Below are 115,343 nucleotides of genomic sequence, written 5' to 3'. Positions count from 1 at the left end.
ATTGATGTCTTGCGCAATCTTTGGGGCTTCAAAGGTATTCTGATGTCGGACTGGACTTCTGTATATTCCGCCGTAGGCGCTGCTAACGCCGGACTTGACCTCGAAATGCCGAAAGGACGTTTTATGAATTTGGAGAATCTGTTGCCTGCTATCAAAGCCGGCACAGTGACAGAAGAAACCATCAACCTGAAAGTACAACACATCCTGCAAACTCTGATTGCTTATGGTATGCTGGATAAGGAACAGAAAGACAGCAACATCGCAGAGGATAATCCTTTCTCCCGCCAGACAGCTTTAGAACTGGCGCGCGAGGGTGTAGTCCTGTTGAAGAATGAAGGAAACTTGCTCCCGCTGAAAGGAAAGACAGCGTGATGGGGCCTAATGCAAATTTGATTCCTACCGGTGGCGGTAGTGGGTTTGTCACTCCTTTTTCTACCGTCTCAGTGGCTCAAGGCTTGAAGGAATTGAAGAAAAAGAATCTGTTACTATTGACGGATGATGTGATTTATGAAGATATTGTTCATGAGTTTTATACTGATGCTAATCGTCAGATGAAAGGCTTCAAGGCTGAATACTTTAAAAACAAGACCCTTTCGGGACAGCCTGAAGTAATACGCACGGAATCCTCTGTTGATTATGACTGGGGATATGGAGCACCTTTGGACGGCTTTCCGACAGATGGATTCTCTGTCCGTTGGACAGCCTGCTACATGCCACAAACTGACGGTCAGTTGAAACTTCATATCGGTGGTGATGACGGTTATCGTCTGTTTGTGAATGACAAGCATATTACGGGAGATTGGGGAAATCATTCCTACTCTAGCCGTGAAGTTGAACTGCCGGTTGAGGGTGGTAAGGAATACCGTTTCCGGATTGAATTCTTTGATAATATTTCTTCGGCCATCATTCGTTTTAATGCTTATAGCCTTAATGAGGCGAAACTTCGTCAAGGATTGGCAAAGGTGGATAATGTAGTGTTCTGCACAGGTTTCAATAGTAATACCGAAGGCGAAGGCTTTGACCGTCCGTTTGCCTTGCTCCGCTATCAGGAATTGTTTATCAAGAAGATTGCGTCCATGCATCCCAATGTTGTGGTTGTACTGAACGCCGGTGGCGGTGTGGATTTCACCAACTGGTATGATGCCGCAAAAGCGATTCTTATGGCCTGGTATCCGGGACAGGAAGGCGGGCAGGCGATAGCTGAAATCCTGACCGGTAAGATTTCTCCAAGTGGAAAGCTACCGATTTCTATCGAGCGGAAATGGGACGATAATCCGGTGCACGGCAGTTATTACGAGAACTTAAAGGCGGAGATTAAGCGTGTAGACTATTCCGAAGGTGTCTTTGTCGGTTATCGTGGATACGACCGTTCGGGAAAAGAACCTTTCTATCCGTTTGGCTACGGTTTGTCCTATACTACTTTCGCTTATAGTAATATGGCTGCGGAGAAAACGGGTAAGCATCAGGTTACCGTTAGCTTTGATATAGAGAATACAGGTAAGATGGATGCTTCGGAAGTGGCACAGGTGTATGTGCATGATGTACAGTCTTCTGTTCCCCGTCCGTTGAAAGAACTGAAAGGATATGAAAAGGTATTCTTGAAGAAAGGGGAGAAGAAGCGGGTTTCTGTTGTGTTGGATGAGGATGCATTCTCTTTTTACGATATGAATCAACACCGCTTTGTAGTGGAAAAAGGAGACTTTGAGATCTTAGTCGGGCCTGCTTCCAGTCAATTGCCTTTAAAGGCTACAGTTGAACTGTAATGACCGAATGATAAACAAATAAATATAGAATGAAAAAAACACTTTTATTGGGAGCGTCTCTGTTATGTTCCGTTTTTATAATGGCAACAGAGATTCCTTTTCAAAAAGCAGAAATAAAGTCTATCATGCGAAAGGTGGCGGATTGGCAGATTGCCAATCCACACCCCGCTCCTGAACATGACGACTTGAACTGGCCGCAAGGTGCTCTTTATGTCGGCATGGTGGATTGGGCGGAATTGGCTGAAAAAGAAGACAATGATGATACATATTATAAGTGGCTTACCCGTATAGGCCGACGGAATTGCTGGCAGCCGGACAAACGGTTTTATCATGCTGATGACATCGCTGTATCACAGTCCTTTTTGGATTTATACCGCAAGTACAAAGACGAAGCAATGATTATCCCTACGCTCGCCCGTACGGAATGGATTGTCAATCATCCATCCGAAGGTAGTTTCAAGCTGGTGGAGGGAGACTTAAAGACCTTGGAACGTTGGACTTGGTGTGATGCTCTCTTTATGGCTCCCCCTGTATATGCCAAACTATATATGCTGACCGGAGAGAAAAAATATATCAAATTTATGAATCGTGAGTATAAAGCGACTTATGATTACTTGTTCGATAAAGAAGAAAACTTGTTCTACCGTGACTGGCGTTATTTTGATAAGCGCGAAGCCAATGGTAAGAAAGTCTTTTGGGGACGTGGCAACGGTTGGGTGCTTGGTGGTCTGGTTGAAATATTAAAGGAACTGCCCAAGAAAGATAAGAACCGCAAATTCTATGAGGAATTATTTGTAAAATTGGCTACACGTATTGCCGGATTACAACATCCGGACGGTTTCTGGCATGCCAGTCTTTTGGATCCTGCCTCTTATCCATCACCGGAAACGAGTTGCACTACTTTCATTGTCTATTCCATTGCTTATGGAATAAACGAAGGTTTATTGGATAAGGAAATTTATCTTCCTGTAATGATAAAAGGCTGGAATGCATTAGTCTCGGCTGTGGAACCGAATGGGAAACTGGGTTATGTGCAGCAAATCGGTGCCGACCCGAAGAAAGTGACTCGTGACATGACGGAGGTTTATGGAGTTGGTGCTTTTTTGATGGCAGGCAATGAAATTTACAAAATGGCGAGATAATCTGTTCCCTCTGTGAAGATAGTAGACAATAATCATAAAAACGCTGTACTGTGATGAAAAAAATTTTATTGACATGCATAGCCGTAGTCTGTAGCCTTGTGGCTGTAGCCGAAGAACTGCTCATCGAAGCAGAAAGCTTCAGCCAGCGAGGCGGCTGGGTGCTCGACCAGCAGTTCATGGATCAAATGGGTTCGCCCTATCTCATGGCACATGGCATGGGCATCCCAGTGGCGGATGCTACGGCAGAAATCAACATTCCCCAGGCGGGCACTTACTACGTATATGCCCGTACTTACAACTGGACTTCACCTTGGACCGATGCCGAGGGCCCCGGAAAGTTCCGCCTGGCTTTAGGCGGCAAATTGCTGAAAGCTACATTAGGACATACAGGTAATTCCTGGCAATGGCAATTTGCCGGAAAGACAGTATTGAAAGCAGGGACTACCACCCTTGCGCTGAAAGACCTCACCGGTTTCGATGGTCGTTGCGATGCCATTTACCTTACGACCGATGCGAACACGCAGCCCGCTACCTGGGATGCGGCAGAGACAGCCGCACTTCGTACCCGCCTGCGACAACAACAGACGGTGCCCGCTCATCAATACGACTTTGTGGTAGTAGGAGGGGGAATAGCCGGAATGTGTGCTGCCGCATCTGCTGCCCGATTAGGTTGTAAGGTAGCACTAGTGAACGACCGTCCTGTATTGGGCGGCAATAACTCGTCGGAGATTCGTGTACATCTCGGTGGTATCATCGAAATGGGACCTAATCAGGGATTGGGTCGTATGATACGTGAGTTTGGCCATGAGCGTTCCGGCAATGCCCAACCGGGCGACTACTATGAAGACCGGAAGAAGGAAGACTTTATAGATGCCGAAAAGAACATTACCCTTTATGCTTCTCAGCGTGCAGTAGCCGTGAAGATGCAAGGAGACCGCATTGCGTCAGTCACTATCCAGCACATCGAGACGGGCGAACAAACTGAACTTACCGCTCCTCTCTTTAGCGACTGCACAGGTGATGCTACCATAGGCTATTTAGCCGGTGCCGATTGGGCTATGGGGCGTGAAGGTCGCGATGAATATGGCGAGAGCCTTGCTCCCGAGCAACCCGACTCATTGGTGATGGGGGCTTCTATACAATGGTATAGTAAGGATATGAAGAAGAAAACCTCATTCCCTCATTTTGAATATGGCGTGCGCTTTGACGCTGAAAACTGTGAGCCTGTAACCATGGGCGAGTGGAAATGGGAAACGGGTATGAACCGTAATCAAGTTAGCGAAGCTGAACGTGTACGCGACTATGGACTTTTGGTGATATATTCCAACTGGAGCTATCTGAAGAATCACTATAAAGACCATAAGAAGTATGTCAACCGTTCCCTCGACTGGGTGGCGTATGTTTCAGGCAAACGTGAATCACGCCGTCTCTTGGGCGACTACGTACTGTCACAGGACGATATAGACAAGAATGTGGCGCACGAGGATGCTTCGTTTACCACAACTTGGAGCATCGACCTTCACTTCCCCGACAGCGTGAACAGTGTACGTTTTCCCGGCAATGAATTCAAGTCGGCTACGGTGCATCGTTGGATTCATCCTTATGCCGTTCCCTATCGCTGTCTCTATTCGCGTAATGTGGACAACCTCTTTATGGCAGGCCGCAATATGAGCTGCACCCATGTAGCTTTGGGTACGGTACGTGTGATGCGTACTACCGGCATGATGGGTGAAGTAGTAGGTATGGCAGCCGGACTCTGCCACAAGCATAGTGTAGAGCCGCGCGACATCTATCATCATCACCTGCCGGAACTGAAGCAACTTATGCAAGCGGGTCTGGGCAAACGCGATGTGCCCGATAACCAACGCTTCAACGAACCCAACAAATTGTTGGAAGTTCCGGGAGCTTACATCAAACCGTAGACAAACTATGAGCAAAAAAAATATTATCACGATATTTCTATCGGCAATATGTACCTTGCCGCTTTGGGGAGGAGAACAGTATTACGCTTTTCTGAAAGGTGACACGCTACGTATAGGCAATAACTATATGGAACGCGCCATGCTGTGGAATAACGGTGCGCCTGTTACCATCAGCCTTACTGACAAGCAACACGGAAAAACCATTCCGGCACAGGGCAAACAACCCGATTTCTCGATTGTGAAAGGTATCCCTACGGACGCCACATTCACCGTGAACGAGATACCGACGAACGGCATCCACGCCAGTTATCTGCAGGCTACCGTGGCTTGCACTATCGGTTCGCTGAATATAGAGCGTCGCTATCGCATTTATGCAGACTGTCCCGCCATTGCTTGCGATACCTATCTGAAAGGGCAAGTGGAACTTTATCAGAATAAGGAGGATAACCGCTCTAACGCCGACCGCAAAAATATAGAGCACACGGCCGATATGGCTACGGGGGTGAAAACTCCCACGCTCGACAGGTTGCAACTATCCGGCAATCATTGGAGTGCCCGCACAATCGAGTTTTTCGACTACACCGATTGGAACGACAATCTGGTGACCGGGCGTACCTGGCTTCCTTACCGTCGCAATACGTATCGTGGTAATTTGCTTTTTGCTCATGACGTAGTTACGCGTCAAGGCTTCTTTTTTTTGAAAGAGGCTCCTAGCAGCAGTACCCAATTACATTATCCGGGTTCTGACTTCGTGGCGGACTTTAGTGATTTTATGGTAGTGGGGCTGGGCATTGCGTCTCATGATGTAAAGCCGGATAGCTGGACCCGCGTTTATGGATGCGTTACCGGCATCTATACCGGTGGCGAGCAAGAAGCGCTTACTGCCCTGCGCCTCTATCAGAAACAACTGCGCCACCACACCGCCGCACAGGATGAGATGATTATGCTCAATACCTGGGGCGACCGTAGCCAGGATGCCAAAATAGATGAGGCTTTCTGTCTGGCAGAACTAGACCGTGCCGCACGCATGGGCATTACCCTCTTTCAACTGGACGATGGCTGGCAGAGCGGAAAAAGCCCTAACTCGAAGACTGCCGGAGGTAGTTTTAAGGATATCTGGAAAAGTGGCGATTACTGGACGCCCAACCCCACAAAGTTCCCTCATGGGCTGAAACCTATTGTAGAGAAAGGCAAGAAATTGGGTATTCGCATCGGATTATGGTTCAATCCCAGCATACAGAATGATTTTGCCGATTGGCAAAAAGATGCGCAAGCCATTATCGGACTTTATAAGAAGTACGGCATCTGCTGTTTTAAGATAGACGGCCTGCAGATACCTACCAAGACAGCTGAACAGAATCTACGCCGACTGTTTGATACCGTGTTGGAGCAAACCAACTATGAAGTGATTTTCAACCTCGATGCCACTGCCGGTCGTCGCGGTGGGTATCACTATATGAACGAGTACGGCAACATCTTCTTGGAAAACCGCTATACCGATTGGGGCAACTATTACCCTTATCGCACCTTGCGCAACCTCTGGATGCTGTCTCGCTATGTACCGGCGGAGAAGATGCAGATAGAGTTCCTTAATAAATGGCGCAATGCCGACAAGTATGACGCTGCCGACCCTTTTGCCCCCGCCCGTTACAGTTTCGATTACCTCTTTGCCATCACCTTGGCGGCGCAGCCGTTGGCTTGGATGGAGGCTTCGAACCTGCCCGAAGAGGCTTATATTACGGCATCTCTGCTCAAGAAGTACCAACCCTTGCAACTCCAGTTTCATCAAGGCGTCATATTGCCCGTTGGTGAAGAACCTTCGGGACGCTCGTGGACCGGATTCCAATCGACTGTCTCCGGCACGCAAGGCTATCTTGTGGTTTACCGTGAAGACAACGAGCAAGCCAGGGGGACTATTGACACTTGGCTTCCTGAGGGTAAGAAAGTTACTTTTACCCCTGTAATGGGAAGTGGCAAAAAGTTTGCCGCAAAAGTCGGCGCACAGGGTAGAGTAAGTTTCGAGCTAAATGACAAGAACTCTTTCACACTCTATCAATACGAAGTAAAACCATAAAAAGGCGGCTATCTGCATTTTACGCTAATCACGAATGATGTGTTAACTTCTGATTCGCAGAGTGTTATGATGTGTGAAGAGGAGCATTAATATCTCTGCTGTTGGATGTTAATAGTTGAGTTGTCAGGTATTAATAGTTGGGCGGATAGGTATTAATAGTTGAGACAATGGGTATTAATAGCTGATAAATGGAATATTAATATAGCAATGACAAATGAAATAAAATAGGGAACTATGATAAAAAGTGTACGTTTTCTTCTTCTCCTGATAGCATTTGTCTCCATGCAGATAGTTGCATGGGGGCAGCCACAGGAAAGACTGGTTCAAGTGCAGGTCACTCCCGACCACACCAATTGGCTGTATAAACCGGGAGAAAAAGTGAAATTCAAAGTGGCGGTATTGAAATGCAATATCCCGCAGGATAATCTGGAAGTGCGCTATGAGATTTCGGAAGACATGATGAAACCTCATCAGACAGGCAAACAGCCTTTGAAGAATGAAAAGCTTGAAATTAACGCAGGGACTATGAAAAAAGAAGGGTTCCTGCGTTGCCGCGCTTTCGTCACTTGCCAAGGGCGTGAGTATGAAGGCGTGGCTACCGTCGGCTTCTCTTCTGAGAAATTGCAACCGACCACTCCGTTGCCTGCCGACTTTCTGGAGTTTTGGAAAAGTACCAAAGAAGCCGCAGAAAAGTGGGCATTGGAACCGATAATGACTTTACTGCCGGAAAGGTGTACAGATAAGGTGAACGTATATCATGTCTCCTTCGCGAACAATGACTATGCGTCCCGTATGTATGGCATCCTTTGTGTTCCGAAGGCTTCCGGGAAATATCCGGCGATTCTGAAAGTGCCGGGGGCAGGTATCCGTGCCTATAACGGAGAAGCCGAACGTGCCGGAAAAGGTTTTATCATTCTGGAAATCGGTATCCACGGCATTCCGGTCAACCTGACGGGAGATGTGTATCACCGGCTTTATAACGGTGCTTTGAAGAATTACCACTCGTTCAATATGGACAATCGGGACAAGTACTATTACAAACGGGTTTATACAGGCTGTGTGAGAGCCATTGATTTCATTTACACACTTCCCGAATTTAACGGTAACCTGGCAACCTTCGGTGGAAGTCAGGGCGGTGCGCTTTCCATTGTAATTGCCGGACTGGATGCTCGTGTCAAGGGATTGGTTTCTTTCTATCCTGCTTTGTGTGATATGGCGGGTTATGCCCACGGTCGTGCAGGCGGTTGGCCGCATTTGTTGAAGGATGCGAAGAACCGGACACCGGAAAAGATTAAAACCGTTCAGTATTTTGATGTGGTGAACTTTGCCCGACAGGTCAAAGTTCCGGGATTCTATACTTTTGGTTATAATGATATGGTTTGTCCGCCTACTACTACTTACTCTGCTTACAACGTGATTAATGCTCCGAAAGAGCTGTTTGTAGCTGAGACGACCGCTCATTATGCCTATGCCGAACAGTGGAGTACAGCCTGGAACTGGGTAATGAATTTCCTGAAAAATAAATCGAAATAGCACGGATTACACGGATTAACACTGTTGTTTTACCTATTCTATTCTAAAAACCATGAAATCCGTATAATCCGTGCCTGAACTTATTATATACACTAATTATAACAACATACTTAAATGAAAACAGGTGAGAAATTAAGTCTATGTCTATTGTTGCTAATCGTTTTTGCTGGAAGCGTTGCGGCACAGGAGCTGATAACGAATGTATATGGTCGCAACATCCATTCGCTGAATGGTAAATGGAATGCTATCATCGACCTGTACGACCAGGGGCAACGGATGAAAATCTATGAGAACCGGCAACCGGAAGGAAATATTGATTTCTACGAATACGCGTTTGAAGGCGGGTTGCGTCTTAATGTTCCGGGTGACTGGAACTCTCAATCGCCCGAATTGAAGTATTACGAAGGCACTGTATGGTATGCCCGTCACTTTGATGCCAAACGCTTGGCAGACAAACGCCAGTTTCTTTATTTCGGTGCTGTCAGCTATCGTTGCAAAGTCTACCTGAACGGAAAAGAGATAGCAGAGCACGAAGGCGGTTTTACTCCTTTCCAAGTGGAAGTGACAGACCTGTTGAAAGACGGTGACAACTTCCTGGCGGTAGAAGTGAACAACCGCCGTACCAAAGACGCCATTCCCGCTATGGCATTCGACTGGTGGAACTATGGCGGCATCACAAGAGATGTGCTGCTGGTGAAAACTCCCCGGACATTTATAGAAGATTATTTTATCCAACTGGATAAAAATGCTCCCGACCGGATAATTGCCCGTGTGCGTCTTTCTGATAAAAAAGCAGGTGAGAAAGTAACAGTTGCCATCCCCGAACTCAAAATCAACGCGGAGCTCACCACCGATGCGGAAGGAAAGGCGGAAACCGTGTTGAATGCGAAGAAGCTGCAACGCTGGTCGCCTGAAGAACCGAAACTCTATGGCGTGACCGTCTCTTCAAGTATCGACCGTGTGGAAGAGCAAATAGCTTCCGCAATATCACCGTGAAAGGAACTGACATTTACCTGAACGGGAAGCCGACATTTATGTGCTGTATCTCTTTCCACGAAGAAATCCCGCAACGTATGGGGCGTGCTTTCTCGGAAGCCGATGCAGCCATGTTGCTGAATGAAGCGAAAGCGCTTGGCGTGAACATGATTCGCCTGGCTCATTATCCGCAGAATGAGTACACGGTACGCCTGGCGGAAAAGATGGGCTTCCTTCTCTGGCAGGAGATTCCTATTTGGCAAGGTATTGACTTTACAGACGATGATACCCGTAAGAAAGCGCAGAGGATGCTTTCTGAAATGATTAAGCGCGATCAAAACCGCTGCGCGGTAGGTTATTGGGGTGTTGCCAATGAAACACAGCCTTCCAAAGAACGGAATGAATTCCTTACTTCCCTGCTCGAAACGGGAAAGCAGCTGGACACTACCCGCCTGTATGTTGCCGCTTTCGACCTTGTGCACTTCAATAGCGAAAAACAGCGTTTTGTAATGGAGGATTCTTTTACTTCCCAACTGGACGTCGTAGCTATCAATAAATATATGGGCTGGTATCATCCGTGGCCTGTGGAACCGAAAGACGCTATATGGGAAGTAGTGACGGACAAACCATTGATAATTTCGGAATTTGGCGGCGAAGCATTGTACGGTCAGTCCGGTGATGAGAACGTAGTCAGCTCCTGGAGTGAAGAATACCAGGCACGCTTGTATAGAGACAATATCCGTATGTTCGACAATATCCCGAACCTGCGTGGCGTATCGCCCTGGATTCTGTTCGACTTCCGTTCGCCGTTCCGTTTCCACCCCACCAATCAAGATGGCTGGAATCGCAAAGGACTCATATCTGACCAGGGTATGCGTAAGAAAGCGTGGTATCTGATGAGAGATTATTACATGAAAAAGAGAAATAACCGATAAGTTTAGTTATATTTGATTATAATGAAGCAATATAGAAATGTAGTGATTTGTATGTGCATACTGCTCCTTCTTGCCGGAGGAACGTATGCGCAGCAAAAAACGGTCAGGATACTTGCCATCGGCAACAGCTTCTCGCAGGATGCCGTGGAGCAATATCTGCATGAACTTGCAGAAGCCGAAGGCATTTCAACCATCATCGGCAATATGTTTATCGGCGGCTGTTCCCTGGAACGTCATGTGAAAAATGCCCGTGACAATGCTCCTGCCTATGCCTACCGGAAAATCGGTACGGATGGAAAGAAACGGGAAAAAGGCAAGATGTCTTTGGAAGCGGTGCTGGCAGATGAAGCCTGGGATTACGTCAGCCTGCAACAGGCAAGTCCTTTTTCGGGAATGTATGAGACGTATGAAGCCTCTCTTCCCGAGCTCATAGAATATGTAAAAGTACGCCTTCCAAAGAAAACAAAGCTGATGTTGCACCAAACCTGGGCGTATGCGTCTACTTCCAAGCATAGTGGATTTAAAAACTACAACTGCAATCAACTGACCATGTATCAGGCTATTGCCGATGCAGTGAAGAAAGCGGCTAAGGCGAATAAGATAAAGATTGTCATCCCTTCGGGCACTGCCATACAAAATGCGCGCACCTCTTTCATCGGCGACCACCTGAATCGGGACGGCTATCATCTGGATGTGAAGATTGGACGTTATACCGCTGCCTGTACCTGGTTCGAACGCATCTTCAAACACAATGTAGTCGGGAATCCTTATGCCCCGGAAGGGTTGGATGAGGCGAGGAAAGCTGTTGCTCAGAAAGCTGCCCATGCAGCAGTAAAGCATCCATATAAGGTAACCGAGCTGTCTATTACTAACTAACAATAGACATTGCCGCCCGTCTTGCAGCAGAATCCATGGTATTATAGATGACTTGACTCAAATGTAAATGCAGCACACCAAAGGCGATTTGATTGCTCGTGGTAACCCGATGGCGTACTGCATTTATTTTTCGTATATCGTATGGTTTACTCCATTAAGAACTGGCGTATGGGACAATGGCGTATACCCTCGTAACTGTTTCCGCTGAATGTATCTTCTGTTACCACTATTTTGGGATAGTTGTCCTGTATCTTTAGCAGGTTTCCAAATTCTCTTTCTGCTGTCTTGTCGCTATCTATTTTTAAAGCGACCTGTATATATAGTTTTTCTCCATTCTTTTCTCCGATAAAGTCAATTTCCTTATCTCCGTAATAGCCAACCTTAATATCGTAACCTTTGTATAAAAGGTGGTTATACACTAGATTTTCCAATATTTTGGCTTTGTCTGTAATGCGATATCCGATGACTATGTTCCGGATTCCCATATTTTCGAAATAATATTTCTCTCCTATCTCAAATACACGTTTTCCAATCAAATCATACCGTTCTACCCGGTGGATCAGGAAAGCATTGTTTAAATATTCCGTATAGCTTTGTATTTGGTTAACTGATATGGTGGTATGTTGTGATTTTAAATAATCACTGATATTCTTTGCCGAAAAGAGATTGCCTATGTTTTCGGATAAAAATTGAATCAGTTTCTCAAGGAACAAAGTATTACGTAACTTGTATCTACTGACAACATCACGAAATACAATCGTGGAATATACACTCTTCAAATATTCATTGACCGTTTCATCTTCGAGAGGGAGATTTAATAAATAGGGAAGTCCGCCATAACGGCTATATAATTCGTAACTCGTTTCACTTTCAGTTAATCCGTGGAATTCAAGAAACTCAGAATAGGAGAGACTATATATTTTGAATTCGATATATCTGCCACTTAAATAGGTGGCGAGTTCTCCTGAAAGCATCTTGGCGTTACTACCTGTAATGTATATATCATTATCTTCATTGAGTAGGAGCGAACGGATGACTTTTTCAAACCCGGGAATATCTTGTATTTCATCGATAAAGATATAATTCTTAACTTTTTCTTTGCTATGAGAAATGATGTACGAGTGTAAATCTTCTGCTGTTTGTAGAGAACTGAATGTAAAATCTTCAAGATTGACATAGATAATATTCGCATCCGGTTCTTCTGCTAAAATTTCTTCAATAAGTTGGTAAAGGAGGAAACTTTTGCCTACACGGCGTTGCCTGTTAACACCTTGGCTACAGATTTTTGCATAAAAGGTTTTATTCGGTCAATATAACCTTTTCTTTTTTTGAGGATTCGAGGGAAGTTCATACGCCTAAAAGTTTTAATTATACTTTAAACTCTTGCGAATATACGGAAAAGTTTTAATTATACTTCAAACTTTTATAGATTTAATGAGATGTTTTAATCATACTTCAAACTCAGTGAAATGATGTAGGAGGCTTGAGTAACTCAAGTACATGGCTCGGCTTGCTTCGGTGAATGGTACTGGAGCCTTTCGGCTGTTGGGACTGTCAACCGTGAGGATGATAAAGCTGGATTTTGGAAATGTCCTTACCATAACGGGCGTATGCGTATGGAGATAATGGAGCGCTTTTGATTTCATTGCAGTCGTTTAGTTCCAACCCTGTTTGGAACTGTTTGTTTCTCGGCGTGAAACACTTTGTTTCCCTGCTTGAAACATTTCGTTTCTCGGTGAGAAACAAATGGTTTCATGGCATGAAACAAACCACGCTTGTGGGGTGACGCCCAGTATGCTGTGGGATGACTGAAGATGACCTTTAAGCAAACTTGAGGTGTATTTATAATGAAAGCTGGAGAAAGTGATTGTTTTATCCTTCCTCCAGCTTTTATATTATTGATGAGCAGTGAATTACTTCACTTCCCAAGTCTCATTAGTCATCAACAGCTCCTGGAAATTGTGATATTTCTTCTTGCTTTTGATTTCTTCGATTTGTTCTGTAACTGCATCATTGTACGTCGGGGCGTCCACATCACGGATTACACCGAGTGCAATCGGGAAGTCGGGACCTTCCATCAAAGCTAGCTTCAGTTGAAGCGTATTATCTTGGCAGTGTGCGTCGTGGATAAGGATATCCTTTTCTGTGATACCGTTCTCACCCAGTTTCACTACCTTCAGCCCGAAGCCTTCCTGCATCAATCCGAACTCCTTGTTTTCACCAAATAACATCGGTTTGCCATGTTCCAAGTAGATAGCGTTCTTGGCGCGTCCTTCTTTGGTAGCAACACTGGCGTGAGTTCCGTCGTTGAAGATCACGCAGTTTTGCAGAACTTCTACAACAGAAGCGCCTTTATGGTTAGCTGCTGCTTTCAATACTTCTACAGAAGCGGCACCATCTACTGCAATGCAGCGTGCAAAGAAACGTCCGCGGGCGCCAAAAGCCAGCTCTGCCGGATGGAACGGGTCTTCCACTGTTCCGTAAGGAGATGATTTGGTGACAAGTCCGCGTTCTGAAGTCGGTGAATATTGTCCCTTTGTCAAACCGTAGATACGGTTGTTCAGAAGAATCATATTCAGGTCGACGTTACGGCGTAATGCATGGATGAAGTGGTTACCACCAATTGCCAAACCGTCACCGTCACCGGAAATCTGCCAGATAGTCAAATTAGGATTAGCTACTTTGGCTCCTGTTGCAACAGCGGCTGCACGTCCGTGGATGGTGTGGAAACCGTATGTATTTACATAATAAGGCAGACGGGAAGAACAACCGATACCCGATATTACGGCAATATCGTGCGGAGCTGTTCCCAATTCGGCCATGGCTTTGTGCAGTGAATTCAGGAAAGCGTGGTCACCGCATCCCGGACACCAGCGTGGCTGACCTGATTTATAATCTTGTACGGTATATACTTTATCGCTCATCTTTTATTCCTCCAATAATTTAGTGAATGCATCTATCAATTCTCTCGTAACGAAAGGCTGTCCTTTCACTTGGTTGAACTGGCTGATGTTCAATCCGGGCACTTTCATGCGCAAATAACCTGCGAATTGTCCCAGATTCTGTTCAGCTACCACGATTTTCTTGTATTTATGCAATACATCGGCTGTGTTCTTCGGCAGCGGGTTGATGTACTGGAAGTGAGCGAAAGCCACTTTCTTTCCATGTTCGCGCATATAGTCCATAGCCAGACGAAGATGTCCGTAAGTGCCGCCCCAGCCAACAATCAATAAGTCTGCGTCCTCGTCACCCAACACTTCGAGTTCGGGGATATAGTCTGCAATTTTATCCACTTTGGCCTGACGCAGATGAACCATCTTATTGTGGTTTTCGGGTTCGGTAGAGATAGCGCCTGTTTCGTTGCTCTTTTCAAGACCACCGATGCGGTGCATAAATCCTTCAGTTCCCGGAGTAGCCAGTAGCGTACGCCTGTTTCCGGATTACGTTGGTAAGGAGTCCAGTTGCCGGCCATATCCGGGGTCACATACGGAGGATTGATGGCAGGATATTCATCCAGATTAGGGAGTTTCCATGCGGCAGAACCGTTAGCTACGAAAGCATCAGTCAGCAATACAACCGGAGTCATGTGTTCCAAGGCAATCTTGCATGCCATATAAGCGGCGTCGAAACAGTTGGTCGGCGATGTTGCGGCGATTACAGGCATCGGGCTTTCGCCGTTGCGTCCGTAAAGGGCCTGTAATAAGTCGGTCTGTTCTGATTTAGTAGGAAGACCGGTAGACGGACCGCCACGCTGTACATTGACAATCACCAATGGAAGTTCACCGATTACAGCAAGGTTCATCGCCTCACTCTTCAGGCAAACACCGGGGCCGGAAGTCGTAGTCACTGCCAAAGCACCGGCAAAAGCAGCACCAACTGCAGAAGCACAACCGGCTATTTCATCTTCGCACTGTACAGTTTTGACTCCCAATGATTTATGCTTGGCTAATTCGTGCAGAATATCAGTAGCCGGAGTGATAGGATAAGAACCCAAGTAGAGCCCCAGACCTGCTTTTTCAGCTGCGGCAATCAGTCCGTAAGCGGTTGCTTTATTACCGTTGATATCTGTATAAAGTCCTTTTGATTTCGGAGCTTTGCTTTCAATCTTATAAGTAGAGACAGAAGCATGAGTGTTTGCTCCGTAGTTGAAGCCATCGTTCAATACCTTAATATTAGCTTCTGCTATTTCGGGTTTCTTGGCGAATTTCTCGCGCAGCATTTTTTCAGCAGCAGCAAGGTTACGGTTGAACAACCAGCAAACCAATCCGAGTGCAAACATGTTTTTGCAACGGAGAATTGATTTGTTATCCAATCCGGAGTCTTTCAGGCTCTCTTTGCACATGGAAGAGATAGGAACTTCCAATACTTCCTGTTTTATTCCTAATTCTTCAAAGGGATTGTTGGTTTTAAATTGTGCCTTTTCCAAATCTCTGGCTTCGAATGAGTCGGAGTCGGTGATGATAAGTCCTTGCGGTTTACAGAATTTGATTTGTGTTTTCAGTGCGGAAGGGTTCATAGCCACCAATACGTGGCAACGGTCTCCGGGAGTGTAAACTTGTCCGGCGCCGATGTGGACCTGGAAACCGGAAACACCGGTTAGCGAACCTTGCGGGGCGCGGATGTCTGCCGGATAGTCAGGGAATGTACAGATGTCATTTCCCACTGTAGCCGACACGTTCGAGAAGATGTTGCCGGCCAGCTGCATACCGTCGCCGGAGTCGCCGGAGAAACGTACTACTACTTCCTCCAATTCTTTAACCATCATTTCGTCTGCCATAACTTTAATTACTATATTTAATTTGAAAACTGATTTTACTTTCAATTTGTGAGCGCAAAGGTCGGAAAGTTAATCGAATTATCAAAATAAATCCTACTTTATTGTCCTATTGACGCCAATTATTTGAAATATCTGAAAGGAACCTGCATTTTTATTCTTGTTAAATCGACAGAAACCGTTATCTTTGCAAGCAAATTTGAAGCGGCCTTGTAGTTCAACGGATAGAATAGAAGTTTCCTAAACTTTAGATAGGGGTTCGATTCCCTCGGGGCTACTACAGAAGAATCTATGAGAGTGGTGTTGTTTTGCTTTCATATTGTATCAAGTTTTAAGTGTAACAATAGCTTCTTTTAAGATGAACGTCTTATAGCTTCTATTTGTTTTAATAATCAATAGAAAAAGCCTCTACCGAATGTTCGGAAGAGGCTTTTCTATTTGTGGAGTTTATTATTCTTCCGTAGCTGGTACTACGACTTTTTTGTTCTTCATCATGTTGTATGCAATTGGAGATGCAATAAACAGTGAAGATAATGTACCGATAACAACACCCAGGATCATTGCGAATGCAAAGCTGCGGATTGAATCACCACCAAGGATGAAGATACACAGCAATACGATCAATGTACTCAATGATGTATTGATGGTACGAGCCAGCGTTGTGTTCAGAGAGTCGTTGAACAATACTCGTTTGTCACGTTTCGGATATAAACCGAAGAACTCACGTACACGGTCGAAGATTACCACCTTATCATTGATAGAGTAACCGATAGCTGTCAAGATAGCACCAATAAATGTCTGGTCGATTTCCAGAGAGAATGGCAGGATACCCCAGAACAGTGAATAGGCACCGATAATCATAATGGTGTCGCAACTCAAAGCTACGATAGAACCGATACTGTAAGCAATGTTGCGGAAACGGAGCAAGATATACAAACCGATGGCGAGCAGTGCCAATACTACGGAGTAGATAGCGCCTGTCTTGATGTCATCTGCGATACTCGGACCTACTTTCTGTGAGCTTACGATACTACCACCTGTGTGATTGTCACGGTCGATGAAAGTTTCCAATGTGATATTCTGAGTCAATACCGGCTTCAAGGTTTCATATAGATATGATTCGATTTCAGAGTCTACATTGTTGCCTTCATCTTCGATACGGTAGTTTGTACTGATACGTACGGTCTTTTTGTCTGTACCGATAGCAATAACGCTTACGTTGGCGTCGCCAAATTTGCTAGAGATCAATTCACGAACTTGTTCCGGTTCTACAGGATTCTCAAATTGTACCTTAAAGTTACGTCCACCAGTGAAGTCGATACTCTGACTCAAACCACGGATGGCAAATGAACCGATACAAACAACGATGATTGCACTGACGATAATAAGGGACTTTTTGTTTGTACCCATAAAATCGAAATGTGTATTGGTCATCAGATTCTTTGAAATCTTGGTTGTGAATGTCAGGTTCAACCACTTGTCTTTGTTCATGAAGTGTTCATAAACAATACGAGTAATGAACACTGCAGTAAAGAAGGATACCAAGATACCGATAATCAATGTCGTAGCAAAACCACGAATTGGACCGGTACCAAAGTTAAACAGGATGATACCTGTGATGATAGATGTTAAGTTAGAGTCGAAGATAGCCGAGAATGCATTTGAATAACCGTCGGCAAGTGCTTTCTTCACACCCTTACCTGCACGAAGCTCTTCTTTTGTACGTTCATAGATAAGTACGTTCGCATCCACAGCCATACCAAGTGACAATACCATACCGGCTATACCGGACATTGTCAGCGCAGCCTGGAAGGATGAAAGAATACCTAGCGTGAAGAAGAAGTTGAGGATTAACGCGCAGTTAGCAACCATACCTGGGATGAAGCCGTACATAGAGCACATGTAAATCATCAACAGAATCAGGGCTACAACGAATGAGAAAATACCCGCATTGATTGATTCTTGACCCAGTGACGGACCAACGATATCTTCCTGTACGATGTGAGCCGGAGCCGGCATCTTACCTGATTTCAATACGTTAGCTAAGTCTTTTGCTTGTTCAGGAGTGAAATGACCTGTAATCTGTGAACGTCCACCTGTAATTTCAGAGTTTACGTTTGGTGCAGAATATACATAGTTATCAAGAACGATAGCAATGGAACGGCCAATGTTCTGCTTAGTCAACTGAGCCCAGCGGCGTGCACCGTCAGAGTTCATTGTCATGCTTACAGCCGGTTTGCTGTATTGGTCGAATTCATCTTTCGCATCAGTTACTACGTCACCTTCCAACGGAGCTTTGCCGTTACGTTCGGTAGACTTGATAGCATATAATTCGAAAGTCTGTCCTTTCTTGTCAAATTCAGAAGGAGAAACACCCCATTTCAGGCGAAGGTCTTTTGGAAGATCAGCTTTGATTTCCGGCATAGCCAGATATTTGTTGATGTCAGCAGTATCTTTGTAGTTGGCATAACCAATAACGGGACCTTGTCCGCTAGAATTCAACTGAAGTATGGACAGCAAAGGATATTGCTTTTTGATTTCTTCCATATTTGCGGCAGACTTATCTTCAGCAGTTACGTCACCTTTCAGGGCAGCTGCAAGGCTGTCGGCAGCACTTACAGTTTTTTTCTCAACCGGAGTGGCTTCGGTAAGGACTGCTTCAATAGTATCTGTATCAGCTGTTGTTCCTTCAGCTAAAATAACACGCAATTTGGCGTCTGCAGATTGCATGGCAGGGAGAACTTCTCTAGCTGTATAAGTTTCCCAGAACTCCAGATTGGCAGAACCTTGGAGAAGTTTTCTCACACGTTCCGGCTCTTTGATACCCGGAAGTTCCACCATGATACGTCCCATTTTGTCTTCCAGACTTTGGATGTTCGGTTGAACAACACCAAAACGGTCGATACGGGTACGAAGAACGTTGAATGAGTTTTCAACAGCAGCTTTTACTTCTGCTCTCAGCACTTTTTCAACTTCTGCATCTGATGATTTCTGGTTAACTTTATCTTTCAACTGTTGTGTTGCGAAAAGTTCGGAAAGTTTTGCGTCCGGAGCAATTTTGTGGTATTCTCTGATGAACAGGGTGATAACATCATCCTGACTGTTGACAGCCTGTTTTGCAGCTGTCGCCAATGCGTTGTTGAAAGCTTCGTCAGGCTTGTTGTCTGCCAATGCTTTGATAACATCAGGTACGGAAACTTCGAGGATAACGTTCATACCACCCTTCAGGTCCAAACCTAAACTAATCTCCATCTCACGACATTGTTTCAGTGTCCAGTTCCACAGCATTACTTTCTCGTTAGAGAGAGAGTCGAGGTAGTCTTGTTCCACTTTCGGGTCGCCGTTCGCAATTTCTTTCGCCTTGTTGGTATAATGGCGTGTTACGAAGGAGAAGGAGAGGTAGAACACGCATACCAGCGTGAGTAATACCGCAAAAACCTTTACAAATCCTTTGTTTTGCATTTTACTTTTAATTTATGATGATTACTTTTTTAATTTAATTTTCAGTTAAATTCTGTCGTACACAAGTTCTTTTTGCCGTATACAAGGCTGCAAATATAGTTTTTTTTTCACATTCATGTGTAATAAGCCCTCAAATATTTGATGTTTAAGGGCTTTTTTACTGAATTATTTCATTCCTCTGTTTTTCAGTAGCGGTTCCAAGCTTGGTTCCGCTCCACGGAAATTCCGGTAAAGCACCATCGGGTCTTCGCTGTCGCCCTTCTCCAATACGTTGTGACGGAAGAGGTCGGCGGTGTTTTTATCAAAGATACCATGTTCTTTAAAGGCTTCAAAAGCATCATTATCTAGTACATTGGCCCATAGGTAGCTGTAGTATCCGGCTGCGTAACCACCAATGATATGATTGAAGTAAGTCACGCGATAACGCGGTGCTATTTCGGGGATGAGACCGAGCTTGTCCATGGCTTCTTTTTCGAATGTAAGCATGTCTATATTCTTTACATCTGTTACGGTGTGCAGGTTCATGTCGAGGATGGCGGCAGCCAGTAATTCGGTAGTCATGAAGCCCTGATTGAAAGTCTTCTGTTGCAGTATCTTTTCGATGATTTCGTCGGGTATCACTTCTCCTGTCTGATAATGTTTGGCATACATTTTCAGTACTTCCGGTTCAGTAGCCCAGTGTTCATTGATTTGAGAAGGAAGTTCTACAAAATCGCGCACTACATTAGTGCCTGATGTTCCTTTGTATTCACATTTTGTCAGCAGTCCGTGCAGAGCGTGCCCAAATTCGTGGAACAAAGTTTCTACTTCATCCATTGTTAATAGAGAGGGAGTATCGCCTACCGGTTTGGTAAAGCTGCAAACATTGCATACTAACGGACGGGTATCTCCGCGTTGTTCGCGGTAGTTGCTCATCCATGCGCCACCGCTTTTTCCGGAGCGTGGGAAATAATCGACGTAGAAGATACCGAGTTGCGAACCGTCTGCGTCTTTCACTTCAAAGACTTCCACATCCGGATGATAGGTAGGGATGCCTTCCAGTTTGTTCAGGGTGATGCCATATAGTTTGTTGGCTACGGCGAAAGCACCATCGCGTACATTCTCCAGTTTGAAGTAAGGTTTTGTATCCTCTTCAGACAGGTTGTACTTTTCTTTTCGTAGTTTTTCGGTATAATACCACCAATCCCATGCTTCCAGTTTTTCTCCTTTGCCTTCCTTATCCATTAATTTTTGAAGTTCGGTAGCTTCTGCCTTTGCTTTTGGCAGTGCATAGCTCCAAAGGTTGTTTAGAAGGCTCATTACGTTGTTGGCGTTCTTTGCCATCGTTTCGTCGAGAACGAAGTTTGCATAGCAGTCGAAACCTAATAATTTAGCTTTTTCCAGGCGGAGAGAAACGATCTTACGGATATTTTCCTTGTTATCGTTTTCGTCGTTGTTGTTACCGCGGTTGATGTAAGCTTTGTATATTTGTTCCCGAAGCGGGCGATTTTCTGAATATTGCAGGAAAGGCAGGCGGCTGGCATTATGCAGGGTGAATAGCCATTTTCCCGGTTGTCCGGCTGCTTTTGCTTCTTCAGCGGCGCTTTGGCGGAACCATTCGGGCAATCCTGCCAGATCTTCTTCTTTGTCAACGAAGAGTTTGAAAGCATTATTCTCATTCAGTATATTGTTGCTGAAAGTAATGCCGAGTGTAGAAAGTTCCTTGTTGATTTCGCGGAGGCGGGTTTGGTCTTCGGCATTAAGGTTTGCTCCGGAACGGACAAATCTTTTATAAGTCTTGTCCAGCAGACGTTCTTGTTCCGATGTCAGGTTCAGCGAATCCTTCTTTTGATAGACGTCGTTCACGCGCTTAAACAGTTTCTCGTTCAGAGAGATATTATCATCATGTTCTGAAAGAACCGGTGCCAGTTTGATGGAAAGTGCGGTTAGTGAGTCAGTCGTTTCCGCATCTGTCATATTGAAGAAAATGGCGCTCACACGGTCCAAGATAGGTGCGCTGTTATCCAAAGCTACAATTGTATTTTCAAATGTCGGAATTTCCGGACTTTCGATGATAGCTTCGATGTTTTGATTCTGCTCTTCTATCCCTTTCAGGAAGGCGGGTTCATAGTGCTCCAATTTAATCTTGTCGAAAGAAGGAACACCGTACTGGGTTTGAAACTCTGTAAAGAAAGGATTGCTTTCTGTTTTCGTAGCACAGGAGTACATCATACAACTTACTGCTAAAATGGTTAGTGTCTTTTTAATCATCATAAGTGTTTTTTATTAGAGTTTTCAGTTCTCATCGTTTACTGATATAGCACCAGATCGGGTAGTGGTCTGATGCTTTGATAGACCGGTCTACCGTGCAATTGTAGGCTTTCAGGTTGGGGCTGATCAAGATATTGTCTATGCGGAAATAGAACTTGTTCTGATTGTAGGAAATGCCCAATCCTTTACCGGACTGTGTGAATGCATCGTCTAGTTTTTGAGTCAGGATGCGATGTGTATACGAGATAGAACCGTCGTTGAAATCGCCGCATACGATAGTTGTCGGATATTTACATGCTGCAATGGCTTTAGCCACAGAATCAGCTTGTGAAGCCCGGATAGCCGATGCTTCCGCCAGTTTTCTGATTAATTGCCTAAGTCCGGTTTTTACTTTCTTGGCATTCGGGTCTTTAATCATATCCTCATACATCCCTCTGTCTTCTTTGGTGAGTTTGTTGGATTCCAGGTGGTTGTTGATTAATGTAAGAGTGTCGTTATTTACATTCAATACATATTTCATGGAACCGTTATAATTACTTTCATATTTGATGGGATGTATCGAGAGTATGGGGAACTTGGAGAAACAGGCAAGTTGCACATCTCCTTTCCCTTGTTGGTGGACGGATTGGTAAGGATAGGCTTTCAATGCTTTTTTAATATCCTGTTCCGTCAGGTATTTCTTGTTGGTAGCGGTGTTATATTCTTGCAGACAGATAATATCGGCGTTGCTATCTACAAGATAAGATAATACAGGGTTCTTTCCATCTTTCTTCTCCAGATTGTTGAACTCATTACGTTATAGGATAGGATTTTGATGCTTCCTTCCGGTATGGTTTTAGTGGTGGAGTTAAAAGGAATATAAGTTCGTATCTGCGGAATACAAATCAGAAAACCGATGGCGGGCAAGAGCGCATAGCGGTAGTTGACGAATGCCCAGAAGCCGATAAAAATCAGATTAATCGTCAGGAATATCGGAAATGCAAGTCCCAAGCTGGAAGCAAGTGGGTTTATTTTCGGGTTAAGGTAAGGGCTATAAGCACTTAATATCAACGTTCCCACGAAGAGAGCGTTGACAGCAAGTATCAGATATGCGACAAATTTGCCAATATGTTCCATTCCTTTATCTTTTGCTTGCGTCGAACAAGCTTTTCTTTTCTTCAGTTGTCAGACTGTCGTAACCGGATTTTTTTAGTTTTTCCAAAATACGGTCCACTTCATCTGACTGTGCTTTTTTGTGGGCATTGTAATCATAATCCTTCTCGCGACCGGTGGCACTGTTTCCATAGTGTACCTTCATTTTCGGTTTCCGTTTCCATGTTTTCTTCTGAAACAAGGAGATGAAACCATCCAGAATCCAGTTGATCCAGGAAGTCAAATCAGTTCCTTTATTTAGGCTGGCAGCAAACCAAAGTCCAGCAAGAGCACCGCCCAGGTGGGCGATATGTCCTCCGGCATTACTTGAGGTGATGGATAATACATCGATTCCGATAACAACCAGTGCCAGATATTTGAGACGGATAGCACCGAAAAGAAAAAGTTGCACCCTGTAATCTGGTTCACGATAAGCCGTAGCGGCTACGATGGCTAATACGGAAGCTGATGCTCCTACCAATGTTGCACCCGTCACTTGCGAACTGAATAAAGGAAATACATTGTAGGCAACCATATACAGTAAACCTCCACAGATACCTCCTAATACATATAGTCCTCTTAAATGTTTGGCCGAGAAAAAGTAGAGAAACAAACTTCCGAACCAATACAGCCAGAGCATATTGAATAAAATATGCAGGATACCGGCATGCATAAACATATAAGTAAATAACGACCACGGCTGATGAATAAATCCGATAAAGGATGCCGGCAGGGCAAATATACCGAATATATCGGGGGTACTTACTTCAAACAGTCGCAAGAAAACGTTAATCAACGTGCCAATCACAAAGATGCCTACGTTGATATAAATCAGTTGGATGAAAATATTTCCTCTTCTGAATGTCTCCTTTAAATCAGCTATAATATGTCCCATTGTTATTGCTTTTTTTTCTCCAATACAAAATCAGGATCAATCCAAATAACATTCCTCCCAGGTGAGCAAAGTGAGCGACATTGTCTCCGGCGCTATTGGCAAGTCCTGACCATAATTCAATCGCGGCGTATCCTATAACGAAGAACTTCGCTTTGATAGGAAATGGCAGCGGGAAGATAAACAACCGGTTATTGGGAAATAACATACCGAATGCCAGCAATATGGCGTAAACGGCTCCCGAAGCACCTACGGTGGTCATCATGTTCAGATACTCTTCCATTGGGATAACACCTGTACCTATATTCACTTGTGCGTAGTGGCTAAGTTCCGTTACATATTGAATATACTGTACCCCTTCCTGGATAAGTCCCGCACCGATACCGCAGAGAATATAGTAAAAGAGGAAACGTTTGGGTCCCCAGGTTTGTTCGAGAATCGGTCCGAACATAAAAACGGCAAACATATTAAAGAAAATGTGGCTGAATCCGCCGTGCATAAACATATAAGTGATAAGCTGTGCCGGATTAAAGTCACTTGCAAGGACAAAATGTAATCCCAGATAATTCGTTAAATCCAGGCCGTAACGTTGGGCTACGATTGTCCCGAAAAATACTAGTACATTGATAATTATCAGGTTTTTAGTTACAGTTGGCATCATTTTAATTTCTGAATATTTAGATAATAGACGCAAAAGTACGAATAAATTCTGTTTTAAAGCATGAAAAACGCTTCCTATTAGCTCTTTTTCAATAATTTGCTGCGTTTTTTTTATGTTTTTATTTGATATGTTGTTTTGTTCGGCTATATTTGTGGAATCAATCCATTGTGGGATAATCTTTTGTGTAACATATATATTAATTAATCATTTTACGTATTATGAATAAGTCTGATCTTATTAGTGCAATGGCTGCTGAAGCTCAAATGAGCAAAGCCGATGCAAAAAAAGCACTTGATGCTTTCATCACTTCAGTTACTAATGCTATGAAAGCTGGTGACAAAGTATCTCTCGTAGGTTTTGGTACTTTCTCAGTAAGCGAAAGAGCTGAAAGAACTGGTATTAACCCTTCTACAAAGGCAACTATTACTATTCCTGCTAAGAAAGTAGCTAAATTTAAAGCTGGTGCTGAATTATCTGCAGCTGTTGAATAAGATAGATAGTTGAAAGAAATTAAGAGAGGAGACGTGATGCGTCTCCTTTTTTTGTATCTTTGCGCGCAAGAAATAACTTGATTATGAAGATAGAAGATAAACTTGTAGCGTCCGTTATCAGCGGACTCAAAGCACTTTACGGTCAGGAAGTCCCTGAAAAGATGGTGCAGTTGCAAAAAACGAAGAAAGAATTTGAAGGACATTTGACGTTGGTGGTATTTCCTTTCCTGAAGATGTCAAAAAAAGGACCGGAGCAAACGGCACAGGAAATCGGTGAATATCTGAAGGCAAACGATCCGGCTGTAGCAGCGTTTAATGTGATAAAAGGGTTCTTGAACCTGACTATTGCATCGGCTACATGGATTGAGTTGCTGAACGAGATTCAGGCAGATGAACAGTACGGCTTAGTGCAGGTCACTGACGCTTCTCCATTGGTGATGATTGAATATTCTTCTCCGAATACAAATAAACCGCTTCACTTGGGACACGTGCGTAATAACCTTTTAGGCAACGCATTGGCTAACATTGTAGCGGCAAACGGCAATAAGGTAGTCAAAACAAATATTGTAAACGACCGTGGTATCCACATCTGTAAGTCCATGCTGGCATGGAAGAAATACGGAAACGGTGAAACTCCTGAAACTTCGGGTAAGAAGGGTGACCACCTGGTAGGTGATTATTATGTATCTTTCGATAAGCATTATAAAGCGGAAGTAAAGGAGCTGATGGCTAAATTTACAGCGCAGGGAATGAATGACGATGAAGCGAAAGCAAAGGCTGAAGCTGAATCTCCATTGATGCAGGAAGCCCGCGAAATGTTGGTGAAGTGGGAAGCCGGTGATCCGGAAGTACGCGGATTGTGGGAAATGATGAACAACTGGGTATATGCAGGATTCGACGAAACCTACAAGAAGATGGGTGTCAGCTTCGACAAGATCTATTACGAATCCAATACTTACCTCGAAGGAAAAGAAAAGGTAATGGAAGGTCTGGAAAAAGGTTTCTTCTACAAGAAAGAAGACGGTTCCGTATGGGCCGACCTGACTGCCGAAGGACTGGATCATAAGCTCCTTCTCCGTGGTGACGGTACTTCTGTCTACATGACTCAGGATATCGGTACGGCTAAACTTCGTTTTGCCGATTACCCGATTAATAAGATGATTTATGTAGTAGGTAACGAACAGAACTATCACTTCCAGGTGCTTTCTATCTTGCTCGATAAACTTGGTTTCGAATGGGGTAAGAGTCTGGTACACTTCTCTTACGGAATGGTGGAACTGCCGGAAGGTAAGATGAAATCCCGTGAGGGTACGGTAGTTGATGCTGACGACTTGATGGAGGAAATGATTGCCACTGCTAAAGAAACTTCACAAGAACTAGGCAAACTGGATGGTTTGACACAGGAAGAAGCTGATGATATTGCCCGTATTGTGGGTCTGGGAGCATTGAAATATTTCATTCTGAAAGTCGATGCCCGTAAGAATATGACATTCAATCCGAAAGAATCTATCGACTTCAATGGTAATACAGGTCCGTTTATTCAATATACTTATGCACGTATCCAGTCTGTACTTCGGAAAGCTGCCGAATCAGGTATCGTAATTCCTGAACAGATTCCGGCTGGTATTGAATTGAGTGAAAAGGAAGAAGGCTGATTCAGATGGTTGCCGACTTTGCTGCTGTTGTAAAACAAGCCGGTGAAGATTACAGCCCGTCTATTATTGCTAATTATACTTATGACTTGGTGAAAGAATACAATCAGTTCTATCATGACTATAGTATTCTGCGCGAAGAGAATGAGGCAGTGAAAGTATTCCGTATCGCTCTGTCTGCTAATGTAGCTAAAGTTGTTCGCTTGGGAATGAATTTGCTGGGTATCGAAGTTCCTTCCAGAATGTAAGACTTTCTCTGAACAAAATAGACTTCTGCGGGGTTTCTTTTATATATATAAAAGGAACCTCGTATGTTTTACTCCCCCCATCCATTGCTTCGGAAGAGAGAAACGGAAACTGCTACTGTCTCTTATTCCGAACTGCTGTTTGACCTGATTTATGTTTTCTCGGTCACGCAACTTTCACATTATCTGCTTCATAATCTCACTTGGGAAGGATTATTGAAAGAAACAATCCTGTGGTTTGCAGTCTGGATGTTGTGGCAACATACCATCTGGGTGACTAACTGGTTCAACCCGGATACCCGGCCGATACGTATTCTTCTTTTTATCAGTATGCTGGTGGGGCTGGTGATGGCGGCTGCTATTCCTTATGCCTTTACTTACCGGGGATTGATATTTGCTGTCTGCTATGTTCTGATACAGGCAGGGAGAGCACTTTATATTATCGGGGTGTTAGGAGATCATCATCTGGCTGCTAATTTTAAGCGAATTATGGGCTGGTTCTGTATATCTGCCGTCTTTTGGATTACGGGTGCCATATTGCAGGGAGAATGGCAAATTCTACTGTGGATTATAGCCGCCATCTGTGATTATACAGCCCCGATGCACGGATTTGCTTTACCTCGTCTGGGACGTTCGGACAGTAGCAAGGAATGGACTATTGAAGGGCATCATTTGGTGGAACGTTGCCAGTTGTTTGTGATTATTGCTTTTGGAGAAACTCTATTGATGACAGGAGCTTCTTTGAGTGAAGTAGAAGAATGGACGCCTCTCGTGATTATTTCTGCTGTCATATCTTTCATTGGTAGTTTGGCTATGTGGTGGGTTTACTTTGATGTGAGCAGTGAAGCCGGTAGTCGGAAAATACAGGAAGTGAAAGATCCCGGAAAGCTGGGGTTGATTTATAATGCAATTCATATCGTACTGGTGGGAGCATTGATTATTTGTGCGGTAGGAGACGAACTGATTGTTGCCCATCCCGAACAAGAAATGAGAGCGGAAGTTGTTTTTGTTCTGATTATCGGACCAATCGTTTATATTCTGGCAAATAGTATCTATAAATATGTCACGTGCCGTATGCTTCCTTTATCACATATTATTGCTGTAATAGCTTTGGCTTTACTGCTTCCCTGGCCTTATCACATTTCTTTATTGACGATGAATATCTTGGTAATATCTGTTTTTATATTCGTGATTGTGTTTGATATGCTATTCCCTAATAAAGGTTTTAAGATAAAATGGGAGCCGAAGATTTAATTGTGAAAAGCCTATTCATAACGGATAATACTTATATCCTATAATATTGTGGCTTAAAATAAAAACACAGTTCACACGAATTCTTGGTGAGTATTCAAGAAGTTGTGTGAACTGCGTAATTCGCGCCTTTCTAAACGGATGTCTATTATGTCTTTTTCATCGATGGTTCGCAATGCGAAGTCCCGATAGCGATTCCGTACAATATCCGGGCTGCTCTTATTTAAATCGTATCAATCTTTATTTGTACCAATCTTTATTTTGTTTCCCATTCGATGATACCCATCCAGAGAACTTGGGATATGATTGATCGATTCGTTTCCCTTCCTCTGGAACCGGGAGATTACTTACCGGCATATTGATAGCAAACGGCATCAAGTCTGCAGAAACATAATACATCCCTTCTTCTGGTCTGTAGATGTCTTTTCCGGTTCCCAGTAACGATAAGTCGGCTTTATCAGTCGGGGGATAATTTATCAGATGTAATTCTTTGCCTCTACCCTCGTTGGAACTGATGAAGATAAACGGGTTGTAAGGAGGTACCACCTCTTTCTCACTAGCTCCATCAAGCGTGATGGTTACAGTATATTCTTTCTTTGATTCATCAGTGATATTTTTGAATTTTGTCATGTCGTCATACAACAATATGGTTGGGTGAGACTGTCCAGGCTCTGTTTCTTTTCCTTCCATGTATATAGAACTTGATAAACCACTGGCATCAGGCCCCGTTATTTTTACACTCTTGACATTGCTGTTTGAGAGCTTGTGTAATTGATATCCAAATCCGTTTTGCAGATAACCGCCACAGTGCTGTAAGATAAACTTGTCTTCTATTTCGTAAATGCGATTGTCAAGAGCATTTCGGGTCATCGTACTGGTGTACTTTACCATTACGTCATTCATATCGTAATCACCTAACTTAGGCCATAAGTCTTCAAAAGCCAGTGTACCGGAATAAGAAATTTTATATTGCTCGGGGATTGCTTCGGGGTCCTCAGGCAGTGGAGGCAATGTCGGGTCAATAGCATTCTTTTCTGACGTATGAATATAGAAGATGGCATCTGCATAATCGAAGTCAATATTATCTTCGAATCCTACTGCTACAATCTGCCCGGACTTGGAATCACGGAGAGATACAGTTCTTTGTGTGTTATTCGTGTTTAGATTCCTGGTGGAATAGCGTGCCCCCATACCTTTTATGATATCGCCCACTTTGTCTTTATCTGTTTCTGAGGTGAGTTTGCTCTTGAATCCCATACCTTGCAGGCACCAGCCAATTGTGACTCCTGCAGGAAATTTGTCTTCGTATTCCTGTGTGTCTTCATTCCAATATTTGAGTTTTATTTCTTCGCCACACACTAATGCTCCTGCTCCTAAAGTCTTGTAAATAGGAGAGGTGTTTGGAAATGCGATTATTTGTTTTATATCACTCGCGCTCTGGGGCGGATTGTTGGTAGGATAGGTGTAATATCCAACTGTATTGTACCATGCAGCAGAGCTGGTTATAAATACGAGACTCACTTCAGTCGGGTTAACAATTGGAATATCTGAAGTCATTTTGATGGAACCATCAAAAAACTCCGGATAATTCTGACTGATGTTCATAACCTTGCTTTTACCGCTCTCATCTTTGACTGTAACCTTTCTGAAAACATACTTGATGTTGTATAGTACGTCTGCCGGAGGTATATTTATTTTAGGTTCCAGGTTGGTTGGTCTTCCGCTGTCATCCCAGTCTGCATCGGGAAGAACATGCCATTCTTTTAGATAGGTATGTTGGTTCACGGTCACTCCTCTGGTTTTTGATGCCGTTTGTGAACGTAAGGTAGCGATATATGCATCTTGATTAAATGAAAGCCGACGACTGTCGTCAATCGTTAGTTTAAGAGGAGATACGGTGGCTAAATAGTCCGATGATAACCATACTTCCGAGAGGTCCGCCGGAATATTCATCTCTCCGCTGAATTTGCCTTCTTCGTCTGTAACTGCACGGTAGATAGGCTCTATGTCCTTTTGGGACACGCTGCCGTCAGCTGAGTATTCAATGGGATCTTGATCGTAAATGTCAAAAAGGACACGATAATTTTCGCTTTTGAAACAATAATTGATATCCAAAGCAACAGCTTGGGTCATGTTGAAGTCGAAGTATGCTTCTTTTGGCATATGCCTTCTCTCCCAAGATAAGTCACGCTCTTTGTCCATACAACTGATGGAAGCTATGGTAAGCACTCCTATCATTAAATACTTTAAATTTGTTTGCTTCATAAGTTTGTGTATTAAAAGATAAAGAGCAAATATATACATTTAATTATATAATTTGCTCTTTTTCTAGTTTTTTTATTTCTTTTTTGCGAATCGTCCTTTTTTTGTGGTCGCTGGTCCTTTTTCATCTTGTAATTTGATGAGTTCCAAACAGCTAGCCAAACTCAAATCCTGCGGGACGATATCTTTAGGAATTTTATAATTGGAACCCTTATAGGTAATATAAGGTCCGTAACGTCCGTTCAGAATCTCAAGTTCCGGCTCCTCTTCAAACTTCTTGATGTGGCGTTCCGTTTCTTTTTGGCGTTTCTCCAGAATCAGCTGTTCTGCCTCTTCCAAAGTAATTTCCATCGGATCAAGTGTTTTCGGGAGCGATACATATACCTTATTGTGCAGGACATACGGACCGAAACGGCCTACGCCTACACTGACTGATTTTCCTTCATATTCGCCCAGTGTACGAGGTAATTTGAATAATTCCAATGCTTCTTCCAAAGTGATGGTTTCCATGGATTGACCTTTCTTCATTTGTGCGAAGCGTGGTTTTTCTTCATCTTCTACAGTACCAATCTGTACAACAGGACCGAAGCGACCAATCTTAACAGAAACAGTCTTGCCTGTTCCCGGTTCTTCTCCCAGAATACGTTCGCCTACTTTATGTTCCGTCTTGATAGCCAATGTGTTTTCTACAGATGGGTGGAATTTATCATAGAAATTCTTCATGATAGAAGTCCATTTCACTTCTCCTTCTGCAATCTCGTCAAATTCCTTTTCTACACTGGCGGTAAAGTTGAAATCCAGAATGTCTGGGAAATATTCGGTAAGGAAATCATTTACCACAGTGCCGGTATCCGTTGGGAACAACTTCGCCTTTTCTGCACCGGTAATTTCAGTATGGTTTTCATCCTTAATCTGACGATCTTTCAATGTCATGACATTAAACTGTCGTTCTTCCCCGTCTTTATTACCTTTCTCCACGTATTCGCGTTGTTGGATGGTAGAGATAGTAGGTGCATATGTAGACGGACGTCCGATACCCAGTTCTTCCAACTTGCGTACAAGACTTGCTTCCGTATAGCGTGGAGGACGTTGGGTGAAACGTTCGGTTGCGATAATAGGCCCATGTTCCAACTTTTGGCCTTTTTTCAGAGGAGGAAGCAGGTGACTCTCATCTTCTTGTTCGTTGTCATCATCATAAGATTCACGGTATACGCGCAAGAATCCGTCGAACTTAATCACTTCACCGATAGCTGTAAATACATCGCTGCTGCCACTTATTGTTATGGTAGCAGTTGTCTTTTCCAGTTCCGCATCTGCCATTTGTGAGGCAATGGTGCGTTTCCATATCAAGTCGTACAGTTTCTTTTCCTGTGCTGTTCCTTCAACGGACTGGTTTTCCATATAGGTAGGACGGATAGCCTCATGCGCTTCTTGTGCACCCTTAGTCTTTGTTTCGAAATGACGGAGGTGTACGTAGCGGTCACCCATCATTTTGATGATAGCGTCTTTACTGCCTGTTGTCGCAAATTCCGAGAGGTTGACAGAGTCCGTACGCATATAAGTGATGAATCCCGATTCGTATAAGCGTTGCGCGAGCATCATGGTCTGCGCTACGGTATATCCCAGTTTGCGTGCGGCTTCCTGTTGCAATGTAGATGTTGTGAACGGAGCAGGAGGCGTTTTCTTGACCGGGCGGGTAGTAATATCGTCGATAGCAAAGCTTGCTCCCTGACATGCGTTGAGGAAGGCTTTTGCTTCTTCTTTTGTTTTAATGCGGCGAGCCAGTTCAGCTTTCATTTCTACCAGTTTTCCATCCGTGTCCGGGACGAGGAATACGGCAGTGATGCGATAAGCAGCTTCCGTTTGGAAAGCATGTATTCACGTTCACGTTCAACGATCAGGCGGACAGCAACTGACTGAACACGTCCGGCAGAAAGTGCCGGTTTCACTTTTCTCCAAAGCACGGGAGAGAGTTCGAAACCTACGATACGATCCAGAATCCGTCGTGCTTGCTGTGCATTTACGAGGTTGAGGTCAATGTCGCGTGGTTGTTCAATTGCTTTTAAAATAGCGCTTTTCGTAATTTCATGAAATACGATTCGTTTTGTGTTTTCCGGTTTTAGTTTTAAGACCTCATACAGATGCCAGGCTATCGCTTCTCCTTCGCGGTCCTCATCGGATGCGAGCCATACGGTTTCTGCGTCTTTAGCTTCTGTCTTCAGTGTGTTAACCAGAGCCTTTTTGTCTGCCGGGATTTCGTAGCTGGGTGTAAAATTCTTCTCTACGTCGATGCTGAATTCTTTTTTCTTCAGATCGCGTATGTGTCCGTAACTAGAAAGGACTTTGAAATCTTTCCCAAGAAACTTTTCAATCGTTTTTGCTTTTGCCGGAGACTCGACAATGACAAGGTTTTTCTGCATAATTCTTTCTTTTATAATGGCTTGTACCACAATATTCGGGGACAAAAGTAAAAAAAAAGATTCTCCTTACCTTATATTATAAGGAGAATTTAATAAAATCTTAAGATTTACCAATGTTGATGTTAACTTTTACATCTGTAAATCTTAAGATTTAGCTTAAAGGGAGGATGCTTGCCGGCTTATTTTGTTGCGGATGAGGGGTCTTCCTTTATTTTTTTGAGAAACTCTGTCGGTAACATTCCAAATTGTTTCTGAAAACATTTGGCAAAGTAGGAAGAAGAACTGAACCCGACGAGGAATCCTATTTCGGTAACCCTATATTCTCCCTCCACCATCATTTTGCAGGCTTTCTTTAATCGAGTGACCTTGATGAAATCATTGGGAGTCATGCCAATAATGCCTTTGATTTTGGTAAATACAGAGGTACGGCTCATTCCCAGTTCCTGTGCCAGTGTATTTACCGAAAATTCGGAGTCCTCAATATTATTCTGGATGATTTCGGTACATTTATTCATAAATTCTTCATCCAGTTTATTGTGGACAGCGGAGTGCAGATCGGACAACGGAGTAGAGGCATACGTTTTCTGCTGACTTTCCCTTTTCTTGAGTAAGTTCAGCAATTGTGCTTTCAGGTGGAAAGGTGAGAATGGTTTCTCTATATATGCATCCGCACCGGCTTCCAGTCCTTTGATTTTACTTTCCGTATCCGTTTTGGCTGTCAGCAGAATGACAGGAACATGGGAAATATTGATGTTACTTTTAATTTTCCCACAGAGTTCGAACCCGTCCATTTCCTCCATCATCACATCACTGATGATGAGATCGATGTTGTTCTTTTCAAGAATTTGCAACGCTTCCTCTCCACTTGAAGCCGAAATGACGAAATATTCCTCGGACAGAATTTTGGAAAGGAAATCCAGAATCTCCGGGTTGTCGTCCACAACCATAATGGCATATTGTTTTTTCAACGGTTCACCGGGAAGAGTGCTTTCCAGTTCATTTTCTTCTATGCTGTTTTCTGGAATAATCGTATCTTCCACTCGTTTGGCCACTTGTGGCAAAGCAGTGATGGCCGCTTGTTTGGGGAAATATACAGAAATAGAAACACCGTTTTCACCGCCTTCCCTATCGCTGACTTCGATCTTTCCGTTCATCAATTGGACGAGTGAGCGTGTCATGTGAAGCCCGATACCAATGCCCAGTTTATTTATTTCACTGTTGTTCTTAACCTGATAGAATGCGTCGAATATTTTAGTCTTTTCTTGATCGGTGATGCCTATACCGTCATCGGTCACGGTGACTACTATCTCGGAATCCTTTTCTATAGTCGTAATACGAATCGTGCTTTTGGCATATTTCAAGGCATTGCTTAGTAGATTGCTGATAATCTTGGTAAAAGCTTCTTCATCTATGACAATGCTCAGTTCTTCCGGGATAGAGGAAGTGTCAATCGCCACTTTCTTTTGTCTGGCAGATAATTCAAAAATGCAGCTTACTTTGCATATTATTTCTTTAATCCGGTAACAGTCGTACGATAGTTTATAAGATCCCGTATCTACTTTGCGGAAATCCAGCAATTGGGTGACAAGCGCATACAAGCGTTTGTAATTCTGTTCAATAATACTTAGGTATTCCCCATACACATTGTTGATACTTGAAGTTTTCATCAGGTATTCCAATGGGCCGATAATAAGGCTCAATGGAGTTCGAATCTCATGGGCAATGTTAGTGAAGAAATCTATTTTGGAGTTATAGAGCTCTTTTTCTTTTTCATCGTTCAGCCTCTTGATACGTTCTTTCTGACGTTTCTCCGTGCGTTTTACGTAATACCATACGGTTAACATAATCGCAATCAACAGGACGAGGGCATAGATCAGATAAGCCAGTTGCGACCGGAAGAATGGAGGCAGCACCTTGATTTTTAGCTGTACTTCATTGCTGCTCCATAGTTTATCACTGTTCGTTCCCTTGATCCTTAATACATATTCACCGACGGGTAAGTTTGCATAGGAAAGATGGTTGTTACTTCCTTTAGTGAACTGCCATTCGCTGTCCAGACCTTCCAGCATATATTGATAATCATTCTCTTTGGGAGCAATGTAACTTAGTGCGGCAAAATCGAATCCGATCATGGACTGGTTATATTTCAACACAATCTCATCTGTATATCCTATGGACTGGTGAATAGGTGAATTGGGCGTGTCAGCCTGTATGTCTTTTCCGAAAATGGTCATATTAGTGAGGATGACAGGTGGATTGTATGTATTTTCTCTCAAGTTTTGCGGAAAGAAATAGCAGAAACCGTCTGTCGAACCCAGAAATAGTCTACCGTCAGAAGATTCAAAGCCGGAGCAGGGTGTGAATTGTTCATTGTATAGTCCGTTTGATTTCGAATAGGTTTTTATATGTTTCGTGTCCGGGTTGTATACAACAAGCCCTTTATTGGTACTTATCCATAGTAAGTCTCCTTTGGGGATAATTGAATTGATGATTTTATTTGGCAATTTCAGGTGATCATATCTGGTGAAATCGTCCGTTTCATCATTATATCTGCAAAGCCCTTGGCCATACGTTCCCACCCATAGCTGTTTTTTGCTGTCGATAGCTAATGTGGTGATTACATTCTTTGTTAGTGAATTCGGATGGTCCGAACGTTGATAAGATGTTATCTTTTGGGTTCTGACATTGTATGAATATAATCCACTGATGCTTGTTCCTATCCATATTCTTCCGAAGTAATCTTCAATGATATCCGATATTTTGCCTGTAAAAGAACCGATTCTGATGAAATTGTTTTTTTCGGGGTTATAGTAACAGAATCCTGCAGAAGTGCCCACGTAAATACATCCATTACTGGCTTTATATAGAGTGAATACCCGTGAGGAGGGGATAGATGTTGAATCTTCCGGATTATTGAGAAAACTTTCCACTTTTCCTGTTTTTAAATCAATCACCTCCAAACCTCTTCCATAAGTGGCGGCATATAGTTTATCTCCGTCTACCAGCAGATCGTGTATACAATAGTAAGTTGTGCCTATACTGGCTGCATCCCGGAAAGGGGTAATTTCTTGAGTTTTGGCATCAAATCGGAAAATGCCATTGTCATCCGTACCTATCCAGTATTTATCATCTTTGTCTTCTTTGATAACATTGATTACTTTTCCTGATTGTGGCGTGGACGATGATGAACAGCTATAATATTTGAAATTATTCTGAAATGCCGAATAGAATTTGATTCCATCGAAATAGGAGCCCAGCCAGAGGCTTTCTTCCTTATCTATATAGATGGTATATATAAACTTATTGGCTCCGGTTCTTATTTTCAGATTCGGATTGTCGGATTGTATAATTTCTCCTTTGTCTGCTTTAAAAATTCCCATACCGTTGTCGGATGAAATGAACAACTCGCCAGGTCTGTATTCTTTAATGTCGTGGATATGATATAATAGGTTGTTCGGACTTCTGTCCCGGTAGTTGGTGAAAGTTTTAGCCACAGGATCGAACAGGTCGAGCCCGTTCTGAAAAGTTCCTATCCATAAATTGCCGTGTGAGTCTTCAAACACTTTCTGAATGGAATTATCTGATAAACTATTAGGGTGATTGCTCTTTTTGTAAGTGACGAACGTGTTTTTCTGTTTGTCAAAGCAGCATAATCCTTCCGAATAGGTTCCTATCCAAATGTTTTGTTTACTGTCTTGCTGCAATGTCATGATAATGTTTTGGGAGATGCTATTAATCTTTCCGGGAATATTCCGGTATACTCTAAGCCTGACTTTATCAGATGGAGAAAAACGGTAAAGCCCTTCTCCACTCGTTGCAATCCATACTTCTCCGTCACTGTCTTCTATCATATCGGTGACGTAGGTTTGTATCATTTCTCCAGTTTCAGTTTTGGCATGGAAAGGTTGGAAAGTGTCTGTTTTCGAGTCGTAAATGACAATTCCGGTATCCAATCCTATCCACATTCTGCCCCTGCGGTCGATAAATATTTTCTTGACGCTGTTACTGGTTGTTGCGTTGATATATTCTGATAGATAGTAGTTCTTGAATGCAATACCGTCGAATCTGCTTAATCCATCATCGGTACCGAACCACATGAATCCACATGAATCTTGCAAAATGCTGTATACTCTGTTGGCTGCCAGTCCATCATCCATTGTATAGGAGGTGGAGAAGATACGCTGCGCATTCACGACAAATGAATGCATGCACAGGATTTGTATAGTTATCAAAAGAACGATTTTTTTCATGGGGGATTCTTTATGTTGTATTAGTTTTCATTAGTATAGGACAATATTAGGAAGAATTAGTAGCAAAAGCAAATGATAGGCTGTCTTTTTAGGTGTGGAATAAAACTTTTGAAAGTGAACAAAAAAATCGTTCAAATCTTGGATAATTATTGGTTAATATGGTTGTGGGCTTTGGGATAATTCATTAGTTGAAATTAAATCTCGCTTTGCATAGATTAGTATCTGTATATTCTATGTACATTTGTCTCGTTAGCATATCGGTTTTCGTTTGACTTAAGTTAAACGAAAGGATGACTTAAGTTGAACTATCGCCTGACTTAAGTCAAACGAAAATAGGAATGCGTTTTAGAAAATTAATCCATAGGAGAGAGGAATTTAATCTTTCCTATTGAAAAACTAATTGATAATGAGTGTAAATTATGATCTTTATGAAACTCCCGATCTTGCTAAAAGTGGGGAAGAACAGCCTTTGCATGCACGTGTCGTTTTGAAGGGCAGTTATACAGCCGAAGAATTTGTGGAACAAGTGACCGTATTTCAGCATATGCCCCATGCACAAGTGGTCGGCGTTATAGAAGCTATATCAAAAGAACTACGTCATTTGCTTTTGAAAGGATTTTCGGTAGAGCTGGGCGATATCGGTTATTTCTCCCTTTCATTGAGTGTTGACAAGAAAGTGATGGATCCAAAAGACTTGCGTTCACCGTCCGTATCTCTGAAAGATATTAATTTCCGTGTCAATCGGCAGTTTAAAAAGGATATTGAGAGTGAGATTGAATTACAACGTTATCATTCTCCTTTTCGTGTGAAGAACCCCTTGGATAGGGAGAGATGCTTACAACGGTTGGAAAAGTTCTTGGAAGACCATCCGTGCATCAACCGTCAGGATTATGCTATGCTTGTGGGAAAAACGAAGATACAGGCATTGCAGGATATCAATGCTTTTATCAAAGATGGTGTCTTGAAGAAGTATGGTTCAGGGCGTTCTGTAGTCTATATAAAGTAGGAATTGGTATAGTGACGGTATATGTATGGAATAGCGTCACTATCTAGTTGGTATACCGTCACTATATCGAAAGGATACCGTCACTCTTTTGAAAGATGTTTCTGCTTCCGTACAAGTGTCAGCGAATGTGGGGAGCGGAAGTAAGACAGCCAAATATATTGTAGGCAAGCAAATTTTGCAGGCAACTATTCTATTCTGTAGAAATATGGGACAGGGCATTCTGTGGTATATATAAAAAGCGACCTGATATTTTATAATAATTCAGGAGTCTATTATAAGAGGGGATTCTTTGGAATATCCTCTTTTTTGTGACTTCCGGATAAATTTAGTATAAAATTAAATATTCAATTTTTCTTTTTACGATATTGTTGCTCTTTTGTACATAATTAGCCTTGTTAAAGTGTTCTATTGCATACTTTTGTTTCGAAAAGGATAAAAACATAAGTTAACCTTACTGGAGTTTGGCAATAGCGGATGATATTCTGGTAAAACGTATTTTATCAGGGTATCAACTGAATTATAATACGGTATAAATCTAAAAGAAAATCTATGGGTATTCTAAAGTGTATATTAATAGCATGCAGTTGTCTGGTTTGGGCGACTCATGCTTTTTGTGTGGAGGTGAAAGATACGATTGAGTATCGTGCGCAAGTATGGGTGGATAAAATCGATTTGGAACGTTATGGCGGAGAAGCATCTTTTAAAAAGAATTTGCAGCAGATGTTTCATAATACAACCCGCTTTTGGAATGAAAGTCCCAATAAGTTTAACTATTATTTCCGGTTTGTTCCTGCTGACGAATTGTGTGTGTATGATATTCAGGGAGATAAAGACAGATACGGAGAGTTTCAGAGAAAGGCTTTCGGTCGGCTTGATTTGTCGAAATATGACTTTGTGTTGTTTCTGGCGTTGGGCGCAAAGAATGAAGGACTATCTTGTGGTGGCGGTGGAGCCAGTGGCAGTCGGTGGTGATGTGTTATGTTCGTGAAGCTCATAACATTTTTACAGATGCGCTATATCCCGATCAGGGGACATATAGTAATCTAGGGCACGAGTATGGACATGTGCGTGGTGCTACAGATTTATATCAATATATGATTGCTGCAGAAGATAATCCGGTAAGTCATGAGAAATTAACTCCTCCTAAATGTAATATGGGGACTGGATATCGCGTCTGGAGTGATTATTGTTCGGCTTTATTCAATTATACAGCAAAAATGAGACCACTGGATAAAGACTTGTCGGACAAAGTCTTTCCTCGTAAACTAGTGATTAAAGTGGGTAAAATGGGGAAACCGTTATCTAATTGTACAGTGAATTTTTATGGAACTCGTGCCGGTGGTAAATATAATAAGCGGGATGTATATCCGAAAGCTTACAGAACATACACTACCAGTAAACGAGGCATAATTGAGATAACTGATTTGTATAAGTTGTATCATCCGGATATGACAGATGCCAATATTCCTCCCAAAGAACCACAAGATTTATTCCCATATTCTTATTGGTTTAGTTTTCTAGTAGAAATAATAGATGAGGTGGGACAAAAGAAATATGTATGGCTTCCTGATGTGGAACTACAGAGAGAGCATTTGGAAACAGGTAATGATACTTATACGGTTAATGTAACATTTTAAAAGTAAAGTAATATGTGCTGTAGTAAGCGAAATTTTATCTATTTGTTTTGTGGATTGATGTTGGCCCTTAATATACAAATGTTGCAGGCTAAGTTGGGAAATAAAATTATTTTTATTCCGGAAGATGATCTTAAAAAGCACGGTTTTGATGTTCCTGATGGTAGATTTGGCTATGATTGTATGGCAGAATCTGATAATCTAGTTATTTTCTGGGAGAGGTCTTTTGGCAAGGAACCTGCTGTAAACATGGATGAGAGTAAACGATTTTATCCGAATGAAATATTGAGTGAGGGCGAACGGTACTATCGTTATTTTGTAGACAAATTGAAATTTGTGCAGAAAGGGAAATCTTATACTGATAAGTATAAGATGATTATATGGATGTATGATGACAATGAGAAGACAGTCTATGGTGGTGCTCATGACAATGTCGGAATGACCTGGTTTCGTCCGTGCAGAATAAACGGGTATCCTTACTGTACACTTGCTCACGAGTTAGGGCATTCTTTTCAGTTTATGGTTGAGGCAGATGGTGGCAAAGGATTTCCGGGGACGACACTCTATGAGTATACTTCTCAATGGATGCTATGGCAGGTACATCCAGACTGGGTGACTATTGAGAATTATCATTTGAATAATTACATGAAACAGACACATTATACATTGTTTCATAAAACGAACCAATATTGCGCTCCGCAGTTTATGGAGTACTGGTCTTATAAGCATGGATTGCCGGTGATAGGCAGAATGTGGAGTGAAGCTTTAAAAGAAGAGGACCCAGTGTCCACTTATATGCGAATAACGAAGACTTCTCAAGATTTGTTTAATGAAGAAATCTATGATGCGGCAACTCGTTTTGTAACTTGGGATCTTCCCCGCATAAAATCAGTTTGTAGTTCTTATGCTAATGAGCATCGTTGTAAATTAAAGAAAATGGGGAACGGATGGTATCAAATAACAAAAGAATATTGTCCACAAAGTTATGGTTATAATGCAATTAGATTGAAGGTTCCTAAAGGAGGGACAGTCATAGACTTGACTTTTGAGGGAATGGCTGGAAATGAAGGTTTTTATTCGGAAAATAAGGCGTATGCAGGGTGGCGTTACGGCTTTGTTGCCATGCAGAAGAATGGAAAGAGAGTTTATAGTAAGATGAATAGAGCTGTAAATAGCGTGAATCAAACTGTTAATTTTATAGTTCCTGACGATACCCAGTTCTTGTGGCTTGTCGTGACAGGAGCACCAGATAAACATACGAAATATCATCAGAAAATGGAGCAAGTTGCTGAATGGCCATATCGGATAAAGATCAGTAAGACTTCATTTCATCCAGATACTTTGTAATGGAATGATTGAAGTATCTGGTTATGGAGGTTATTATTTGAGATGGGAAAAGTGTGGTATCGGATTGAAAAATATGATAATAAAGTACTTGATATTTATTCTATTTAGATGAAAGTGACCTGATAGTGAAAAGAGATTTGTTTGTAGAAATAAAATATGAGCAATAAAATGGTACATGATCTAGGATAATAATTGGTGAAATACAGAGCAGTAAGTGAAAAGATCTCACGTTTTACTATATTGTTGTTCTTTTGTACGCAATTTGCCTTGGTTTTACTGGCATACGTCTACCTTAGTGGCGCAGAAGATGATTTGATTGTTTTTTAAGACTAAGCTATATCTCTTTTGTATTAACCTTATTAATCTTTTATAATACTAATATTTATGAGTTGTAAATTATCTTTCACGTTGTTATGTATAGCTATGTTAGCTTCTTGTATCTCCACTAAAATGGATCCACCGCAACCGTATGGGGTATTGCCTACAGATCGTCAACTAGCTTGGCATGAAATGGAAATGTATAATATGATTGAATTCAATCAGAACAATGCACTTGATATTCATTGGGGATGGGGTAATGAGTCTCCGGAACTAGTGAACCCTGTAGATTTTGACGCAGAAAAAATAGTTCTTCTTGCAAAAAAAATAGGTTCGAAAGGATTTCTCATCAATGCAAAGCATCATGGTGGGTTCTGTATGTGGCCAACGAAAACCACTGATTATAATATTTCTAAATCACCTTGGAAAGATGGCAAAGGAGATTGGGTTGGCGAATGGGCGAAGGCTTGTCGTCAGCATGGGCTTAAACTCGGACTTTACTTATCGCCGTGGGATAGAAATGCTGCATGTTTCGGAACGCCCGAATATCTGAAAATGTATAAGGAACAACTAACAGAATTGTGTACCAATTATGGAGAACTGTTTACTCTTTGGTTTGATGGTGCTCCAGGTGCCGGTGGTTCGGGATATTACGGAGGTGCTAATGAATATCGTGGCGGATTCATCGAATATTATGACTGGGATAATATTTATGCGATTGTCAGAGAACTCCAACCCAACGCTGTCATTTTTAATGACCCCGGACCTGATATCCGTTGGGTAGGAAATGAGGATGGATATGCCGGAAGATATAAAAAAACTTGTTGGGCAACATTATTCCCTGAAGGAAATTGGAACATGAGACCACGCCCTAATAGTGACGGTGAGCGGATTAAAATGTTGAATGAGGGACAACGACATGGGAAATATTGGATTCCGGCAGAGTGTGACTTTTCGCTAAAAAGGCGTTTTGCTTATCATACTACAGATAGCTTGACTACTAAAAGCCCTCAAAAATTATTTGATATCTATCTTGCGAGTGTTGGGTTGGGGCAGGGATTTGATATGTGTCTTCCTTTAACTCCAAAAGGAGTAATGGAGTGGAGAGATGTCAAATCTTTGGAAGGTTTCGCTGAATTAATGAATAAAACTTTTAGCAAAAATTTTATTAAAGGAGCACGTTTGGTGCCATCTAATGTGCGTGGGAATATAACTAGGCATTATGGTACTGCAAAGCTTACAGACAATGACCGGTATTCTTATTGGGCGACTGACGATACAGTAACAAATGCATCATTGATGATAGAACTTCCAAAGAAACAAGTTTTTAATCTGATAAAAGTGCGTGAAAACATAAAATTAGGTCAACGAATCGACTCTATGAAAGTCGATGCTTGGGTAGATGGTGGCTGGAAAGAAATAGCAGAGGCTACCAGCATAGGGGCGTGTCGAATTATTCGTCTTGAGAATGATTTGAATACAGACAGAATCCGTTTACGCTTTTTTGCCCCAGTAGCATTGGCTGTGAGTGAAGTAAGTCTGTTTAAAGAACCTGATAATTTAGAAGCACCAAAAATTTATAGAAAGAAGGATGGAATGGTGAGTATAAGAACAGACCGGCCTGTAATTTCTATCCGATATACAACAGACGGAACCGAACCGTCATTTACCTCAAATGAGTATAAAGAGCCATTCCTTTTTGATAAACAGGGAGTTGTAAGAGCAGCAGTTTTTACATCTGATAAAAAAAGTGGAGAGATTACTTCAGTGATTTTTGATCAGTGCAAGAAGAATTGGAAAATTATATCACCTGTTAAATCTGGTGTTGATAATATGATTGATGATAATGTAGAGAGTTACTTCCATACGTATGATGCTGGTAATAAGAAAGAATTTGTACCCGACGAGGTTATTGTTGATATGGGAACTACTATTCCTGTGTCCGAGATCATTTACACACCACGTCAGGATATGTATAGAAATGTGGATGGAGTCATTGAAAATTATGAAATTTATTTGAGTGAAGATGGACTGAAATGGGAAATGGCTTCAAAGGGTGTCTTTCAGAACATTAGGCAGACACTTGTGCCTCAAGAAATTAAGTTAAATAAGGTTTATCGGTCACGTTATCTGAAATTTGTGGTCAATGGTGTGTTGGAGAAGAATTTTATAAGTGTAGCTGAAATTGGAGTGCGAACTGTTGACTAATTTCTTTGTAGTGTAGAAAGGAATATTCGCTTTTGATGAGCATTGTGTAAATACCCCTTTCTGTATGTGAATAAAAAATGATTTTTGGGTGATAATTGATGAATTTAAATTTAAAAAATATATAGTTAACTGATGTCTAATTTTATAAGAAAAAGCTTATGAAGTATTATTTAAGAAGGATTGCTTTTGTAACGTTGGGAGCTTTTATAGTTGCCGGCACTACGAGCCTACCGGCGATAGCTGACTCCGGAGTTAAGGGGGCAGTGTCTGCTCAACAACAGCAAAGCAAAAGACAAGTAACAGGCACTGTCACGGACGCTTTGGATGGCAGTCCCATTATTGGTGCCAATATTGCATTGAAAGGCACTCAAACAGGTGTAATATCAGATTTGGATGGTAATTATTCTATTCCAGTTAATAGTACCAAAGATATCTTAGTCGTTTCTTTTATTGGCTATAAAACTCGGGAGGTTCCTGTAGAGACTTCAGGTATTATCGATATCAAGTTGACTTCCGATAATGAGATGCTGGACGAAGTAGTGATTGTCGGATCGGGAACACAGAAAAAAGTAAGCGTTACGGGGGCTATTTCTACCGTGAAAGGATTGGAACTTAAAGCTCCTAGTTCTTCGTTGACTAGCTCTATGGCCGGTAAATTGGCCGGCGTAATCGTTAATACCAAAAGCGGAGAACCTGGAACAGCTTCTGAATTCTTTATTCGTGGTGTATCGACTTTTGGTGGACGAGCTACTCCCTTGATTTTGCTAGACGATGTGGAAATTGCTACAGGGGATTTGGACAATATTCCAGCCGAAACCATCGAAAGTTTTTCTATCTTAAAAGACGCATCTGCAACTGCCATTTATGGTGCTCGTGGTGCGAATGGTGTGATGCTCATCACTACCAAGAAAGGACAAGAGAATTCAAAAACCCGTATTAACATCACTTTGGAAAATTCATTCAATAAACCAATGAACTTTCCAGAGTTTGTAGATGGAGCCACTTGGATGGAAATGTATAATGAAGCTGAACTTACTCGTAATAAGTCAATTAGGCAAGGAAGATATAGCAGACAGCAAATTGAAGGAACTCGTTATGGGTTAAATCCATATGTTTATCCGGATGTGAATTGGGGTGATTTGATATTCAAGGATTTTGCGACTAATCAACGTGCGAATATCAATATATCTGGTGGTGGTCAGAAAGTAACTTATTATATGAGTTTAAATGTGAACCACGATACTGGTTTGTTGGACTCACCCAAGTATTATTCATGGAACAATAATATCAATAACATGGGGTATAACTTCCAAAATAATATCTCTGTGAAAGTGACATCTACAACTACAATCGATTTGAACATGAATACGCAGATTCGTAATAATCGCGGTCCTAAGAATTCGGTCGATGATTTATTTAAAATGATGTTATCTTCAAACCCTATAAACTTTCCGGCCGTGTTTCCTGCACAGGAAGGCGATCAGCATGTGAAGTATGGTAATTCCATTCTTACAGCCAATTACACAAGAATAAACCCTTATGCATATATGGCCACCACTTTTAAACAAGTGGACTCAAATATGCTACATACTACATTGAAAATTAAGCAGAACTTGGATTTTGTTACAAAAGGTTTGAGTGCAAACGCATTGGTGAACTTTAAAAACTGGTCCAGTTCTGAATATAACAGAACGATTGAACCTTATTATTATCGAGTGAAAGAAAATTCTTACGACCCCAAGAATCCTGTCTCATACGAATTAGAACGTTTAGACACTTCAGGCAAGCAATATATTGCTGAATCCGGTATAACCAGATCTGGTGATCGTACTATTTTTATGCAGTTCCAGATAAACTATACACGTCAATTTGGCAAACATAATGTAGGCGGTATGTTGATGTATATGCAGCGTGATTTTAAGAAGGATGTGCTTCCTAATCGTAACCAAGGTTTTTCCGGTCGTTTTACATATGATTATGGTCAGCGCTATTTACTCGAATTCAACTTTGGTTACAACGGCACAGAGCGTTTGGCAAAAGGTGACCGGTTCGAGTTTTTTCCGGCTGCTTCTTTAGGCTGGGTAGTGAGCAATGAAGCTTTCTTTGAACCCTTACGTGACAAAATCGATAATTTGAAGTTGCGTGCATCTTATGGATTGGTAGGTAGTGATGAAACAGGCACTGACTTTGGTCATTTTCTTTATTTGGATAAAGTGGAACTAGACAACATCAAATATAGTACCGGTTATGATTGGCAAACTACATTTGGTGGCCCGAAAATTTCAAGCTATTATGTATTGGATGCTGGCTGGGAACGTTCTAAGAAGTTGGATGTCGGTTTAGAAATGACACTTTTCCGTCATTGGAATATTACGGCAGATTATTTCTACGAAAAACGTTCGAACATTCTGATGCAAAGAAAAACATGGCCAAGTCAATTGGGATATAGTGCCACACCTTGGAGTAATGTCGGGAAGGTAGACAACTGGGGCTGGGAGTTCAGTACCAACTATCATCATTCCATTAACAAGGACTTGTCTATGGACTTTCGTGGTAACTTTACGTATGTGGAGAACAAATATGTGTATAGAGATGAACCCTATACACCGTACCCATGGAAAAGAGAAACCGGACGTCCTTTGAACTCGACATGGGGTTACATAGCAGAAGGATTATATCAGACCGAAGATGAAATAAAATACGGTCCTAAGGTAGAACTAGGAAGTACCGCTCAAGTGGGAGATATCAAATACCGTGATTTAAATGGTGATGGTGTAATCAATGCAGATGATCAGGGAATGATTTCAGAATATGGTGGAAATCCACGTATACAATACGGATTTGGTTTGAATATAAACTATAAGAAATTTGATCTTGGAGTGTTCTTTAACGGTTCGGCTATGCGCAAGATTATGTTAACAGGTATTCATCCGTTCGGAGAGTCTGATTACAACATTTTCAAATTTGTAGCGAAGGACTATTGGACAGAAGCTAACCCTAACCCTAATGCAGCATATCCGCGTCTTGGACTACAAAAAGCAAACTCAGACAATAACGTTGTACCGAGTACATTCTGGATGCGTAATGGTAATTTTTTACGTTTCAAGACGTTGGAAATCGGATATCGTTTCTGCAGATACGGTAGAATCTATGTGACCGGGGATAATCTGGCTGTTTTCAGTCCATTCAAAGAATGGGATCCAGAGTTGGAGTGGTATAAATATCCGTTGCAACGTACATTCAATATAGGATTGCAATTAAATTTCTAAACCTTTAAAAATTGTCATATATGAAACTATTAAATACAATTAGAATACTAAGTGGGGCATTGTTCATCTCGCTATGCTGCTTAACAGCCTCCTGTAATTTCCTTGAGATTGTTCCGGTAGAACAAGCTGATTTGGATGACGCAACACAAGATTTCAACAGCACTTTGGGGTTCTTGCATTCTTGTTATGCAGGAATACAATCGCCTGTAGCTTTTGAAAATACAGAAGCCTCTGCAGACGAATATGCTGTTCCGCTTGAGTATAGTTTGCAAGGTTATAATTCACTCAAAGTAGCTCATAATCTATTTACAGGTAATAATAATGATGGTGGTAAATGGAGTAACTATTACAGATATATCGGGCAAATTCATCTGTTCCTACAGGAACTGAAAAAGGCACCGGTAAGTGATTTGATAAAAGAGGAGTGGGAAGCAGAGGCTTATTTCCTGATGGCCTATTACCATTTTGAGGTGCTGCGTTGTTATGGACCTTGTCCCATCAGCGACAGATTACTTCCACAGACCGCTAGTGAAAATGAATATCCGGGTCGTATGCACTATGATTATGTGACGGATTGGATTGTTCGGCTATTGGATGAAAAGGTACTTGCAGGTGATAAGTTGAGGAATACTCGTTCGAACACAGAAGTGGGTAGAGCTACTCGCCCTATCGCTCTTGCACTGAAAGCAAAAGTATTACTTTATGCAGCTTCTCCTTTATGGAATGGAAAGTTCCCCTACCCAGAGTGGAAAAACGTAAAGTTAGGAAAGGCCATGGAAACTCCGGGATACGGTACAGCGTTGGTGAGTACTACATACGATCGTGAGAAATGGGTACGCGCAGAGGAAGCTGCTCAAGAAGCATTGAATGCAGCTTTGGATGCAGGACACTATTTATTTGGCACAAGAGCTGGCGATGAAAGTTTGCAGGAGCAGAAAGGACTTCCGATGCCCTATATTCCTAATATAGAGGGGACCGATACTGAAGTTAAGGCATTTCAGAATAAAGTATTGACTTTGCGTTATATGATGACAGCCAAAGGCAGTGATGGCAATCTGGAAATTCTGTGGGAGTTACACAAAACTACCAACTTTGTCTTCGGAAGTATACCAAACAACATAATGAAACTTAACAATGGTTCTGAATATGGAGGTTGGAGCTCAACTTCTCCTTATTTATATGCTGTAGAACATTTCTATACCAATAAAGGGACCTTGCCCAAAATCGCTGCATCAAAGAATGAATATCCTGCTGAAAGTAAATGGTTGGACCCGGCGGGTGTTACTGGCCGTTCGGAACTCTTTAATATTTGTGTAGCTCGTGAACCTCGATTTTATGCATGGTTGGGATTCCATCAAGGCGATTATTCTTCTCGTCTAGCCAATGGACAACCGATTCAAATAGATACGAGAGATCCTGATAAACAAGGATATAATCCGGCAAAGTATAACCGTAATCACTTGGTGACCGGCTTTGCTATCCAGAAGTTCCTGGATCCTAACACGCAACTGGACTTATCCGGTGGTGGAGGAATTCCGAATCCTGCCTATCCATTGATTCGTATGGCAGATCTTTATCTGATGTTAGCAGAATGTCAGGCCAATTTGTCTTCGGATGGTAAATCGGATACTTACGCGACTGAAGCGCTTAAGAATCTTAATGCGGTGCACCAACGTGCCGGTTTGAAGGCCATTACTAAAGAGGATTTAACAGATATGCCATTGATGGAATGGATTAAGAACGAACGTTATGTAGAGTTCTATGCAGAAGGACAGCGCTACTTTGACGTACGACGTTGGGTAGAAGGAGGTAAATATTTGGCTGCTGGAAAGCGTGAAGGATTGAGAGCTGAAGAAAAAGGATTGGAGTATGACGAATTCAGGCAACGTATTAAGGTGAATCAACCTTATGAATGGAATAATAGACAGTATATACTTCCAATTTACTATGTTGATGTGAATTCTAATCCGCAATTGGTTCAAGCTCCCGGTTATGGCAATTAATTAATTAAAAAGATATACAGTATGAAAAATATATATATTTTATTTCTTCTCGGAGTAGTGGTGACCACTCTCTCTTGTGAAGATGGTAATAAAAACTATACGGAGGAATTTGACTCTGTCTACTATTATCTGAAAGAGGGGGTTAATGAATTTGACTTCTATAGTGTGAATAGTGCCAAAGTTCAGACCATCACTGTTGGAAGAGGAGGACATGGGTTGAATGGAGTCAGCACTATCAATTTGGTTCCTTTTACTCAGGCTGAAATGGACGAGTATAATGCAACTATAGATGGCGATTATAAACTTTTAGCTCCGGAATACTATGATATGCCTGCTACAGTAGCCTTTGAGGATGGTGTCGAATATAGAAATGTAGATGTGGTATTCAAAGGAAATATGAGTGAACTGGCTAAGACCGGCGAGTATATGCTCCCCATTCGTTTAGAAGCTGATAATGGAACGGTGAATGATAACAAAAATATCATTTATTTCAAGCCGAACATCATCGTACCTAGCATCATTACGGATCCTACGGGGGTTCATGTAATCAGAATGGAAGAGGGTAAGAGAGAGAAACAAAGTTTTGAGCTTGCTTTCTATTTAGACGTGAAAAATGAGTGGGATCTCAAATTGAGAATAGAGAACAACGAAGATGAGTTGGAAAAAGCTGTAAGGCAATATAATGAAACGATGGGAGTTGATTATCTTCTTTTACCTAAGGAAAATCGTTCGTTTGAATCAACAATACTTTTTCCTGCAGGCGAGGCACTTGCTTCCTCTTTTGTGGAGGTGAATAATAATAATCTCATGATGGATGATTACCTGCTTCCAATTATTCCGAAAAAGGTGGTGGGTATGCCGTTTGATGTAAGAGAAGCAATCTGTTACATTCATGTGATGGTTACCGGTGAATTGAAATTAATTTCTTTGGCTGATGATATGTTGAGTTCCAATAGTATACATCCTGGTCAACCACTCAAAAATATGCTTGATAATGATATTAAAACATATTATGAATCTATTTGGACAAGCAATACAGACCCTAAGCATGATTCGAAATATGGTGTGTATATAGATATTGACGTATCTGATGTTACTCCTATGATAGAGAAGCAAATTAAGATTGATTATTCGACTAGAGAGTATGCAAATGCTGTACCTAATCAGATTATTCTTTATGTAGGAACGAGTGTGGATAATTTGAGAAAAGTGGGTGAGTTGAGTGCAACGAAAAATAATTTGCCTAAAAAAGGTGGAGTTTGGACAGATGACTCTGAACAAAATGTAGATATGCCTCAATTCTCGGTAGGACGTCAAGAGATATCTTTAATTCGTGTCTCTTTCTTGTCTAGTGCTAATGGTACACAAATTAAAAACCTGACACAATCCGGAGCCATAAGTGGAGACCAAAACTCGGTCGCAATATCAGGATTTAGATTGTATGGTAAATAATTGTGAAGGAATAAAAACGAAAATATATGGAAGCTTTAATGAAAAATATATGGAGAATCATTCCCGTGCTACTATTATCTGTAGCAATGGCAGGTTGTAGTGACGATGATGATACAACTTCGTCATTCTTCGAACTTTCTTCAACGGATTTGGAATGTAACAGTAATAATGTTATCGATGTTGTAGTACCTATAGAGGGCCAGACATATAAGTTGACTGTAAAATCTTCTGTGGATGTAATTTGGACAACTAAGCTTGAAGGTGGCAGTTGGATAGTAGCCACACCTGTGACTAAGCAAAGTGGGGACGGAGAGATTTTGATTGTTGCATCGAGCAACCCGACTAATATAAAAAACAGAGTAGCTACAGTGACTATTAGAAACAGTGTTAACGACGAGATTTATAGATATGCGTTTACACAGTCGTATGATCCGAATCAAATGGCGCAAAAAGAAGAATTATATGCTTACATTCATTATAATGAGGACAGATATAACAAAGAAGAACTTATTTATACTACTTCTATAAATAAGGTAGAGGGTAATGTTTCAATTTCTTCACTTGGCCAAGAAGAACTGGATAAATATAATGAGGATAATCTCACTCTGTATAAACTTCTCCCTACTGATTGCTATACTTTGCCAAATTCGATAAGTTTTGATGGAGAGGTATCTGCCTTATTGGATATTAAATTCAATAAGAAAACAGGAGATTTGAGTACAAGTGAAGAGTATATGTTGCCCATAATAGTTTCTGTAGATGATAGAAAGGCTGAATTGATTTGGTTGGTAGTGAACATATACGATCGGAATATCTCAAGGAGCGTGAAACAATTTGATTTTTATAATGCCAATCAGGATATCACTACCTTATTGACAATTAATAAAGAAGAGGGTGAAGTGACTCTTTCTGCATTCACAGAAGAGGAACTGAACGCACATAACTCTTTGTATGGTACAAGCTACATGTCTATTCCTGAAGATTATATTGTAATGCCTGCTTCTGTTGATTTTGATGATTCGGATCTGTCGAAAGATGTAAAAATAACATTTAAAAAAGAAGTAGGAGAGTTGGATGAGGATAAAGAATATGTTTGGGGTATTCGTGTTTATGTAGATGGTTTCCCTGTCTCTGAAATCTTTATGAAACCTCGTATTGCAACTCCTGTTGTTACTATGGAGTCGAAAGAGTACAAGCATATTCTTATTTTGGACCAAGGAGAGAAAAAGGCATCTTACGGTTTTAATCTTTCTCTTGATGTAATCAATCAGTGGGAATTTACGGTGGAATTTGAAGAGAACGAAACTGCTTTGAAAGCTGCGGTTGATAAATATAATGCGGATAAAGGTACTTCCTATACATTATTACCCAAAGGCAACTGCGTTTTATCATCTTCCGAATTTACACAGGAAGATAATGAGAAATTAGTGACTGCTACATTGTCAGGGGATGGTTTGACTTTAGATAAGGATTATTTGTATCCGATTATTCCAATTGGATGTGGTAATAGTCCTTTCGAAGTCAAAGAAAAGATAACCTATGTTCACGTGATTATGGAAACAAAAGTGGAGTCGATCAGTGACTTGAGAAGTATAAATCTAGAAGCGAATATGCTAAAGGCAAGTGCTACTGACGGAGGCAATAATGTAGGTAATCTACTTGCATATAATAATTATTGGCAATCCATTTGGTCACCTAACGGAGGTAAAAACGATCCTAAAATAGATCCGGTATATGGCGTGTATCTCGATATTGATTTCTCAAATAAACCTCTTTCCCAAGCATTCTCATTCAACTATTTGCCGAGGAATTGGCCTAATGCTGTTCCTAATGAAATTGTTGTTTATGCTGGAACAAGTAATGATGATTTGAAGAAGATTGGAGAATTGAAATATGAGGATAACCAACTGCCGTTTGCAGACAAAACTTGGATTGGTCGTGTCAGCGAAGAAGATTTGTCCAAATTGTCACTTTACAGTTTGAAAGAGAGTGGAGCGACTTTGGTACGATTGTCATTCATATCTAGTCGTGATAAGACTTATAGTAACAATAGTGTAAAGAATATATTGGGTTATGATTATACGAAGTGGAATAATAGTGGTGATTACCCGTGCGTTGCCCTTCAACAGTTGAAGATATATGGTAAGTGATAAATTTTATAAGATCAAATCATAAAAGAAACAAATATGAATATTTTAAAATGGATGTGGAAGATTCTTCCTATAATGTTATTAGCAGTTAATGCAACAGCTTGTAACGATGATGACGATAGCGGAAAGAGAGAAAGGCCACTTACTTTTGAAGTGACCTTCTTGAGCTTGGTTTGCAATTATACCCGACCGGTTGTTGTAAATGCTCCTTTTACTGGTAAAGATTATCACTTGACGGTTACAGCTTCACCGGAAGTGACGTGGAAAGTGGAAGTGGTAAGTGGAGATTTGGTGACTGCTACTCCCTCGGGCGAGCAAAGTGGTAGTGGAGAGATTACTCTTACGGTAGCTGCCAATCCAGCTAAAGACCCTGGGAAAAAAAGTGAAGTCGTGATAACTAATAACGCAAATGATGATACTTATAGGTTTGTATTTACACAAGTAGAAAAGGTGTTACTTATTCCGGAACATACTATGATCGGACAAAGCGGACCTGAACTTTTTGAAAACGAAAACAGCAAATTTAATAAGCACTACATGAAAGAAAGCGACAATGTGGCTCTCTTTTGGGAAAAATCATTTGGTACCAATCCACAAAATGCAGAGCGGAAGTTCAATCCGGATGATTTGCTGAAAATGGCGGAGGAAGTATATGACTTCATGAAATATGATTTGTACTTTGGAAATAAGGAAGAATCCGTGACGAATAAATACAAGCTCATTGTGTATGTGATAAATGATAGTGAGGGTGGTGCTACAGGAGGAGGAAATTATCCGGTAGGTGAGTTGGCTATTCGTCCACATCATTCGGGAAATCCTAATATGGTATATCATGAGGTGTCTCACAGTTTCCAATATTTGGCCTTGTGGGATTCAGGTATTAAAGATGCTTGGTTCCCTGGCCCGATATTTGAAATGACTTCGCAATGGACATTGCTTAGACGTTCTCCGGAATGGATTGATCAGGAATTTAATCATTTTACGAATTATATTAGTGGCACGCATCGATCATTGGGGCATAATGACAATGCATACAATAACCCGTATATGTTTGAGTATTGGGCGAATAAGCATGGAGTGGAAATCATGAGCAGAATATTTCAGGAGACTACTTTGGACGATAAGACAGAATCGGGCCAACTCAACTTTATTAAAACCTATAAACGTTTGACTCACATTAATCAAGAACAACTCAATGAAGAAATGTATGATGCTGCATCCCGTTTCATTACCTGGGATTTGCCGCGTATTGAAATGGCATATGCTGCCAGAGGAGCTAATGTGCATACTTGTCAGCTTGTTCAATTGGGAGTGACTTATCGGATCTCACCCGAACGTTGCCCAAGCAACTATGGATATAACGGTATTAAATTAACAGTACCGGAGGCCGGAACTACAGTAAAAGTTAATTTTAGAGGTATAATAAACAGTTCAGAGTATAATATTCACAAACCGAATAATGCTCAATGGAGATATGGATTTCTGGCTGTGCTGAAAGATGGTTCACGTGTATATGGCGAGCCAAGCAAAGAAGATATAGGATCTGCAAGTCTTCAGGTTCCCGAGAATACGGAACATCTTTGGCTGGTAGTGGCTGCTACTCCCAAAGAAATCTATGATACGGGGGCTGACAATCAGTGGCCTTATCAGTTTACATTGGATAACACAGAACCAGATGGTGACAAATGTAGAGTAATTAAGAAGTAAGGTCTCAATAAACGAATGATTATTTCTGAGAAAGTTACCTTAAGTAGCTCTTTAAAGATAATCATTCGTTTTTGTTAATGGATATTGCTATTCGAAACCGTAATTTAAGTCTTGGTAAATATGAAACATCGTTTATGGGCATTTGTTGTTGCTTTTTTGTGTTATAGTTCGATAGTCTTTGCTGAAAGACAGGATATCCTGCTAAATAATCAGTGGAAATTCCGTTTTTCTCATCAAGTACAAAAAGGTACGGAAGTTCGAGTGGATCTACCTCATACTTGGAATGCGCAGGATGCCTTATCTGGTAAAATAGATTATAAGCGAGGAATTGGCAATTATGAGAAGAAGCTATTTGTCCAGTCACAATGGAAAGGGAAACGTCTCTTTTTACGTTTTGAAGGAGTGAATAGTATAGCTAATGTGTTTATTAACCGTAAACATATTGGTGAACATAGAGGAGGATATGGAGCTTTTGTGTTTGAAATCACAGATAGAGTAGAGTATGGAAAGGACAATTCTATTTTAGTACGAGTGAATAATGGTGAACAGTTGGATATAATGCCTTTGGTCGGAGACTTCAATTTTTATGGAGGAATTTATCGGGATGTGCATTTATTAGTTACCGATGAGATTTGTATTTCTCCTTTGGATTATGCTTCTCCGGGCGTTCGACTGATTCAAGATAGCGTAAGTCATGAATATGCTTGTGTACGTGCTCTTATTGATTTGTCTAACGGAAGTGACAAATTACGGGAACTGGAACTTAACATTATTCTCTCGAATGCAGGTAAAGTAGTGAAAGAAAAAAACGAAAAGGTTACACTTTATCCTGATTCTGTTTCACAAAAAGAAATGAGGATAGAGTTGAATAATCCACATTTATGGAATGGACGACAAGATCCGTTTCTGTATCAGGTAGAAGTCTCTCTTTTGCATAACGGAGAGATACTAGATCAGGTAATACAGCCTTTGGGACTTCGTTTTTATCGAATAGATCCGGATGAGGGTTTTTTCTTGAATGGAGAACATTTGCCACTTCGAGGAGTATGCCGTCATCAAGATAGGAGCGAGATAGGTAATGCTTTGCATCCCGAGCATCACGAAGAGGATGCGGCATTGATGCTGGAAATGGGAGTGAATGCCGTGCGACTGGCTCATTATCCTCAAGCTACTTATTTTTATGACCTCATGGATAAGCTTGGTATAGTGGTATGGGCTGAAATCCCTTTTATCGGTCCTGGCGGGTATGAAGATAAGGGTTTCGTTGATTCACCGTCTTTCCGTGCCAATGGAAAAGAACAGCTTAAAGAATTAATTCGTCAGCATTATAATCATCCTTCTATTTGTGTTTGGGGATTGTTTAATGAGTTGGCAGAATATGGAGATAATCCGGTGGAGTACATTAATGAGTTGAATGTACTGGCACATCAGGAAGATACTACTCGCCCCACCACTTCTGCCAGTAACCAATCAGGAAAAATAAACTTTGTGACCGATCTTATTGCCTGGAACCGCTATGATGGATGGTATGGTGGTACCCCACAAGATTTAGGAAAATGGCTGGACTGGATGCATAAAGAATATCCTGAAATTCGTATTGCTATTAGTGAATATGGTGCCGGCGCAAGTATATATCATCAACAAGATTCGCTAGTGAAAACAAATCCCACAAGTTGGTGGCATCCGGAAAATTGGCAAACTTATTATCATATAGAAAACTGGAAAGCGATAACCGAACGTCCTTTCGTTTGGGGAAGTTTTGTGTGGAATATGTTTGACTTTGGTGCTGCGCACCGCACCGAGGGTGATCGTCCTGGAGTTAATGACAAAGGGTTGGTTACATTTGATCGGAAAGTGCGAAAAGATGCTTTTTATTTTTATAAAGCGAATTGGAATAAAGAGGATCCTATGATTTATTTAATAGGTAAACGTAACATAATACGTGTGCAGCGACAACAAACGATTATAGCCTTTTCCAATCAACCTGAAGCAGAATTATTTGTCAACGGAAAGAGTTGTGGTAAAGTGGAAACAGACCGGTATTCTATCTTGGAGTGGAAACATGTGATATTGACCCCTGGAAAGAATAAAATAGAAGTGAAAACTACAAATAAGAAACAGACACTGACAGATATGTATTATTGCATTTTATGAAAAGTATATATTATACTGGGTTGAATACATCTAATGGTCAGGAAAAGGTAATACTTAATATCAATATAATAAAAACAAATCTATGATTATAAATATGAAGCAGAGCTTAATAGCCGCTATTGGTTTGTTATTATCAAGTTCTTTATTTGCTAAAGATTATTTGATTTCGACGTCCAAAACGTCATTGTTGATTACAGCAAATGCAGGTGAACCATCAAAGATGCAATATTATGGAGTCAGTATTGCTCCCGGGCAGATACAAAGTATCTATGATGCCGGACTGGTATTGAATGCGAACAGCTATCCCGCTTTCGGTCTCCAGACGGTAGGGGAGAAAGCGATTGCTATTACTCAACCGGATGGCAATATGTCACTTGACTTGGCGGTAGATGCGGTTACTCAATACACTTCCAAGGATGGAGAGATAACCGAAGTTCTTTTGAAAGATAAGATATATCCTGTTTGGGTGAAACAATGTTATAAGGCTTATAAAGGAACGGATATAATTACCACTTGGGTTGAGATTGGCAATGCAGGTAAGAAACCAGTAACACTGTTTCAGTTTGCTTCCGCTTATTTGCCGATGTTTCGCGGGGACAACTGGCTGACTCATTTTCATGGAGCCTGGGGTGCGGAACATACGATGGATGAAGAGAAACTGACGAACGGGCAAAAAGTGATTGCTAACAAAGACGGACTGGCGAATACGGAAACGGATAATCCTTCTTTTATGTTGTCGTTGGACGGCAAACCGCAGGAAGAAACAGGAAAAGTCTTTGGGGGCGTTTTGGCTTGGAGTGGTAATTATAAGTTGAAGCTGGATGTTCGCAACACAGCACTGAATATAATAGCCGGTATGAATGAGGAAAGTTCACAATACATACTGGAACCGAAAGAGACATTCGTCACTCCTGAATTTGCCATGACATATAGTACCAATGGCAAAGGTGGGGTGAGTCGTGCTTTTCATCATTGGGCACGCCAATATAAAATGAATCGGGGTGAAAGGCTGCATGACATCTTGTTGAATAGCTGGGAAGGTGTTTATTTCAAGGTGAACCAAAAAGGGATGGATGAGATGATGGAAGCTTTCTCTGCCATGGGTGGAGAGTTGTTTGTCATGGACGATGGCTGGTTTGGAAATAAATATCCCCGTAATGGTGGAAACAGTAGTTTGGGTGATTGGGAAGTCTGCAAAGAAAAACTGCCTGAAGGTATTGAAGGACTGCTTGCGTCTGCCAGGAAGCATCATATAAAATTCGGTATCTGGATTGAACCGGAAATGTCGAATACCAAGAGCGAGCTGTTCGAAAAGCACCCGGACTGGATTCTGAAAATTGATAACCGTCCTTTATCTACCGGGCGTGGCAAAACGCAGGTAGTTCTGGATTTGACTAATCCGAAAGTACAGGATTTTGTTTTTGGAGTGGTCGATAATTTGATGGCGAACTATCCGGAAATTTCCTATATGAAATGGGATGATAATTGCAGTTTGCTGGATTATGGTTCTTCCTACTTACCAAAAAACAAGCAATCACATCTCTATATTGAGTATAATAGGGGTTTACAGAAAGTACTTCAGCGTATTCGTGCCAAGTATCCTGAACTCGTGATGCAGCTATGTGCTGGTGGCGGTGCCCGCGTCAATTATGGATTGCTTCCATATTTTGATGAGTTCTGGACGAGTGATGATACGGATGCTTTGCAAAGAATTTATATGCAATGGGGAGTTTCCGGTTTCTTTCCGGCTATTGCTATGGCATCTCACGTAAGTGCGGACAAGAATCATCAGACCGGACGTCGTATTCCATTGAAATTCCGTTTTGATGTGGCAATGTCCGGGCGATTGGGAATGGAAATTCAGCCGAAGGACATGAATGATGTTGATAAGGCATTCGCCAAGCGTGCTATTGCAGCGTATAAAGATATTCGTCCTGTGGTTCAGTTCGGTGATTTGTATCGGTTGGTGTCTCCATACGATAATAAAGGAGTATCCTCTCTGATGTATGTCACTTCCGAAAAGAATAAGGCGGTCTTTTATGCATATAAGATTTCTCATTTCATCAATATGGTTATTCCGAAGGTTTGTATGAATGGATTGGATCCGTCGAAGAATTATCGTTTGGTAGATTTGACACCTGTGGACAGTAGCAAACCTTGTGACCTGAATGGTAAAATCATTAGTGGAAAGATATTGATGGAAGAAGGCATTGCATTAAAATCATTGCTGAAAAGTGAATATTCAAGTTTGGCTTTACAATTACAGGCTGTGGATTAAGTTGATAAAAGACAATGAAAATCGTAAAAAGAGAAATTCCTGTTATTGGTATTTCTACTGAAATTGATATTCCGGGAAGAATATCAGTGAAAAGAAAATATGTGGATGCTGTCCTTCAAGCGGGCGGCATCCCTTTTATTCTTCCGTTTACCGACAATGTACAGATTTTACAATCTGTGGTTTCTTCTATTGATGGTTTACTCCTGACAGGTGGGGGAGATATATCGCCTGTGATATACGGAGAATCGACTCTTCCTGAATGTGGAGAATGTTGCCGGGATAGGGATGACTTTGATTATGCTTTGCTGCGCTTGGCATCCGAAAGGCAAATTCCCGTTTTAGGTATTTGTCGGGGAATGCAGATTATTAATACTTATTTTGGTGGAACATTATATCAGGATTGCCTGCTCAATATCCCTCGGAAATTAATCATCGGTCACCGGATGCGTTTATGATATTACAGCATAATGTGCGATGTTTGAGGACCGGAAAATTGTATTCTGTTACAGGCAAGGAAAGTTTGCAAGTCTCCTCCATTCATCATCAAGCCGTTAAGAAATTGGCTTGTGGATTCAAGGCATCTGCTTTCGCTGATGATGGAGTCATAGAATCAATCGAATCTGATTCCGAACATATTTGGGGTGTTCAGTTCCACCCGGAGTTGCAGGCCGTGGAAGGGGATGAAGCTATGAAAAAACTATTTGTGTATTTTATCAGTCAGGCAAGGACATTATTATGCTGATAGTGATATAAAAGGGATGGTACACAGTATCTTTTACGATATTATTGTTTTTTTGTACGGGATTTGTCATTGTGGTTTGTTCTCCGTCCTATCTTTGTAAACAGATAAATTAAGGACATTAAATCATATATTATGAATAAAGTTATGCGTAATCGATTAGCTGGAACTCTTTTATTATTATTTGTTTTTTTGTGTACATCATGGGCGCAGACATCAGGTTTGCGCAAAATGATTGATTTGAGCGGAACGTGGAGTTTTGCATTGGACCCTCACGGCAAGGGAGAACAGGAAAAACTATGGAACATGGATTTTGCAGAAACTGTGACTTTACCCGGTACAACAGATTCAAATCGAAAAGGAATAGAGAATACCAACAAGTCGGAGACCACTTATTTGTCCAGATATTATAAATATGAAGGTGCGGCATGGTATAGCCGGAATATAGAAATACCAGCCGACTGGAAAGAAAAGCATATCGTGTTGTTTCTGGAACGTACTCGTCCGACAACCGTGTGGATCGATGGTCGGGAAGTGGGTAAATGCAACTATTTATCTACCCCACAGGAATTTAATCTCACTCACTTCCTGGCTCCCGGTTCACATAAACTGACTATTCGTGTAGATAACGGAAAAAGTATTCCCGGGCAGATTTGTTCAAGTTCTCACGCTTGTACGGAATCTACCCAGACAAACTGGAACGGTATTATCGGACGGATGGAATTGCAGGCAATGAATCCATTGTTTATTGAATCCATTCAGGCTTTTCCTCAAGTAGAAGACCGCTCCGTAAAAGTGAAAATAACTCTTTCCAATTCTTCAGGCATTGGTGGGAAGAAACTGCAGTTGTCAGCTTCTGCTTTCAATACTGCCAAAAAGCATAAAGCCAGATCTGCAGAATATGATTTGAAAGAGGGGAGCAAGGAATATGAATTCACTTATCAGTTGGGAGATAATGCAGTATTGTGGAGTGACCTTCAGCCGGCTCTATATCAACTGAAAGCAGAGATAAATGGCATAGACGAGAAAACAGTTCGTTTCGGTTTGCGCGACTTTAAGACTGAAGAGACGCATTTCACTATCAATGGCGCCAAAACATTTCTTCGGGGAAAACATGATGCCTGTGTATTCCCTTTGACGGGCCATACGGCGATGGACTTGGAACAATGGCGTCGTTATTTCAGGATTTGTAAGGAATATGGATTGAATCATTGTCGTTTTCATTCTTGGTGCCCACCTGCTGCGTGTTTTGAAGCTGCGGACTTGGAGGGTATTTACTTGCAGCCGGAATTACCTATCTGGGGAGGGTTTAAGAAAGAATCTGCCGAGCTGATGGATTTTCTGATGAAAGATGGAGAGAATATCATGCGTGAATATAGTAACCATGCTTCTTTTGTACTCTTTGCCTTGGGAAATGAGCTGGGAGGTGACATCGATGTGATGAAAGAGTTTGTAGATTGTTTCCGGTCCATAGAGCCGAGACACCTATACACGTATGGTTCGAATATCTTTTTAGGCTCACGAGGACATATTCCGGGTGAGGATTTTCTGGTAACTTGTCGTGTAGGCAGTGGTGAGGGTTATTCTACTCATGCTCGTGCTTCTTTCTCTTTCGCAGATGCGGAAGAAGGTGGCTATCTTAATAATACCTATCCTAATTCGGTAATGAACTTTGATGAGGCTCTGGAAAAATCTCCTGTTCCGGTGATCGGACATGAAACCGGACAGTTTCAAACTTACCCGAATTATGAGGAGATGAAGAAATATACAGGAGTCTTAGCTCCCTGGAATTTTGAAGTGTTTCGTGACCGCTTGGAGAAAGCCGGCATGCTGGAGCAGGCGGATGATTTTTTTAAAGCATCGGGTGCATGGTCTGTGGAACTTTACCGGGCAGATATTGAAATGAATCTCCGTTCCAAACGGATGGCTGGTTTTCAGTTACTCGATTTACAGGATTATCCGGGACAGGGGTCGGCTTATGTTGGTATTCTGGATGCTTTTATGGATAGTAAAGGATTGGTTGAACCGAAGAAATGGAGAGAATTCTGTAGTGAAGTGGTTCCTTTATTGACAACTGCCAAATTCTGTTGGACAGGCGGTGAATCATTCGCAGGTACTGTTGAGATTGCCAATTATGGAGAAACTTCATTGAACGAAAAAAGTATTTCATGGGAACTCAAAAATGGGAAGAAAAGCCTTGGCAAAGGTAAGATGGCTATTCCATCGGGATTAGGATTATTGACTGCCGGAACTATTCGTTTGACATTGCCCGATGTGGAGCAAGCGTATAAAGCCGAATTACTTTTGAAAGTATCCGGAACTTCCTATCAGAATAGTTATCCGCTATGGATATATCCTGCAAAGAAGCAATTGAAGGCAGGTAATGTTGTAGTTGCCCGCCAACTAACGGATGATGTGCTGAATGCCTTAAAGCAAGGTGGAAAGGTATTGTTGATGCCTCTTGAGGAAGACTGTAAAGAAGTAACAGTGGGAGGATTGTTCCAGACCGACTATTGGAATTATCGTATGTTCAAAAGTATCTGTGACCGCATCAAGAAACCTGCTTCACCTGGTACATTGGGGATTCTGACCAATCCCGAGCATCCGGTATTCGATGATTTCCCGACCGAATACCATACGAACTGGCAGTGGTATCCAATTATCAAACATAGCTATCCGCTTATTCTGGATGGTATGCCAAAAGAATACCGCCCTATTGTGCAGGTAATTGACAATGTGGAACGAAATCATAAACTCGGCTTATTGATGGAGTTGAATGTAGAGGGCAGTAAATTACTGCTTTGTATGTCCGACTTGGAAGCGGTACGTGACACACCGGAAGGATTACAATTCTATGCCGCTTTGCTGGCGTATATGAATTCTTCAGATTTTAAACCGTCCACTTCATTGTCGGTAGAATCGTTTAAGAATCTGTTTGAGACAGGTGTTCGGAAAGAGGGAATAAAAGTGCTGGATAATATCTCTTACGAATAAGTGAAGAGTAAGGAGAAAATCGTATCAATAAAGGCAAAAAAATGACAGAAGTGCTTGAATGCTATACGGAAAGAAATAGAAAAAAAGCAGACTTTACGATATTATTGTCCTTTTGTACGCAATTCGCCAATGTGAATCTGACCAGCGGCTATCTTTGCGATAGAAAGTAAAACGTATGGAGGATATTAACATTTAAATCAATACAGATAAACTCTTATAATAAAATGATGAAAAGACTAATTACATATTCGTGTATGGCGATTTTCGCTATGGGAAGCATGGCGCAGAATCAAAAGGATGAGGCTCAAATGAATCGTTTCATATCCGGTCTGATGAAAAAGATGACACTGGAAGAAAAAGTGGGGCAGTTAAGCCAATGTTCCGGTGGATTTGCCACAGGTCCTGATAATACACGTATCAGTCGGACAGAAGATATAAGTAAGGGATTGATCGGTTCTTTGCTGAATGTATCCGGTGCTGCCAATACTCGTAAATATCAGGAGGCAGCTATGAAATCACGTTTACAGATTCCTTTGCTTTTCGGATTGGATGTTATTCATGGATATAGAACAGGTTTTCCGTTGCCATTGGCAGAGGCTGCGAGTTTTGATCTGGATGCTATAGAAAGAGGATCGAGATGTGCGGCAAAGGAAGCTGCAGCAGCCGGGTTGCATTGGACGTTTGCTCCAATGGTGGATATTAGCTGGGATGCCCGGTGGGGGCGTGTGATGGAAGGGGCCGGTGAAGATCCTTATTATGGCTCGTTGGTTGCTAAGGCGCGTGTACATGGTTTACAGGGAGATGATTTATCGAAAGAGAATACTATTTTATCCTGTATTAAGCACTTTGCCGGATATGGTGCAGCTATTGCCGGAAAAGATTATAATAGTGTGGATATGTCGATGGGACAGTTTGTCAATTTCTATATGCCTCCTTACAAGGCTGGTGCAGAGGCCGGTGCTGCTACTTTCATGAGTGCGTTCAATGACTTTAATAACGAACCGTCTACCGGAAGTACTTTTCTGTTGAGGGAGCTCCTGAAGAATCAATGGGGATTTAAAGGATTTGTGGTATCCGACTGGGGATCAGTGGGAGAAATGATGAACCACCGTTATGCGAAAGATGAAAAAGAAGCTGCTTATAAAGGAATCAAGGCCGGACTGGATATGGAGATGGTAAGTGAATGCTATTCCAAGAATCTGGTGTCTCTGGTAAAAGAGGGTAAGGTATCTATCAAGCTGGTGGATGATGCTGTCAGACGTATTTTGGAACAGAAATATAAACTGGGATTATTTGATGATCCGTTCAGATACTGTGATGAAGAAAGGGAACGTACAGTGATTGGTTCACAGGAATCCCGCAAGGAAGCATGCTACGTTTCCGAACGTTCTATTGTTCTTTTGAAAAATGAAAACTCGGTGTTACCGCTTTCTTCTTCTATCAAGAAAGTTGCTTTGATTGGTGCGCTTTCCAAATCGCAGAAAGATATGTGCGGTGCATGGTCCTGTGCAGAGGTTGGTAAAGTAGTAACCTTGTATGAGGCAATGGAGAAACGAGGAGTGGACATCAACTATAACGATGGCTACGACTTGAAAACGAATAAAATTGTAAATCTGGATCAGACTTTAGCTGCTGCCCGCCAATCGGATGTGGTTATCGTTGCAATGGGAGAACAAGCTTGGGAAAGCGGTGAGATGCGTTCGAAAGGAGATATTTCTATTGCTGCCGAACAACAGCGTTTGGTTTCCGAATTGGTGAAGACTGGCAAACCGGTAGTTGTACTAATGATGTGTGGTCGTCCTGTTATTTTCAATGAAGTTCGTCGGGAGGCTCCCGCTATCTTATGTACCTGGTGGCTGGGGAGTGAAGCGGGTAATGCTATCTGTAATGTACTTTGGGGAGATTATAATCCTTCGGGTAAGCTGCCAATGACTTTTCCGCAGCATAACGGACAGATACCATTGTATTATCAATATAAGAGCACAGGACGCCCCACTGCATTGGGCGGATGGTGTGCGAAGTACATTGATATTCCTACGGAGCCTGCTTATCCGTTCGGCTACGGTTTGTCATACACTACTTTCAATTATTCGGATGTGAAACTGCTTCCGGGTGATGGAAAAGGTACTTATACACGTGTTGCTGTAACGGTTACCAATACTGGAAAATGCGAGGGCGAGGAAGTTGTTCAGTTGTATGTGCGTGATGAGGTGGCTTCTATCACTCGCCCTATCAAAGAATTGAAAGGCTTTGAAAAGATTAAGCTGAGTCCAGGTGAAAGCAAAACGGTCACCTTCGACGTAAAAGATGAACAACTAGGATTCTACAATAATCAAATGAAGTTCATTGTGGAGAAAGGAGACTTCACTTTGATGGTCGGTGGAAATAGTCGTGATTTACAAGAAATAAAATACATTCTTAACTAAGAACTAATATGAAAAACAACTGGAAAAGATGGCTCATATTTCCCGCTCTATTGCCTTTCTTCTCTTGGATGGAGGCAAAGACATTGGAGGAAAATCAGATTCAACAATCTTTGGACACCATTGAATACCGGGTATTTGTGGCTGTCGATAAGGCCGGAGTGGAGCATTGGGGAGGTAAAGAAGCTTATCAAGCGAAGCTGAATGCTTTTTTCGACCAAGTGAACGACTTCTGGAACAAAGCCGGCAATGGACGTTTCAACTACTATTTCCGTTATATACCGGATCTGCAGGTGATTTACGACTGCTCCTCCCGCCAATTGGAGAAAATCTATCAGAAGAGTGCCGGTTTTCCCAATCACGATGTACTGCTGATTATAGATTCTATTCTTGATTTTGACGATGAAGAATCGGCTAAAGGATGGTATTGCGGCGGTGGGGCGGACGATCTGAATATGGTAATTTGCCGTAGCCGTAGCAAGACGGAACATGAAGATCTGTTTGGTATCGACTATTTTCATAGAGGAGTGGCACATGAGTTCGGACATTATCGTGGGGTAACCGACTTGTATGCTGATAGAATCCGGGCAAAGAACAATCCGGTGAACCATATCGAATATGAACCTGACTCTTGTGTGATGAACAGTCATTATAAAACATATAAATGGAGCTCGTATGCAGTTCATATAATCAATCACACCGCCAAATCCAAACGTCCGAGACGTGATTTCGACGGATTCTTCAAACAAATGTTCCCCGAAAACATACAGGTATCTGTAAAAGTGAAAGGTAAAAAGCAAAAAGGGGTAAAGCTGAATCTGTATGGTTCACGTGCAAAATTCAATGACCTGATCGCTACTCCTTACCGTACTTATGAGACGGATAAGAAAGGAGAATATCTGATAACTGGTGTCCCCAACTTATATGATAGCCCCGCACCTCCTTTGCATACCGACGAATTGCCTTATAACCGCTGGTTCACTTTCTTGCTCGAAGCCGAATATAAAGGGGAAAAAAAATACGTATGGCTTCCCGAATATGAGGTGCAACAGACCTTCTTTGAGAATAAGGATACCTATCAGGTGACAATTGATTTCTAAAAAATGGTAGCGCGAATGAGATAAGAAAGGTGCTATTTAGCACTTGTTCAATGCTTTATTAGCAGGAAATTCTTCCTGTTAAGCTTCCTCCTTTATCTCTGCCAAGCGGTACTCTTATGATAAATATGTAAATAAAAAACTGTGTGAAATACAAAAAGTATTAGTTTATGAAACGTATGATGAAAAGACTTTTGCCGGTTCTAATGGCTATCGCACCTTTAACCATTTGTGCACAGAAAGTGTACGAGCTGAAAGACATTTCCGGTAAAGTGCAGGTGAATGTGATTGTGAATGATAAGAATGTGGAATACTCCGTTCTTCACGACAACGATGTGATGGTGGCTCCATCTCCTATTTTCATGAAACTAACTGATGGTACAGCTTTCGGACTCAATCCGAAAGTAAAGAAGATCAGCCGCCGTTCTGTAAATGAGACTATCTATCCTCCCATCTATAAGAAGAAATCAATCAAGGACCAGTTCAATGAACTAACCATTGACTTTAAAGGAGGATATAGCTTGGTGTTCAGAGCTTATGAAGATGGTGCAGCCTATCGTTTTGTCTCTGAACTGAAGAAGCCGTTTATGGTGGAAAGCGAGCAGGCTTCTTTCTGTTTTCCGAATGATCCGAAAGTTTTTGTAGCTTCACCGAAAGGCCGAATGAACGAGGGCAAGAAAGATCCTTTCTACAGTTCTTTCCAAAATACGTATCTGGAAACTGCCTTGTCTGCATGGGATAAGGAACAGATTGCCTTTTTACCGGTTTTGGTCGAGGGAAAGAACGGAAAAAAAATCTGTATCACTGAAGCCGATTTGATGAACTATCCGGGTATGTATGTGAAACATGGTGAGCATGGATATTCTCTGGATGGAATCTTTGCAGCTTATCCGAAAACGATAGTAGACGAAGTTCGCGGACTGAAAGGGGTAGTAAAATCTCGTGAACCTTATATTGCTAGAGTGGAGGGAAACACAGCATTTCCCTGGCGTGTCATGGTCATTGCCAAGGATGATGCAGAACTGCTTTGTAATGATATGGTATATAAACTGGCTACTCCGGCACAATTTACAGATTTTTCTTGGATTAAACCGGGTAAAGTGGCTTGGGACTGGTGGAACGACTGGAATCTCTACAACGTGGATTTCCGCGCAGGTATCAACAATGAGACTTATAAATACTATATTGACTTTGCCTCGAAATTCGGTATCGAATATGTGATATTGGATGAGGGATGGGCAGTGCCGGGTAAAGCGGATTTGTTTGAGGTGATTCCTGAAATCGATTTGAAAGAGTTGATTAGCTATGCAAAAAGCAAAAATGTAGATTTGATACTTTGGGCGGGCTATCGTGCTTTTGAAAAAGACATGGATCGTGTATGTAAGCATTATGCCGCAATGGGAATCAAAGGTTTCAAGATTGATTTTATGGACCGTGACGACCAACAAGTAGTTGAGTTTAACCGTAAAGCGGCTGAAACCGGAGCAAAATACAAATTGCTGATAGATCTCCATGGAACGTTCAAACCGACTGGTTTGCAACGTACTTATCCGAATACGATCAATTTCGAGGGTGTCCATGGACTGGAAGAAATGAAGTGGGCAGAACCGGGAACAGATCAAGTGATATATGATGTGACAGCTCCTTTCATCCGCATGGTTGCCGGACCACTTGATTATACACAGGGAGCGATGAATAACGTAATCATGAAGAACTTTCATGCTGTCTATACAGAACCGATGAGTCAGGGTACACGTTGCCGTCAGTTAGCATTGTATACTATTTTTGATTCTCCTATTAATATGCTGTGTGATGCACCTACTAATTATCTGAAAGAGGAAGAATGTACGAAGTTTATCGCTGCCATTCCTACTGTATGGAATCAGACACTTCCAATAAGCGGAAAAGTAGGCGAACATATTGTAATGGCACGTGAGAAAGACGGTATCTGGTATGTGGGTGGATTGACCGACTGGAAAGAGCGTGATGTTGAAGTCGATCTGTCTTTCTTGGGTGATGGTGAGTTCAATGCAGAAATATTTAGAGATGGTATCAATGCCGATCGTGTTGGGAAAGACTATAAGCGTGAAGTGATCCGCGTATCAGCCAATAAGAAGTTGAATTTACACATGGCTCCTGGTGGTGGGTTTGTTGTGAGGATAACAAAATAATAATTGAAGATTAAGTTTTTGGTTTGAAAGAGGACATCATCCTATGGGAGATGCCCTCTTTTTTATGAGATGAGTGTCTCGTGTTATAACTGTTACTGTGATTTATTGATAAACTTTAGAACCGGAAACTCAATCCTCCTAAGAAATTGAATCCTTCCGTAGGATAACCTAAATAATATTGATATTTCTTGTTCAGCAGGTTATGTACTTGAGCATAAACGGATACTCCTTTGAATACATTATAGCTGGCTCCGATATGCAAATCATTAATTGCGGTCATTTTTGCATATTCTTTCACTTCTTTCCGGCTGATGTAATCATAACCTAGATTTATGTTAAGAGCAGAGATCGGATGAATACGTACATTGAAAGACATTTCACTGACTGGTTTCACAGCCAACAGATATTCCTCTGTTTTGCTGTCCCAATTACGGTAAGTATATTTAGCTGATATTCCGAGGATATCTTTGTAATCGTAACTGATTTCACCGCCAAGGTAGAGATTTTCTGTATTATCTTGAGCAAAAGAAAGGTAAGAACCTGAATGAATATTACTTGGGTCAAAACCTAAATAAGATAAGTCGTTCTTTAGATTCTGATAACCACCGAACACGTTGAACCAAAGTCCCGGATAAGGGCTTGCTTTGAATCCGATACTACCGTTGATTTGCTCGTAAGTATCATAAGGACGTTGTACGTATCCCAAAGTGGCAGTGGTATTTGCCTCCGGCAGTTCACCGTAAGGACAGATACTTTCTAATCTGCGGAAATCATTCAATTGCTTACCGCCGGTTGCTTTTGCATAAACAATGTAGCTATCAGAAAAAATATACTGTGCAGTGATATCGGGTGAGATACGGAAAGACTTGTCAAATCCGAAAGATAAATCTACATTGGCTCCGATATGCAGTTTCCAGTCATCATTATCCAGTTCGTAATATGGATTTAAAAGAAGCGTTGTGTAGTTTTTGAAGTATTCATCTCCGGTGGAAACATTCTTTGTATATCCGTTGTAGAGAAGATTGTTCATTTCCAAAGCGATAGTTATTAATTGTTGGTCGCCGATAGCTCCCGTGACATCGCCTTTGGTGCGTATGATTGTTTCCTTGATACCTGTATTGGCTTCAGATTCATTGAACATGTTATGTTGACGTTCATACATCAACAGATTTGTTTCTGCGTTGAAACGCAGTGGTGCAGTCTCATCAGTGAAATGAATGCCCGCATGGAAGTCACCGGATGTGAATTTCTGCTTGCTGTTTACGCTTTCCGGTTGGAAGTTGAAGTTGCTCAATCCGAAGTTTCCGGCAATATTTAAGTCCAGTTTATTAAATTGGTGTGTGTAATCTACATTTGCGCGTGTGCGATAGTAGAAAGCATTCCATTTCTCTCCATTTGTGAAAGGAAGAGTTAACTTACCATCCATTCCATCCATTTGGAAACGTACATTCAATTTGTCTTTCTGCGACAGACGGAATAGATAATTGGCAAGAATATCCAAATTGCCATAATTACCATATCCGGCACGTACATATCCCGGGGTAGTGCCGGGTTGAACTTCTTTTCCGGTATAGGGGCGCATCAGGCCTGCCGGAACGGAAGTGGCCGGAAAGAATGTTGTAGCATACTCTACTTCTTTCTTGCTCACTGTCGGTTCTTCTACTTTAGGCAGGACGTTTACTTTCGAGGCGTCCATAATGTCCGGGTTATATTCTTGTTCCACAACGACTGTGCGGGTCATTGTTGTATCTTTCGGTTGGGTGGTTTGGGCTTGAAGGCAGGATGGTATTGATATAGCCAATGCGAGTCCCCCTATTATATAATGAAATCGTTTCATATTTTTCTATTTTTTTATTCTCAATTCTCAACTTTCAATTTACTAAGTCTGCTTTCAATCATGCTTTCAATATCGTCATTCCCTTGATAATTTTGTTGCAGACTTAGCAGATATTGGCGTGCGTCCAGATCTTTACCCGTAGCATGATAGACGTCGGATAGAAGGATAAAACTGCGCGCTAGCCAATAAGCATGTGGCGTACTCTGTTCTATATAGTTGAGCAACTCTTTCTCTGCAGCGGCATATTCTTTTGCGTCGTAGAGGGATTGTGCAACCTGATATTTAGCTTCGGCACCGTAAGAGTTACGTGTGTCTTTGGCCAGTTCACGATAGTCTTCCATTGCTTTCTTGTCAGCCTTTTGCTTGGTGTATGCTTTAGCACGGTAATAAAGAGCTTCATTTCTTAGCTCTGGACTAAGTTTGGCTTCTGCAAGCAGGTCGGTAGCTGCATGGATGGTTTCTATGTCATCTCGCAATAGGAAGGCGCAACGCAGAATACCCGTTTCAGCAAGTTGGCGGCGCTCTACGTTGGTTGCTTTTTCTTTCAGCATTTTGTAGCTAGCTAATGCTTCAGCCATATTTTGCTGGTTGAATTGCACTTCAGCACGCAAGATCAGTGCTTCTTCTGCAAACGGATTGTTTGGATATTCCAACAACTTACCGGAATGGAGAAGAATCATATCATAATTCTTCTGCTCGTTTCCGATCAGGCAGAGATAATAATGTGCGTTCAGGCTGAAGGCTCCTTCCGGGAAAGTTTGCAGGTATTTGTTGAGGCTTGTTTTGGCTTCTTCCATTCTGCCTCGTGCATAAATCTTTTCTGCGGCGGCATACGTAAGCGAGTCTTGTTCGTTAGCATCGAAACGGATGTGTCCCGGCATGGCATTTGCTAAAGCAGCAAATTCGTCGATGCGGTTGAGATCCACATAAATAGATTTCAAATCACGCATGGCAAGGCGTGCTTCTTCACTGCCCGGATATTTTTCGATAACCTGTTTGTAGGCTTCGATTGCTTGGTTGTAATCTCCTTTTTGGTAATATAATAATCCGATTTCGGCGGCAGCTTTCCTGCTGACCGGACTTTCAGGATATTTAGTCAGCAATTCTTTGAAAGAAGTAATGGCTTGGTTGTTGTTATCCATGAGAACATAGGAACGCCCTTTCTCGTAAATAGCGTTTACGGCATAAGGAGAAGCAGGGTACTTTCCTACCAGACGGTTCAGCAAGGTAATCTTACCGGTATAGTCTTTCTGCAGACCGGATACAAGAGCCAGCTGATAGAAAGAATAGTCTCCGGAAGAAGTATTCATTTGTTCGGCTTGCGAATAATACTGTTTGGCTTCTTCAAAGTTACGTACATGCAGGTGGCAGTCACCAATACGATTGTATGCATCGGCAAGTGCGGTTGCATTTTCACCTTTCTCCAGTTGAACGTATTTTTGGAAATAATTGCTTGCTTGCGTATAGTCTTTCCGGTGGAAAGCGATATACCCTAAGTTATAATTGGCAAGCGCATACATTTCGTTATTGGGTTGGGTGGTGAGTTGCAGATAAGCATTAAAATCACGCGCGGCTTCTACCATTCGGTTTAGACGGTAATAGGATTCTCCGCACCAATAGTAAGCGTCTGCCTTGGTTTGACGATTGTATTGTCCGATGGCAATGGATTGGTTCAGATATTTCAGAGCTTGTTCGAAGTCGGCGTTAGCGAAAGATTGAGTTCCTAATTGGAACAGTATCTTTTGTTTGGCTTCCAATATTTGCGCGCTTGGTTTGGCAATCCGGTCGATTGATTTCAAAGCTGCATCGTAGCTACGTGTATTCATGTAAACTTCTACCAGGTAGCTGCTGACTTTTTCAGCGTATGGAGAAGTCGGAAATTCATTCAGGAATTTCTCGAAGGCAGTAACAGATTCACCGAAAGCGGAGAAAGAAGTCTCGTGCAGGCAAAGAGCGTAATTGTAAGCTGCCTGTTCCTTGATTTGCATATTAGCATTGGAGGCGGCTGCCTGTTCAAAAGCCATGCGTGCTTTGTTTTTCTCTGCCAGTTGCAGATAAGAGAGTCCCATGTGGAGATATGCATTTTGGGTAAGGGCATCGTTGTCAGTTGTCACCTTACCTAATGTTTCGGCTGCTTTGGAGTAGACTTTTGTTTGGTAGTAGGAGAGACCCAGCATATAAAGGGCATCGCGGCGGGGAGCCGAGCGATCCTTATTCAGGTAATTGTTGAATGCTTCTACGGCTTGGTGATATTGTCCGAAATGGTAATAGGCATCTCCCAGAATACGGTACATTTCTGCAGCGTGCTCGTTGTTCGGGTAGGCTGACAGGTAGTTTTGTGCTACAATTTGTGCCTTATCATAGTTTTTGAGCTGCGTATAAATTTCGGCTATGTAATAAGGGACGAGTGCTTTGTACTTCGAGTCGTCCTGTAAGGGAAGGAAACCTTTCAATGCTTCACTATAACGTTTTTGTGTATAGCGGATGTAGGAAAGATAGTAATCACAATCTTTGGCGTATTTGGGGCTGTTGGCACGCAAAGTTTCAAACCAGATGGCTGCTTCTCTTAGATTATCGGTTTTCAGATAACAGGTAGCCAGTTGGTAGGTGCAGTCGTCCCGTTCTTCATTACCTAACAAATCGAGGTCGGCAGAGTTGAAAAGTGCCAGTGCTTCATCATATTTTCCTTCGTAGAATAGCAGGAGGCTAACAGCGCATAAATACGGTTAGCGTATGGAGTATCAGGATAACGGTCAAGGTATTTGCGGAGGAGTTCGATGCGGTTTTTGTCTTTCAGTTCGTAAGCCGAACTGACTAGCATATATTCTGCGTCCTGAAGAAGGCTGGCTACAGGCTTTTGTTTTACAAATGCTTTCAATGCCGGCAGAACAGCTGCATAATTCTTTTCTTGGAAAAGTTCTTTCCCTTCTTTATAAAGGTTGTCAGTCGAAGTGAACTTGTCACCTGTCTGGGCAAATCCTATAATGGGCGTGCAGCAGATGGCGGCACAAATGAGTCTAGTAATTTCTTTTTTCATAATCGGGTGTTTATGCAAAAGTACTACATATCTTTCAATGACGTATTTTAATAGCTATTAATTTAAAGCTCATTAAAATATAAGACAGAATGAAAGGGGAAATGTTTCTGTAATTTGTTATATTTTAACGAATTATCTGCCGATAAAAACTTTTTAAGTCCTCGGCGAATAGAATCTAGTCCAAAATCTTCCGGATTAATTTCGGAGAGAGGCAGGAAGAAAGAATCTGCTACATCATCCATTGCCGAAAAATGGCTCATGTCTTCTACGGTGCACAGAAAAAACATATCGAGTGTGTGTACAGGAAAACCTGAATAGACATAAATATTGGGAAGTGTAAACTGGTAAACTGCTTTTTTTACCTTCAACCCTGTTTCTTCCAGCACTTCACGGGCTACGCCTTCTTCACCTGTTTCATTCATATCGATGAATCCGCCGGGTAGGTCGAGAGTTCCTTTGGCTGGCTCTTTGGCACGTCGGCAGACAAGCAATTCGTTTTTCTCATTTAAGATGAGTGCTACGGTGGCGGCGGAAGGGTTAAAGTAATAGACGAAGCCGCAATCTGTACATTTTTTGGACTTTTCGTTATTTACTTCGAAATGCGGAGAACCACATTCGGGGCAATATAGGAATTGAGCTAGAGGATGTTTCATAATCGTATATACTTCCAGTTTTTTTGTTTATGCACGCAAAGGTATAAAATGCTTTTATTAATTTCATCTATCACAGCATAGAAATATTCGATTGGACTTTTTTTGAAAAGGCGGGGTTTCTGCCTTTATCTTTGCATCAGAAACAAAAAACAAAAGATTGTTTCTGATGTTATAAGTCAAACCAATTAATAACAATAAAAGCAATAAAGATTATGGAACCAATTTTAAATTCTCAACTTCCTGAATTCAGCGTTCAGGCTTTTCACAACGGAGCTTTCAAGACTGTAACCAACAATGACCTGAAAGGTAAATGGGCGATTCTTTTCTTCTATCCTGCCGACTTTACTTTCGTATGTCCTACTGAATTGGTGGATATGGCTGAAAAGTACGATCAGTTCAAGGCGATGGGTGTAGAAATCTATTCGGTAAGTACTGACTCTCATTTCGTGCACAAAGCTTGGCATGATGCTTCTGAAAGTATTCGCAAGATTCAATACCCGATGTTGGCAGACCCGACTGGCGCTTTGAGCCGTGCACTGGGTGTATATATCGAAGAAGAAGGTATGGCTTATCGCGGTACATTTGTTGTCAATCCGGAAGGAAAGATTAAAGTGGTGGAACTGAATGATAACAATATTGGCCGTGATGCAAGTGAATTGCTTCGTAAGGTGGAAGCTGCACAGTTTGTAGCCAGCCATGACGGAGAAGTTTGCCCGGCTAAATGGAAGAAGGGTGAGTCTACCTTGAAGCCAAGCATCGACCTGGTAGGTAAGATTTGATAGATCTTGATAATGGTGATTATGGGAGGCCGGTAACGGGAGACGCTGCCGGCCTTTCTTTTAAAAAAATGAAAGGAAAAAAGGTATGTTAGAATCTGCATTAAAAGAACAACTAAAGGGTATTTTTGCTGGGCTGGAGGCAAATTTTACTTTTGATATATTCGTATCATCCAGCCACGAAAACAAAACAGAATTATTGGAGCTGCTGGGAGATGTAGCGGATTGTTCCGATCATATCACTTGCTCGGTGAATGAGGGAGAAGCATTGAAGTTTACTTTATTAAGGAATGGTGATCGTACCGGAATCACATTCCGGGGTATTCCTAACGGACATGAGTTCACGTCATTGCTTTTGGCTATCCTGAATCTGGACGGCAAAGGAAAGAACTTTCCCGATGAGGCCGTTTGCAACCGTGTGAAAGCACTGAAAGGCCCGATACATCTGACCACTTATGTTTCGTTGACTTGTACGAACTGTCCTGACGTAGTGCAGGCTCTGAATGCAATGACTACTTTGAATCCGGCTATTACGCATGAAATGGTAGACGGTGCGCTTTATCAGGACGAAGTAGATGCACTGAAAATACAAGGAGTGCCCTCTGTCTTTGCAGATGGAAAATTACTTCATGTAGGCCGTGGTGAATTTGGCGAATTGCTTGCCAAGTTGGAAGAACAATATGGTATTGACGAAACCAAAGCGAATGCAGAGGTGAAAGAATATGATGTGATTGTAGCCGGTGGAGGACCTGCAGGAGTATCAGCAGCTATTTATTCTGCCCGTAAAGGACTCCGTGTAGCTATCGTGACCGAGCGTGTTGGCGGACAGGTAAAAGAAACGGTGGGTATTGAAAATCTAATTTCTGTTCCGGAAACGACAGGAAATGAACTTGCCGATAATCTGAAAACTCACTTGTTGCGTTATCCGGTGGATTTACTGGAGCATCGTAAAGTAGAAAAAGTAGAAGTGGTTGGAAAACAGAAGCAGATCACTACCTCTGTTGGTGAGAAATTCCTGGCTCCGGCACTGATTATTGCAACCGGTGCAAGCTGGCGTAAACTGAATGTTCCGGGAGAAGCCGAATATATAGGTCGTGGTGTCGCTTTCTGTCCTCATTGTGATGGGCCGTTTTATAAAGGAAAGCATGTAGCGGTAGTAGGTGGTGGAAATTCAGGCATTGAGGCAGCCATTGACTTGGCAGGTATCTGCTCCAAAGTGACTGTTTTTGAATTTATGGATGAGTTGAAAGCGGACAGTGTACTTCAAGAGCGACTTAAATCATTGCCGAATGTGGAAGTGTTTGTAAGTTCACAGACTACGGAAGTGATAGGAAATGGTGATAAGCTGACTGGCCTACGCATCAAAGACCGCAAAACGGAAGAAGAACGTTTGGTGGAATTGGATGGTGTATTTGTACAGATCGGGCTTTCTGCGAATAGCAGTGTATTCCGCGACATAGTGGAAACCAACCGTCCGGGCGAAATCATGATTGATGCACATTGCCGTACGAATGCGACGGGTATCTATGCAGCCGGAGATGTTTCTACGGTTCCTTATAAGCAAATTATTATCTCTATGGGCGAAGGGGCGAAAGCTGCGCTTTCTGCATTTGACGATAGAGTGAGAGGGATTATCTGATTGATATATTCAGATATAAAAAGCACACAAACAAGACATTAGCGGGGCTGCAAAGGTATGAATCCATATCTTTGTAGCTTTTTATTTTTTTCTTAGCTTTGAGACATTTAACATTAACCCCAAAAACGAAGAACAAGAAAAAGAGAGGTTTTACTGGATATGACAGTCTAAACAGTCTAAACAGTCTAAAGTTTTGACAACCTTAAATGATGGAGGTGTGTCTAAAAGTCTGACACACCTCCATGAAATAATTATTTCATAAAGTGTTATTCGGAGAAATATGTATAATAGAATTTCTCAATATCTCCGTCATAGTTCTTGCTTTCCTCTTTGATACAACTATTTTCATCATATTCGAATGTGTAAGTAGATGCAACGGCTGAATGCTGCCAGCCGCTACTCGTATGACAATTGGCCGAAGCTTTTCCAAAGAGACCTGTTTCAACCAGCCAACGACTTGGACCACTGCCTTCCGCATAGATACAATGTGCTCCGCCTACATTAGGCACGGCAGAATAGGTCTGAACCTTGAATTGTTCTACTCCATCAGAGAATCTGGTCCATTGCGTAATATTACCATTTTCTATGGTGATGTTAGATGCGATATTGCCATTTTTTACAGCTTTTGTCATGTAGCCATTCTCGTCGTAAGTATATTCATATGTATTCGAACCATCTACAAAAGTAGCGACATACCCCTGGCTATTTAATGTCATAGTATATGCGTTCTTACCTGTCACCGTGACGCTGTTTCCGTCGTAAGCAAAGAGCCATTCTCTATCCAACTCTTCTCCATTTAGTCTGTAGACACGTTTAACCGTACCATTGTCATTATATTCGTAATACCATTTATCCCAATCATCTGCAAAAGTAGCTATCCGATAAACAGTTACTTCAGAGGTCGTTGTAAAAGTGATTTCTGCATACTCTGAATCTTCAAAGTAGATCGATCCGGTTTTTTGAGCTTTTACTTTGAATGTGTAACTTTTTTCCGGCTCTAAACCTGTCAGTTGAATCGTATTTTGGTCAGTACTTTGTTCATTACCGTTATTCAAACTATAAATATAAGCTGTTGCGTTTCCTATGGCTTTCCATGTAATAACAGCAGAACTCTCTTTTACATCAGGAACAGTAACTTCCGGTTTATCCAGAACGTTGGTATTGGGATGATTGTCGTCATCGCTGCAAGCGGTCATACTTAGTACTACTGCCAGCATGGTTAATAAGTAAAAATACTTTTTCATGTTGTTCTATTTAAGGTTAATAATTAGTTTCCGGCAACTACTATCATTCCCAAACCAACCAGGAAGAAGATAAACATCAAGGCTAGTAATTGATTAACAGATTTCGTTGAGCCTTTAAATTCTTTCCAGATAAATACTCCCCAAATAGCGGCAATAAGTGGTGCGCCCTGTCCTAGTGCATAAGATACCGCCGGACCAGCTTCGCCTGATGCGATATAGCTGAATGCAGAACCAAGTCCCCATATCGCTCCGCCAAGCATTCCGCATATATGAGTTTTCGTGTTTCCTTTAAAGTATTCGGAGTAGCTGACTTTTTCTCCAACAAAAGGATATTTCATCACTAATGTGTTGAAAACAAAATTGCTTAGCAATACGCCTATTGAGAAAACAAAGATTGCAGAATAAGGAGTCATCATTCCTATAGCGGGTGAATTGAAGTTTTCTACATCCATACCTTTCACTACGAACCTGTAGAATAAGGACATTAGTACGCCGGCTATTAATGCAATGATAATTCCCTTTTTGTTGTTTTTCCTGCTTTCTTCACCCTTTTGCATTTTTCCGGAGGCCACTCCATTACAAATAATGGCAATAACAATGAGAGCTACACCGCCGAATAAAAGCAAAGGATTGCCGGTTGGAATTCCCAAATAATTGACGATTACCCCTAATACCAGTGCAATGCCGACTCCTAAAGGAAAAGCTACAGACATACCAGCTAAGGAGATGGACGCTGAAAGAAGAATGTTTGAAGCATTAAATATTACGCCCCCCAAGATAACCCAGCCGATACTGTCTCCAGATGCTTGTCCCAGATCTTCCAGAAATGAACGTCCGGTATCTCCATGACTACCCATTGTGAAGCCTAGTAAGATGGTGAACAATACCATTCCAATCACATAATCCCAATAAAAAAGTTCATAACGCCAATTTTTGGAAACTAGTTTCTGGGTATTACTCCAAGAACCCCAACAAATCATGGTTACGATGCAGAATATAACTGCCAATAAATAACTGTTTACTGTGAACATACTATTAGTATTTAATTGTTAAACATGAATTCTGTTATTTAAATATATAATCCAGTCCTCCCAATAGCTGAAAGCGTTGGTTTCTTTACATTTTCTTGACCGGAACTCATGTTCCAGGTCTGATTCCTTCAAAAGGATATGAATATTACTGCTAAAACCATATTCTTTTGACTCGGGTAGTACTTCTATCCAGCACCTGGGATATCTTTTATGAGAGTTGACCGCTTTTATAAAATTCAGAGCGTCACTTTCATCACCGATGGTGTTTACACAGACTATGCCGGTAAACAAATTTTCCCTTTGAATGGCTTCTATGCCTTCTTTGATGTTATCTTTCAAAGTGATTAAAGCCCTCATGCGTTGGGAACTTCTGATTTCGGAGAGTTGCTTTTCTATATAAGAGATTGTTGCTGAGAGGTCTGCGTTGGTTTTAACGAAGCAAAGAAGAGCAGGCCATGTTCTATTATCGTCTACCATTCATGAAATTGATTGACGAGAGTCTGTTGTTGTTGCTCGTTGATTTCTCCCTGTACGTAGATAATAGGATATTCTCTTGTGCTTCCTTGAGCCTGTTCCGGATAATAAACCGTTGCATTGCCCATTTTGATAAATGGTGTCTCATTCAGAAGAAGGCTTCTCTCATTATTTCCTGTCTGGTTCTCATTGAAATATTTGTTTATGAATCTGAACGCTTTTGGTAGTGCTCCATTCCAACAGGTAAAATCATGTCCTCCTGCACGTACTTCCCATTCATGAGGTATCTGTCTTTCCAGTAATAATCGGTGCAGTTCTTCATTACTTTCGCATAAAGTACCTTCTTTATCTCCAATATCCAGCATGATTCCAAATCCTTTTAAATCGGAAGTACGGAGGGTAGAAAGAATGTGGTAGGGTGAATGTTGCTTATAATAACTGGTTAGACGCTGGTTGCCATTCTTTCCTGCTCCTCCGAAAATCCGTCCCCATTGACTGTCCCATTCTTTTTGTGGTTCTTCTTCTATATATTGTTTTTCTGTACGGATAGATGGTGATAACGCAACAACAGAACCAAATAAGTTACGGTTGCGTAGGCTGACGGACAATGCTCCGAATCCTCCCATAGAGAAACCAATGATTGAACGTGCGCTAACATTCTTGCGGGTGCGGTAGTTGTTATCAATATATGGAACCAGTTCTTTAATAAAGAAAGTCTCATAAAGAAAACTGCCATCATAGGTGTCACTGTAATAAGACAAATAGCCGTCAGGAATAACCATAATGAAAGGTTCAACCTCTCCTTTTTTTATCATTTTGTCCATTACACGGGCAACATTGCCATATTCGAGCCAACTGGTATAATCACCTCCTATTCCATGAAACATATACAAAACAGGATATTCTATATCTGAATGTTCATAACCTTCCGGTAGGATAATAGAATAGGAGACTTCTTGCTTTAAAGAGGGACTATAAATATTCATCCCTTCTTTTTCTATGGGAAGTGCCCAAGCTCCATCTATACCTGATAGAGATAGGATTATATATAACAGTATCTTCCTCATATCATTTCTTTATTAACTGTTCACCAATGTAATAACTCATTGAATAAATACCTGTTTGGGCGGACTGTTCACTATCCAGTCCGTTTCTGACACGATATTGTACTGGAACCTCTGCATCCCGCAATCCATTGAATAGAGTAAGCATACTATTGTAATTACTACCTCCGTCTGTTATATCCAAATAATAAATTTTGGCCCGGTTCTCGTCAGAAAGGTTGTTAATACCCGCATCTTCTGCAAAGAAAAAATTGATAGCAGGGGTATTACCTGATGATTGCTTGTATAAGTAATCAGCTTCTGAACCATAGGCTAATCCTAATCTGAAGTCTGCATTACTTTCAGTATGAATCGTTTTCTCTATTGCATCGGTAATAGTTGAAAAACTTATTTCATTTTGAATAACCTCCTTTACATCAAAACCGGCGATTATCATACGTTTGATTTGCATAAGAGAATCTAATGCCACTGCCACCTTCTCTGTTGTAAGATTAACATTACCTTCTCCTTTGCTGTAATAAAGAACTTTGTAAGTTAGTTCGGAATTGTAGTCATCCGGTAACCATAGTTCGATATTGGAATTACCTACTTTTATGTTTTTATTAGTAGCATGTAATTCCTCTGTGAATTTTTTCAGAGTTTCCTGCGGATAGTTTTCTCCTTTGAATGAACGTTCGATAAAAGGCAGTGCCTCTTTCATGGATTCACGCCAATAACTGTCAGTGTGGGCACCGTTCCGTACACGATATTCGTGCTTGATATTTTTGTCCCGTAATAGAGAATGTAATTCACCGTTTCCTGCATATAGTCTTTCTTCATCATCACCGCAGTCTATGTAATACCGTACTGTTTGAAATGTGGAACTTGGTTTATCCTTGAAAAAGTGTAGCGGACATTGGCTTTTATAATAGCTTGTCAGCCTGCCTGTTCCTGTCTGGCCGCTTCCTCCGAAGTTGTTTCCCCATTGAAGATTCCAACCGTCTTGTGACAAAGAGATGTATTGTTCATCTGTATTTAGAGAGGGACTTAATCCTATTGAAACCGAGAATGTTTCAGGATGTTGCGATGCTATACTTAATGCCCCGAAACCTCCCATAGAGAATCCGGCAACAGCTCTTTCCGTCTTACTGGCTGTTGTTCGGAACCGCTTATCAATCAGGGGTACGAGTTCATTAATGAACATATCCATATAGTTGAACTTTCCGTCATAGTGGTTGCAAAAATAAGAGTTGAAACCTTCCGGCATGATGTAGATCAATGGGCGAATACTACCATTGCTGGTTTGCGCATCAGCTATGCTTTGAATATTCAGACCTGAAGGTCCCCATGAACTTTGGTTCCCTCCCCAGCCATGTAGAAGGAAAACTACTCCATATTTACCCGTACTTTCCGATAGATACTCTTGAGGCAGTAATACGGAATATTTGATTTCTTGTCCTAATATTTTGCTGTAAAAACTTTGATCGGGATTATAGCGTTTGGTAAACAGTTCCGGTGTATCGGTCTGTTCGCCTTCGGACGGACTGTTATCATCAGACGAACATGATAACAATCCGTAGGAAAATAATAATAAGGCTAATAATAGGAGTAGTTTTCTATTCATGGCTTCTCTCTTTTATTTATAAGGATTGATTGGCTCTGCCGGTGTGGATGAATAAACCACCATGTCTTTACATTGAACGGCATATTTTTCATTCGGATTAATCCATTTAATAACCAGTTTGTGAGGTCCTTCCTCTAAATCATAATTATAGAAAATGTCATACTTTCTTTTTATGTAGTCATAAGGCATTTCTATGGTTTCTACTTTCTTGCCGTCAATGTAGGCCTCCAGAATGGCGATGTAATTGTCATTACTATCTTTAACATCTTGTCTGATCATCCCCATTAAAACAACTCCCTTGCCATTGAACTCAAATGTTTTTTCTGTACCGAGATCATATTTGATAACTCTTCTTTCAGAAGGATATAAGCCTTCAAAAGAAACTTCCCATGCTACGGTTTTTGGCTTTTGAATCGTGGTATAGTATTTATCTCCTTTTATTTTTCCTCCGTTTGCTTTTAATACATCACTCAATAGTTTGAGATTAATGTCGTATACAGAACTTAAAGAGATATCTGTGTAGGGGAACTTAATATTTTCACATCTTTCGAGTGCCGGTTTCCAGTATTCGGGGATAGCCTTGTAGCCTTGTATGACTCCAAGAATTCCTGCGGCAGTTGCCGGGTTACAGTCGGAGTCTTGTCCGCAACGAGTGGCTATATCCATTGTTTTGAAAAAGTCGCCGTTGCCATATAAAAGTCCCATAACACAGTAAGCCGCGTTGATAGTGGCGTCAATGTTAAATGCATTGAATACCCCTTCCGGGCAGCCAATCTCAAAAGCATGACGGTTTTCTATTTCCAACCAGCATTTACGCCAGTCATTGGGATATTGTTTCCAATATTTAATCACGTCTGTGATGCAACGGTGAAATTTACTTTGTTCGGGTATTGTTTTAAGAGCTTCCGTGACAATTGTATAAATGTCATTATTTACATAAGCCAATGCATACATTGCTCCCATGTATACACCTCCATACCATCCGTCGCCGTAGTTCATGATATGCCCTATCTTGTCCGAAAAATCGGATGCGGTATTTACCATCCCCGGACATATCATTCCAATGAAGTCTGCTTCAATCTGGAAATCAATATCGTCAGCGTGCGGATTATTTTTCCAATGCCCGGATGCCGGCGGCATAATACCATGCAATATGTTATATCTGGCTGCCTGGTTGGCATGCCATAATTTGTAATCAGCGTTTGCAAAGGCTTTGGCAAATGATTCAGCAGGGGCATTTATCCCTTCTTCTTGCATTACTTCCAGAAAGGTAAGATCCATATATACATCATCATACAATCCCGGATCCTCAGCAAAGATGTCTTTACAATAGTCATCATACCAGATTATGGGAATTTTTTCATGAATGATCGCTCCTCTGTATTTAAATTCTGTAGGACCTCCATAGGTGCACCCTATGGTTTGTCCGGCCCATCCTCCTTTAATTTTGTCGAGCAGTACATCTTTACTTATTTCAACTGTTTTCCCATATTCTATTTGTGCCGTTCCCGATATGGAAAAGATAAATAGTAGAATGATGTTAATCAGGATTTTTTTCATCTTAACTTATTTATTAAAGTAAAATCTATCATGTTCTTTTTTCTCTGAATAATACATTATGTCGTTGATGCGAATAATGTAGTCTTTTTTGCGGTTTAACCATTTCATTTTAACGTGGTGTCTTCCTTCCTTCATGAGGTATTTCCAAGCCGGTTCTACTTTGCGGTCTGTATTTCTCATGGGTAAAGTTGCTACATGGTCCAACTCTCCGTCAATCCATATTTCCACTTTAGCAACGTATGGATCATTGGGCTCTGCCAATCCGAAGACCTCGGAACCGATGTGGCGTGTAGATACACGATTGATGTAATCGGGAGTAATACTTCTTGTGCAGCAAATATTGCCCCAGATAACAAACCCATTACCATTGAAATCAAATTCGAACGTATTTGTCAGGAAGCAGTCTTTGCGTTCTCTGTAAAGTGGATAGGTGTTTTCAAAATTTTGTTCTAAAGGAAGTACATCCGCCTTTTTGATTGGAATTTCAATTTTCCCATCGGATACTGTACCGCCCGTTTTGACTATAAGTTGTTTGGCTTGTTCAAAGCTCATTTTGTAAGCTTTTGCCAGAGACATGTCAGTTCCTTCAAATGTGAAATTTTCTACTTCTTTTAAGGGATTCAGCCAGAATGAAGGGATGTTGTTATATCCATACATGACTCCAAGCACACCGCCAACTGTAGACGGATTACAGTCAGAGTCTTGTCCGCAGCGTGCTGCAATATCGACAGAATTAGTAAAGTCTCCTTTGCCGTAGAGCATAGCCAATGCTACGAAAGCGGAATTGAGCTTGGCGTCAATATTAAAGTTTAGAAATACACCTTTTGGACACCCTACATCACAGTTCCATTTTTCTTGCAGGAAGTACCAGCAATCTTTCCAGTTGTCCGGGTGCAAAGAGTGGAAATTGATTACATCCTGAATACATTGATGGAATGTGCTCTCTTCAGGTATAACGGAGATTGCGGTTTTTAGAATTGCTTCCGGACTCTTTTCATAGAAAGCGGAGCTATAAAGAGCAGCTACGAAAGCACCGCCATAAAAACCGTCACCACTATTCATAATGTGACCTACTTTAGAAGCGATATCCAATGCTTCCGGCAGCATTGCCGGAGCCATCAGACCAATGAAGTCTGCTTCGATCTGGAAATCCAGATCGTCTGCATGTGGGTTATTCAACCAATGACCGGAAGCCGGTGGCATGATACCTTGGCGGATATTATATCTACCTGCTTGGTTAGCATGAGCCAAATGATAATCAGCGAATGCAAATCTTTTGGCAAGTTCTTCTTGTGAACAATCCAGGCCAAGTTCGTCAAATGCCTCAACAAACGTGCAATCGTTATAAATATCATCGAATAATCCGGGTTTCTTTTCCCACCAATATTTTACGTAACCTTCCGCCCAGGGGATCGCTGGTAATCTTGAATATAAGTTCCCGTGAACTTAAACTCTGTAGGTGCTCCGAAAACGACACCAATGGTTTGTCCTGCCCATCCTCCTTTAATCTTATCTAAAAGTTCTTTATCAGATAACTTTAAAGTTTTTACAGGCTGGGCCTGTACGTTGAGAGCAAAAAGCCCTATGATACATATCGTAATTATTTTCCTCATTTTTCTCTTCCTTTATTTCTCGTAAACTCCTAGTTCGGTAATAGATATGAATGATGATACATTCTTTGTGTATTTATGCCAGTGTTCCTGCACTTTTGCATCCATTAGTACGCGTATTCCCTTGGTTTTTACTGCCGGAAATTCCAAAACATATTGTGCAAACGGAGGTTGGAAAAATACAATATCGGTTTCGGGAAGTGCCGGAGTTGATTTGAATTTACCTACGTCATACCAATGTCCGTCATTTCCAAGATATTGAATGTTTAGAGAAGTAAACCATCCTCCGAATTCCTCCAGACAGCCATATCTAAAACAAGCATATTGATGTTATGCTCTTCTTTCCAACCGTATCCGAAATAGTCTATTTTAGGCAGATTACTTTTGGCCGCTAATGAATAAAATACAGATCCTACGCCATCTTTGACTCCGTCATTAATTACTTCTACATTTGTTGCGTACATCGGTTTTCCAAAGGTAATCCAGCAAGAATCGAGCACCTCTTCGTTCAGTTTACGGATATTTGCGTAAATAGTATCAGCCTTGGAGGCTATATTCTTGGTTTTAACTAATAACTCAAAGTCTTTAGTGATTGAGTTCTTGTTATTTGCGCTTAATTGTAGGGTAATCGGATATTTTCCGGCTTCTGTAGGAGTTCCTGCCAGTTTACCGTTTTGGAATGTAACTCCTGCTGGAAGTTTACCTTTTACCAGTTCCCATTTGAAATCAGCATTTGTTCTGCAGGCAAATGAGTAATCGGTAGGCTGTCCGATTTCCAAGTCCGGATTCGGACCGATACAGAATTCCATCGGGGGAATGAATTGTGCTTTGGGGTTAACATATACCATATCACCTTTCACTTTTCCTCCTTTAGAGCAAACCAGTTCGATTGCTTTGTTGTAAGTACGTTCAATCATGTCTTCAATGGAAGCATCGGGAATATCAAACCTGGTGATATTGATATACCGGTCGTTGAAGGGTTTTTCCCATCCTTCGATAGGTTTGGTCAAACTTTCGGGAAGAGACTTTGCACCGTACATTACTCCTAGAAGTCCGGAGATGGTGGCTGCCTGATTATCGCAGTCAAATCCCATTGCACAACTTAAATCCAGCGTCCGTTGGAAATCTCCTTCGCCATACAACATAGCCAAAATCCCGCATAATCCGTTCAGATTAGCATTCCAGATTGTTTTTGTCATGGCCGGTTCATCTATGTAATATTTTTTAGCCATGATTTGACGTGCTTTTACCCAATCTTTAGGATATTTGTCATATAAAGCAATCATCTCTTTTACAGCTATCGCATATCTGTCATCAGCAGGTAGTTCTCTCAAGGCTCGTGTAATCAGTTTGCGGATATCCTTGCAGAAAAAAGCGTCAGCGTACATTGCACCATATAGGACAGTGGGAGATACCGCCCACGAATCGCTTGTGATACGGGCCGCCCAGTCACTTTTTCCTGCAGCATACGAAATCATTCCCGGTGCTGTATACGCCCATATCTCGTTAATCAATTGAGGGTCGATCTGATACCAGTGGGGATTCAGATTTTCGTCACCGGTGAACGGAGGGGTGAATCCAAGATGCATTAATCCAAGTGCAGCCCTGTTGGCCAACCATACACGGTCACGGATATGATACATCCATCCTTCGCGCATATTGGCATAAGTAGGTTCTACACCATATTTCTCCATTAATAGTAAGTAGATATACTCAACATCAGTATCGTCATCAGAGAATGCACCATTATACTTCTGCAATTTATCTATATTTTTAGTGTAGCCGAATGGAAATCTGGATTCCGGGGCAGGTTCATCTACAAACTTGTTCTCAAAAGGAAGTCCATATATATTTCCTACCATTTGCCCGATCCAAGCTCCGGCTATTTTGTCTTTTAACTCTGTCTTTGAAATTTTTTGTGCAGAGATAAATAAGATGTTGGTAATTAAAACAAGTAAAAAGATGATTGGTTTTTTCATATTTATCAGGGTTGATTTGTTGGAAGGTACACTTTTCTATGTGAACCTTCAATTGTGGTTAATAATCTTTGTTTTGAGATAATTTTGGATTTGCATTTAAAATATCCGTAGGAATTGGAAATACATTTCTAAAAGTTTCTGAACTTTGGTCAGGGTGTGCCCAATATTTTTTCAGATATTTTCCGAAACGTATCATATCTTCATGGCGCCATCCTTCCCATGCCAGTTCTCTGCCTCGTTCTGCATAAAGTTCATCAATCGTCAATTGGCTTGTAATATATGCATCAAGACCAGCTCTTGTACGAATCTTCTTAAAGTCTGCCAGTTGGATAGCCTCGCTTGTTCTGTTTTGTCGTACCAAGGCCTCTACGTACATTAATACAACATCGGCATAACGGAAGATGGCAAAGTCGTTGTCCATACTAACTGTATATTCTTTTAAAGAACCATCAGTCTGGTAATGCCATTTCCAGCAGCGTGCACCGTCGTATGTACCACGTCCTCCGTTGCTATTGTAATATTTTTCTTCAAGGAAGACAGGAGTATATTCGAAACCAAGATCCTTTCCGCTTAGGTCTACTTGAGGACCGTATAACCAGCTCTGACTTCTGCGAAGATCTTGTTCTGCGTATGTTTGGAAAAAGTCCGGTTGGCAGAGAAAACCCGACCATGGAGCTGCCGGAATATTAAATGTTGCTTGTGATGCAGCTTCCAATGTCAGCGTATGCAGATAGAATGAACTACTGCTACCACTAGTATATACTCTATCATAAAGGATTACAAAGATATTCTCTTTAGAATCTTCGTTTTTAATGTCAAAGTTAGTAGAATAGGAGTCTTCAATGCTGTAAGCACCTATATCCATAATGTCTTTACAGGCTTTCTCTGCTTTGTCATACATTGGAGTACCGAACCATGCTTCTGCATTCAGATACATTTTCGCAAGAATACAATAAGCGGCAGCTTGTGTGACCCGTCCATAATTAGTATCTGAAGGCTCCCTGTCTAGGAACTCGATATTGTCATTAATTTCTTTTTCCAGATAATTGAAAATATATTCACGACTTTTTTGTTCCGGGTATCCGGTTTCCGTGTAGTCAGTTGTGAAAGGTACGTTTCCCCAACAAGAAATGGCTTGGTAATAGTAGAAAGCACGCAGTATTTTCATTTCGGCTATAATCTTCTCTTTTCCTTCAAACTGGATAGGTGATAGTTCCGTTTCGTAAATAATTTCATTACATGCAGCAATACCATTAAATATCCAGTTCCAGCCCCTTGTTAATAATTTATTTGCAGGTGGAATTTTATTCGTCTGGATTTCTTCATAACGTCCATTACTGTACCAGGAACCACCACAAGCGGGAACAGCACATTCATCAGAAGCTTGTAAAAGTAGCGTCCATAAACTTTGTTCGGAATTGTATCCTTGTAATTTCGTATATGCCTACCTGCATTGGCTACCAGTTCCTTCTCATTTTTAAAGAAGTCATTCATAGCTACTTCTGTATAAACAGTTTCGCTAAGATCGGTACATCCGTATAATAATATACAGATAACGAAACTTAATATTATATTTGTCTTTTTCATGGTAATCTTATTTTTTAGAATACTATATTAACTCCAAAAGTAAATTCTGTTGTACGCGGATAATAGCTCAAACTTTCCATACCGGGTTCCAGTCCGGAAAGGGCAACTTCTGGGTCGACACCAGAATAACCGGTGATACAGAATATATTCTGTGCAGTAAGAGACAATCTTAGTCTTTTTATCATTTTAGATGTGAAATCCCAAGTATATCCAAAGGTAACATTATCTAGTTTTAAATAAGAAGCATCCTCTATATATTTGGAGGAATATTTATAGGTCGTACTTGTGAAATTCGTTTGAGATAACCAGTTTGATGAGATATTTCTAAGTCCGATGTTGCTTAGATTTTCATATTCCATCGCATAGTTGTTCAGAATTTCTCCGCCGATAGATGCACGCAGTGAGAAACTCAAGTCGAATTTCTTATATCTGAAGGTATTACTCCAGCTAAGAGTGGCATCCGGATAAGCACAGCCAATTTTTTCCCATTGTTCTTCCGGTACGGAACCGTCTGCATTTTGTCCTAGCAATACATCTTTTCCATCTGTATCAGTTCCTAACCATATAGGACCATAGAAAGTACCCAATGACTGTCCTTCTATCAGACGTTGAGTGTAGCAGGCAGCACTTGTAGACCATCCCACTTTGTATGTTCCGTTAGTGAATTCATCATTGGTGAATTTCACCAATTTGTTTTTATTGTGCGAAACGGTAAGTGAGGTATTCCATGTAAAGTCCCTAGTGTTAAAAGGTGTACCGGATATCGTCAGCTCAACTCCTTCATTAGTTACTTTTCCAACATTCGTAAACAAGGTATTATATACATAAGGAGGTGTTGGCACGATGTAGTCATATAGCAAGTTTGATGTAGTCCGTTTGTAATAATCAAAAGTGAACGAGAGGCGGTTGTCAAACATTGTCATATCGACACCAACGTTGAACTCTGCTTTTTTCTCCCATTTTAGATCCGGATTTGCATTACTTGCAGGTTGATAAGTATTGATCCATTGGCCATTGTAATAGAATTTACCGGCTGTAGTCATCATCATCAAAGATTTGTAGTTTGAGAAATCCTGGTTACCGGTAACTCCGTATCCGGCTCTCAATTTTAAATCATCGATCCATTTGACATTCGAGAGGAATTTCTCTTTATTTATACGCCAACCTACGCTGACAGCCGGGAACCATCCCCACTTATTATTGTCACCGAAACGGCTGGAGCCATCACGACGTAGTGAAGCAGACAAAAGATATTTATCATCGTAGTTGTACATAAAACGTCCGAAGAATCCGATATATGTATTATCTTCTTTATTGGACGACATGCTGGCTTTGCCTTCAGTTAGATTCGTTCCTGTTCCGATGTTATGAGTCTGGTTGTCATCGAAGTCGAAACCGGAATTTGTCATGGATGCAGATGTGCTGTAAGTATACTGGTATGTATATCCGAGTAATGCCTGAATGGAATGTTTTCCGAAAATATTCGAGTAATTTAAAGTAGACTCATATTGTGTATCGTTTTCCTGATAGTTTTCAATATAGGCTTGCCCGTTTGTTCCTATTAAACTTGGATAATAATGTGTGTAGTATTCACGTGTCTCATATTGTTCCTTGTCGTATGAAACAAAGTTCTCCCATTTTAATCCTTTTATAGGCAATATGTTTAGAGTAGCACGAATATTTGCACCATAATTATCATTCTTACTTTCCATGTTCCTTTCGTTAATGATCGCTACCGGATTGTAATATTCCATTGCTTTGATACGGCTATATCCTCCGGCATCCGGATCGCTGTCGTCATAAACAGGCTCTGTTGGATTATGGGTAAATGCCTGCATAAAAGCACTTGTAGAGGAAGGGCTGTATTTGCGATGAATGATATTCAGGTTATAATCCAAATCGACCCATTTATCTAATAATGACTGGCGAATATTGGTACGTGCCATTAGCTTTTCGGAGCTATTATGCTTTTGCAAGCCATCGCTCTTTTCATAATTGAAAGAAGTGTGGTGTGAGAACTTCTCGGAACCTCCGGATATAGACAAGTTGTGCTTATGGCTGAACGGAGTTTGTGTAATTTCTTTAAACCAATCGGTATCACTGTCAAAAATATAACTTTCCAATTCTGGGCGATATTCCTTGATAACAGATTTGTATTCGCTTGCCGATAAAGGTTTTGCTCTGCGTGAAACGACTCCCACGGTGAGTTGCCCATCATAAGAAACTTCCGTTTTGCCACTTCTTGCACGTTTAGTTGTGACGATGATTACTCCATTCGTACCTCTTGTTCCATAAATAGCAGCTGCCGAACCATCTTTTAATACGTCAATTGATTCCACTTCCTGAAAATTGATATTTCTGATATCTGCACCTGCCACCCCATCAATAATAATTAATGGACCTTGGCCTGCGGAAAGCGTGTTTGTTCCGCGAAGTAATACTTCGTATTTGGCTGTCGGATCAGCACCGTTCGGGTTGATAATTTGTAATCCTGCCACTTTTCCTTGCAACATTCCCATAGCATTGGTGAATGTTCCAGGATTGAGGTCATCTTTCTTCATGCTGGTAACCGATCCTGTAAGCTCTTTCTTTGTGGTAGAGCCGTAGCCGATTACTACAACGTCATTAAGCACTTTCGAGTCTTCGCGCAGGTGTATTACAAGCTGTGTCTGATTTCCTACTTGTTGTTCAACAGTTGCATAACCTACATAAGATATAACCAATACATCAGAAGGATTCGCTTTTACATTGAAGGTTCCATCAACTCCTGTAATAGAACCATTTGTTGTACCTTTAACAAGGACACTGGCACCGATAATGGGTTCATTTGCTTCATCGAGGACTGTACCTCTTATTGCCTTCTGGGCAATAGCATCATTGCTCATCAAAGAAAATACTATTAACAACATACTTGTCAATAGACCGTGGATTGAACATTGTTTTATCATAATAACAGAATTAAGGATGATTATTGTATTTCTTTTCTCAAAGGTATAGATACTTGTGCTCCCATTCTGGTAACAGAAATAGAAGAGGCTTTACTTGCAAATATAATTGCATCTTTTAGATTTTTGCCCTCAGACAGAGCTACGCACAATCCGCCGCAGAATGTATCTCCGGCAGCGGTTGTGTCTACTGCTTCTACCTTGAAGGCTGGAATGTGGATAAACTCATTGTTTTCATAGGCGAGAGCTCCTTTGGCTCCCATCGTAATAATGACAGTTTTTATGCCTTTCGAACTAATATAACGAATCGCTTCTTTTGCCGATTCATCATCTGTAATGTGCATTCCCGAGATGATTTCAGCCTCTGTGACATTAGGAATAAGAATGTCGACATTGGCTAATAACTCGTCAGGCAGTTGTTGGGTAGGGGCAGGGGCGGGATTTAATATAACGGTAATTCCATCTTTTTTCGCCATTTTGGCTGCATAAGTGACACTCTCGATTGGAGTTTCCAACTGCATGATGACGATGGATGCCTGTTTGATGGCAGGTTCTGCATGCTGTATGTCATCAATAGATAAAGTCCCGTTGGCTCCGGAAGCAACAACAATACAGTTTTCCCCTTTTTTGTCGACATTGATAAGAGCTACTCCTGACGGTTCCTGCGGGGTAATTCCTACATAAGTAGTGTCGATCTTTTCTTTGTGAAACATTTCCAAGGTTTCATTTCCAAAAATGTCATTCCCTATTTTACATATGAAAGTGACATCTCCTCCTAGTCTTGCAGCAGCTACGGCTTGGTTAGCTCCTTTGCCGCCATGATTCATTAAGAAGTTTCCTCCCAGAATTGTTTCTCCTGGTTTTGGTAGACGGTCTGATTTGATAACCATGTCCGTATTACTACTACCTATCACTACGATTTTCTTCTTTGTGTCCATATAATGAGTATTAAGTATTAAGGCGAATTGAATCGTAAACGATGCGCAATCGTTTGTGCAAATATAGAAATTTTTTTCAAAACAAAATATTTTTCTTGCTTTTTTCTCAAATAAAATGTTATTTTTGCAAAAAACAGCCAGTAATGAAGAAAACTCTGATTGATGTATCAAAGAAAACTGGGTACTCTATCTCTACGATTTCCAGAGTGTTAAATGGGAAATCAGAGAAATATAGGATCAGCCAGTCTGCTAAGGAGGTTATTTTGCAGTCCGTTAAAGAATTGAACTATCAGCCTGATATAGTTGCGCAAAGTTTGCGCAATAACACGACATATACTATAGGCCTTCTTGTACCACACATAGATAATCCTTTTTTTGCCAATATAGCAAGTGTTGTCATCCGTGAAGCACAACGTTATAATTATACTGTCATGCTTATCGATACCCTGGAAGATCCTGTTCAGGAAAATAAAGCTATCGATTCGCTTCTATCGCGTAAAATAGACGGCATTATTTTGGTTCCAACCGGTGAAAACCCTTCTAAACTCGAGGAAATTAGTACTAGAACTCCGATTGTGCTAATTGACCGCTATTTTGAGAAGCATAATTTGCCATACGTAGCTACTGATAATTATATAGGAGCTTATCAGGCAACGAAATTATTATTAGAATCGGGGCATAGTAAGATTCTCTGTATTCAGGGGCCGGATATTTCTATAACAACTAAGGAACGTGTGCGCGGGTATCTTGATGCGCTTCGCGAAGCTGGTTATCAGGATAACGCAATGATAAGAGGAAATGAGTTCTCGATTCAGAATGGTTATATTGAGACTAAGTTGGCTCTGAACTCTACCACAAAACCTACTGCTATATTTGCGTTAAGTAGTACAATTCTTTTGGGAGCCGTCAAAGCATTAAATGAGCATAAAGTGAGAATTCCTCAAGATATGTCTATCATTTCGTTTGATGATAACTTATATCTGGACTATTTGAACCCTCCTATTACTCGTATTGCACAATCACTGGAGAATATTGGCATTATTGCTGTAAAAATGTTGATGCAGAAGATTTTGGAAGAAACTGAATTACATTCGGAGATTCTTTTGAAACCTAATATTATAAAACGGGATTCGATAAAGGTGTTAACTGATAGAAAGTAGTATTTTAGATAATAGAAAAAATCGGGCTTGAACAATGTCAAGCCCGATTTTTTACATATTAATACCGTTTCTTATGCTGCCGGATCTGGTGCTTCACCACCGCCTTCATTTCCACCTTCTCCGTTGCCTTCATTTCCATTGTCAGGCGTACTTGACACCATTGCCTTTTGACACCAACTATATGAATTTATAAGTATCAAGAGTTCTGGGCTCAGTTGTAATTCTTGGGGATTGGGGGGATTTGATTCAGGGCAATCACATCCCTAAAAATTGATTCATTCCGGTACTATTTTGAGCTAAATTCATAGTTACAAGGACTAATCTAACGCAATACAGTTTTTAGTAATTCTTCTTAGAACTATTATTTTCTTCGTTCCCTAATGAGTTTTCGTTCCACTTAAGTGGAGCGATAGTTCAACTTAAGTGGTTCTATCGTTCGACTTAAGTAGAACGAAAACTGAAGTGCAGATCTAATTATTATTTATAAAAGCCAGGAAACTAAATACAGTATTAAGACAGGTTATCTCTTACTGACTATTGGAAGCTACTGTTTAGTTCATTTCCGTACCGGAATGAATCTATTTTTAAGGGTGTGATTGCCTGAATCAAATCCCCAAAATTTTCAGATTGAGCCGGGTTCTGGTGGAATCACTCATATGTGAGGTGGATGTTGCTCATTCTTTTTCAGGTAAAGACACTAATTTATGCATTAAATGAGAAAATACGATATCCCCCCTTTATATTTTCTTTTAAAAACGATACCTTTGAAGTGTTTTCTTTCTTTTTTATCAAGTATGGATTGATTTCCGGCAAGTTCTCCTATATTTCCCGAATTAATATTCATTAACTTATTTGCCGTAATACTTTTTAATGCCTCTTGTGTATTAGCTAATAGATATTGAACTATTAACTTTAAAGACTAATATTATGGAAAAAGATTCTCCTTTTTCATCCACCGGCAGAAGGTGTATTGTAACCCTAATGTGCATATTTGTCACTGCTTTTGTTTATGCACAACAGCAAAAAATATCGGTTAGTATCAAAGAGCTTCCTCTTAAAGAGGCTATCAGTCAGATAGCAGAGAAGGCATTGATGAATGTAGCCTATAGCAAAGAATTTGTGGATACGAGTAGGAAAGTGTCATTGGAGGTAAAAGACACAGATGTAAGCAAAGCACTAACTCTTTTGCTAAAAGGGACTAACATTGGGTTCCGTTTCCTGGATGACAGTATTTTATTTTATAATAAAGAATATCAAAATAAAACTGAACCTGTTGATTCGCAAGGAGAGAAAAAGGAACTGTATGTGAAAGGTAAAGTTACTGACGAGAATGCGGAACCGATCATCGGAGCCACCGTATCGGTAAAAGGCTCGACTACAGGTACAATCACCGATATCAATGGTCAGTATTCCATCAAGGTACCCTATGGAAGTACACTTCGGTACTCATACGTCGGCTACCGTGAAGAAAGCGTCATAGCGAAAGCAACGGCAGTAAACGTAGTGATGAAAGAGAATGCTGTCAGCCTAGAAGATGTAGTAGTTGTAGGTTATGGCGTGCAAAAGAAAGTGAATGTAACAGGTGCCGTATCTATGGTTAAAGCGGAGGCTATTGAGAACAGGCCTATAACTAACGTAACTACGGGGCTGCAAGGATTGTTGCCTGGAGTTAGTATCGTTTCTTCTTCGGGGCAGCCGGGTGCTGTGCCCAGCATCAACATTCGTGGTACGGGAACTATTAACAGTAGTACAGCACCTTTGATCTTGATTGATGGAGTAGCCGGGGGAGACATCAACTTATTGAATCCTTCGGACATCGAAAGCGTATCCGTACTGAAAGATGCCGCCTCATCAGCTATTTATGGAGCACGTGCCGCTAACGGTGTTATTCTTGTAACGACTAAAAAGGGAGAAAAGAAAGAACGGGTAGTATTCCAATATAACGGATATGCCGGATTCCAGACTCCCACAGCATTGCCCGAACTTGTTAACGGAAGGGAATACATGGAACTCTCCAATGAAGCCATGAGTGCTGCCGGATTTTCCAAGCCCTATACGCAAGAGGCTTTCGATAAATATGATTCGGGACTGTATCCCAACGAATATTCCAATACTGACTGGATTGACGAAATATACAAAAGCCGGGCTTTTCAAACGGGGCATAATGTGAGTGCACGGGGTGGAAGCGAGAAAACCGGATTTTTTATGTCGTATGGTTTTCTGGATCAGGATGGACTGGTTGTAGGTGACGGATATAGTTCCAAAAGACATAATGCGCGTATCAGTGTAAACACGGAGGTGTATGATCGTCTGAAACTGACCGGACAGATGAGCTATGTCGATTTCTATAAAAAGGACTTAGGTTATAGCGGCACATCAGGAGTATTCCGCCTGTCACAGCGTATGTCTCCGTTACTTCCCGTCATGTGGCAAATTCCTGACGAGAATGGCCGAATGGTGGATAGTGAGAACTGGTCGTACGGTTCGGTGCGTAACCCCTTGCAAGTAGCCTATGAGTCGGGAATGGAAGAACGGAAAACACGTGTGCTCAATGGTATTTTCAATGCAGATCTCAAAATTATAGACGGACTGAACGTAGGTATGCAGTACTCTGCAAATATATATACCCGCCAGGTGGATGAGTTTAACCCGAAGATGTTGTCTTATTACTCGGACGGTAGCCCGTTGAAAGCAAATGAAGATGCCAAGGACTATATCTCACAAAGCCATCTCGACGTTATGACCCAAACGTTGCAATTCACAATGAACTTTAATAGGACCATAGGACGCCACGAGTTGGGAGCATTGATGGGATTTTCGCAAGAGTGGGAAAACAGAAGCACACTGGGTGCTACGCGTGATAATGTGATGGTTGAGGATATTCACGTTATTAGTGCCGGAATGATTAATTTTATGAATAGCGGAACAAAAGACGAGTGGGCTTTGCGTTCTTACTTTGGTCGTGTCAACTATGCTTTTGACGGTAAATACCTGTTTGAAGCTAACCTGCGTGCCGATGGAACTTCAAGATTTGCCAAGGGCAATCGTTGGGGATATTTTCCATCGTTTTCGGCAGGATGGAACTTTTCACGTGAAAAATTTATGGAGTTCGCTACTTCGGTATTGAGCTCGGGCAAGCTGCGTGCTTCCTGGGGTGAGTTGGGAAATCAAAACATTCCCGGTAATTACTACCCCTACTTGTCACCTATCATAACCGAAGAGTCTTATCCTATCGGAGCTTCTAATACACCTGTTATGGGACTTTGGCAAAACAAAATCGGTAATCCCGACATCAAGTGGGAAACCATCCGCATGCTTAATTTCGGGGTAGACCTTAGTTTTTTGAACAATAGACTGAATGTGGACTTTGATTGGTATAAGAAAGAAAATATTGATGCATTGGTTCGTCCCGATGTTCCGGCTATTGTCGGGGTTTCCAGTAGTAACGTAGGTTATGTCAATCTTGGTAAGATTGATGTCAAAGGATGGGAACTTAATCTGTCATGGCGTGATAAGATCGGAAATGTAAATTACAATCTCGGGTTCAATCTGTCGGACGCCCGTAATAAGATTACCGATTTGGGTGGAACTCCGGAATCGCTGACCAGTACGGCTTCCGGTTCGTATCGTCGGGTAGGTGATCCGATAGGTGCTTTCTATGGTTATCTGACTGATGGGCTGGCGCAAGTGTATGACTTCGAATCGGTGAATACAACTACAGGTAAGTACCAGAAACCAAAATTTCCTCTTGTTGCGTCACAAAACGGCATTGTACAGCCCGGAGATATTAAGTATCGGGACATCAGTGGTCCTGACGGCGCTCCCGACGGGGTAATTGATGACTACGACAAAGTGGTGTTTGGCGAGAAAGAGCCCCATTACACCTATGCAATCAAGGGTGGTTTGGAATGGAAAGGCATTGACTTCAGTTTCTATTTGCAAGGCGTAGGCAAAGTTGCCGGTTACCTTGAGGATGAGGCTCGGCATGCGTTTATCAATGACTACTCAATCCCTAAAAAAGAGCATCTTGACAGATGGACACCTATGAATCCAAATGCTTCTTATCCCAGACTTTATCAGTCGCAGGAGCACAACAGGCTCTTCAGTGATTACTGGAAAGAGGATGCATCGTACTTGCGCCTGAAGAATATTCAGATAGGTTATCGTTTTCCTGCCCGAATGGTGGCACCTCTTGGCATTAATAGTCTTAGAGTATATGCTTCGGCAGATAACTTGTTTACTAAAACCGATTACTTCGGAGCTTATGACCCTGAAGTGAGGACCACCAGCGGAGATGTCTATCCGCAAGTAAAAACCTATGTTTTTGGATTATCAATAACATTCTAACCTATTAAACGACTATAAAGATGAAATACTCAAAATACTTTTTAATCATTGCTTTATTTGGTATAGTTACCTCATGTAGCGATTTTCTGGATAGAACGAACCCTAACGAGCCGGACAATGTGACATTCTGGGTAAATGAAGATCAACTTAAAAATGCCTTGCCTCCCTGTTACGAAGCTTTACAAAAAGACTATCTCGTGAATTGGAGTGAATCGACGGCCGAAACTGTTATGTGGGGGAATATTACTAGTGGACTAAGTAAGGTTTCGGGAGGCAAGCACTCTTATACTGACGGCTTCCCCTTCACTACCTATTGGACAGGAGCGTATAGCTATATTTATCGCTGCAATAATTTTCTGGACAACTATAATAAAGCGCAGGTAGCTCAAAATAAGAAGGACGTTTATGCCGCAGAAGTAAAAACTATCCGGGCGCTTATGTACTTTTACCTCACGGTGTTTTGGGGTGATGTACCTTGGGTAGGAGAAGTCATCCAGCCCGAAGATGCATATATCGAACGTACTCCCAGAGAGAAAGTCATCGACCAGCTCGTCGAGGATTTGAAATGGGCGGCAGAGCGCATGCCTGAAGAAAGGTATACGGGCGATAAACTGGGAAGCTTGACCGCTGGGGCGCTTTAGCCATATTGGCACGTATTGCCTTGCAAAACGAAAGATGGGAACTGGCTGCAAAAACGAGTGAATATATCATCGAAAACAGTCCCTATGGTCTGTATGAATATGAAAAACTATTTCATCACGAAGGGGATGTCGAGAATGATCCGAAAAATATCGAAGCTATCGTATATAGTCTTTTTGTACCTGAAATCCGTACACAAAGTCTGCCTAATGAAACTTGCAGTCCGACAGATTATATACGCCTCAATCCAACGAAGTCGTTAGTGGATGCTTATCTGTGTACAGACGGTAAACCGGCAAAAACCGGATTGGAATATTATAAAAAGACCGGTGTGCAGACCTCATCGTTATACAAGTCGCCTGAAGAGCATTATGTGGATTACTTCCAGAACAGAGATCCTAGAATGAAGATGACTTTATATGCTCCGGGTGACAAATGGCCGGGAGGAGATGACGGTGATCCTGATACGGATAAGGCCAACGAGATATTTAATCTGCCTCGTTTTGCTTCATTGCAAGATAATAACCGTGTGGGGGCAAATAGCCGTACAGGTTTCTATCTGAAAAAGTATAACGATATTGATTTGGCCGGCTCAAGTGTGGGTGGACATGGGAATCTCAATGTCATCCGCTTTGCCGAAATCTTGCTGATTTATGCCGAAGCCACTTTCGAACTACAAGGCAAGAAACTGACACAAACACAGATTGATACTCCATCAACAGGCTTAGAGATCGTGTGAATATGCATCGTATGAACCTTGACGAACTTAGCGCATGGGGGATGGATCTCGAAACCGAATTGAGAAGAGAACGTCGCATTGAGTTGGCAGGTGAAGGAACAAGATACGCCGATGTGATGCGCTGGCGTGAAGGCGAACTTCGCTTTGGACGTGCCATCACCGGTCCCAGCCTGAAAGTTTGTATGAATGATTTGGGCGCCAACCCGTATCCCGATACCGGAGTAGATGAGTTTGGTGATGTTATCTACGAAAAGTCTACCGCGGAAGGCGGAGCACGCTACTTCGACGCAACGAAACATTATTTGTGGCCCGTGCCTAATCCCGAGCGTCAGAAGAATCCTCTGTTAGGACAAAATCCGGGCTGGGAAAAGTAATCATTAAAAAATAGAAACCATGTATTCAATGAAGAAATATTTATTATTGTTTTTATGCCTGACTTTGGGTGTTGCCTATGCGCAAGATACTCTACGGGTGCGGGTAATGACCTATAATTTAAGATTTGGCGAACTGGCATCTTTAGAGGAACTTGCTCATCACATCAAATCCTTCAAGCCTGATTTTGTGGCGCTTCAGGAAGTGGATAGCAAAACAGACCGTAAGCGTACCCCGCATCAGAAGGGGAAGGATTTTATATCCGAACTTGCCTACCATACAGGGATGTTTGGGCTTTACGGAAAAACGATTGACTATTCTACCGGTTATTACGGTATTGGGATGTTAAGTAAATATCCATATATTTCTGTCCAAAAGATAATGCTGCCCCATCCGGTCAAAGAGCATGAGAGACGGGCCATGCTGGAGGGATTATTCGAAATGGGTAATGATACCATTGTTTTTACCTCTACGCATCTGGACGTCAACTCTCAAGAAACAAGGGCGGAGCAAATAAAATTTATTACCGGGCATTTCAAAAATTATAAATATCCTGTAATTTTGGGAGGTGATTTCAACGCGCGTCATTACTCCGAGGCAATACGTGGTATGGATAGCTGGTTTGCTGCAAGCAACGATGATTTTGGAATGCCGGCATGGAAACCTGTGATTAAGATTGATTACTTGTTTGCTTACCCGCAAAAAGGATGGCGTGTGATTAGTACACAAACTGTTCAGTCGCTTTTGTCAGACCATTTACCGATTATTACGGAACTGGAATATGTGAAAGAAGCATCGAAGAAAAAATATTGATACTCACTTATAACATTTATGATTTTCTATGATACATACAATAATCAAGTATTTACTGATTTCAACAACGCTTTTTTTCTACTCATGCCACAAGCCTAAGACGGATATTATCACCCCCGCCAAACAGTTAATAGAACGTCAGATTGGGGAAAGAGCACAGTCTATCCACTTTGAATATATCGAACCATCCGACGGTAAAGATATATTCGAAGTGATAGCAAGCGACGGCCGGCTTACCCTAAGGGGAAGCAGCTCCGTTGCTATCTGTTACGCTTTTCATACGTACATGAAAGAGGCCTGCAAGAGTATGAAAACATGGAGCGGTGAACATATAACGTCGGTGATGCCGTGGCCCGATTATGAATTGTATGAACAGGTGTCCCCTTATGAGTTGCGCTATTTCCTTAATGTTTGTACATTCGGCTACACTACTCCTTACTGGGACTGGGAGCGTTGGGAAAAGGAAATTGACAGGATGGCTCTTTATGGCGTAAATATGCCTTTGGCTACCGTGGCCAGCGAAGCCATTGCGGAACGGGTATGGCTGCGTATGGGATTGAACAAAGAAGAAATCCGTGAGTTTTTCACTGCCCCTGCACACCTTCCCTGGCATCGCATGGGCAATCTGAACAAGTGGGACGGTCCCTTATCTGATGCATGGCAACAGAACCAAATCGCTTTGCAGCATCAAATCCTGACCCGTATGCGCGAGTTGGGTATGCAGCCCATAGCACCTGCGTTTGCAGGTTTCGTGCCGGAAGGATTCGTGCAGAAACATCCCGACACACAATTCCGGCACATGCGGTGGGGTGGTTTTGATGAAGAGTACAACGCCTATGTATTGCCACCGGATTCACCTTTTTTCGAAGAGATAGGCAAACTGTTTGTCGAAGAGTGGGAAAAAGAGTTTGGAGAAAATACGTATTATCTCTCGGATAGTTTTAACGAGATGGAGCTGCCTATTGATAAGGAAGATAAAGAGGCGAAATATAAGTTATTGGCCGAGTATGGAGAAACGATCTATAAATCAATTGCAGCCGGAAACCCGGATGCCGTTTGGGTTACACAGGGATGGACATTCGGATATCAACATTCATTCTGGGATAAAGAATCGCTTAAAGCCTTGTTAAGCAATGTACCTGATGATAAAATGATTATCATTGATTTGGGCAATGATTATCCGAAATGGGTATGGAGCACCGAACAAACATGGAAAGTACATGATGGATTTTACGGAAAGAAATGGATATTCAGCTATGTACCCAACTTTGGCGGGAAAAACACCATGACAGGAGACTTGGACATGTATGCTAGTTCCTCGGTCAAAGCATTACGTGCCGCAAATAAAGGTAACTTGATTGGGTTCGGTTCTGCCCCTGAAGGACTCGAAAACAATGAGGTTGTTTACGAACTGTTAGCCGATATGGGATGGTCATCGGATAGTATCGACCTGGACGATTGGATGAAGATATACTGCGAGGCCCGTTATGGAGGATATCCCGATGCCATGGAGGAAGCTTGGAAACTTTTTCGGAAAACAGCATATAGTTCTTTATATTCATACCCCCGTTTTACCTGGCAAACTGTAGTACCCGATCAACGGCGGATCAGTAAAATCGACCTTAGTGATGATTACTTGCAGGCTATACGTTTGTATGCTAGTTGCGCTGACGAACTGAAAAGCTCTGAATTATACAGAAACGACCTCATAGAGTTTGTTTCGTATTATGTAGCGGCTAAAGCTGAAAATTTTTATAAGCAGGCCCTAAAAGATGATTCGGAGAATCGTGTTCTCGCAGCGCAACGTAATCTGCAACAAACTGTTGATTTGTTGATGGACGTTGACAGGCTGTTGGCCTCTCATCCTTTATATCGATTAGAAGAATGGGTGGAACTTGCGCGCAATAGCGGAACAACTCTTCAGGAAAAAGATGCTTATGAAGCAAATGCCAAACGCTTGATTACAAGTTGGGGTGGTATTCAGGAGGATTATGCTGCCCGTTTCTGGAGCGGGCTGATTAAAGACTACTATATCCCTCGTATACAGCTCTATTTCACAAAAGACCGGAATAAAATCCGAGAATGGGAGGAGCAATGGATTACATCTCCTTGGAGTAACAGTACAACTCCGTTTGATGATCCGGTCGAGGCTGCATTGAGTTTAATAGAGAAAACAAATAAGTGATAGCTTTTATGAAAAAGATTGTATTGGCATTCGACTCGTTTAAAGGTTCGGTCGGTTCTTTCGAGATAGCGAAAGCTGCCGAAAAAGCGATTCAGGAGGAATTACCCGACTGTCAGATTATACGTTTCCCCATCGCTGATGGTGGCGAAGGGACTACAGAAGCTCTATGCTCTGCCCTTCATGCCCAAACGGTGTCATGTCGGGTGCATGATCCATTCATGAAGCCAATTGAAGTATCGTATGGTATCGTAAACAATGGTGCGATGGCTATTATCGAAATGGCCTCGGCCTGCGGTCTGCCATTGATTGATTCAAATCGGAGAAACCCCATGAAGACTACGACTTATGGAGTTGGAGAAATGGTTGCTGACGCATTAAAACGCGGGTGTCGGGAATTCATTATCGGAATCGGTGGAAGTGCTACGAATGATGCAGGAATAGGTATGCTGAAGGCTTTAGGTGCACGTTTCTTAGATAGTGGAAACGGTGAGTTGGAGCCTGTCGGTGAAAATCTGATAAAAGTTCATCAAATAGATATTTCCCAATTAAATCCGGCATTGAAGGAAAGTAAATTTACGATTGCCTGTGATGTTAGTAACCCATTTTTTGGAAAAGAGGGTGCGGCCTATGTATATGCTCCCCAAAAAGGGGCAAATAGTTTGCAAGTGATAGAGTTGGACAATGGGTTGCGGCATTATGCACAGGTGATAAAGGAATATACAAATATGGATATATCGCAGCTTCCCGGTGCCGGAGCAGCCGGAGGAATGGGAGGCGGCCTGCTTCCGTTTTTGAATGCAGAATTGCAATCCGGAATAGAAGTTATATTGAAAACGCTTCGTTTCGAAGAGGTCGTCCGACAGGCAGACCTGATACTGACCGGAGAGGGGAAACTGGATCGCCAGACTGGTATGGGAAAGGCGCTGGACGGAATTTTACGTGTCGGTGAGAAATGTCAGGTTCCGGTGATAGCGCTGGGGGGAGCGGTCGAAGCCACCGAAGCGCTTAATAGGATGGGGTTTACTGCCGTACTGCCTATTCAACCTTTTCCGGTAACACTTGAAGAGGCGATGCGACCGGAGTTTACGAAAGAAAACATAGAGAGAACGGTGCGACAGGTGGTGAGAATCATAAAACAATTTACTAAATAATACTCAATGACAGCGATAGGCGCATTAATCGGGCTTTCATTATCCATACTGTTAATCATAAGAAAGCTTTCTCCGACATACAGTCTGATTATCGGAGCGATAGTCGGAGGGTTGTTGGGGGGACTATCTTTAAATGAGACTGTTACGGTGATGACCGAAGGGGTGAAAGAGGTCACCCCGGCGGTATTGCGGATTCTGACAGCCGGAGTCTTGTCAGGCATATTAATACAAACCGGAGCTACCACGGTCATCTCCAATGCGATTATAAACAAAATGGGTGAAAAACGGGTATTTATGGCATTGGCACTCGCAACGATGTTGCTTTGTACGGTAGGCGTATTTATTGATGTGGCTGTGATAACCGTTGCGCCGGTGGCTCTTTCGATAGGCAAGCGTCTAAACCTGTCTCCATCTGTATTGCTTATTGCTATGATCGGGGGAGGTAAATGTGGAAATATCATATCACCTAACCCGAACACCATTATAGCAGCCGGAAATTTTAATGCAGATCTATCGGCTGTAATGTTTGCCAATATTTTACCGGCAGTGATCGGTTTGTTTTTCACTGTTTTTGTTATTGTCCGTCTGATGCCTCAAACAGTGAAAAACAAAAAAACAATGATGCAAACAGAGGATAAAGAGGAAGAGAGAAATCTGCCTTCGTTAAGAACCAGTCTGATTGCTCCTGTTGTTACGATTGTTTTATTGGCATTACGTCCTGCGGCAGGAATCAATATCGATCCTTTGATAGCTTTGCCGGTAGGTGGCTTATGTGGTGCTATCTGTATGAAACAATGGAAAAACATTCTTCCGAGTATAGAATATGGACTGCAAAAGATGTCTGTGGTAGCTATTCTGCTGATAGGAACCGGAACTATTGCCGGCATCATAAAGAACTCTTCTTTGAAAGACTGGATTCTTACAGGATTAGATCATGCTCATATGAGTGATGCATTGATTGCTCCTATATCAGGCGCGTTGATGTCGGCGGCTACCGCATCGACAACAGCCGGAGCAACACTGGCTTCTTCTTCGTTTGCTGAAACGATATTGGCTATAGGCATTTCTGCAGTTTGGGGAGCGGCTATGATTAATTCCGGAGCTACAGTTCTTGACCATTTGCCACATGGTTCGTTCTTTCATGCGACAGGAGGCGTATGCGAACTCAATTTTAAGGAACGTCTGAAGCTGATACTTTATGAATCGCTTATAGGGATAGTGTTAGCTGCCGGAACGACTATTTTATATATAATAAGTAATTAAAAGAATCAAATATTATGAATCCGAACAAACGGTTACTTTCGCTTGATGTACTTCGGGGTATTACTGTTGCCGGGATGATCTTGGTCAACAATACAGGAAAGTGCGGGTATAACTTTGCCGCTTTTGCACATGCCAAGTGGGATGGCTTTTCGCCGGCCGATCTGGTATTCCCGATGTTTATGTTCCTGATGGGTATTTCGACCTACATCTCCTTGTGTAAGTATAACTTCCAGTGTCGACCGGCCATTGCGAAAATCATAAAAAGAAGTCTCTTATTAATATTTATAGGTCTGGTTATGGAGTGGTTCATTACAGCAATAGATAGTGGTAACTATTTTGATTTGAGTCAGCTCCGGTTGATGGGAGTTATGCAACGGCTTGGGATTTGTTATGGCATTACAGCCTTATTGGCTGTAACAATACCGCATAAGAAGTTTATGCCATTAGCTATTATCTTGCTGGTTGTCTACTTTATTTTTCAGTTATTTGGAAACGGATTTGAAAAGAGTGCGGATAATATCGTCGGCATGATTGATTCGGCTATTTTAGGATCTAACCACATGTATCTTCAGGGCCGCCAGTTTGTCGATCCCGAAGGGATACTTAGTACGATTCCCGCTGTGTCTCAAGTAATGATCGGTTTTGTTTGCGGAAAGATAATCATCGATATTAAAGACAATGACCGCCGGATGCTGAATCTATTTCTTATAGGTACCACGCTGTTGTTTGTCGGCTATTTGTTAAGCTATGCCTGTCCTTTGAACAAACGTTTGTGGTCTCCTTCGTTCGTTTTGCTTACTTGTGGGATTGCGGCATTGTCATTGGCATTGCTGCTTTATATCATTGATGTGAAGCAGAATAAAAAGTGGTTTTCGTTTTTCGAAGCATTTGGAGCGAATCCGCTTGTAATTTATGTGTTTAGTTGTATAGCCGGAGGATTGCTTGTGCATTGGCATATTCATACAACAGTGTTCAATAATTTGCTTAACCCGTTATTCGGAAATTATTTCGGTTCATTTATGTACGGTGTATTTTTCCTGTTGTTCAATGGGCTGTTGGGATATATTTTGTTAAAAAGAAAAATCTATATAAAATTATAAATCAGAATGAAAAGAAAAAGTGTATACACGTGTCTGGTTATGCTGCTTATGTCGTTGGCTCTTCAGGCTAAAGACAAAGACGTAGCTGTTGCGGAAGCATTATTGAAACGTTTGCTGCCGTCATACATCGAGAGTTTTCAGTTTCAAAAGTTGAAAGGAGAGAAAGACTGCTTTACAATAGAGTCCGTAAAAGATAAAATTGTAATTGGTGGAAACAACGCCAATTCAATGGCGATGGGACTGAACCATTACTTGAAATATTACTGCCTCACTACAGTGTCATGGTATGCGGATATAGCCGTTGAAATCCCTGAAGAATTGCCGATGGTTGGTGAGAAGGTGGTTTCGGAAGCGAGAGTGGATACTCGTTTTTTCCTGAATTACTGCACGTATGGTTATACGATGCCTTGGTGGCAATGGAAAGAATGGGAACGTTTTATTGACTGGATGGCCCTTAATGGTATAAATATGCCTTTGGCAATTACTGGACAAGAAGCCGTGTGGTATAAAGTCTGGTCGAAAATGGGAATGTCGGACATCGAAATACGCTCTTACTTCACGGGACCGCCGTATCTGCCCTGGCATCGGATGGCTAACATAGATCGTTGGAACGGTCCGTTGCCGATGGAATGGCTGGAACACCAGGTAAGCTTGCAGAAAAAAATACTCGCACGTGAGCGTGAATTGAATATGAAGCCCGTATTACCAGCCTTCGCCGGACATGTACCTGCCGATTTAAAACGGATTTATCCCGAGGCTGATATTCAACATTTGGGCAAATGGGCCGGCTTTGCTGATGCATACCGTTGTAATTTTCTGAACCCTAACGATGCTCTGTTTGCGAAAATTCAGAAGCTATTTCTTGATGAACAAAAAAAACTTTTCGGAACCGATCATATTTATGGTTTAGATCCTTTCAATGAGGTTGACCCGCCCAGTTTCGAACCCGAATATTTGCGGAAGATAGCTTCGGATATGTACGCTACATTGACGGCTGCCGATCCCAAAGCCCAATGGATGCAAATGACGTGGATGTTTTATTTTGATAAAGATAAATGGACTTCCGAGCGAATGAAGGCTTTGCTGACAGGAGTGCCACAGAATAAAATGATATTACTTGATTATCATTGTGAAAATGTTGAATTATGGAAAAGAACAGAGCATTTTCATGATCAGCCTATATTTGGTGTTATCTGGGCAATTTCGGGGGAAACACGACTTTGACAGGGAACGTCAAAGAAAGTGGCGCACGACTTGAGAATGCTCTTATTAACGGTGGAGGCAACCTTAAAGGAATCGGCTCTACGCTGGAAGGATTGGATGTGATGCAGTTTCCCTACGAATACATTCTTGAGAAAGCATGGAATCTGAATGTAGATGATAATAAATGGATTGAATGTCTGGCTGACAGGCATGTGGGATGCGTGTCGCAGCCTGTGCGCGATGCTTGGAAACGATTATTCAATGACATTTATGCACAAGTGCCGCGCACATTGGGTACTTTACCCGGGTATCGCCCTGTATTGAATAAGAACAGTGAAAAACGCACAAGTAATGTGTACAGCAATGTTGAACTACTAGAGGTTTGGAGAAAACTGAACGAAGCACCTTCTGACCGGAGAGATGCTTTTCGTCTGGATTTGATTACTGTAGGCAGACAGGTGCTTGGAAACTACTTTCTTGATGTGAAAATGGAGTTTGACAGGATGGTTGAAGCTAAAGATTATCAGGCTTTGAAAGCTTGCGGCGAGAAAATGAAGGAGATATTGAATGATTTGGATAAACTGAATGCCTTTCATCCTTACTGTTCGCTGGATAAATGGATTGATGATGCGCGGAAGATGGGAGATTCTCCCCAGTTGAAAGACTATTATGAAAAGAACGCTCGCAACTTGATTACTACTTGGGGAGGAAGCCTGAACGATTATGCCAGCCGTTCGTGGGCAGGACTGATAAGAGATTATTATGCAAAACGCTGGGAGGTGTATATCAATACATTCATCAAAGCGGCCGAGAAAGGTGTAGAGGTGGATCAGAAGCAACTTGAAGATGAATTAAAAGAAATAGAAGAAGGTTGGGTAAATGCAACTGATCGGAAAGATGTTCGAAAAGATATTCATTCAGCAACTGACGGATTATTATCCTTCTCAACCTTTTTATTCAGCAAATATCAAAGACTGGTGAAATAAATAAGAGGCCTGTTTTATTTGTTGCTCGCGATTCATGCTATATCAGAAAGAATTAATATATTTGAAAATAAGGACTTAATATAATAAGTTTTTTATTTTCATATTTAAAATGATTAAGATGTCCCAGAAATACTCACAGGATGAAGCCCAAGCTTTGGTTAAGGCTCTGAAAGAGGGGAACCAGCTGGCATTTAGTATTGTATACAAGACGTATGCGGCGCAGACCTTTTCTTTGGCATTTAAATATCTGCTGAATAAAGAATTGGCTGAAGATGCTGTGCAGAACTTATTCTTAAAACTCTGGCTGAAAAAAGAAGAGATCGACGAGACAAAACCCATAAACAGATACCTTTTTACGATGTTGAAGAACGATCTGCTCAATACGTTGAGAGATTCAAAGAAAAATATCTATTTGCTTGAGGATTGTCTTTCAATGGTTTTGGAATTGGAAGACAATTCTCAAAACGAAAACCTTAAACAAGAACAAATGAACATCATACAGCAAGCTCTTGAGCAACTTTCGCCGCAACGCCGCAAGGTTTTTGAAATGAAAGTTTCGGGAAAATACTCTAATCAGGAAATAGCTGATAAACTTAATCTTTCGATCAATACAATTAAATTTCAATATAGCCAATCTTTGAAGCAGATTCGCGCGACAGTGGGAGAGCTTAGCTTGTTGTTGCTTTATTGTATGATGTAGTTTTATCACTTTTTGCTGATATGGAACGTTCTTTTGAATTAACACGGTTTAACGTAGTCTGTATAATACTTTTTTGTAACAGTGTGTATTACTAATAGATATTGAAATATGAAATCAAAAAAGAAACATACAAATCTGGACTTTGAAGTAGTTGACGGCATCGGGAAATATATGGATGACGACATTCAAAGGATAATAGAAGGCAAACAGCTCGAATTGGGTGACAGAGAATTGCCTCCTTTTGATGAATATCGCATTTATAAGAATATTCAGGAAGCCGTGATGCGGGAAGAAAAACGAAAGAACAGGAGAATAAGGATGCCATTGTTCTTTAAGTGGACGGTAGCCTGTGCAATTGTTTTGCTTGTGATAGGTGTAGGATATAATTTCTATCAAAGTCATAGTGAGGCAAACCTTGTTTATCGGGAGGTCTGTGCTGTAAGGGGTGAGAAGCTACTCGTATTACTTCCTGATGGTAGCCGGGTGTGGTTAAATGCCGATTCTAAATTGACTTATCCGGAACAGTTTGCAAAATACAACAGGAATGTTACGCTGGAAGGAGAGGCTTATTTTGAGATAGCAGAAAACAAGAAATCCCCTTTTCAGGTGCTTGCCGAGAATGTGAAAATACAAGTGACGGGAACGTGTTTCAATGTAAAAGCATACGCTTCGGATAAGGTAATTAAAACTACACTCGACGAAGGAAGTATAAATATCGGGCATGTGCAAAGCCGCAGGCCTATGCAGCAAATGCTTCCCGGACAAACTGCAGTTTATGAGAAAAGGAGTAATGTAATAAAAATAAAAACTGATAGATATCACGATGATGCTTCGAGTTGGAAGAGTAACCGGCTTATTTTCAGAAATGCATCATTGAAAGAGGTGCTTACAACACTCTCGCGTCATTTTGATATAGAGATTACAGTTAAAAACGAAAAGATTGCTTCGTTTACGTACAACTTCGTTTGTAAAGGGAACGACCTGAACTATGTGTTGGAGGTGATGCAATCCATAACACCGGTTAGCTTTAAAAAAATATCAGAATATACATATACCGTTGAATAAGTAAACTTAATCTAATAACAAAAACAAATTTATGAAAGCACTTTTAAAGCCCATTGTATGGGTATGCCTTTTCTTCTTTGCGTATCAAAGTACGTATGCGCAGGCTCTTAAAATAATGAGCTATAATTGCCGGATGTCCGGACAGATGACTGGTTACTCGGTGAAGGAGTATGCTGTATTTATCAGGAAATACAATCCGGATGTTGTAATGTTGCAAGAGATAGATTACAACACAAAAAGGAATAAAAATCAAGATTTCACCACTCAACTGGCTGCGGAGTTGGGATTGTTTTCCGTATTCGGGAAAGCGATGGATACTGGTGGTGGAGAATATGGAGTAGCTATCCTTCAAAATATCCTTTTGTTTATATCAATAACAAAACTTTTGAAGGTATAGACGGAGCCAAAGAACCCCGGACGTTATTATATGTAGATATTCAGGAACCGGGAACTTCAGACGTAATCAGGATAGGAACGACTCACCTGGATCATTCGACAGACCTGATAAGGAGTGCAATGGCCGAACAGATTAATGAACGGATTGGTACGGGAGATACCCCGACGCTGCTGGGGGGAGATTTTAATGCCCGGACCGACTCTAATGTGATTTGTGAGGTAATGAAGAATTGGCAGAGAATCTGCGATGATACATTCACCTATCCGGCAGATCAGCCGACAATCAAGATTGATTATATATTCGGACTTCCACAGAATAAGTGGAAAGTGAAGTCGTTTAAAGTTTTATCTAATCCGGAAGTTTCTGACCACAGGGCTTTGTTTGCTGAAGTTGAATTTATAAAATGAATGGAATATGAAATCAAACTATCTATATCTGCTATTTATATGTGTCATCTCTTGTCTGTTCGTTTCGTGTAGTGATGAGGATAACAAGGGAGAAGAAATTCCGGAATGGAACCGGTTCAGAACAACTAACGTGTTAGTTTATGCGCACTTGTCAGAGCAAAATTTATTTAGCTCTTGTAGTTATAAAGAGGTGGCGTCATCTATCAGAAACACTGTTCATGCAGTGGCATTGTTGGACAGGACGAACGCTGTCTATGGGCAAACTGCAATCATAAATACGGGTACGGAGACTGCTAGAGAGAGTAAGAAAGTACCGGTGTTTGTACCTGTCAGCTATAGTAACGGAGAGAAAAAGATAATCGGCAGTACGCTTCTTTTTCCTTCTACTATTTCTGAAATGACACAATATGTAGTAAAAAACGATTGCAGATATCTTGAAACAAAAACAGAAGCAGTGAACGGAATAGATATGCTCTTCTGTTCTGTATCATTAAATAGTGAAGACCTGATAGCTCCGGCTGTCGACGTTTTCAAGAAAAAGGTAAACGAACAGACGGTTCTGGTAGGCACTGTTAAACGTGCGTTATTGCCTAATCTTGAGTCGGCAATTACTTCTAACTTAACTTCTGATACCTATTCTTTCGTAGAAGTGGAAAATAGAAATAGAGACTCCGAGTATTGTATATTTGTCCTGACTTCGCACAAATGGGCTTTTAGGGGGGTAACCGAAACAAGTGTAAGCGGAGATTTACATTGTTTTCAATTACAAATCGAATCTTTAAAATAAAAAATGAACGGTCATGAAGCAATATATCAAAAATATAATGATCCTGATACTTGCCCTTCCATGGGGTTTGTTGTTGACAAATTGTAGTGATAGTAAGTCTGATTATTCGGACGACAACGCGTATCCGCCACCTACTGTAGAACTCACTTCTCCTTCCGAGATAGATGTGGTGGAGTATAACTCGACGGTGACTGTATCTGCCAGAAGTTTCTCTGCTGTGGGTATACACAGTATATATGCTACCTTGTTGAAGATGGATGAGAATGGAGAATATGAAGAGATAAACGCGACTGAACGTCAACGTTTAAAGATAGATACTTTGCAAACTGATATGACACTTGAATTTGACTTGAATGTCAAGGTCAATACGCGTGAAGCAGCCGGGATACTGGTAACATCAACGGACGTTTTGACAAAAACGGCACAAAAGGTAATACCTATTAAAAAGATAACTAAACTTCCATCCCAGATATTCACAGAACCATCAGATTTCCCTGTTTTAGTACCTGATGAAGAGGTTTCTTTGTCTGTAGTGATTCGTTCTGCTGTGGGCATTAAGTCCATAAACATACGTTGTGTAATAAAGTATTGGGTGACCTGAAGGAATATACGACTATTCCGGTATCAGGCAATCCGTTGGAAATGGAATTTATCCTGAAAACTGTCGTAGACAATAAAGAGACCAATGGAATCAAGATTGTGGTAGAAGATATAGAGGGGTTGAAAGAGGAAAAGATTATCAATATCGAAGGTCTTGAGGGTGTTGACAATAATGTTGCGCTTGTTTTCAACGATATTGAAATGGCGCCTGAATGGGAACATTCAACAGAACCGGATCAACCTTATATTTTCTCCATAGAGGGAATAATGATACAAGGTGTGCAAAAGCATGTATTAAGCCTGAAGGAAATTAAAGGATATGGCTCAAAGGCAAACGGCGTAGACTTTGCTTTCATCAATATATGGAGAAATCCAAGCTTTGTTGCCGTTAAAAACAGAGGTTTCTCTTATGTTAGTGCGTCAAGAATTAATGGAGGGCCGATAGGGAGAGCTTACGATGTGAATGACTGGATCAAACCGGCAGGTGTTGCTACCAACAAAACGTTGTTTACTCTTATACCTGATGATAAGGTTACTGATCTTGGTATTGATGTGATGATGGCGAACGCGGCTTCGGACGTCAAGACTTTTGAGGCGTTGAATGTATTGGAAAGTATAGCTAAAGGAGGTGCCGATATGTTAATGCAAAGAGTCAATGCGTCTGATGGATATCCGAATGATCCTTGTAGTTTGCAGATAAAAGACGGTTCTTATATTGCCTTTGTTACTGCGGCGGGCAAATACGGTGTCATTCATGTTATTGAAGCCGCAAACGATATGGATGCATTAGTTGCCGGAGGATGTAAAATAGCTACTCCTACAGGAGTGGTAGGAAGCCAGGGGCCAGCCTATTCGGGAGCTGGCATAACCGGACTCACTTATGACGGTGTGGCATTACTCTATGGACGTACCTGTAAGTTGAAAATTGTGGTTCAGAAGTAAGGTTGTTATAAATTAAGGAATAAAGAACAATACATTTATATTTTGATGTAAAAGTAAAGAAAGGTCGGCTCATAAAAGAAAATGAGTCGGCCTTGTTTTTAGATGTTTCTTTAAATATTGGTTATAATAGTTTTGATGTTATCTCATTAATTTGCGTATCAAACACGAAAATATTATTTTCCTTTATGCTTTTTGCCGGAAAAACTATAACTTCGAAGCACTTTTTAATTTGAATAATAAATGTTAGATTTGAAGCAGCTTACAACTGATGTATGCCGGATTGCTACCGAAGTTGGATATTTTCTAAAAGAAGAACGAAAGAACTTCCGTCGTGAGCGTGTGGTGGAAAAACATGCACACGATTATGTGTCTTATGTGGATAAAGAATCTGAAGTGCGAGTGGTGAAAGCCCTTACTGCTTTATTGCCTGAAGCGGGATTCATTACAGAAGAAGCTCTGCCACTTATCAGGATGAACCCTACTGTTGGGTGATTGACCCCTTGGATGGAACCACGAATTATATTCATGATGAGGCTCCTTATTGTGTGTCCATCGCTTTACGTAGCCGTACCGAACTTCTTTTAGGTGTCGTTTATGAAGTTTGCCGGGATGAATGTTTTTATGCTTGGAAAGGCGGAAAAGCGTTTATGAATGGCGAAGAAATTCATGTGTCGAACGTTGAGGACATCAAAGATGCATTTGTCATTATAGAATTACCTTATAATCATCTGCAATATAAACAGACTGCTCTTCATCTCATCGATCAGCTTTATGGAGTAGTGGGCGGTATTCGAATGAATGGCTCGGCTGCTGCCGCAATCTGCTATGTAGCTATTGGGCGTTTTGATGCATGGATGGAAGCATTTCTCGGAAAATGGGATTATTCTGCGGCAGCACTGATTGTTCAGGAGGCGGGAGGAAAGGTGACTGACTTTTATGGTGAGGATCATTTCATAGAAGGACATCATATTATTGCAACGAATGGAAATCTTCATCCTTCTTTCAGAAACTTCTGGCAGAAGTCCCTCCATTGAATATGTAGGTGCTATTGTAACTTCAAATTGCTATTATTATGAAACACACACTTCTTATCAAAGACTGGCTTAGTTCTTTCTTATCTTTGCTATTTCCTCGTTGCTGCGTTGTTTGTGGCCGACCGTTAGCAAAGGGAGAAGAATGTATCTGTACAGTATGTAATATCAATCTACCCCGTACTAATTATCATCTTCGAAAAGATAATCCGGTAGAACGGCTCTTCTGGGGACAAATCCCTTTGGAACGGGCTACTTCTTTTTTCTTTTATGAGAAAGGAAGCGACTTCCGGTTGATTCTTCATCGGTTGAAATATGGTGGACAAAAGGAAATAGGTGCAATTATGGGGCGGTATATGGCTGCCGAACTTTTGTCTTCCCATTTTTTTCAGGGAATTGATGTGATAATCCCCATACCGCTTCATAAGAAAAAACAGCAAATTCGCGGTTATAATCAAAGTGAGTGGATTGCCCGTGGCGTTTCTGCTGTAACAGGAATTCCCATTGATACAGAATCCATATTACGTAAGAAAAATACGGAAACGCAAACGCGTAAATCTGTGTTTGAACGTCGGGATAATGTGGAAGGTATCTTTGAACTTCAGCATCCCGAAACACTTGCAGGTAAACACATATTGATAGTTGACGATGTGTTGACTACCGGCTCTACTACTCTGGCATGTGCTTCCTGCCTGGTAGATGTAGAAGATATACGGATTAGTATATTGACGTTGGCAATGGTGGAATAAGTATGTATATCAGTACCCTAATTCACTATGGGTATTCAACGAAAATGAAAATAATCTGTGTGAATCTGTGTAATCCGTGGTGAACTCTAAATTAGCATTTAGCTTGTTTCGGTACGGAAATAACCCAAAATACTATCGCTGACAATAATTCGTCAATATGCAGCTTTTATCTCTTTTTCTTGCTTATATTATTTTTTCAATTGCCTAACGAATTATCGTTTGACAGTTGTTGAACGAACGCTTGACAGATGTTGAACTATCGCTTAACAATTGTCAAGCGAAAACTTCTTAGGCAATGAAATAACTATTAATAGGTAAAGGATCGCTTAAAAATAACTAATAAAATCATTAGTGGTAATTGATTCCAAACGGTACGGTTATAAATTTATTCCATATCATTATATTTTAGACATGATAAGATTATCATTGAAATATATTTCAACATATACATTCCTACGATAGAAGTGTCAAAAATAAAAGAGACGAACAATTTCCTCAATTAAAGTTTAGGACTTTATCAGTCGATTCGTTTCTCGGTGAGAAACACTTCGTTTCTCTGTGTCGAAAAGGTTGTTTCTCGGTGAGAAACGGGTCGTTGGTTTTAAAGGAAATTATAGAATTGTAACCGGTTGGATACCAGTGGTTTATAAAGTAGTGCTATCTATCAGAAATACATAGGAGTTTTATTGACATTTTTTGCAACACTGTTTGGCTCAGTCTGAAACCTTGGGGGATTGCGTTAAAATTCTTATTTTTGCATCATGAAAACATCCTCTTCCCAAACGATTGATCCTGTTGCTTCTTTAAGCTTGTTCTTGC

Annotated in this window: 57 protein-coding genes, 1 tRNA gene and 16 pseudogenes (1 of these 74 running past the window's edge); 48 read left to right on the top strand and 26 right to left on the bottom strand. The window is 41.4% G+C overall.

Annotated elements, in window-relative coordinates; all coding sequences use genetic code 11:
* From DXA05_RS10410 to DXA05_RS10380, 7 genes and pseudogenes are all read left to right on the top strand, one after another.
* Positions 1-1,763 (top strand): annotated as a pseudogene (locus DXA05_RS10410) (glycoside hydrolase family 3 C-terminal domain-containing protein) (it extends 690 nt beyond the left edge of the window).
* A 29-nt stretch (positions 1,764-1,792) separates the two neighbouring features.
* Complete coding sequence (locus DXA05_RS10405; protein WP_074910523.1) at positions 1,793-2,905, top strand: glycoside hydrolase family 88 protein; 1,113 nt, start codon at positions 1,793-1,795, stop codon at positions 2,903-2,905.
* 53 nt (positions 2,906-2,958) lie between these two features.
* Complete coding sequence (locus tag DXA05_RS10400; RefSeq protein WP_074910526.1) at positions 2,959-4,827, top strand: FAD-dependent oxidoreductase; 1,869 nt, start codon at positions 2,959-2,961, stop codon at positions 4,825-4,827.
* 7 nt (positions 4,828-4,834) lie between these two features.
* Positions 4,835-6,901, top strand: coding sequence for an alpha-galactosidase (locus DXA05_RS10395; protein ID WP_128859151.1), 2,067 nt, complete (start codon positions 4,835-4,837; stop codon positions 6,899-6,901).
* Between the two features lie 234 nt (positions 6,902-7,135).
* Positions 7,136-8,434, top strand: a complete 1,299-nt coding sequence (locus tag DXA05_RS10390; RefSeq protein WP_128859150.1) for an acetylxylan esterase — start codon at positions 7,136-7,138, stop codon at positions 8,432-8,434.
* A gap of 114 nt (positions 8,435-8,548) precedes the next feature.
* Positions 8,549-10,344 (top strand): annotated as a pseudogene (locus tag DXA05_RS10385) (glycoside hydrolase family 2 TIM barrel-domain containing protein).
* A gap of 21 nt (positions 10,345-10,365) precedes the next feature.
* Positions 10,366-11,220, top strand: a complete 855-nt coding sequence (locus DXA05_RS10380) for a DUF4886 domain-containing protein (RefSeq protein WP_118196042.1) — start codon at positions 10,366-10,368, stop codon at positions 11,218-11,220.
* 146 nt (positions 11,221-11,366) lie between these two features.
* On the opposite strand, the pseudogene DXA05_RS10375 reads toward DXA05_RS10380, so the two are convergent.
* A pseudogene (locus tag DXA05_RS10375) lies at positions 11,367-12,571 on the bottom strand (ATP-binding protein).
* A gap of 166 nt (positions 12,572-12,737) precedes the next feature.
* Here DXA05_RS10375 and DXA05_RS10370 point away from each other — a divergent pair.
* Positions 12,738-12,860: pseudogene (locus DXA05_RS10370) on the top strand (N-acyl-D-glucosamine 2-epimerase); the annotation flags it as partial.
* A 273-nt stretch (positions 12,861-13,133) separates the two neighbouring features.
* Here DXA05_RS10370 and DXA05_RS10365 read toward each other — a convergent pair.
* Together DXA05_RS10365 and DXA05_RS10360 are read right to left on the bottom strand one after the other, a co-directional pair.
* Entirely contained in the window at positions 13,134-14,144 is a 1,011-nt protein-coding gene (locus DXA05_RS10365) for a 2-oxoacid:ferredoxin oxidoreductase subunit beta (protein WP_128859149.1), read from the bottom strand.
* Positions 14,145-14,147: 3 nt separating this feature from the next.
* A pseudogene (locus DXA05_RS10360) lies at positions 14,148-15,997 on the bottom strand (2-oxoacid:acceptor oxidoreductase subunit alpha).
* Positions 15,998-16,200: 203 nt separating this feature from the next.
* On the opposite strand from DXA05_RS10360, the gene DXA05_RS10355 reads away from it, so the two are divergent.
* Positions 16,201-16,271, top strand: a tRNA-Arg gene (locus DXA05_RS10355).
* Positions 16,272-16,444: 173 nt separating this feature from the next.
* On the opposite strand, the gene secDF is transcribed toward DXA05_RS10355, so the two are convergent.
* The 5 genes and pseudogenes from secDF to DXA05_RS10330 form a co-directional block, all read right to left on the bottom strand.
* A complete protein-coding gene (gene secDF, locus DXA05_RS10350) occupies positions 16,445-19,456 on the bottom strand; it encodes a protein translocase subunit SecDF (RefSeq protein WP_004317186.1) in 3,012 nt (1,003 codons plus the stop codon).
* Between the two features lie 165 nt (positions 19,457-19,621).
* Positions 19,622-21,706, bottom strand: coding sequence for a M3 family metallopeptidase (locus DXA05_RS10345; RefSeq protein ID WP_128859155.1), 2,085 nt, complete (start codon positions 21,704-21,706; stop codon positions 19,622-19,624).
* A gap of 31 nt (positions 21,707-21,737) precedes the next feature.
* A pseudogene (locus DXA05_RS10340) lies at positions 21,738-22,822 on the bottom strand (endonuclease/exonuclease/phosphatase family protein).
* 4 nt (positions 22,823-22,826) lie between these two features.
* Positions 22,827-23,732 carry a rhomboid family intramembrane serine protease gene (locus tag DXA05_RS10335; RefSeq protein ID WP_117810717.1) on the bottom strand — a complete coding sequence of 302 codons (906 nt, stop codon included), beginning with the start codon at positions 23,730-23,732 and terminating at the stop codon, positions 22,827-22,829.
* Positions 23,713-24,387: a rhomboid family intramembrane serine protease gene (locus tag DXA05_RS10330; protein ID WP_128859154.1), complete on the bottom strand. Its 675-nt coding sequence runs from the start codon at positions 24,385-24,387 to the stop codon at positions 23,713-23,715. Before DXA05_RS10330 ends, DXA05_RS10335 begins: the two co-directional genes overlap by 20 nt.
* A gap of 221 nt (positions 24,388-24,608) precedes the next feature.
* Between DXA05_RS10330 and DXA05_RS10325 the strand changes: the two genes are divergently transcribed.
* From DXA05_RS10325 to DXA05_RS10315, 3 genes and pseudogenes are all read left to right on the top strand, one after another.
* Positions 24,609-24,881: an HU family DNA-binding protein gene (locus tag DXA05_RS10325; protein WP_004296482.1), complete on the top strand. Its 273-nt coding sequence runs from the start codon at positions 24,609-24,611 to the stop codon at positions 24,879-24,881.
* A gap of 83 nt (positions 24,882-24,964) precedes the next feature.
* Positions 24,965-26,781 (top strand): annotated as a pseudogene (argS, locus tag DXA05_RS10320) (arginine--tRNA ligase).
* Between the two features lie 63 nt (positions 26,782-26,844).
* The gene (locus DXA05_RS10315) at positions 26,845-28,032 is read left to right on the top strand and encodes a low temperature requirement protein A (RefSeq protein ID WP_128859148.1); all 1,188 of its coding nucleotides are present in this window, start codon (positions 26,845-26,847) and stop codon (positions 28,030-28,032) included.
* Positions 28,033-28,269: 237 nt separating this feature from the next.
* On the opposite strand, the gene DXA05_RS10310 is transcribed toward DXA05_RS10315, so the two are convergent.
* The 3 genes and pseudogenes from DXA05_RS10310 to DXA05_RS10300 all read right to left on the bottom strand — a co-directional run bounded on the left by DXA05_RS10310 (position 28,270) and on the right by DXA05_RS10300 (position 36,919).
* On the bottom strand, positions 28,270-30,294 hold the full coding sequence (locus tag DXA05_RS10310; protein ID WP_004317199.1) for an LruC domain-containing protein: 2,025 nt from the start codon (positions 30,292-30,294) through the stop codon (positions 28,270-28,272).
* 72 nt (positions 30,295-30,366) lie between these two features.
* A pseudogene (topA, locus tag DXA05_RS10305) lies at positions 30,367-32,711 on the bottom strand (type I DNA topoisomerase).
* A 179-nt stretch (positions 32,712-32,890) separates the two neighbouring features.
* Positions 32,891-36,919 (bottom strand): hybrid sensor histidine kinase/response regulator transcription factor, encoded by a 4,029-nt coding sequence (locus DXA05_RS10300; protein WP_258999493.1) that lies wholly within the window; start codon positions 36,917-36,919, stop codon positions 32,891-32,893.
* Positions 36,920-37,367: 448 nt separating this feature from the next.
* Here DXA05_RS10300 and DXA05_RS10295 point away from each other — a divergent pair, with 448 nt between their 5' ends.
* The 18 genes from DXA05_RS10295 (at position 37,368) to DXA05_RS10220 (ending at position 67,911) form a co-directional block, all read left to right on the top strand.
* On the top strand, positions 37,368-37,967 hold the full coding sequence (locus tag DXA05_RS10295; RefSeq protein ID WP_004317206.1) for a DsbA family protein: 600 nt from the start codon (positions 37,368-37,370) through the stop codon (positions 37,965-37,967).
* 549 nt (positions 37,968-38,516) lie between these two features.
* A complete protein-coding gene (locus tag DXA05_RS27415; protein WP_284515511.1) occupies positions 38,517-38,939 on the top strand; it encodes a hypothetical protein in 423 nt (140 codons plus the stop codon).
* Positions 38,903-39,604, top strand: a complete 702-nt coding sequence (locus tag DXA05_RS27410; RefSeq protein ID WP_284515510.1) for a hypothetical protein — start codon at positions 38,903-38,905, stop codon at positions 39,602-39,604. The genes DXA05_RS27415 and DXA05_RS27410 overlap by 37 nt, the downstream gene beginning before the upstream one ends.
* A gap of 12 nt (positions 39,605-39,616) precedes the next feature.
* Complete coding sequence (locus DXA05_RS10285; protein WP_004323096.1) at positions 39,617-40,948, top strand: DUF6055 domain-containing protein; 1,332 nt, start codon at positions 39,617-39,619, stop codon at positions 40,946-40,948.
* Between the two features lie 384 nt (positions 40,949-41,332).
* The gene (locus DXA05_RS10280) at positions 41,333-43,474 is read left to right on the top strand and encodes an alpha-L-fucosidase (protein WP_004323098.1); all 2,142 of its coding nucleotides are present in this window, start codon (positions 41,333-41,335) and stop codon (positions 43,472-43,474) included.
* 158 nt (positions 43,475-43,632) lie between these two features.
* A complete protein-coding gene (locus tag DXA05_RS10275; protein WP_128859146.1) occupies positions 43,633-46,743 on the top strand; it encodes a TonB-dependent receptor in 3,111 nt (1,036 codons plus the stop codon).
* Positions 46,744-46,763: 20 nt separating this feature from the next.
* A complete protein-coding gene (locus tag DXA05_RS10270) occupies positions 46,764-48,746 on the top strand; it encodes a RagB/SusD family nutrient uptake outer membrane protein (RefSeq protein WP_004323099.1) in 1,983 nt (660 codons plus the stop codon).
* A gap of 21 nt (positions 48,747-48,767) precedes the next feature.
* Positions 48,768-50,198 (top strand): DUF1735 domain-containing protein, encoded by a 1,431-nt coding sequence (locus DXA05_RS10265; RefSeq protein WP_128859145.1) that lies wholly within the window; start codon positions 48,768-48,770, stop codon positions 50,196-50,198.
* A gap of 26 nt (positions 50,199-50,224) precedes the next feature.
* The gene (locus tag DXA05_RS10260) at positions 50,225-52,348 is read left to right on the top strand and encodes a DUF1735 domain-containing protein (RefSeq protein WP_004314236.1); all 2,124 of its coding nucleotides are present in this window, start codon (positions 50,225-50,227) and stop codon (positions 52,346-52,348) included.
* 36 nt (positions 52,349-52,384) lie between these two features.
* A complete protein-coding gene (locus DXA05_RS10255; RefSeq protein ID WP_004314237.1) occupies positions 52,385-54,055 on the top strand; it encodes a DUF6055 domain-containing protein in 1,671 nt (556 codons plus the stop codon).
* 120 nt (positions 54,056-54,175) lie between these two features.
* Positions 54,176-56,209: a glycoside hydrolase family 2 TIM barrel-domain containing protein gene (locus tag DXA05_RS10250; RefSeq protein WP_008016636.1), complete on the top strand. Its 2,034-nt coding sequence runs from the start codon at positions 54,176-54,178 to the stop codon at positions 56,207-56,209.
* 82 nt (positions 56,210-56,291) lie between these two features.
* Entirely contained in the window at positions 56,292-58,487 is a 2,196-nt protein-coding gene (locus tag DXA05_RS10245) for an alpha-galactosidase (RefSeq protein WP_004315086.1), read from the top strand.
* A 14-nt stretch (positions 58,488-58,501) separates the two neighbouring features.
* Complete coding sequence (locus DXA05_RS27405) at positions 58,502-58,942, top strand: gamma-glutamyl-gamma-aminobutyrate hydrolase family protein (RefSeq protein WP_256144874.1); 441 nt, start codon at positions 58,502-58,504, stop codon at positions 58,940-58,942.
* The gene (locus DXA05_RS27400; RefSeq protein ID WP_256144875.1) at positions 58,939-59,229 is read left to right on the top strand and encodes a gamma-glutamyl-gamma-aminobutyrate hydrolase family protein; all 291 of its coding nucleotides are present in this window, start codon (positions 58,939-58,941) and stop codon (positions 59,227-59,229) included. Before DXA05_RS27405 ends, DXA05_RS27400 begins: the two co-directional genes overlap by 4 nt.
* 144 nt (positions 59,230-59,373) lie before the next feature.
* Complete coding sequence (locus tag DXA05_RS10235; RefSeq protein ID WP_284515509.1) at positions 59,374-62,220, top strand: sugar-binding domain-containing protein; 2,847 nt, start codon at positions 59,374-59,376, stop codon at positions 62,218-62,220.
* A 224-nt stretch (positions 62,221-62,444) separates the two neighbouring features.
* On the top strand, positions 62,445-64,646 hold the full coding sequence (locus DXA05_RS10230) for a glycoside hydrolase family 3 N-terminal domain-containing protein (RefSeq protein ID WP_004323102.1): 2,202 nt from the start codon (positions 62,445-62,447) through the stop codon (positions 64,644-64,646).
* Positions 64,647-64,654: 8 nt separating this feature from the next.
* Entirely contained in the window at positions 64,655-65,743 is a 1,089-nt protein-coding gene (locus DXA05_RS10225) for a hypothetical protein (protein WP_004323103.1), read from the top strand.
* Positions 65,744-65,910: 167 nt separating this feature from the next.
* Positions 65,911-67,911, top strand: a complete 2,001-nt coding sequence (locus DXA05_RS10220; protein ID WP_004315091.1) for a glycoside hydrolase family 97 protein — start codon at positions 65,911-65,913, stop codon at positions 67,909-67,911.
* 115 nt (positions 67,912-68,026) lie between these two features.
* Here DXA05_RS10220 and DXA05_RS10215 read toward each other — a convergent pair whose 3' ends face one another.
* From DXA05_RS10215 to DXA05_RS10205, 3 genes and pseudogenes are all read right to left on the bottom strand, one after another.
* Positions 68,027-69,748 (bottom strand): TonB-dependent receptor, encoded by a 1,722-nt coding sequence (locus tag DXA05_RS10215; protein WP_128859143.1) that lies wholly within the window; start codon positions 69,746-69,748, stop codon positions 68,027-68,029.
* Positions 69,749-69,768: 20 nt separating this feature from the next.
* Positions 69,769-72,785, bottom strand: a pseudogene (locus DXA05_RS10210) (tetratricopeptide repeat protein).
* A 140-nt stretch (positions 72,786-72,925) separates the two neighbouring features.
* A pseudogene (locus DXA05_RS10205) lies at positions 72,926-73,438 on the bottom strand (NUDIX domain-containing protein); the annotation flags it as partial.
* A 212-nt stretch (positions 73,439-73,650) separates the two neighbouring features.
* Between DXA05_RS10205 and ahpC the strand changes: the two are divergent.
* The gene (gene ahpC / locus DXA05_RS10200; protein WP_004307892.1) at positions 73,651-74,217 is read left to right on the top strand and encodes an alkyl hydroperoxide reductase subunit C; all 567 of its coding nucleotides are present in this window, start codon (positions 73,651-73,653) and stop codon (positions 74,215-74,217) included.
* A gap of 85 nt (positions 74,218-74,302) precedes the next feature.
* Positions 74,303-75,853, top strand: a complete 1,551-nt coding sequence (ahpF, locus tag DXA05_RS10195; RefSeq protein ID WP_128859142.1) for an alkyl hydroperoxide reductase subunit F — start codon at positions 74,303-74,305, stop codon at positions 75,851-75,853.
* A 266-nt stretch (positions 75,854-76,119) separates the two neighbouring features.
* Here ahpF and DXA05_RS10190 read toward each other — a convergent pair whose 3' ends face one another.
* The 12 genes and pseudogenes from DXA05_RS10190 to rbsK form a co-directional block, all read right to left on the bottom strand.
* Positions 76,120-77,097, bottom strand: a complete 978-nt coding sequence (locus DXA05_RS10190) for a hypothetical protein (protein ID WP_061448443.1) — start codon at positions 77,095-77,097, stop codon at positions 76,120-76,122.
* A 23-nt stretch (positions 77,098-77,120) separates the two neighbouring features.
* Complete coding sequence (locus DXA05_RS10185) at positions 77,121-78,128, bottom strand: GRP family sugar transporter (RefSeq protein ID WP_061448444.1); 1,008 nt, start codon at positions 78,126-78,128, stop codon at positions 77,121-77,123.
* A gap of 18 nt (positions 78,129-78,146) precedes the next feature.
* A complete protein-coding gene (locus DXA05_RS27395) occupies positions 78,147-78,605 on the bottom strand; it encodes a hypothetical protein (protein WP_284515508.1) in 459 nt (152 codons plus the stop codon).
* A complete protein-coding gene (locus DXA05_RS10180; RefSeq protein ID WP_284515507.1) occupies positions 78,599-79,669 on the bottom strand; it encodes an alpha/beta hydrolase-fold protein in 1,071 nt (356 codons plus the stop codon). Before DXA05_RS10180 ends, DXA05_RS27395 begins: the two co-directional genes overlap by 7 nt.
* Before the next feature lies 1 nt (position 79,670).
* Positions 79,671-81,269 (bottom strand): alpha/beta hydrolase-fold protein, encoded by a 1,599-nt coding sequence (locus DXA05_RS10175; protein ID WP_128859141.1) that lies wholly within the window; start codon positions 81,267-81,269, stop codon positions 79,671-79,673.
* A gap of 12 nt (positions 81,270-81,281) precedes the next feature.
* On the bottom strand, positions 81,282-82,829 hold the full coding sequence (locus tag DXA05_RS10170) for an ADP-ribosylglycohydrolase family protein (protein WP_008642590.1): 1,548 nt from the start codon (positions 82,827-82,829) through the stop codon (positions 81,282-81,284).
* 6 nt (positions 82,830-82,835) lie between these two features.
* Positions 82,836-84,442, bottom strand: a pseudogene (locus DXA05_RS10165) (ADP-ribosylglycohydrolase family protein).
* Positions 84,443-84,705: 263 nt separating this feature from the next.
* Positions 84,706-86,418 carry an ADP-ribosylglycohydrolase family protein gene (locus tag DXA05_RS10160; RefSeq protein WP_284515505.1) on the bottom strand — a complete coding sequence of 571 codons (1,713 nt, stop codon included), beginning with the start codon at positions 86,416-86,418 and terminating at the stop codon, positions 84,706-84,708.
* Between the two features lie 58 nt (positions 86,419-86,476).
* On the bottom strand, positions 86,477-87,721 hold the full coding sequence (locus DXA05_RS10155) for a RagB/SusD family nutrient uptake outer membrane protein (RefSeq protein ID WP_284515512.1): 1,245 nt from the start codon (positions 87,719-87,721) through the stop codon (positions 86,477-86,479).
* On the bottom strand, positions 87,697-88,005 hold the full coding sequence (locus DXA05_RS27385; RefSeq protein WP_284515504.1) for a hypothetical protein: 309 nt from the start codon (positions 88,003-88,005) through the stop codon (positions 87,697-87,699). The genes DXA05_RS10155 and DXA05_RS27385 overlap by 25 nt, the downstream gene beginning before the upstream one ends.
* A gap of 14 nt (positions 88,006-88,019) precedes the next feature.
* A complete protein-coding gene (locus tag DXA05_RS10150; protein ID WP_128859140.1) occupies positions 88,020-90,953 on the bottom strand; it encodes a TonB-dependent receptor in 2,934 nt (977 codons plus the stop codon).
* Between the two features lie 20 nt (positions 90,954-90,973).
* The gene (gene rbsK / locus DXA05_RS10145) at positions 90,974-91,888 is read right to left on the bottom strand and encodes a ribokinase (protein ID WP_008642596.1); all 915 of its coding nucleotides are present in this window, start codon (positions 91,886-91,888) and stop codon (positions 90,974-90,976) included.
* Positions 91,889-92,031: 143 nt separating this feature from the next.
* On the opposite strand from rbsK, the gene DXA05_RS10140 reads away from it, so the two are divergent.
* The 16 genes and pseudogenes from DXA05_RS10140 to DXA05_RS10060 all read left to right on the top strand — a co-directional run bounded on the left by DXA05_RS10140 (position 92,032) and on the right by DXA05_RS10060 (position 114,524).
* Complete coding sequence (locus tag DXA05_RS10140; RefSeq protein ID WP_008642597.1) at positions 92,032-93,048, top strand: LacI family DNA-binding transcriptional regulator; 1,017 nt, start codon at positions 92,032-92,034, stop codon at positions 93,046-93,048.
* A gap of 927 nt (positions 93,049-93,975) precedes the next feature.
* Positions 93,976-97,395, top strand: coding sequence for a TonB-dependent receptor (locus tag DXA05_RS10130; RefSeq protein WP_128859139.1), 3,420 nt, complete (start codon positions 93,976-93,978; stop codon positions 97,393-97,395).
* Between the two features lie 20 nt (positions 97,396-97,415).
* Positions 97,416-99,147: pseudogene (locus DXA05_RS10125) on the top strand (RagB/SusD family nutrient uptake outer membrane protein).
* A gap of 19 nt (positions 99,148-99,166) precedes the next feature.
* Positions 99,167-99,958: an endonuclease/exonuclease/phosphatase family protein gene (locus DXA05_RS10120; RefSeq protein ID WP_004310723.1), complete on the top strand. Its 792-nt coding sequence runs from the start codon at positions 99,167-99,169 to the stop codon at positions 99,956-99,958.
* Between the two features lie 28 nt (positions 99,959-99,986).
* The gene (locus DXA05_RS10115; protein WP_128131160.1) at positions 99,987-102,143 is read left to right on the top strand and encodes an alpha-N-acetylglucosaminidase; all 2,157 of its coding nucleotides are present in this window, start codon (positions 99,987-99,989) and stop codon (positions 102,141-102,143) included.
* An 8-nt stretch (positions 102,144-102,151) separates the two neighbouring features.
* Positions 102,152-103,294, top strand: coding sequence for a glycerate kinase (locus DXA05_RS10110; protein WP_128859138.1), 1,143 nt, complete (start codon positions 102,152-102,154; stop codon positions 103,292-103,294).
* 6 nt (positions 103,295-103,300) lie between these two features.
* Positions 103,301-104,557, top strand: coding sequence for an SLC13 family permease (locus DXA05_RS10105; RefSeq protein ID WP_128859137.1), 1,257 nt, complete (start codon positions 103,301-103,303; stop codon positions 104,555-104,557).
* 14 nt (positions 104,558-104,571) lie between these two features.
* Positions 104,572-105,657, top strand: coding sequence for a DUF5009 domain-containing protein (locus DXA05_RS10100; protein WP_128859136.1), 1,086 nt, complete (start codon positions 104,572-104,574; stop codon positions 105,655-105,657).
* 6 nt (positions 105,658-105,663) lie between these two features.
* Positions 105,664-107,846: pseudogene (locus DXA05_RS10095) on the top strand (alpha-N-acetylglucosaminidase).
* A gap of 118 nt (positions 107,847-107,964) precedes the next feature.
* On the top strand, positions 107,965-108,546 hold the full coding sequence (locus DXA05_RS10090) for a sigma-70 family RNA polymerase sigma factor (protein WP_004317492.1): 582 nt from the start codon (positions 107,965-107,967) through the stop codon (positions 108,544-108,546).
* Positions 108,547-108,654: 108 nt separating this feature from the next.
* Positions 108,655-109,611: a FecR domain-containing protein gene (locus DXA05_RS10085; RefSeq protein WP_128859135.1), complete on the top strand. Its 957-nt coding sequence runs from the start codon at positions 108,655-108,657 to the stop codon at positions 109,609-109,611.
* Positions 109,612-109,642: 31 nt separating this feature from the next.
* Positions 109,643-110,415: pseudogene (locus tag DXA05_RS28350) on the top strand (endonuclease/exonuclease/phosphatase family protein).
* A gap of 7 nt (positions 110,416-110,422) precedes the next feature.
* Positions 110,423-111,202 (top strand): hypothetical protein, encoded by a 780-nt coding sequence (locus DXA05_RS10075; RefSeq protein ID WP_128859134.1) that lies wholly within the window; start codon positions 110,423-110,425, stop codon positions 111,200-111,202.
* A gap of 13 nt (positions 111,203-111,215) precedes the next feature.
* Positions 111,216-112,744: pseudogene (locus DXA05_RS10070) on the top strand (hypothetical protein).
* A 240-nt stretch (positions 112,745-112,984) separates the two neighbouring features.
* Positions 112,985-113,786 (top strand): annotated as a pseudogene (locus DXA05_RS10065) (inositol monophosphatase family protein).
* Positions 113,787-113,816: 30 nt separating this feature from the next.
* Positions 113,817-114,524 carry a ComF family protein gene (locus tag DXA05_RS10060; RefSeq protein WP_128859133.1) on the top strand — a complete coding sequence of 236 codons (708 nt, stop codon included), beginning with the start codon at positions 113,817-113,819 and terminating at the stop codon, positions 114,522-114,524.
* Positions 114,525-115,343 lie beyond the last annotated feature (819 nt).

Origin of the sequence: Bacteroides sp. AM54-2NS (assembly GCF_003602935.1) — a bacterium.
Taxonomy (GTDB): Bacteria; Bacteroidota; Bacteroidia; order Bacteroidales; family Bacteroidaceae; genus Bacteroides; species Bacteroides xylanisolvens.
The sequence above is the reverse complement of the archived record's forward strand: the minus strand, read 5'-3'. Positions and strand labels throughout refer to the sequence as shown.

Coding starts and splice junctions, on each gene's coding strand:
- DXA05_RS10405 (WP_074910523.1), top strand. CDS start 1,793: ATGAAAAAAACACTTTTATTGGGAGCGTCTCTGTTATGTTCCGTTTTT.
- DXA05_RS10400 (WP_074910526.1), top strand. CDS start 2,959: ATGAAAAAAATTTTATTGACATGCATAGCCGTAGTCTGTAGCCTTGTG.
- DXA05_RS10395 (WP_128859151.1), top strand. CDS start 4,835: ATGAGCAAAAAAAATATTATCACGATATTTCTATCGGCAATATGTACC.
- DXA05_RS10390 (WP_128859150.1), top strand. CDS start 7,136: ATGATAAAAAGTGTACGTTTTCTTCTTCTCCTGATAGCATTTGTCTCC.
- DXA05_RS10380 (WP_118196042.1), top strand. CDS start 10,366: ATGAAGCAATATAGAAATGTAGTGATTTGTATGTGCATACTGCTCCTT.
- DXA05_RS10365 (WP_128859149.1), bottom strand. CDS start 14,144: ATGAGCGATAAAGTATATACCGTACAAGATTATAAATCAGGTCAGCCA.
- secDF (WP_004317186.1), bottom strand. CDS start 19,456: ATGCAAAACAAAGGATTTGTAAAGGTTTTTGCGGTATTACTCACGCTG.
- DXA05_RS10345 (WP_128859155.1), bottom strand. CDS start 21,706: ATGATTAAAAAGACACTAACCATTTTAGCAGTAAGTTGTATGATGTAC.
- DXA05_RS10335 (WP_117810717.1), bottom strand. CDS start 23,732: ATGGGACATATTATAGCTGATTTAAAGGAGACATTCAGAAGAGGAAAT.
- DXA05_RS10330 (WP_128859154.1), bottom strand. CDS start 24,387: ATGCCAACTGTAACTAAAAACCTGATAATTATCAATGTACTAGTATTT.
- DXA05_RS10325 (WP_004296482.1), top strand. CDS start 24,609: ATGAATAAGTCTGATCTTATTAGTGCAATGGCTGCTGAAGCTCAAATG.
- DXA05_RS10315 (WP_128859148.1), top strand. CDS start 26,845: ATGTTTTACTCCCCCCATCCATTGCTTCGGAAGAGAGAAACGGAAACT.
- DXA05_RS10310 (WP_004317199.1), bottom strand. CDS start 30,294: ATGAAGCAAACAAATTTAAAGTATTTAATGATAGGAGTGCTTACCATA.
- DXA05_RS10300 (WP_258999493.1), bottom strand. CDS start 36,919: ATGCATTCATTTGTCGTGAATGCGCAGCGTATCTTCTCCACCTCCTAT.
- DXA05_RS10295 (WP_004317206.1), top strand. CDS start 37,368: ATGAGTGTAAATTATGATCTTTATGAAACTCCCGATCTTGCTAAAAGT.
- DXA05_RS27415 (WP_284515511.1), top strand. CDS start 38,517: ATGGGTATTCTAAAGTGTATATTAATAGCATGCAGTTGTCTGGTTTGG.
- DXA05_RS10285 (WP_004323096.1), top strand. CDS start 39,617: ATGTGCTGTAGTAAGCGAAATTTTATCTATTTGTTTTGTGGATTGATG.
- DXA05_RS10280 (WP_004323098.1), top strand. CDS start 41,333: ATGAGTTGTAAATTATCTTTCACGTTGTTATGTATAGCTATGTTAGCT.
- DXA05_RS10275 (WP_128859146.1), top strand. CDS start 43,633: ATGAAGTATTATTTAAGAAGGATTGCTTTTGTAACGTTGGGAGCTTTT.
- DXA05_RS10270 (WP_004323099.1), top strand. CDS start 46,764: ATGAAACTATTAAATACAATTAGAATACTAAGTGGGGCATTGTTCATC.
- DXA05_RS10265 (WP_128859145.1), top strand. CDS start 48,768: ATGAAAAATATATATATTTTATTTCTTCTCGGAGTAGTGGTGACCACT.
- DXA05_RS10260 (WP_004314236.1), top strand. CDS start 50,225: ATGGAAGCTTTAATGAAAAATATATGGAGAATCATTCCCGTGCTACTA.
- DXA05_RS10255 (WP_004314237.1), top strand. CDS start 52,385: ATGAATATTTTAAAATGGATGTGGAAGATTCTTCCTATAATGTTATTA.
- DXA05_RS10250 (WP_008016636.1), top strand. CDS start 54,176: ATGAAACATCGTTTATGGGCATTTGTTGTTGCTTTTTTGTGTTATAGT.
- DXA05_RS10245 (WP_004315086.1), top strand. CDS start 56,292: ATGATTATAAATATGAAGCAGAGCTTAATAGCCGCTATTGGTTTGTTA.
- DXA05_RS27405 (WP_256144874.1), top strand. CDS start 58,502: ATGAAAATCGTAAAAAGAGAAATTCCTGTTATTGGTATTTCTACTGAA.
- DXA05_RS27400 (WP_256144875.1), top strand. CDS start 58,939: ATGATATTACAGCATAATGTGCGATGTTTGAGGACCGGAAAATTGTAT.
- DXA05_RS10235 (WP_284515509.1), top strand. CDS start 59,374: ATGCGTAATCGATTAGCTGGAACTCTTTTATTATTATTTGTTTTTTTG.
- DXA05_RS10230 (WP_004323102.1), top strand. CDS start 62,445: ATGATGAAAAGACTAATTACATATTCGTGTATGGCGATTTTCGCTATG.
- DXA05_RS10225 (WP_004323103.1), top strand. CDS start 64,655: ATGAAAAACAACTGGAAAAGATGGCTCATATTTCCCGCTCTATTGCCT.
- DXA05_RS10220 (WP_004315091.1), top strand. CDS start 65,911: ATGAAACGTATGATGAAAAGACTTTTGCCGGTTCTAATGGCTATCGCA.
- DXA05_RS10215 (WP_128859143.1), bottom strand. CDS start 69,748: ATGAAACGATTTCATTATATAATAGGGGGACTCGCATTGGCTATATCA.
- ahpC (WP_004307892.1), top strand. CDS start 73,651: ATGGAACCAATTTTAAATTCTCAACTTCCTGAATTCAGCGTTCAGGCT.
- ahpF (WP_128859142.1), top strand. CDS start 74,303: ATGTTAGAATCTGCATTAAAAGAACAACTAAAGGGTATTTTTGCTGGG.
- DXA05_RS10190 (WP_061448443.1), bottom strand. CDS start 77,097: ATGAAAAAGTATTTTTACTTATTAACCATGCTGGCAGTAGTACTAAGT.
- DXA05_RS10185 (WP_061448444.1), bottom strand. CDS start 78,128: ATGTTCACAGTAAACAGTTATTTATTGGCAGTTATATTCTGCATCGTA.
- DXA05_RS27395 (WP_284515508.1), bottom strand. CDS start 78,605: ATGGTAGACGATAATAGAACATGGCCTGCTCTTCTTTGCTTCGTTAAA.
- DXA05_RS10180 (WP_284515507.1), bottom strand. CDS start 79,669: ATGAGGAAGATACTGTTATATATAATCCTATCTCTATCAGGTATAGAT.
- DXA05_RS10175 (WP_128859141.1), bottom strand. CDS start 81,269: ATGAATAGAAAACTACTCCTATTATTAGCCTTATTATTATTTTCCTAC.
- DXA05_RS10170 (WP_008642590.1), bottom strand. CDS start 82,829: ATGAAAAAAATCCTGATTAACATCATTCTACTATTTATCTTTTCCATA.
- DXA05_RS10160 (WP_284515505.1), bottom strand. CDS start 86,418: ATGAAAAAACCAATCATCTTTTTACTTGTTTTAATTACCAACATCTTA.
- DXA05_RS27385 (WP_284515504.1), bottom strand. CDS start 88,005: ATGAAAAAGACAAATATAATATTAAGTTTCGTTATCTGTATATTATTA.
- DXA05_RS10150 (WP_128859140.1), bottom strand. CDS start 90,953: ATGATAAAACAATGTTCAATCCACGGTCTATTGACAAGTATGTTGTTA.
- rbsK (WP_008642596.1), bottom strand. CDS start 91,888: ATGGACACAAAGAAGAAAATCGTAGTGATAGGTAGTAGTAATACGGAC.
- DXA05_RS10140 (WP_008642597.1), top strand. CDS start 92,032: ATGAAGAAAACTCTGATTGATGTATCAAAGAAAACTGGGTACTCTATC.
- DXA05_RS10130 (WP_128859139.1), top strand. CDS start 93,976: ATGGAAAAAGATTCTCCTTTTTCATCCACCGGCAGAAGGTGTATTGTA.
- DXA05_RS10120 (WP_004310723.1), top strand. CDS start 99,167: ATGTATTCAATGAAGAAATATTTATTATTGTTTTTATGCCTGACTTTG.
- DXA05_RS10115 (WP_128131160.1), top strand. CDS start 99,987: ATGATACATACAATAATCAAGTATTTACTGATTTCAACAACGCTTTTT.
- DXA05_RS10110 (WP_128859138.1), top strand. CDS start 102,152: ATGAAAAAGATTGTATTGGCATTCGACTCGTTTAAAGGTTCGGTCGGT.
- DXA05_RS10105 (WP_128859137.1), top strand. CDS start 103,301: ATGACAGCGATAGGCGCATTAATCGGGCTTTCATTATCCATACTGTTA.
- DXA05_RS10100 (WP_128859136.1), top strand. CDS start 104,572: ATGAATCCGAACAAACGGTTACTTTCGCTTGATGTACTTCGGGGTATT.
- DXA05_RS10090 (WP_004317492.1), top strand. CDS start 107,965: ATGTCCCAGAAATACTCACAGGATGAAGCCCAAGCTTTGGTTAAGGCT.
- DXA05_RS10085 (WP_128859135.1), top strand. CDS start 108,655: ATGAAATCAAAAAAGAAACATACAAATCTGGACTTTGAAGTAGTTGAC.
- DXA05_RS10075 (WP_128859134.1), top strand. CDS start 110,423: ATGAAATCAAACTATCTATATCTGCTATTTATATGTGTCATCTCTTGT.
- DXA05_RS10060 (WP_128859133.1), top strand. CDS start 113,817: ATGAAACACACACTTCTTATCAAAGACTGGCTTAGTTCTTTCTTATCT.